This window comes from Akkermansia muciniphila (genome assembly GCF_002884975.1).
Lineage (GTDB): Bacteria > Verrucomicrobiota > Verrucomicrobiia > Verrucomicrobiales > Akkermansiaceae > Akkermansia > Akkermansia muciniphila_C.
Map to the genome: position 1 here is coordinate 571,135 of NZ_PJKB01000002.1, position 112,972 is coordinate 684,106.

At 58.6% G+C, this 112,972-nt stretch carries 103 protein-coding genes and 1 tRNA gene (2 of these 104 running past the window's edge); 59 read left to right on the plus strand and 45 right to left on the minus strand.

The genetic code is table 11. The features are described from left to right. From CXU21_RS08495 to CXU21_RS12395, 3 genes are all read right to left on the minus strand, one after another. Positions 1–619, minus strand: the beginning of a protein-coding gene (locus tag CXU21_RS08495; RefSeq protein ID WP_102725732.1) for a DEAD/DEAH box helicase. The gene continues 2,069 nt to the left of window position 1, outside the view; 619 of the gene's 2,688 nt are visible here — the first part of the coding sequence; the start codon lies at positions 617–619; its stop codon lies beyond the left edge, outside the window. A gap of 78 nt (positions 620–697) precedes the next feature. Continuing rightward, complete coding sequence (locus CXU21_RS08500) at positions 698–2,155, minus strand: bifunctional metallophosphatase/5'-nucleotidase (protein WP_102714961.1); 1,458 nt, start codon at positions 2,153–2,155, stop codon at positions 698–700. Positions 2,156–2,194: 39 nt separating this feature from the next. Then, positions 2,195–2,545 carry a septal ring lytic transglycosylase RlpA family protein gene (locus CXU21_RS12395; protein WP_180972738.1) on the minus strand — a complete coding sequence of 117 codons (351 nt, stop codon included), beginning with the start codon at positions 2,543–2,545 and terminating at the stop codon, positions 2,195–2,197. A gap of 303 nt (positions 2,546–2,848) precedes the next feature. Here CXU21_RS12395 and CXU21_RS08510 point away from each other — a divergent pair, with 303 nt between their 5' ends. The 16 genes from CXU21_RS08510 (at position 2,849) to CXU21_RS08585 (ending at position 20,710) form a co-directional block, all read left to right on the plus strand. After that, positions 2,849–3,721, plus strand: a complete 873-nt coding sequence (locus tag CXU21_RS08510; RefSeq protein ID WP_180972739.1) for an NAD(+)/NADH kinase — start codon at positions 2,849–2,851, stop codon at positions 3,719–3,721. Positions 3,722–3,948: 227 nt separating this feature from the next. After that, entirely contained in the window at positions 3,949–4,176 is a 228-nt protein-coding gene (gene rplX, locus CXU21_RS08515; protein ID WP_022396872.1) for a 50S ribosomal protein L24, read from the plus strand. A 65-nt stretch (positions 4,177–4,241) separates the two neighbouring features. Then, on the plus strand, positions 4,242–4,823 hold the full coding sequence (gene rplE, locus CXU21_RS08520) for a 50S ribosomal protein L5 (RefSeq protein ID WP_102714965.1): 582 nt from the start codon (positions 4,242–4,244) through the stop codon (positions 4,821–4,823). Positions 4,824–4,835: 12 nt separating this feature from the next. Further along, on the plus strand, positions 4,836–5,237 hold the full coding sequence (gene rpsH / locus CXU21_RS08525) for a 30S ribosomal protein S8 (RefSeq protein ID WP_102714967.1): 402 nt from the start codon (positions 4,836–4,838) through the stop codon (positions 5,235–5,237). A gap of 21 nt (positions 5,238–5,258) precedes the next feature. After that, positions 5,259–5,798 (plus strand): 50S ribosomal protein L6, encoded by a 540-nt coding sequence (gene rplF, locus CXU21_RS08530; protein WP_102714969.1) that lies wholly within the window; start codon positions 5,259–5,261, stop codon positions 5,796–5,798. A 35-nt stretch (positions 5,799–5,833) separates the two neighbouring features. Next, positions 5,834–6,196 (plus strand): 50S ribosomal protein L18, encoded by a 363-nt coding sequence (gene rplR / locus CXU21_RS08535; RefSeq protein ID WP_102714971.1) that lies wholly within the window; start codon positions 5,834–5,836, stop codon positions 6,194–6,196. Between the two features lie 17 nt (positions 6,197–6,213). Continuing rightward, on the plus strand, positions 6,214–6,885 hold the full coding sequence (gene rpsE, locus CXU21_RS08540; RefSeq protein ID WP_102725734.1) for a 30S ribosomal protein S5: 672 nt from the start codon (positions 6,214–6,216) through the stop codon (positions 6,883–6,885). A gap of 61 nt (positions 6,886–6,946) precedes the next feature. Then, entirely contained in the window at positions 6,947–7,405 is a 459-nt protein-coding gene (rplO, locus tag CXU21_RS08545; protein ID WP_102714975.1) for a 50S ribosomal protein L15, read from the plus strand. 162 nt (positions 7,406–7,567) lie between these two features. After that, the gene (gene secY / locus CXU21_RS08550) at positions 7,568–9,046 is read left to right on the plus strand and encodes a preprotein translocase subunit SecY (RefSeq protein ID WP_251841450.1); all 1,479 of its coding nucleotides are present in this window, start codon (positions 7,568–7,570) and stop codon (positions 9,044–9,046) included. A gap of 33 nt (positions 9,047–9,079) precedes the next feature. Then, positions 9,080–9,730 (plus strand): adenylate kinase family protein, encoded by a 651-nt coding sequence (locus tag CXU21_RS08555; RefSeq protein ID WP_102714979.1) that lies wholly within the window; start codon positions 9,080–9,082, stop codon positions 9,728–9,730. A gap of 13 nt (positions 9,731–9,743) precedes the next feature. Then, a complete protein-coding gene (gene map / locus CXU21_RS08560; protein WP_102714981.1) occupies positions 9,744–10,541 on the plus strand; it encodes a type I methionyl aminopeptidase in 798 nt (265 codons plus the stop codon). Positions 10,542–10,564: 23 nt separating this feature from the next. Continuing rightward, positions 10,565–11,635, plus strand: a complete 1,071-nt coding sequence (locus tag CXU21_RS08565; protein WP_102725735.1) for an acyltransferase family protein — start codon at positions 10,565–10,567, stop codon at positions 11,633–11,635. Between the two features lie 159 nt (positions 11,636–11,794). Continuing rightward, the gene (locus CXU21_RS08570) at positions 11,795–13,357 is read left to right on the plus strand and encodes an HD domain-containing protein (RefSeq protein WP_180972740.1); all 1,563 of its coding nucleotides are present in this window, start codon (positions 11,795–11,797) and stop codon (positions 13,355–13,357) included. Between the two features lie 34 nt (positions 13,358–13,391). Further along, on the plus strand, positions 13,392–15,479 hold the full coding sequence (ppk1, locus tag CXU21_RS08575) for a polyphosphate kinase 1 (protein ID WP_102725737.1): 2,088 nt from the start codon (positions 13,392–13,394) through the stop codon (positions 15,477–15,479). A gap of 87 nt (positions 15,480–15,566) precedes the next feature. Beyond that, positions 15,567–16,862 carry a hypothetical protein gene (locus CXU21_RS08580; protein ID WP_102725738.1) on the plus strand — a complete coding sequence of 432 codons (1,296 nt, stop codon included), beginning with the start codon at positions 15,567–15,569 and terminating at the stop codon, positions 16,860–16,862. A 164-nt stretch (positions 16,863–17,026) separates the two neighbouring features. Beyond that, a complete protein-coding gene (locus CXU21_RS08585) occupies positions 17,027–20,710 on the plus strand; it encodes a VIT domain-containing protein (protein ID WP_102725739.1) in 3,684 nt (1,227 codons plus the stop codon). Between the two features lie 237 nt (positions 20,711–20,947). On the opposite strand, the gene CXU21_RS08595 is transcribed toward CXU21_RS08585, so the two are convergent. From CXU21_RS08595 to CXU21_RS08605, 3 genes are all read right to left on the minus strand, one after another. Further along, positions 20,948–21,922 carry a glycosyltransferase family 2 protein gene (locus CXU21_RS08595; RefSeq protein WP_102725741.1) on the minus strand — a complete coding sequence of 325 codons (975 nt, stop codon included), beginning with the start codon at positions 21,920–21,922 and terminating at the stop codon, positions 20,948–20,950. A gap of 261 nt (positions 21,923–22,183) precedes the next feature. Further along, positions 22,184–23,242: a glycosyltransferase family 2 protein gene (locus tag CXU21_RS08600; RefSeq protein WP_102725742.1), complete on the minus strand. Its 1,059-nt coding sequence runs from the start codon at positions 23,240–23,242 to the stop codon at positions 22,184–22,186. Between the two features lie 3 nt (positions 23,243–23,245). Further along, the gene (locus CXU21_RS08605; RefSeq protein ID WP_102725743.1) at positions 23,246–24,442 is read right to left on the minus strand and encodes a hypothetical protein; all 1,197 of its coding nucleotides are present in this window, start codon (positions 24,440–24,442) and stop codon (positions 23,246–23,248) included. Between the two features lie 427 nt (positions 24,443–24,869). On the opposite strand from CXU21_RS08605, the gene CXU21_RS08610 reads away from it, so the two are divergent. Then, complete coding sequence (locus tag CXU21_RS08610) at positions 24,870–25,946, plus strand: glycosyltransferase (RefSeq protein ID WP_180972741.1); 1,077 nt, start codon at positions 24,870–24,872, stop codon at positions 25,944–25,946. A 177-nt stretch (positions 25,947–26,123) separates the two neighbouring features. Here CXU21_RS08610 and CXU21_RS08615 read toward each other — a convergent pair whose 3' ends face one another. The 7 genes from CXU21_RS08615 to CXU21_RS08645 all read right to left on the minus strand — a co-directional run bounded on the left by CXU21_RS08615 (position 26,124) and on the right by CXU21_RS08645 (position 32,931). Next, a complete protein-coding gene (locus tag CXU21_RS08615) occupies positions 26,124–26,687 on the minus strand; it encodes a DJ-1 family glyoxalase III (RefSeq protein ID WP_180972742.1) in 564 nt (187 codons plus the stop codon). A gap of 62 nt (positions 26,688–26,749) precedes the next feature. Continuing rightward, positions 26,750–27,790, minus strand: coding sequence for a biotin/lipoyl-containing protein (locus CXU21_RS08620; RefSeq protein WP_180972743.1), 1,041 nt, complete (start codon positions 27,788–27,790; stop codon positions 26,750–26,752). An 85-nt stretch (positions 27,791–27,875) separates the two neighbouring features. After that, positions 27,876–29,024 carry an N-acetylglucosamine-6-phosphate deacetylase gene (nagA, locus tag CXU21_RS08625; RefSeq protein WP_102715002.1) on the minus strand — a complete coding sequence of 383 codons (1,149 nt, stop codon included), beginning with the start codon at positions 29,022–29,024 and terminating at the stop codon, positions 27,876–27,878. 64 nt (positions 29,025–29,088) lie between these two features. Next, positions 29,089–29,391: a hypothetical protein gene (locus tag CXU21_RS08630; protein ID WP_146016764.1), complete on the minus strand. Its 303-nt coding sequence runs from the start codon at positions 29,389–29,391 to the stop codon at positions 29,089–29,091. Then, positions 29,361–29,954: a peptidylprolyl isomerase gene (locus CXU21_RS08635; protein WP_180972489.1), complete on the minus strand. Its 594-nt coding sequence runs from the start codon at positions 29,952–29,954 to the stop codon at positions 29,361–29,363. Before CXU21_RS08635 ends, CXU21_RS08630 begins: the two co-directional genes overlap by 31 nt. A 156-nt stretch (positions 29,955–30,110) precedes the next feature. Continuing rightward, entirely contained in the window at positions 30,111–31,454 is a 1,344-nt protein-coding gene (locus tag CXU21_RS08640) for an MFS transporter (protein WP_102725747.1), read from the minus strand. Between the two features lie 4 nt (positions 31,455–31,458). After that, entirely contained in the window at positions 31,459–32,931 is a 1,473-nt protein-coding gene (locus CXU21_RS08645) for a carbon starvation CstA family protein (RefSeq protein WP_102725748.1), read from the minus strand. Positions 32,932–33,260: 329 nt separating this feature from the next. Here CXU21_RS08645 and CXU21_RS08650 point away from each other — a divergent pair, with 329 nt between their 5' ends. Then, positions 33,261–34,022, plus strand: coding sequence for a PEP-CTERM sorting domain-containing protein (locus CXU21_RS08650; RefSeq protein WP_102725749.1), 762 nt, complete (start codon positions 33,261–33,263; stop codon positions 34,020–34,022). 221 nt (positions 34,023–34,243) lie between these two features. On the opposite strand, the gene CXU21_RS12400 is transcribed toward CXU21_RS08650, so the two are convergent. After that, positions 34,244–34,519 carry a hypothetical protein gene (locus tag CXU21_RS12400; protein ID WP_102725750.1) on the minus strand — a complete coding sequence of 92 codons (276 nt, stop codon included), beginning with the start codon at positions 34,517–34,519 and terminating at the stop codon, positions 34,244–34,246. Between the two features lie 148 nt (positions 34,520–34,667). Here CXU21_RS12400 and CXU21_RS12405 point away from each other — a divergent pair, with 148 nt between their 5' ends. Further along, positions 34,668–35,069: a PEP-CTERM sorting domain-containing protein gene (locus CXU21_RS12405; protein ID WP_102715014.1), complete on the plus strand. Its 402-nt coding sequence runs from the start codon at positions 34,668–34,670 to the stop codon at positions 35,067–35,069. 171 nt (positions 35,070–35,240) lie between these two features. Further along, positions 35,241–39,485 carry a sulfatase-like hydrolase/transferase gene (locus tag CXU21_RS08665; protein ID WP_102725751.1) on the plus strand — a complete coding sequence of 1,415 codons (4,245 nt, stop codon included), beginning with the start codon at positions 35,241–35,243 and terminating at the stop codon, positions 39,483–39,485. 289 nt (positions 39,486–39,774) lie between these two features. On the opposite strand, the gene rbfA is transcribed toward CXU21_RS08665, so the two are convergent. The 3 genes from rbfA to nusA all read right to left on the minus strand — a co-directional run bounded on the left by rbfA (position 39,775) and on the right by nusA (position 43,692). Continuing rightward, entirely contained in the window at positions 39,775–40,152 is a 378-nt protein-coding gene (gene rbfA / locus CXU21_RS12410; protein WP_180972490.1) for a 30S ribosome-binding factor RbfA, read from the minus strand. Between the two features lie 145 nt (positions 40,153–40,297). Continuing rightward, complete coding sequence (gene infB, locus CXU21_RS08675; RefSeq protein WP_102715020.1) at positions 40,298–42,355, minus strand: translation initiation factor IF-2; 2,058 nt, start codon at positions 42,353–42,355, stop codon at positions 40,298–40,300. A gap of 41 nt (positions 42,356–42,396) precedes the next feature. Continuing rightward, complete coding sequence (gene nusA, locus CXU21_RS08680) at positions 42,397–43,692, minus strand: transcription termination factor NusA (RefSeq protein ID WP_102715022.1); 1,296 nt, start codon at positions 43,690–43,692, stop codon at positions 42,397–42,399. Positions 43,693–43,946: 254 nt separating this feature from the next. Here nusA and CXU21_RS08685 point away from each other — a divergent pair, with 254 nt between their 5' ends. Together CXU21_RS08685 and CXU21_RS08690 are read left to right on the plus strand one after the other, a co-directional pair. Beyond that, positions 43,947–44,708, plus strand: a complete 762-nt coding sequence (locus tag CXU21_RS08685; RefSeq protein WP_102715024.1) for an exodeoxyribonuclease III — start codon at positions 43,947–43,949, stop codon at positions 44,706–44,708. A gap of 37 nt (positions 44,709–44,745) precedes the next feature. Beyond that, positions 44,746–45,366, plus strand: coding sequence for a non-canonical purine NTP pyrophosphatase (locus CXU21_RS08690; RefSeq protein ID WP_102715026.1), 621 nt, complete (start codon positions 44,746–44,748; stop codon positions 45,364–45,366). 58 nt (positions 45,367–45,424) lie between these two features. Here CXU21_RS08690 and CXU21_RS08695 read toward each other — a convergent pair whose 3' ends face one another. The 3 genes from CXU21_RS08695 to CXU21_RS08705 form a co-directional block, all read right to left on the minus strand. Continuing rightward, positions 45,425–46,552, minus strand: a complete 1,128-nt coding sequence (locus tag CXU21_RS08695; RefSeq protein WP_102725753.1) for a hypothetical protein — start codon at positions 46,550–46,552, stop codon at positions 45,425–45,427. A 12-nt stretch (positions 46,553–46,564) separates the two neighbouring features. Next, positions 46,565–47,407, minus strand: a complete 843-nt coding sequence (locus CXU21_RS08700; protein ID WP_102725754.1) for a DUF2167 domain-containing protein — start codon at positions 47,405–47,407, stop codon at positions 46,565–46,567. A gap of 83 nt (positions 47,408–47,490) precedes the next feature. Next, positions 47,491–48,066: a tRNA (mnm(5)s(2)U34)-methyltransferase gene (locus CXU21_RS08705; protein ID WP_102725755.1), complete on the minus strand. Its 576-nt coding sequence runs from the start codon at positions 48,064–48,066 to the stop codon at positions 47,491–47,493. 163 nt (positions 48,067–48,229) lie between these two features. Here CXU21_RS08705 and CXU21_RS08710 point away from each other — a divergent pair, with 163 nt between their 5' ends. From CXU21_RS08710 to CXU21_RS08720, 3 genes are all read left to right on the plus strand, one after another. After that, positions 48,230–49,144 (plus strand): DUF362 domain-containing protein, encoded by a 915-nt coding sequence (locus CXU21_RS08710; protein WP_102715982.1) that lies wholly within the window; start codon positions 48,230–48,232, stop codon positions 49,142–49,144. A gap of 71 nt (positions 49,145–49,215) precedes the next feature. Then, positions 49,216–50,973 carry a 4Fe-4S dicluster domain-containing protein gene (locus CXU21_RS08715; protein WP_102725756.1) on the plus strand — a complete coding sequence of 586 codons (1,758 nt, stop codon included), beginning with the start codon at positions 49,216–49,218 and terminating at the stop codon, positions 50,971–50,973. Between the two features lie 200 nt (positions 50,974–51,173). After that, positions 51,174–51,422, plus strand: a complete 249-nt coding sequence (locus CXU21_RS08720) for a hypothetical protein (protein ID WP_102725757.1) — start codon at positions 51,174–51,176, stop codon at positions 51,420–51,422. 15 nt (positions 51,423–51,437) lie between these two features. Here the strand turns inward: CXU21_RS08720 and CXU21_RS08725 are convergent, their stop codons facing one another. Together CXU21_RS08725 and CXU21_RS08730 are read right to left on the minus strand one after the other, a co-directional pair. After that, on the minus strand, positions 51,438–51,890 hold the full coding sequence (locus CXU21_RS08725; RefSeq protein WP_180972744.1) for a GNAT family N-acetyltransferase: 453 nt from the start codon (positions 51,888–51,890) through the stop codon (positions 51,438–51,440). Between the two features lie 53 nt (positions 51,891–51,943). Further along, positions 51,944–53,605: a hypothetical protein gene (locus CXU21_RS08730; RefSeq protein WP_102725759.1), complete on the minus strand. Its 1,662-nt coding sequence runs from the start codon at positions 53,603–53,605 to the stop codon at positions 51,944–51,946. Between the two features lie 132 nt (positions 53,606–53,737). On the opposite strand from CXU21_RS08730, the gene CXU21_RS08735 reads away from it, so the two are divergent. The 4 genes from CXU21_RS08735 (at position 53,738) to CXU21_RS08750 (ending at position 58,779) form a co-directional block, all read left to right on the plus strand. Continuing rightward, positions 53,738–55,561, plus strand: a complete 1,824-nt coding sequence (locus CXU21_RS08735; RefSeq protein WP_102725760.1) for an ATP-binding cassette domain-containing protein — start codon at positions 53,738–53,740, stop codon at positions 55,559–55,561. A gap of 53 nt (positions 55,562–55,614) precedes the next feature. After that, positions 55,615–56,046 (plus strand): hypothetical protein, encoded by a 432-nt coding sequence (locus CXU21_RS08740; protein WP_146016768.1) that lies wholly within the window; start codon positions 55,615–55,617, stop codon positions 56,044–56,046. Positions 56,047–56,063: 17 nt separating this feature from the next. Beyond that, positions 56,064–57,959, plus strand: coding sequence for a hypothetical protein (locus CXU21_RS08745; protein WP_102715047.1), 1,896 nt, complete (start codon positions 56,064–56,066; stop codon positions 57,957–57,959). An 85-nt stretch (positions 57,960–58,044) separates the two neighbouring features. Continuing rightward, positions 58,045–58,779, plus strand: coding sequence for a L,D-transpeptidase family protein (locus tag CXU21_RS08750; RefSeq protein WP_180972745.1), 735 nt, complete (start codon positions 58,045–58,047; stop codon positions 58,777–58,779). Positions 58,780–58,992: 213 nt separating this feature from the next. On the opposite strand, the gene CXU21_RS08755 is transcribed toward CXU21_RS08750, so the two are convergent. After that, entirely contained in the window at positions 58,993–59,655 is a 663-nt protein-coding gene (locus tag CXU21_RS08755) for a hypothetical protein (RefSeq protein WP_102725762.1), read from the minus strand. A 400-nt stretch (positions 59,656–60,055) separates the two neighbouring features. Here CXU21_RS08755 and CXU21_RS08760 point away from each other — a divergent pair, with 400 nt between their 5' ends. The 4 genes from CXU21_RS08760 to CXU21_RS08775 all read left to right on the plus strand — a co-directional run bounded on the left by CXU21_RS08760 (position 60,056) and on the right by CXU21_RS08775 (position 66,301). Further along, positions 60,056–61,432, plus strand: coding sequence for a sugar transferase (locus tag CXU21_RS08760; protein ID WP_102725763.1), 1,377 nt, complete (start codon positions 60,056–60,058; stop codon positions 61,430–61,432). A gap of 218 nt (positions 61,433–61,650) precedes the next feature. After that, complete coding sequence (gene galK / locus CXU21_RS08765) at positions 61,651–62,829, plus strand: galactokinase (protein WP_102715055.1); 1,179 nt, start codon at positions 61,651–61,653, stop codon at positions 62,827–62,829. 12 nt (positions 62,830–62,841) lie between these two features. Further along, on the plus strand, positions 62,842–65,133 hold the full coding sequence (locus tag CXU21_RS08770) for a sodium:solute symporter family transporter (RefSeq protein WP_257997380.1): 2,292 nt from the start codon (positions 62,842–62,844) through the stop codon (positions 65,131–65,133). Positions 65,134–65,614: 481 nt separating this feature from the next. Next, complete coding sequence (locus CXU21_RS08775; RefSeq protein WP_180972492.1) at positions 65,615–66,301, plus strand: PEP-CTERM sorting domain-containing protein; 687 nt, start codon at positions 65,615–65,617, stop codon at positions 66,299–66,301. A 62-nt stretch (positions 66,302–66,363) separates the two neighbouring features. Here the strand turns inward: CXU21_RS08775 and CXU21_RS08780 are convergent, their stop codons facing one another. Both CXU21_RS08780 and fmt read right to left on the minus strand, forming a co-directional pair. Continuing rightward, on the minus strand, positions 66,364–68,352 hold the full coding sequence (locus CXU21_RS08780) for an ATP-dependent helicase (protein WP_257997381.1): 1,989 nt from the start codon (positions 68,350–68,352) through the stop codon (positions 66,364–66,366). Positions 68,353–68,370: 18 nt separating this feature from the next. Then, the gene (gene fmt, locus CXU21_RS08785; RefSeq protein ID WP_102725767.1) at positions 68,371–69,315 is read right to left on the minus strand and encodes a methionyl-tRNA formyltransferase; all 945 of its coding nucleotides are present in this window, start codon (positions 69,313–69,315) and stop codon (positions 68,371–68,373) included. 200 nt (positions 69,316–69,515) lie between these two features. Here fmt and CXU21_RS08790 point away from each other — a divergent pair, with 200 nt between their 5' ends. From CXU21_RS08790 to dtd, 6 genes are all read left to right on the plus strand, one after another. Continuing rightward, on the plus strand, positions 69,516–70,643 hold the full coding sequence (locus CXU21_RS08790) for an MGDG synthase family glycosyltransferase (RefSeq protein ID WP_180972746.1): 1,128 nt from the start codon (positions 69,516–69,518) through the stop codon (positions 70,641–70,643). A gap of 5 nt (positions 70,644–70,648) precedes the next feature. Beyond that, on the plus strand, positions 70,649–71,377 hold the full coding sequence (locus CXU21_RS08795; RefSeq protein ID WP_102715067.1) for a type III pantothenate kinase: 729 nt from the start codon (positions 70,649–70,651) through the stop codon (positions 71,375–71,377). 133 nt (positions 71,378–71,510) lie between these two features. Next, a complete protein-coding gene (locus CXU21_RS08800) occupies positions 71,511–71,753 on the plus strand; it encodes an acyl carrier protein (protein ID WP_012420022.1) in 243 nt (80 codons plus the stop codon). A gap of 94 nt (positions 71,754–71,847) precedes the next feature. Then, positions 71,848–72,390, plus strand: coding sequence for a hypothetical protein (locus tag CXU21_RS08805; protein ID WP_257996583.1), 543 nt, complete (start codon positions 71,848–71,850; stop codon positions 72,388–72,390). Continuing rightward, positions 72,362–73,123: a LysM peptidoglycan-binding domain-containing protein gene (locus CXU21_RS08815; protein WP_180972747.1), complete on the plus strand. Its 762-nt coding sequence runs from the start codon at positions 72,362–72,364 to the stop codon at positions 73,121–73,123. Before CXU21_RS08805 ends, CXU21_RS08815 begins: the two co-directional genes overlap by 29 nt. Further along, positions 73,120–73,572 (plus strand): D-aminoacyl-tRNA deacylase, encoded by a 453-nt coding sequence (gene dtd, locus CXU21_RS08820; protein ID WP_102715075.1) that lies wholly within the window; start codon positions 73,120–73,122, stop codon positions 73,570–73,572. Before CXU21_RS08815 ends, dtd begins: the two co-directional genes overlap by 4 nt. Positions 73,573–74,164: 592 nt before the next feature. Here the strand turns inward: dtd and CXU21_RS08830 are convergent. From CXU21_RS08830 to CXU21_RS08840, 3 genes are read right to left on the minus strand one after another with little or no spacing between them, the layout of a single operon-like run. Further along, a complete protein-coding gene (locus CXU21_RS08830; protein ID WP_102715077.1) occupies positions 74,165–74,932 on the minus strand; it encodes a succinate dehydrogenase/fumarate reductase iron-sulfur subunit in 768 nt (255 codons plus the stop codon). A gap of 40 nt (positions 74,933–74,972) precedes the next feature. After that, complete coding sequence (locus CXU21_RS08835; RefSeq protein ID WP_102725771.1) at positions 74,973–76,931, minus strand: fumarate reductase/succinate dehydrogenase flavoprotein subunit; 1,959 nt, start codon at positions 76,929–76,931, stop codon at positions 74,973–74,975. Positions 76,932–76,952: 21 nt separating this feature from the next. After that, complete coding sequence (locus tag CXU21_RS08840) at positions 76,953–77,654, minus strand: succinate dehydrogenase cytochrome b subunit (RefSeq protein WP_102715081.1); 702 nt, start codon at positions 77,652–77,654, stop codon at positions 76,953–76,955. A 200-nt stretch (positions 77,655–77,854) separates the two neighbouring features. On the opposite strand from CXU21_RS08840, the gene CXU21_RS12415 reads away from it, so the two are divergent. Beyond that, positions 77,855–78,127 carry a hypothetical protein gene (locus CXU21_RS12415; RefSeq protein WP_180972748.1) on the plus strand — a complete coding sequence of 91 codons (273 nt, stop codon included), beginning with the start codon at positions 77,855–77,857 and terminating at the stop codon, positions 78,125–78,127. Positions 78,128–78,159: 32 nt separating this feature from the next. Beyond that, a complete protein-coding gene (locus CXU21_RS08845; RefSeq protein ID WP_257997382.1) occupies positions 78,160–78,945 on the plus strand; it encodes a TatD family hydrolase in 786 nt (261 codons plus the stop codon). Between the two features lie 32 nt (positions 78,946–78,977). On the opposite strand, the gene CXU21_RS12420 is transcribed toward CXU21_RS08845, so the two are convergent. Both CXU21_RS12420 and CXU21_RS08855 read right to left on the minus strand, forming a co-directional pair. After that, positions 78,978–79,211 carry a DUF1232 domain-containing protein gene (locus tag CXU21_RS12420; RefSeq protein ID WP_180972498.1) on the minus strand — a complete coding sequence of 78 codons (234 nt, stop codon included), beginning with the start codon at positions 79,209–79,211 and terminating at the stop codon, positions 78,978–78,980. 395 nt (positions 79,212–79,606) lie between these two features. Then, entirely contained in the window at positions 79,607–80,320 is a 714-nt protein-coding gene (locus CXU21_RS08855; protein WP_146017032.1) for a PEP-CTERM sorting domain-containing protein, read from the minus strand. Between the two features lie 299 nt (positions 80,321–80,619). On the opposite strand from CXU21_RS08855, the gene CXU21_RS08860 reads away from it, so the two are divergent. After that, on the plus strand, positions 80,620–81,366 hold the full coding sequence (locus CXU21_RS08860) for a PEP-CTERM sorting domain-containing protein (RefSeq protein ID WP_146017033.1): 747 nt from the start codon (positions 80,620–80,622) through the stop codon (positions 81,364–81,366). Positions 81,367–81,505: 139 nt separating this feature from the next. Here CXU21_RS08860 and CXU21_RS08865 read toward each other — a convergent pair whose 3' ends face one another. The 5 genes from CXU21_RS08865 to CXU21_RS08885 form a co-directional block, all read right to left on the minus strand. Further along, positions 81,506–82,162, minus strand: coding sequence for a GNAT family N-acetyltransferase (locus tag CXU21_RS08865; protein WP_102715089.1), 657 nt, complete (start codon positions 82,160–82,162; stop codon positions 81,506–81,508). A gap of 13 nt (positions 82,163–82,175) precedes the next feature. Continuing rightward, positions 82,176–83,378 (minus strand): formylglycine-generating enzyme family protein, encoded by a 1,203-nt coding sequence (locus tag CXU21_RS08870; protein WP_102725775.1) that lies wholly within the window; start codon positions 83,376–83,378, stop codon positions 82,176–82,178. Positions 83,379–83,401: 23 nt separating this feature from the next. Then, complete coding sequence (gene fabG / locus CXU21_RS08875; protein ID WP_102725776.1) at positions 83,402–84,148, minus strand: 3-oxoacyl-[acyl-carrier-protein] reductase; 747 nt, start codon at positions 84,146–84,148, stop codon at positions 83,402–83,404. 105 nt (positions 84,149–84,253) lie between these two features. Beyond that, a complete protein-coding gene (locus CXU21_RS08880) occupies positions 84,254–84,811 on the minus strand; it encodes a hypothetical protein (protein ID WP_102725777.1) in 558 nt (185 codons plus the stop codon). Between the two features lie 67 nt (positions 84,812–84,878). Then, positions 84,879–86,489 carry an ABC-F family ATP-binding cassette domain-containing protein gene (locus CXU21_RS08885; RefSeq protein ID WP_102715986.1) on the minus strand — a complete coding sequence of 537 codons (1,611 nt, stop codon included), beginning with the start codon at positions 86,487–86,489 and terminating at the stop codon, positions 84,879–84,881. Between the two features lie 122 nt (positions 86,490–86,611). Between CXU21_RS08885 and CXU21_RS08890 the strand changes: the two genes are divergently transcribed. Then, positions 86,612–87,361, plus strand: a complete 750-nt coding sequence (locus CXU21_RS08890; RefSeq protein ID WP_180972749.1) for a hypothetical protein — start codon at positions 86,612–86,614, stop codon at positions 87,359–87,361. Between the two features lie 209 nt (positions 87,362–87,570). Here the strand turns inward: CXU21_RS08890 and CXU21_RS12590 are convergent, their stop codons facing one another. Next, positions 87,571–87,699 carry a hypothetical protein gene (locus CXU21_RS12590; protein ID WP_257996584.1) on the minus strand — a complete coding sequence of 43 codons (129 nt, stop codon included), beginning with the start codon at positions 87,697–87,699 and terminating at the stop codon, positions 87,571–87,573. A gap of 213 nt (positions 87,700–87,912) precedes the next feature. After that, on the minus strand, positions 87,913–88,506 hold the full coding sequence (hpf, locus tag CXU21_RS08895; protein WP_102715099.1) for a ribosome hibernation-promoting factor, HPF/YfiA family: 594 nt from the start codon (positions 88,504–88,506) through the stop codon (positions 87,913–87,915). A 351-nt stretch (positions 88,507–88,857) separates the two neighbouring features. Here hpf and CXU21_RS08900 point away from each other — a divergent pair. The 16 genes from CXU21_RS08900 (at position 88,858) to CXU21_RS08970 (ending at position 106,732) form a co-directional block, all read left to right on the plus strand. After that, a tRNA-Met gene (locus CXU21_RS08900) sits at positions 88,858–88,934 on the plus strand. A gap of 302 nt (positions 88,935–89,236) precedes the next feature. After that, positions 89,237–93,172: a TIM-barrel domain-containing protein gene (locus CXU21_RS08905; protein WP_102725779.1), complete on the plus strand. Its 3,936-nt coding sequence runs from the start codon at positions 89,237–89,239 to the stop codon at positions 93,170–93,172. Positions 93,173–93,404: 232 nt separating this feature from the next. Then, positions 93,405–94,715, plus strand: coding sequence for a 4Fe-4S binding protein (locus CXU21_RS08910; protein WP_102725780.1), 1,311 nt, complete (start codon positions 93,405–93,407; stop codon positions 94,713–94,715). 17 nt (positions 94,716–94,732) lie between these two features. After that, the gene (locus tag CXU21_RS08915; RefSeq protein ID WP_102725781.1) at positions 94,733–96,181 is read left to right on the plus strand and encodes a hypothetical protein; all 1,449 of its coding nucleotides are present in this window, start codon (positions 94,733–94,735) and stop codon (positions 96,179–96,181) included. 119 nt (positions 96,182–96,300) lie between these two features. Beyond that, complete coding sequence (locus CXU21_RS08920) at positions 96,301–97,569, plus strand: hypothetical protein (protein WP_102725782.1); 1,269 nt, start codon at positions 96,301–96,303, stop codon at positions 97,567–97,569. Between the two features lie 142 nt (positions 97,570–97,711). Beyond that, the gene (gene phnX, locus CXU21_RS08925; protein WP_102725916.1) at positions 97,712–98,503 is read left to right on the plus strand and encodes a phosphonoacetaldehyde hydrolase; all 792 of its coding nucleotides are present in this window, start codon (positions 97,712–97,714) and stop codon (positions 98,501–98,503) included. Positions 98,504–98,524: 21 nt separating this feature from the next. Then, positions 98,525–99,616, plus strand: a complete 1,092-nt coding sequence (gene phnW / locus CXU21_RS08930; protein ID WP_102725783.1) for a 2-aminoethylphosphonate--pyruvate transaminase — start codon at positions 98,525–98,527, stop codon at positions 99,614–99,616. 54 nt (positions 99,617–99,670) lie between these two features. Further along, positions 99,671–100,423, plus strand: coding sequence for an ABC transporter ATP-binding protein (locus tag CXU21_RS08935; RefSeq protein ID WP_102715112.1), 753 nt, complete (start codon positions 99,671–99,673; stop codon positions 100,421–100,423). Further along, positions 100,416–102,041, plus strand: coding sequence for an ABC transporter permease subunit (locus tag CXU21_RS12500; RefSeq protein WP_219723170.1), 1,626 nt, complete (start codon positions 100,416–100,418; stop codon positions 102,039–102,041). Before CXU21_RS08935 ends, CXU21_RS12500 begins: the two co-directional genes overlap by 8 nt. A 9-nt stretch (positions 102,042–102,050) precedes the next feature. Next, positions 102,051–103,022 carry an ABC transporter substrate-binding protein gene (locus CXU21_RS12505; RefSeq protein WP_219723171.1) on the plus strand — a complete coding sequence of 324 codons (972 nt, stop codon included), beginning with the start codon at positions 102,051–102,053 and terminating at the stop codon, positions 103,020–103,022. A gap of 183 nt (positions 103,023–103,205) precedes the next feature. Then, complete coding sequence (locus tag CXU21_RS08945; protein WP_102715114.1) at positions 103,206–103,691, plus strand: LytR/AlgR family response regulator transcription factor; 486 nt, start codon at positions 103,206–103,208, stop codon at positions 103,689–103,691. Between the two features lie 147 nt (positions 103,692–103,838). Continuing rightward, the gene (locus CXU21_RS08950) at positions 103,839–104,690 is read left to right on the plus strand and encodes a DUF2589 domain-containing protein (RefSeq protein WP_102725784.1); all 852 of its coding nucleotides are present in this window, start codon (positions 103,839–103,841) and stop codon (positions 104,688–104,690) included. 35 nt (positions 104,691–104,725) lie between these two features. Next, on the plus strand, positions 104,726–105,532 hold the full coding sequence (locus CXU21_RS08955) for a hypothetical protein (protein WP_102725785.1): 807 nt from the start codon (positions 104,726–104,728) through the stop codon (positions 105,530–105,532). 10 nt (positions 105,533–105,542) lie between these two features. Then, positions 105,543–106,133 carry a DUF2589 domain-containing protein gene (locus CXU21_RS08960; protein WP_102725786.1) on the plus strand — a complete coding sequence of 197 codons (591 nt, stop codon included), beginning with the start codon at positions 105,543–105,545 and terminating at the stop codon, positions 106,131–106,133. Between the two features lie 18 nt (positions 106,134–106,151). Continuing rightward, positions 106,152–106,382 carry a hypothetical protein gene (locus tag CXU21_RS08965; RefSeq protein ID WP_102725787.1) on the plus strand — a complete coding sequence of 77 codons (231 nt, stop codon included), beginning with the start codon at positions 106,152–106,154 and terminating at the stop codon, positions 106,380–106,382. Beyond that, positions 106,379–106,732, plus strand: a complete 354-nt coding sequence (locus tag CXU21_RS08970; RefSeq protein WP_146017035.1) for a hypothetical protein — start codon at positions 106,379–106,381, stop codon at positions 106,730–106,732. The genes CXU21_RS08965 and CXU21_RS08970 overlap by 4 nt, the downstream gene beginning before the upstream one ends. 36 nt (positions 106,733–106,768) lie before the next feature. Here CXU21_RS08970 and CXU21_RS08975 read toward each other — a convergent pair whose 3' ends face one another. From CXU21_RS08975 to CXU21_RS09010, 8 genes are all read right to left on the minus strand, one after another. Further along, positions 106,769–107,089, minus strand: a complete 321-nt coding sequence (locus CXU21_RS08975; protein ID WP_102721160.1) for a DUF3820 family protein — start codon at positions 107,087–107,089, stop codon at positions 106,769–106,771. Next, positions 107,086–107,790, minus strand: coding sequence for an alpha/beta fold hydrolase (locus CXU21_RS08980; protein ID WP_102725789.1), 705 nt, complete (start codon positions 107,788–107,790; stop codon positions 107,086–107,088). Before CXU21_RS08980 ends, CXU21_RS08975 begins: the two co-directional genes overlap by 4 nt. A 15-nt stretch (positions 107,791–107,805) precedes the next feature. After that, a complete protein-coding gene (locus CXU21_RS08985; protein ID WP_102725790.1) occupies positions 107,806–108,411 on the minus strand; it encodes a MarC family protein in 606 nt (201 codons plus the stop codon). 224 nt (positions 108,412–108,635) lie between these two features. Beyond that, a complete protein-coding gene (locus tag CXU21_RS08990; protein WP_102725791.1) occupies positions 108,636–109,196 on the minus strand; it encodes a hypothetical protein in 561 nt (186 codons plus the stop codon). After that, positions 109,196–110,836: a hypothetical protein gene (locus tag CXU21_RS08995; protein WP_102725792.1), complete on the minus strand. Its 1,641-nt coding sequence runs from the start codon at positions 110,834–110,836 to the stop codon at positions 109,196–109,198. The genes CXU21_RS08990 and CXU21_RS08995 overlap by 1 nt, the downstream gene beginning before the upstream one ends. 322 nt (positions 110,837–111,158) lie before the next feature. Beyond that, positions 111,159–111,566 (minus strand): hypothetical protein, encoded by a 408-nt coding sequence (locus tag CXU21_RS09000; protein ID WP_102715136.1) that lies wholly within the window; start codon positions 111,564–111,566, stop codon positions 111,159–111,161. A gap of 67 nt (positions 111,567–111,633) precedes the next feature. Beyond that, the gene (locus CXU21_RS09005; RefSeq protein WP_102725793.1) at positions 111,634–112,599 is read right to left on the minus strand and encodes a GDSL-type esterase/lipase family protein; all 966 of its coding nucleotides are present in this window, start codon (positions 112,597–112,599) and stop codon (positions 111,634–111,636) included. Continuing rightward, positions 112,596–112,972 carry the end of a hypothetical protein gene (locus CXU21_RS09010; RefSeq protein WP_102725794.1) on the minus strand. 682 nt of this gene lie beyond the right edge of the window, so only the last 377 of its 1,059 coding nucleotides appear in the window; its start codon lies beyond the right edge, outside the window; its stop codon occupies positions 112,596–112,598. The genes CXU21_RS09005 and CXU21_RS09010 overlap by 4 nt, the downstream gene beginning before the upstream one ends.

A 112,972-nucleotide genomic window follows, 5' to 3' on the forward strand; every position in this document is an offset into this window, starting at 1 on the left:
CATGAAGTTTCAGGGCGGTGGAGAGGGGAAGATGGCGTGCCTGGTTGTCCGCCGCGCTCTGATGCGCGAAGGTAGCCATGAAGGCAAAGGGGCGGGAGCCCGTGGCGTCATCCCGGTTTTCCGCCAGGTGGAAGAATACCTTGCCGATCTGGTTCCAGGGGGCGCCCAGACCGTTCAGCCAGGCGGCGGGCGTGATGCCGCGGACCGTGATTTCCCTGTTCACCAGCCGCCGGAAGTCCTCAAGCCAGCCTGCGATGACGCCGGGAGTCACGTATTCCGCACCCGGTACGGGAGGGAATTGCTCCGCCAGGGCTGCTCTTTCTGCCGGGGTGCCCAGCAGGTGGTCCAGAACGGTAGCCGCCTCATCCGGTCTTTCCGCGGTGGCATGCGCCATGCGGGTGAGCGCCTGGCGCGCCAGATTCTTGATGAAAAAAGCAGCCGGATCCGGCGCGGTTTCCCAGTTGGACACGGCCAGGGCGTACAGCCCGTTTCCTGTTCCTTCTTCAAACAGGCGGTCGAAGGGGGGGATATCCGTCACAAGAGCCCCGGAGGGAAGAATGCGGAATCCGCTGAAGTTCCGCTCCTCTTCCGGCGCTGCGTGATGGGGGTCCGGCTGCATGGCTGGCGGGAGTGTAGCATGCCCGCGCAGCTTGTTCAATCCATCCTGCCGCACGGGGGCATGCAGTGCCCGTGCCCGTTACAGGGCGAACGTGTTTGTCTTGATGATGGGGAGTTTGGGCGGCGGCGGGTTGAAAAGCTCCTTGATCTGTTTCAGGTAGGTAATCAGGGCATCGCGGACCTTGATGCCGGTCGGTTTGCCATTTCCCCTCTGGGGGAACTTGAAGTTGTTGCACAGGTAGTCCCCCATCGCCACGGTATAGACCACGTTGTTTTTCAGGGTGCTGCTGATGCTTGGCGTAACGCCGTCCATGATCTGGTAGGAAAAACCGGAGCAGTAAATTTCCAGAATGCCGCCCTCATCCTCTGACGGAGACATGAATTTGGTCAGGATCAGCTGTTCAATGTCCGCCTTGCTCATGGAGCAGGTGACGATCTTTTCCCGGAAGGGCTCCATTTCATAAATATCCTTGATCGTAATGGGGCCCTTGCAGAGATGGCTCTTGGCCCGTACGCCGCCGCGGTTGTAAATAGCGATGTCGGAATTGGAGGCCTGCTGGATGGCCTTGCAGAAAATGGTGCCTATGGTGACGTGCGTAAGGTCTTCCCCGGCTACGCCTACCTGCTCCTTGAAGAGCGGGTTTCCGGTGAACTGCTGCACAAGTTTTTCCACTTCCGGGTCGTTGGGTATCTTTTCGTCCAGGCCGACAGCCTTCGTTGATTTGGAGAGGATGGAGACCGGTTTTTCCGTGGAAAAGGTAATTTCCGTAACGCCTGCATGGCTCAGCCTGTGGCCCGTGTGGCTGAGCAGGGTTCCGCTCCTAAGCTGGCCGTTGGGAAGCATGACATGGGTATGGCCACCCAGAATGACGTCGATATTCGGGGAATACTTCATCATTTTCATGTCGTGTTCATAACCAAGGTGGCTCAGGATGACATTGATGGTGTTATGGTGCAGGCGGAACCTGTCCATGATGCCCTTGTAGTCATCTTCATCCGGCAGTTTCCATGAAATGCCTCCCATTCTCCGGACGTCCGTGGTCTGCAAGTCCGCCAGTCCAATGAACCCTACGGAAATGGGAGTGCCCTTGAGAGGTATGCTGGCATAGGGTAAAAAACAATTGGTCAGCGTGGGGGAGGGATTAACGTTGGTAATGACGAACTTGGTGTGCGGCATTCCCTTGATGTGGTCGCGGAGGGCCTCCTGCCCGTAATCCAGGTCATGGTTCCCGACGGTTGCCAGATCAAATCCCAGCTTGTTCATCAGGATGGTGAGGGGTTCGCCGCGTTTTTCCCATTCGTCCACGTAGGGGTTGCCCATGAAATAGTCCCCTGAATCAACCAGGAGGACGTGCGGGTATTTGGCGCGGTATTGTTTTACCAGCGTGGCCAGTTTGGGGAATTTGTCCAGATTGCCGTGAATATCGCTGGTGGAAATAATGATCAGCGTTTTATTGGGGTCCGACTTAAGCTTCTGGGCCAGGGAAAACGGGCACAGGCAGGCCAGACCGGCAAGGATGATGCGTGGCGGAATCATGGACGGAAAAGTAGAGCTGCGGAAAGGATGAGAGGGAGATTAGCGGGCGAAAACCTCATAAGGCCCGTCGCCCACGGAAATGACTTCCAGACGGACCTTGGATACGCCGCGGCTGCGCAGGCCGATGTGGCTTGCGGCGGCCGCGGTGAGGTCAATCAGGCGGTTGCTGTGAAAAGGCCCTCGGTTGTTGATGCGGACGATGGCGGATTTGCCGGTTGCCAGGCAGGTGACTTTCACCTTGCACGGCATCGGCAGGGTGGTGTGGGCCGCTGTCATGGAGCTCTGGGGATTAATGTACTCTCCGGATGAAGTCTTCATGCTGCGGCCTTTCCCTCCGTACCATGAGGCATAGCCGGTTTCACTGTATTTCAGGGCATCAGCTACGCTCATGGGTGTATATCTTTTCCCCCGCACCCGGTAGGGAGCATTTTTTACATGCGCCTCTGCCGCTTGTACGGACGGGGCCGTTTTCCGTGCGCACTTCTCCGTGGTGGAGCAGGCCGGCATCAGAAAAAGCAGCAGGACGGGGATGGACCAATTCACGCTTTTTATCTTTAACACATGTTTATAATCTTGTATAACAAAAAAGAAACAGGAATTGAAATTTAAGGGGTAGGGAGGGTAGAAAGGAATCTTTCGCCCGCTGAGGTTTACCAGTTGAGCGGTGTGGAAAAATGCAGTATGCTTGCCCGCATGAATCCTTCCAAGGTAATTGGCCTGGTCGCGCTGGCGGAGAAACCGGGGCTGGCGGAAGCGCTGCGCATCATGCGCCGTGAGCTTGCCCGCCACGGACTGGGCTCCTGCGTCATTGAAACGCCTGATGCCCTGGAACAATGCATCACCCGGTGCAGTCTGCTGGTGACTTTCGGGGGGGACGGCACCATGCTTACCGTCTCTACCCTGGCGGCCATGCACCATGTGCCCCTGGCGGGGGTGAACCTGGGGCGCCTGGGATTCATGACCACCTGTTCCGTGCAGGAGCTGCCTCTGCTGGCGTATGCGCTCCAGGAGGGGGCCTACCTGACGGATGACCGCTCCATGCTGGAGGTGGTCAAGATGGGGGTGGACGGCTCTCCGGGCCCTCTCCGCAAGCTGGCGCTGAATGAAGTTTCCCTCATCCGCGCCCAGTCCGGCAAGATGGTGGACCTGGATGCGGAGATAGACGGGGAACTGCTGAACCGCTACCATGCGGACGGCGTTCTGGTCTCCACTCCCACCGGTTCCACGGCGTATTCCCTTTCCGCGGGGGGCCCCCTGGTATGGCCCATGTCCCGGGTGGTGTGCGTTACTCCCATCTGTCCGCACAGCCTGACCAACCGCTCCGTGGTGCTTCCGGATACCATGACCATCCGCCTGCGTCCCCGTGAGCGCCGCGGACGCTTTGACTCCATGGTTTATTCCCTGGACGGCCGTTCCGCCTATCCCATTGAAGTGGGGGAAAGCCTCCTGATCCGGAAAGCTCCGGAAACCCTCTCCCTGGTTCATCTCCGGAAGCAGAACTTCGGCGCCCTCCTGAGGGCCAAGCTGCGCTGGCAGGGAGCGGAGATTCCCACGGATGATGAGTAAAACGTTACGGGGGCCCGGAAACGGGAGTCCGGCGGCCTGTTCCCGTAGCGGCGGCTTGCGGGCCGGAGCGCACCTCCATTGGTCGTTCCTCATTGGCGGAGGGGCGGTAAAACGATTTTTTTAGGATGCGGGCTTGACGAAAAGGCCCATCCTATAATACTCTTCCTGCCCTACCACCAAGGGGGTGGTAGATCTTAATCGCATAAACGCGTAAGAAATAGTCATATATGAAGACCCACGTGAAAAAAGGTGATGAAGTAGAAATCATCGCCGGACGTAACCACAAGGGCAAGCGCGGCACCGTTCTCGCCGTAAATGCTTCCAAAGGTACTGTCATCGTAGAAGGCGTCCGCACCCTGAAAAAGGCTGTGCGCCCGACCGAACAGAACCCGGAAGGCGGCATTCAGGAGATTAACGGCCCGATTCACATCTCCAACGTGAAAAAAGTAGGCTAGGCCTCCGGCCTGACCCTGCGCTTAAGCCATACCAATCATTAATAAAGAGCTGACCCGCTAAAACAATGAGTACACCAACACTGCAAACATACTACCGTGAAAAGGTCGTTCCCGGCCTTCAAGCGAAGCATGCATACAAGAACGTGCATCAGATTCCCCGCCTGGAGAAGATTGTTGTCACCTCCTGCATGGGCAAGCACCCGGACCGCAAACAGGCCGTGGAAGATGCCGTTAACGAAATTGCCAAAATCACCGGACAGAAGCCGTCCACTACCTTTGCCCGCAAGAGCGTGGCTAACTTCAAGGTGCGTGAAGGCGAACCTCTGGGAGCCCGCGTAACGCTGCGCGGCACCCGCATGTGGGAATTCCTGGACCGCTTCATCAACGTTACGGCTCCGAACATCCGCGACTTCCGCGGCCTTCCCTACAAGTCCTTTGACGGCAACGGGAACTATGCTATCGGTATCTCTGACCAGTCCATCTTCCCCGAAATCGAACTTGACCAGATCAAGCGTCAGATCGGCTTCGACATCATTTTCGTGACCACCGCTCCTACGGACGATGAAGGCCGCGACCTGCTCCGCGCCCTGGGCGTTCCCATGCGCGAACCGAAGAAGGCCGAAGAAACTCAACCCGCTAACGCCTAACTATTTCTTACCATGGCCGTATTAAGTGACCCCATTTCTGACTTCCTCACCCGCCTGAAAAACGCCAGCCTGGCCGGCAACGAGGAATTTACCGCTCCCTGCTCCAACATCAAGGTGGAAATCGCCCGGATTCTGCAGGAAGAAGGCTACATCTGGAACTATGAAGTGACCGGTGAAGGCACCAAGAAGCAAATCAAGGTGAAGACCAAGTTTACCTCCCAGGGCAAGCCGGTCGTTACCGAAGTGAAGCGCAGCTCCAAGCCGGGCCGCCGTCAGTACGTTTCTTCCGAGGACATTCCCCGCGTTCTCAGTGGGCTTGGCATTGCCATCGTCTCCACCTCCCGTGGTGTGATGACTGGTGCGCAGGCGCGCAAGCAGAGCATCGGTGGCGAACTTCTCGCCCTTGTCTGGTAACCATTAACATTTCCTAAACATATGTCCCGAGTTGGTAAAAAATCCATCACATTGCCGGACAAGGTAACGGTAAAGGTTAACGGCTCTTCCGTTCAGGTGGAAGGCCCCAAAGGCAAGCTTTCCTGGACTCTCCCGGAAGGCATCACCGCCACCGTTGAAGGCAATCAGCTGTCTGTTGACCGCGCTGGCGAAAGCCGCCAGCTTCGCGCCCTGCACGGCACGAACCGTTCCCTGTTGAACAACATGGTCATCGGCGTTTCCGAAGGCTTCGTCAAGAACCTTGAAATCATTGGCGTCGGTTTCCGCGCCGCTGTAAAAGGCAACATCCTGGACCTGAACCTGGGCAAGTCCCATCCGATCAACCAGGTGATTCCCGAAGGCCTCAAGGTGACCGTGACGGAAAACACGAAAGTGACGGTTGAAGGCGTTGACAAGCAGGTCGTAGGCCAGTTTGCCGCTGAAGTCCGCGCGTACTATCCCCCGGAACCCTACAAGGGCAAGGGCGTGCGCTTTGCCGGTGAAGTTATCCGCCGCAAGGAAGGCAAGAGCGTCGGTAAGTAATTCAGGTAATAACTATTACAACATATTTATACACGATGAGTACTATCAATCGCAAAGCCACCCGCGCCAAGGTTCGCCGCCGCATCCGCAGAAAGCTCTCCGGAACGGCTGCCCGTCCCCGCCTGGCTGTCTATTTCTCCAACCGTCACGTCTATGCCCAGATCATCGACGACACGGTGGGCAAGACCATCTGCTCCGCTTCCACGGCCGATGCCTCCATCGCCGATCCTTCCAAGCTTGCCAACTGCGCTACCGCCACCAAGGTGGGTAACCTGATTGGTGAACGTGCGAAGGCCGCCAACGTCACTGAAGTCGTCTTCGACCGCGGTGGTTTCAAGTTCTGCGGCAAGGTAAAGGCCCTGGCCGATGCCGCCCGTGAAACTGGTTTGAAATTCTAATTGAAAGATTCCCTTAAATGAATAACGAAACGGAAAACACTGCTCCTGCTACGGAAGCCGCCGCTCCCGCCCAAGCGCAGCAACCCGCACCGGGCGGCCGCGACTTCCGCGGACCCCGCGGACCCCGCCGTGACGGCCAGAATGGCCGCGGACCCCGTGGTCCCCGCCGTGACGGCCGCCGTGGCCCCCAGGCTGAAGCTCCCGTGGAAGAAGGCCCCCAGCTGGCTGAAAAGGTTGTGTTCATCAACCGTTGCGCCAAGGTCGTCAAAGGCGGCCGCCGCTTCTCCTTCTCCGCCCTCGTCGTGAGCGGCGACATGGAAGGCCGCGTAGGCTTCGGCTTCGGCAAGGCCAATGAAGTGGCAGACGCCATCCGCAAGGCTACGGAATCCGCCAAGCGCCAGCTTCGCCCGGTTTCCATCGCCAACGGCACGATTCCGCATGAAGTCTACTCCGAATTCGGTGGTGGCAAGGTTCTTCTGAAGCCTGCCTCCCCCGGTACCGGCCTCATTGCCGGCAACACCATCCGTGCCGTGCTGGAAGCAGCCGGCGTGCGTGACATCGTTGCCAAATCCCTCGGTTCCTCCAACCATGCCAACGTGGTGAAGGCTACCCTGCAGGCGCTCGCTTCCCTGCGTACGAGCGACCAGGTTCTTGCCGACCGCGGCAAGAAGAAGGAAAAGGCCATCTAATCTGAAAGGAGGCGGCTGCCCGGTGCCGCCGCCTCCACGAAATCCAACCATTGTAAATAACATGTTACAGCTTCATACGATTAAGCCCAATCCCGGAGCCAAGCACCGCAAGAAGCGCCTCGGCAACGGGGAAAGCTCCGGTCTCGGCAAGACCTGCGGCAAAGGCAACAAGGGCCAGAAAGCCCGTTCCGGCGGCACCATCCGTCCGGGGTTTGAAGGCGGCCAGATGCCCCTTCACCGCCGTCTGCCCAAGAAGGGGTTCAACAACACCCGCTTCCAGGACAAAATCCTCATCGTCAACCTCTCCCAGCTCGAACGCGTGTTTGAAGCCGGCGCTACGGTTGATGAAAACACCCTGCGTGCAGCCAAGCTTGTTCAAGGTCCCTGTGACGCCGTGAAACTTCTCGGCAACGGCACCCTGACCAAGAGCCTGAACGTAGTCGTGGACTTCGTGAGCGCCAGCGCCCGCGAAAAGGTGACCCAGGCCGGTGGCACCGTCACCGTGCTCAGCGAAGCCTAATCACATTTGGCGAACCGGGTCATGCAGCTTGACCCGGTTCGCATCATTGTGTTTACTGTTGCGGTTCCCATGGATGCCCCGGGTACAAGCCGCCGACAGGCAAGCCAAGCTGCGCGCCAACTTTTATAATACAGGACTATGATATCCGCATTTGCAAACTCCATGAAAGTACCGGAGCTCAGGCACCGGATTTTGTTCACACTGGCGATGATCGTCGTCGTCCGCCTGGGGGTACAGATCCCCCTGCCGGGCATTGACGTCATGGAGCTGCAGAAAGTGATTGAAGCCTCCGCGAACGCCAGCGGTCCCGGAGCGGGCCTGGCTACCGTGCTCACCATCTTTTCCGGCGGCGGTCTCCAGCAGTGCGGCATCTTTGCCTTGGGCATCATGCCCTACATCTCCGCTTCCATCATGACCCAGCTCCTTTCCGCAGTGGTCCCGCAGTGGGCCAAGATGGTGCGGGAGGAAGGCGGCCGCCAGAAGATGACCAAATGGACGCGCGCCATTGCCATCGTCATCGCCATCGTGCAGGGCTGGTTCCTGGTCGGCACGCTGGAACATCCGGACCGTCTGAAAGCCGTGGGCCTCAACATACCTCCGGACTGCCAGCTTGTCATTGATCCCGGCATGCAGTTTGCCCTGATGACGGTGCTCATCATGGTGGCGGGCACCATGTTCCTGATGTGGATCGGTGACCAGATTACGGAGCGCGGCGTCGGCAACGGCGTGTCCCTCATCATTTCCGTCAACATTATCCACGCCCTTCCGGGTGCGGTGACCCTGGCCTGGAAAACGCTGGTATACAAGGACGGCGCAGTCGTTCCCATGGGCGCCATGCTGCTTGTGGCCCTGATCGCCTTCCTGATTATCGTGGTGGCGCTCGTCGTCACGGTGACGCAGGCCCAGCGGCGCATACCCGTGCAGTACGCCAAACGGGTCATGGGCAACAAAATGTTCAATGGAGCTACGCAATACCTGCCGCTCAAGCTTAACTACTCCGGCGTGATGCCCGTCATTTTCGCCACGGCTATCCTCTCCCTGCCGCAGGTGCTCTTCTCCCAGATCGCCCACTATAACACCACGCTGCAATGGATCGCCACCAAGATGAATGACTGGATGAACCCCGCTTCCTCCGGCTACTACATCATCTCCGGCCTCATGATCTTCTTCTTCTCCTACTTCTGGGTGGCTACCATGTTCCAGCCCTCCCAGATCGCTGAAGACCTGAAGCGCAACGGCGGCTACATTCCCGGCATCCGCCCCGGCCCCCCCACCGCCCTGTTCCTGGACCAGACCATGCAGAGGCTGACCTTTGCCGGTTCCGCGTTCCTGACCCTCATTTACTTCCTGCCCTCCCTGCTGAACATCGGCGGCAGCATCCCCTACCTGGTTACCCAGTTCTTCGGGGGCACCAGCCTTCTGATCCTGGTCGGCGTGCTGCTTGACATGATGCGCCAGGTGGAGACCACTCTTCTCTCCCGCAACTACGACGGCTTCCTGAAGAAAGGCAAGCTTAAGGGCAAATACAGCCACATCCAGGGCACCGGCGCCGCCGCAGGCAGCCGCACGGTCACCGTCATGTGGATCGTCATCGCCCTGCTTGTGCTGGCCGGAGCCATCGCCTACAACGCCATGCAGTAAGGAACTCCATCCCCTTCTTCTGAAAGTAAAGACATGAAGGAACTCAAGCATTTCATTCTGGTTGGGCCTCCCGCATCCGGCAAAGGAACCCAGGGCCGGTTTCTGGCTGATACTTTCAACCTGAACTCCCTGAGCACCGGTTCCCTGCTGCGGCGGGAAGTGGAATCCTGCACGGAGCTGGGCCGGAAGGCCCTGGGCTATATGGACAAGGCCATGCTGGTTCCGGACGAAATCGTCAATGACATGGTGCGCGGCTGGCTCTCGGAAATGGACAATGACGCGTGGCTGCTGGACGGTTATCCCCGGACGGTGGCTCAGGCGGAAGCCCTGGATCACTTTCTGACCCAGCGTGGAACATCCGTGGACGTAGTCGTCTGGATGGACGTATCCAAGGAACTTATTGAAGAACGCATCATGCACCGCCGGGAATGCTCCACATGCGGCTATGTGGTGCAGACGTCGGAAGAAGAATGCTCCAAATGCGGTGGTAAAATGGTCTCCCGCAAGGATGATAACCTGGAAGCCTTCGCGCGCCGCTGGAAAGACTTTGAAGCCATGACGCTGCCCGTAGCCAGGTACTACGAAGCCCGCGGCCTGGTGGTTAAAATGACCGTGACCGAGGAACGGGAACCGGCGGAGGTTTCCCGGGAACTGGCCCGCAAGCTGGAAGAATACCGGCAATAGAAAAAAGAATCCCATGGCTGAACGAATCCACATCAAGTCTCCCGGTGAAGTTGCCAAGATGCAGAAGGCCGGAGCTGTAACGGCGGAAATCTTGATGGAGATCGGAGCCGAGGTCCAGGCGGGCCGCACCACGCGTGAAATAGACGACATAGCGCGTGAAATTTTCAAAAAGCACAAGGTTGGCAACTCCTTTTACCAGTATCGCGGGTTTCCCGGCCAACTCTGCATTTCCATCAATGAGGAAGTAGTGCACGGTAGCGGCGGTCCGCGCCGCATCCAGAACGGGGACATTGTCAGCCTGGACGTGGGCGCCATTGTGGACGGCTGGCATGGGGACAACGCCATGACCGTTCCGGTTGGCATGGTGGACCCGGAAAAGCTGCGGCTGCTGGCTGTAACGGAGGAATCCCTGTTCCGCGCCATTGAACTGGTGAGGCCCGGGGCCTTGCTGGCGGACGTCTGCGCGGCCGTGGAAGGTTTTGTGCGCCCCCGCGGGTATACCGTGGTCAGGGACTTTGTAGGGCACGGCATAGGCCGCCATCTGCATGAAGAACCCCAAATCCCCAACTACCGTCCGCATTACAAGCTTCCCCGCCTGAAAAAGGGCATGGCGCTGGCTATTGAACCCATGGTGAATGCCGGAAGGCCGTCTGTTAAAATCCTGGATGACGGCTGGACGGTCATCACGGCGGACGGCAAGCCTTCCGCCCACTTTGAGCACACGGTCATCGTAACGGACGGGGAACCGTTGATTACGACGGCGCGTCCGCGCATCGCTCTGCCGGAACAGCTCGGAATTGCTCCTTTATAACCACCTCCACCCCCCCCAAGGGAATGACGCCGCCGGACGCCCATGTTCCCGATCCCGTGATCCTGGAGAAAACGGCCACCCGCCGGATGGTCTGGGTGGATGTAGCCCGGGTGATCGCGTGCATTCTGATCATCGCCAATCACATGGCTTTCTATTCGGCGGAGCTGTACCGGTGGATATGGGCGGAATTCCTGGCTGCGCGCACCCCCTTCTTCCTGCTGGCGGCGGGTTACTTTGTAGGGAGGGGCGCATTCGGGCCACTGGACGGCAGCCTCTTTCTGTGGAAGCGCAGCTGGTTTCTATTCCGTCCGTATCTGGTATGGGGCCTGGCGGCGGCCGTCCTGATCGGCTGGTCCCCCCTGCATGAATATTACGCGTCCTACCAGCCCATGTATGCCTGGCTGAAGGGAGAGCCGGGCAGCGGCTTCTGGCCCGCTCTGGCGGCGTTCGGCCGCGCCCTGGGCATTGCCGGGCATCCGGTGGACGCACCCATGTGGTTCCTGCGGGACATCATCATTTATACCGCTGTGGCGCCCCTCCTGCACCGGCTGGGGAACTACCTGCTCTGGGTGGGCATCATCATGCTGTCCCTGAACTACTTTGCTCTGGATCTGGCGGACCATGACTACCCCATCGCCAACAGCCTGGGCTTTTTCCTGCTGGGGATGTACATCTCCCGTTACTCCCTCCCGTTCCTGACGGAATCCGTGCGCCGGTACGCGGTGCCGTTCCTGCTCGCCACGCTTGCGCTCACCTGGTGGCTGGTGGGTCACCGGGAGCAGCATAACTCCATGCTCATTGCGCTGGGGATGCTGGGGCTGATGTCCCTGGCCATCCTGTTCACGGAATGGTTTCCGCGGGCGGCCAAATGGGTGGCGGGACTGGCCCCGGCATGCTTCTTCATCTTCGGCACGCACTACATCGTCATCATCCTGCTGCGTGAAAGCGGGTGGATTACGTGGAGGGGGGAGGCCTGGGACGTCCTGTGGCTCTGCCTGGTGCCTGTCATCTTTGCCCTGCTGGCGGGGCTCTTTTTCTGCATGAAAAGGTTTGCCCCGCGCCTGGTCCCCCTGCTGGGAGCTTACGGAAAATAGCCGCTCTGCAAGGCCGTTCCGCCGGACCGGAAAAGGAGCCGCGCTTATCTCTTGCCGTCAAAAGGCAAATTCCTTATTCTGCCCCTTGCTGGAATGGGCGGGGATGGCGTTTTTGTCACGCTCCCGTTCTTGCCCCACGGCTGGGAAACAACACATGGTATGGCGATGATTCAAGGCGAACAGGCTCAGGATTCGGAATTAACAACGCAGGCGGTGATCTACCTGGGGCCGAGCTCCATGAGCCTGCTGGTGGCTGAGGTGGTTCAGGACAGGATCCGCATGCTGGACTTCCTCCAGCAGCCCGTGCCCATGGCGCGGGACATCTTCCGTTTTCACCGCATCTCCCGGCACACCATGGACCGCTGCGTGCAGATCATCGGGGACTATCTGGAAATCCTCAAGGAATACGGAACCGGCAGCAAGCTCTCCGTCCGCCTCATGATCTCCAACATCATTTCAGAGGCGGACAATGTGGACGTCTTCGTCAACCGCATGCACGTGGCCCACGGCCTGCGCGGGCGCCGCATTGACGACGGCAAGATGACGCGCCTCATTTACGTGAAAGTGCAGGAGACGCTGGCGCAGTACCCCGGCTTCAACAAGAAAAAAGTGCTTGTGGTCCACACGGGGCCGGGCAATACCCGCGTGCTCCTGTTCCAGAAAGGGCGCATTGTGCGCTATTCCTGCTACCGGCTGGGGACGCACCGCACGGGTGAAGCCGTGGGGGAAATTGAATATGGGGATGATGTGACGGAACTCTCCCTGCTGCGGGAGCACATGCGCGGGCAGGTGGACCAGATCTGCCTGGATTACGGCGGCGTCAAGGGCCTGGCGGGCCTGATCGTCATCGGCCAGGAAATGCAGCAGCTGCGCGATCGCCTGGACCCTACGCCGGAAGGCAAGGTGGCGTGTTCCGCCCTGGTGGCGGAAGCGGAAAGGATGTCCCGCACCACCCTGGAGCAGCGCATGAATGTTTACGGGGCGGACTTTGCCGGGGTGGATTCCCTGCTCCCCGCCGTGCTGATGACGGAAATGATCGCCCGCAGCCTGCACCTGAATGACGTGATCATTCCAGGGAGCGGCTATGACGAGGAATTCTCAAGCAGCCTGATCCAGGCGGAGCAGCACCCGGGAGACCTGGAGGCGGAAGTGCTCCACTTTGCCGGCATTTTGGCGGACAGGTACAAGGCGGACAAGGGCCACCGCGAACATGTGGCTCTCCTGTGCATGGAAATGTTTGACCAGCTCCAGGACCTGCACCGCCTTTCCGAACATGACCGGCTGCTGCTGGAGGTGGCCTCCATCCTGCATGAGGTGGGGTCTTTCATCAGCCAGCAGGACCACCAGCTCCATTCCCAGTACATCATCCTGAACAGTGAAATCTTCGGCCTTTCCCGGGACGACGTGGAAACCATCGCCCTGCTGGCCCGCTACCACCGCCATGAGGTCCCTGCCAATTCCGATCCCATGTACGGGGAGCTGGAGCTGACGGACCGCATGCGCGTGGCCAAGATGGCCTCCATTCTGCGCGTGGCGGACGCCCTGGAACGCGGCCATGCCCAGCGCGTGAACGGCGTCAGGGCGCATATCCGCGGACGGACGCTGGAGCTGGAGCTCCAGGGCGTGCGGGAAACCGCCGTGGAAGACCTGGCCCTGAGGCTGAAGGGTGACCTCTTTGCGGACATCTTCGGTTATGACGTCGTGCTGGTGCCCCAGCGGTAGCTGATTCAACAAACTCCCATCTCTTATTTTCTCCATGTCGAACGAATATATCAACAGAGAGCTCTCCTGGCTGGAATTCAACCAGCGCGTGCTGGACCAGGCCGTGAGGACGGACCTTCCCCTGCTGGAACGCCTGAAGTTCCTGGCTATTACCGCTTCCAACCTGGACGAGTTTTTCATGGTGCGCGTGGGAGGCCTGCAAATGCTCCGGCATTCCGGTTCCCGCGTGAAGGATATCTCCGGGCTGACCCCCACCCGCCAGCTGAAGGACATCCGCACCCGCGTGGGCCGCATGATTGAGGACCAGTACCGCCTGTTTCATGAGGAAATCCTGCCGTGGATGGAAATTAACGGAATCAATCCCCTGGCCCTGGAAGACCTCAGCACGTCCCAGAAGCTGACGCTGGAGCAATACTTCAACAACCAGATATCCCCCCTGCTGACGCCGCTGGACATGGATGCGCCGGAAGCTCCCGCGCTCCCGTCCCTCAAGCTGCTCATGGGCGTGGAACTGCGGGACAATGAAACCGGGGAGGTCCGCGCCAGCGTGGTGGCCCTGCCGGACGGCCTGCCGCGGCGCGTGCCCGTTCCCTCCGCGGAAACGGAACGCTACGTGATGCTCGAAGACTTAGTCAGGGAATGCATCGGCACCGTTTTTCCCGGCGAAACCGTTCTCTCCGCGGCGGTATTCCGCGTCACGCGCAATGGGGACATTGCCGTGCAGGAGGAGGACGCCCTGGACCTGGCGGATGAAATGGAGGAAGTGCTGGTGGCCCGCAAATTCTCCGAATGCGTGAGGCTTGAAATCGAATCCTCCGCTCCCGCCCCCCTGCATGACAGGATCATGCAGATCGTGGGCGCGGGGAAGGAGGAAACGTATGACCTCAAGGGCCCCCTGATGCTTTCCGATTTCATGGAAATGGCCTTTGCCCCCGGCAATGACCAATTGAAAGTGGAGCAATGGTCCCCGCAGCCGTCACCTTCCGTGGACCCTGCCGTCAGCATCTTTGAAAACATCGCCAACGGGGACATCCTGCTCAACCATCCCTATGAAAGCTTTGAGCCCGTCCTGCGCCTGGTGGAGGAAGCCGCGGAAGACCCGGATGTGATAGCCATCAAGCAGGTGCTGTACCGCACCGCCAAAAATTCCCGCATCGTGGCCGCCTTGAAAAAGGCGGCGGAAAGCGGCAAGCAGGTGACGGCGCTGGTGGAGCTGAAAGCCCGGTTTGACGAAGCCCGCAACCTGGAAAAGGCGGAGGAACTCCAGCGTTCCGGCGTGCAGGTGGTCTACGGCGTCAAGGGGCTTAAAACCCATGCCAAGATATGCCTGGTGGTGCGCCGGGAACAGGGCATGCTGCGGCGTTACTGCCACTTCGGCACGGGGAATTACAATGAAACCACCGCCAAGATTTACACGGATATTTCCTACCTTACCTGCGACGACCAGCTGGGGGCGGACGCCTCCCAGTTCTTCAACTCCGTGACGGGGCGCACCAAGCTCATGCGTTTCCGCAAGCTGTACCCCTCCCCGGTGCTGATGAAGGCGCGCCTCATTGAACTCATTGAAGGTGAAGCGGAGCGCGCGCGGCAGGGGGAACCCGCCCGCATTTCCGCCAAGATGAACAGCCTTCAGGATGTGGAAATCATTGACGCCCTGTACAGGGCCGCGGACGCCGGGGTAGACATTGAACTGAACGTGCGCGGCATTTGCTGCCTGAAAACGGGCCCCCGGCCCAACGGCAAGGTGATCCGCGTGGTCAGCATTGTGGACCGCTATCTGGAACATGCCCGCATCTTCTTCTTCCATCACGGCGGCAACCACCAGCTCTTCATTGCCAGCGCGGACTGGATGACCCGCAATCTGGACAAGAGGGTGGAGCTCATGGTTCCCGTCACCAACGGAAAGCTGGCGCGTCGCCTCAAATCCGTCCTGGACGCCTGTTTCAAGGACAACGTGCAGGCGTGCAATATTTTGCCGGACGGCACTTCCGAGCACATCGTGCGCAAAAAGGGCCAGAAAGCGTTCCGCCTCCAGCAGTACCTGACCAAGGAGGCGCGCCGCCTGGCCAAGGATAAGGAACGGGAGCGCCAGCAGATGCTGGAACCCCACACGCCGCACTAACCCGGTCAGGAGCATTGGGCCGCGTGTGCGGCATCCTCCGGCATACCTTCAACACGTACCGGTCCGGAACGTGTCTTTTCATGAGACATGTTTGCCCGCGTATGCTGTTTTTTCCTGATCGCGCTGGCTGGGTGGCACGGCTCTGCATGGGCGGAAGGTTCGGCATGGCAGGCATCCGGGCCTGCTGGCCCCGGAGCCTCCGTAAGGGCTCCTTCCCATCCGGCGGCGGACGGCCTGTACTCCCGCCTGAAGAAGATGCCCTATCTCTATGATAACAAGGAGGCGGAATTCCTGAACCAGTTCAAGCTGCTGCTGACGGGGCAGTACCAGGGGGCGCAGGTCTCCCCTTCCGGAGCCAACCGGTTCCGCAAGGGCTCGCATGGCAGGGAAAACGAATGGCGGAGGCTCCAGATAGGGTTTGAAGCCGTTTTCTTCAAAAACCGCCTGACGCTGCACAGTTTGACCAACATGGGGGAACTGGACGGCATGTACAAGGTGGAGGATGGCCGCTGGAGAAGGACGAAGACGGACTGGAGCATCTTTGAACTCTACCTGAAATACAAGGTCAATCCCTCCTTCTTTGCGCGCGTTGGGAAAATCACCTCCAAGATGACTGCGGAATTCCGGGAGACGGCCAGTGAACTCAAGACCCTGGAACGGTCCGACCTGGTCAACCAGCTCGGGACTATTTCCAGTTGGGGCGTTGTGCTGGAAAACCCGCGGCAGGACGTGCCCGTGGGGTGGGAGGCTTCCGTCTTCCTGAACGACACCAGCGACAGCCTGGCGCATGAAATCAGGTTTAATACGGCGGACAGTGCCTTTGCCAAGGCCTCCGTCCATCTGGACGCCCGCGGCTTTCTGCCGGGGGAGAAAAGCCGCGTGTGGCTGACATATGCCCACAACTTTACCCATTACGCGGGGCGCTCCTTGCCGGAGGATTCCTACTACTCCGGGCTTGGCGCCCGGGATGTAGCGGCGGTGGACTGGGTCATGTCCCGGGGGAAGTTTTCCATGGTGACGGAACTCATGTCCGGCTTCCGCGTGGTGGGAACCCCTCTGGGTGAGAATGTTTACGGCCTGGCGGTATTGCCTTCCTACAGGTTTTCCCCGCATCTGGAAGGCGTGTTCCGCTACCAGCTCTCCCATGGGCGGGACGCCGTGAAAATGTACGCCCGCTATGTTCCCGCGGTGACCACCTATCCCAAATGGGTCAGTACGATGAACTCTTTTTACTTCGGCCTGAATTATTACTTTTTCCCGGAAGACCCGGACATGCTGAAATTGATGGCGGGAGGCGAATACACGACGACCGGCGGCGCGCCGGAAGGCGCCAGGTGCTTCAGCGGTTGGACCTGGTTTGCCGCCATCAGGTTCCATTTCTGAACAGGGAAGAGTGGGCGCTTTTAATTACGGAGCGGCAACACCCTGGTAATGACCATACGGGAGCCGTTTATAACAAATAGTTTGCCACGGCCTTTCTCTTATGCTAGGAAGAAAGGGATTGGAAAAACCTGCTTTTTCCTTTCCCCTCCCAACCCCACCCCCCTATGATGAAACTACTGTGTTCCTTCTGCCTGTGCATTCTTGCCTGCTGCGTTTCCGCGGCTCAAACGGTTTCCATGCGTTCTACCGTTCTTCCCCCACCCTTCATGAAAGTGGAGTGCCGCCAGGGGGAGCGGCCCGTCTCCATTTCACGGGCGGAAATCAAATCCCGCGTGATGGATTTTCTGGCGGAAACGGAAGTGACGCTGGTTTTCCATAATCCCAACACCCGCGTCATGGAGGGGGAATTGACGTGCCCTCTTCCCTCCGGAGCCACCGTGCAGGGTTATGCGCTGGACATCAACGGCCGCATGGTGGACGGCGTGCCGGTACCCAGGCAGAAGGCGCGCGTGGCGTTTGAAGAGGAAGTGCGCAAACAGGTTGATCCCGGACTGGTGGAATGGTCCGGCGGCAACATGTTCAGGACGCGTGTGTATCCCATCCCTGCGGGAGGCACGCGCACCGTGCGGCTGCGTTATTCCACGGTTCTTCCCGTGGATGCCGCAGGCGTCCCCTCTCTCCAGCTTCCGATGAATTTCAAGGAAAAGCTGGACTCCCTCAAACTCAGGGTGGAGGTGTTCAGCGGCCGGAAGCCCGTCGTAGTCTCCTCCCCGCTGGACAACGTGGAATTCAAGGACTGGCACAGCGCTTTTCTGGCTGAAAAGGAGTGGAACGGCCTGTCCCTGACGGAAGACCTGTTCATCTCCCTGCCGCGTGCGCAGGGAAAAGAGGCCGTAGAAGCGAGGGTCTTCACGGAATCTTTTGACGGCAGGGATTATGCAGCCGTGATTATTCCCAGGCTTATACAGGCGGACAGGAAGAACGCCGTGGAAGCCGCGCCCGTGATAGAGCTGGTTTGGGACGCTTCCGGTTCCATGAAAGGGGCGGATGTCGGAAAATTCCTGGATTTTCTAAAACGCTACCTTGCTTGCGGCAGAATCCCGGGGCAGCAAATCCACATCAACCTGACTGTCTTCCGGGACCGGATCATGCCTTCAAAAACGTTTGCGGTTACTCCGGATAACATGGACGAGCTGGCCCGCGAACTGCTGGCTCTGGACTATGACGGGGCCACGTGTGACTGGAGCTCTGTCCTGGAAAGGCTGGCCGCCCGTTCCCGTGCGTGGGACTGCCTGGTTGTCAGCGATGGTTTTGTCAATTTCAGCCCTGTACCGGAAAAGCAGGCGCCCAACTCCGCTAAAACCTTTGCCCTGATGGTGACTCCGCGCAAGGATGCGAATACGTTCGCGCGGATAGGCATTCCCGTGATTGACCTGACCAGCCAAACGGCGGAGCAGGCGATGGAGCGCGTCACCAGGGGGGAAACTGCCATCCGGTACGCTGACGGGGGAAACATGCCCTGGGGAGCGTTTATAAAGTATGAAGCCCCAGGAATGCCGTCGGATTCCATTCTTCTGCTGGCGGAACTGGAACCGGGTTCCTACCGCGGAACGGTGGAGATGGTCGGAGTGGAAATTCCTGTGGAGGTGGAGGCCTCCGGGGCGGCGGCGGGAACGTTGCTGAAAACCCTGTATGCCCAGGCGCGGCTTCGGGAGCTTCTCTGCCGGGCTCCTTCTGCCGTGAGGGATGAAGCTGTCGGGAAACTGGGGATGGAATACGGAATCGTGACGCCCGGTACCTCCCTGCTGGTGCTGGACTCCCTGGACCAATACCTGAAATACGGCGTGCGCCCTCCTGCTTCCGCTCCTGAACTGCGCGTGGAATATGACCGGAGGATGCTGAAACGCGAACGGAGGGAGGACATGGCTGAAGAGACCGCAAGATTAAACCGCCTGAAGGCCTGCCTTGCTTCCTGGAAAGAAATGCAGAAATGGTACGAAAAGGAATTTTTCAATCCGGAAGAGATGGAAAGCGTCCTGAAAGATGACCGGTTGAAGCAGGCCTTGATTCATACGTGCCGGGGCAATGACCGGGAGGCGCTGGATATTTACCGGAAGGTGTTGAAAGAAGAGGGAAATAACAGGACGGCCTTGAAGGGCGTAGCGGCCATGGAAAAGCGCCTCAGGGAAAGAGAAGCGAAAGATAAAAAAGCAGCTGAGGAAAAAGCTGCCCGCGCCAAGGAGCTGGCTGAGGCAAGGGCGAACTTGAACAGGGAATTGGATAGGGAACCAGCGGATATAGCGGAAAACCTCCGCGTGGCATACGGTTTTTATGATCTTGGGGATTATGATAAAGCCATTCTTCTCTTCAACAAGATCCTCCGGAAAGATCCTTATCATGTCGCGGCACGCAGAGGGCTGGAAACGGTTAACCGCAGGAAAAACTCCTATATTAATGCCGCTTATGACGAGTCCAGGAGCTCCATGTTGGCGGAAGTTGATTCTCTTTGGGAGCGCCCGGTTCATTCTTCTTCAGAAAACGTCCCCCAGGAAGAGTCCGCCGTTGGTTCCGCTCCAGTACCCCTTGCAGGGCATGGGAACATAGGGGCGGCAAGCTCCGTAAGTTCTTTCTCCTCTGCTTCTCCGGATCTGGTGGGGAATGCAAATCCGGCCCCAACTAGCCGGGGAATAGATGGGTCCCTGTTTTTGGGAGGGGGAGAAACGTTAAATGGATTAAAGGCGCGGGAACGGGATTCCGGTTCCTCTCCCGTGATGAACGTGAAGGCGTGGGATTCCAAGGCTCCGTATCTGGCTGCTCTGGATGCGGCTGACCGACCTTTTGCGGTTTACATGAAACTTAAGGAGGAGTACGGGGAAAGCCCCGGATTTTACATGGACTGCGCGGATTGGTTTGCCGGGAAAGGGGACAAGGCGCTGGCTGTCCAGATTCTGTCCAACCTGGCGGAGCTGGAACTGGAAAACCGTTCCCTGCTGCGGATGCTGGGCTACAAGCTGCGTTACATGGGAGAACTCCGGCAGGCCAGGTTCATTTTTGAAACCGTAAAAACGCTGTTTCCGGAAGAACCCCAGTCTTACCGGGATCTGGCGCTGGTGCTGGATGAACTGGGAGAAGCCCAGAAGGCGTTCGGCATGTACCGGGAGGTGCTGGAACGCCGGATGTCCAGCCGCTTCACCGGAGTGGATCAAATTGCGCTGGTGGAACTGAACCGGCTCGTTTCCCGGAGCAGGGCGGCAGGAGTGAAGCTTGATACCGGGGGGCTGGACCCGGCCTTTCTCCAGCCTGTGGAGGCTGATCTGCGCGTGGTCATCAACTGGGACACGGACGCGTCAGACATGGACCTTTGGGTGACGGACATCACCGGAGAAAAATGCTATTACGGGCATCGGCTGACCACTCATGGCGGTCATTTGTCCCGTGACGTGACGCAGGGCTACGGTCCGGAAGAATACCTGGTGCGCAGGGCCCTTCCCGGCTCCTATCTGGTCCAGACGCATTATTTCGGAACCCGGTCCCAGAAAATGCTGGCCCCCGTGACTCTTTACGCGGAAATATACACGGACTATGCCCGTCCGCAGGAAAAGCGGAAAACGCTAGTGTTCCGCCTGAATGACAGGAAGCAGGTTGTGGATGTGGGGAACGTGGAGTACGGACAGGCCCTGCCGCGCAATAGCGTGCGGGATTACCAGGTGAAAGCCGGGGAAACCCGGGAATCCATTGCCGGGAGCCAATTGAAGGACGGGAAGCGTGCAGGCGAGATCATCCGCCTGAATCCGGCCCTGAAGGACCGGGAGCCGAAAACGGGGGAGATCATTAAACTGCCGGAGTGAGGGAATAAATTATTCATAGTGAGCTTCAATAACCGGCAAAAACCGATCTTCCATTTTTTCTGCACGGATCAATTCCAAGTCCGGAACCAGAACCCCGGAGTTGAAATAATAACGGGGATTGTGCAGTCCCAAAAGCTGAAAGCTATTCTATTTGGAGGGAGGGATGCTACGCGGGCGGGCTTCCCTTCCTCCCTGTGCCTGGCATTCCGGTAATGTCGGGAATGGTTTGCCTGCCGTTTATTTACCGGCAAGATGGCGGAGGGCTGCATGACGCACCCATGAAGGAAGGATTTTCCATAGCTTGAGACAGGCCCGTTTTTTGGAGGAAAGTATGCCCGTTGCAAACGAAGCGGGAAGGAGGGAAAAGCAATGGGCCATAACGATGTTTTTTGCAATTCCCTTGAAATTCAAGGAAATATGTCCCCTCAGTTCTTGGGCGCGTGCGAATGCCCACGAATTCATGGTCTCTCTTTCTCCGTTTTCATCCAGAATTTCCACCAGTTTCTGAATCATTTGGGCTATTTTAAAGCACTTGTTCAAATCCTTGCCGTCCGTGATGGAGCCGGGCCTGCAGACGTAATAGTAGCAGATATGGGTACTGCAGATGATTTTGTCTGCACGCAGAGCCAATCTCAGGCACCAGGGCCAGTCTTCGTGAAGGTACCCTTCATCAAAAAGAATATTGTTCTCCAGCAGCCAGTCGCGGCGTACCAGCTTGTTCCATCCCGAGATATAGATGTCCAGTATTTGCAGGGCGTGCAGAATTTCCTCTTTACCTTTTAAAACCGTATCTTTGATATGGCATATTTGATGATCAAGGGGGGTATCTTCCTGATCTACTTGGAGAACTCCGCCTATGGTGACGGGAGAATCTTCCGCTTGGGCAAGCCTCAGCAGAGTTTCCAGGGCGTTCGGGGCAATATAATCATCACTATCCAGAAAATAAATGAATTCCCCCTGGGCGGAAGCAAGTCCCGTATTTCTGGCAGCGGATAAGCCCCGGTTCTGTTCATGGGAAATAATGCGTATGGTTTTATCTCCCGACCAGGTTGAAGCTATTTGCTCCATCATGGAAAGGGTGTTGTCCGGTGAGGAATCGTTGACCAGGATGATTTCAATATCGCCCAGCGTCTGTCCCAGGACGGAATAAATACAGCGTTCAATGTATTGCTGTGTTTTATAAGCGGGGATAATAACGGAAATCTGCGGCATGGTGGAGTTCCTTTTCCCATCAAAACTGTTTCTGTGTCAAGAAAGATTATTTTAATGTCCTAGCAAGAAAAATTGTTAAGGCAATCCTGCCTTTGATCCGTGGAAGGGATATCCGGTCATGAAGTTCTGCGTCCTCTCCGGCTGCCGGGGGCGGTTCCTTTGCCTGCGAATGTTTCCATCTGCATATCCTCTCCCGGAGGATTCATGCAGTTACAGGGTCCGGATCTCCGGATTCCGGTTGATAAAAGTAGAGAAGCGATTTTAGAATGAAATATTCCGGCGAATATGTCCAAGCGTCTCCAATATTTCCTTCGCCTGTATCCTCGCTTTGCGCCTCCATGAAGGAACGGGGCAAAGGAGAGAAATTTTCCGGATGAATTCGGCGCGCTGTTCAGCGTACCGCAGCCTTTTTTTGAAATCGGAGAAGCCGGAGGATTTCAGAAAAAGGCGGAACGGGAAATGCAGCCCGGAGGCCAGGCATTCTTCAAGGGAGAAATGGGAGCTGAGAAAACAGCGGATAATTGTATCCAGGCGCGCTCCTTCTTCGGGAGAAAAAGGCATGCCAAGCAACCTGAATTCAAAAGGTTCATGTTCAATGAAACGGATCAGGTGCCCGGATTTCCCTTCCAGGAGATTTTTCCTGCCGCCGTAGAATTTTTCAAGCAGGGAGAGCCACCGGGGAACCATGTCCAGGATTTTGGCCGTTTGACGCCTTATTTGGTGGTGGTTGCCTTGCTGGTGCTGGCGGTAATGATAGACGGCCTCCGGGCAGAAGGCGATTTTGTCCGTCAGGGCTAGCACAAAGTGTGAAAAGAGGCCGTCTTCGCAAGGCTGGATTCCTTCCGGGAATTCAAGCCTGTGCTCCTCCACGACCTCCCGGCGCAGGAACATGCCCCAGGTGGGCAGTGCGGGTATTTTGTCTGGCGGAAACTGGTGGCAGCACCAGCTCCCGACGACTGTCAGGCTACTCTGATTTTCACAGGAGGCGGCAACGAGGCATTCGAGAAAATCCGGAGCAATGGAGTCGTCCGCGTCAATAAAACACAAATACTCTCCGGTGGCCTGCCGCATGCCTGCGTTGCGGGCGGAAGAAACGCCTCCGTTCTCCTGTTCCAAGTATTTGATTCTTGGGTCAATATCCGTAAAACGGCCGACTATTTCTCCAGATGAGTCGGAAGAGCCGTCGTTCACAAGAATCAGCTCCCAGTCCGTGAAGGTTTGCCTGCATATGCTCCGGACGCATTCTTCAAGGTAGCGTTCCTGGTTGTAAACGGGAACGATGATGGAAACCCGGGGATGTGTCTGCCGGAGAGGGGCCATGGATCAGCTTTTGGAAGTTGGGCCATGGCTGGTGAGGCAGCCGTCAAGGGCGCGTTTCAGATTGGCCCGGGATTGTTCGTCCATTTGCCTGCCCAGGTTCAGGAGATTCTGCTGCATCGCGGCGTATTCCGCGCTCGTCTGCTTGATGGCGCGGCACATGGCGTTGCTGAGTCCCTCCTTGTCGTAGAGAAGGGCGTTTTGGGCATCGAATCTGTAGAAAGAGGCGAATTTTTCATGGATGAGCGGAATTTTCGCGAATCCATAAATGAGCTGGGCTGATCCTGTAACACCCGTGGAAATGTAGCGTTCGTGTGCCGGATTGGCGGGGTCAAGCAGGGGGAGGAAATAATCCGCCCTTTCCATGGCTGCGAACATGGAGGGGAAGTCAAGTTTTCCGGTGATGTTCAGGAAGGGACGTAAATGTTCCGGTATTTCTCCCGTTTCTCCTTCACCCACGATAGTGACGGAAAAGTCCTTGAAGCCTGCATTGTAAAGATCTGTAAGGGCTTCAAGCAGCAGACTGTGGTTTTTCCTTTCCGCAGAAAGTGCGCCTACGGTAATAAATTCGGGTTTCGGGTTACGGATGGTGATGGAAATTTGCCCGAACGAGTGGGGATTGACCATGATGCCCTTGTGGAAGGTGCCCAGTGTCAGCAGCCTGCCTTCCTGTTCAAACATTTCTTCCTTCAATCGTTCAATGTCGTTCAATTCGTGTTCCACGATCAGAAGGTTGCGGCGGTTCCTCAAGCCTGTTACATCAAGGGCGGAAGGCATCCCCGGCTTTGTATAAAAGAGGGAGGATGTAAAAATAATGGCTTCATAGCGGTTCAGGACCTCTTCCCTGTAAAGGCGTGGCCATAAGGTCTTCATGATGGTAAAGGCGCGTATTCCTTCATTCTCGGTGCGGCACAGGGGGAATTGGCTGCCCAGGGAATGGTGCATGAGCACATCCACACGGTACCCCATGGAGAGTAAAAGGGCACAAAAACCGGAAATAACTTCTCCATGGCAGTCGTTGGGTTCAAAAACGAGCACGGTACGTTCCGCTACCTCGTGTCTGCGCCATGCCTTTTCACTTCGGCGTGCCTCCTTGTCATAGTCGGACACATAATCCATTAGAAAAGTGCGCAGCTTTTTCCGGGGAGAGCGGAAGGGAATCCACATGGTCAGAAAACGGATCAGAGATATTAGGATGTGCATGGCTAATTTTATTTCAACATCTGGAAGAGGTCACGGGCATCCGGCTTTCCGGATAAGTTTTTCCTGATGATGGGAAAGGCGGGGGGCTGCAGAGTCCGTCCCGGATACTTGATGAATTTCCTGTAGAACACAATATCAAAAATTTTAGGGGCCTCCCGTTTTTGAGACATCTACTTAAGTGCAGGGTTGATTCCGGGGATATGGCGGGGATAAGCTGATGCTTTTTTGTTTCCGCTCACGGGTTGCTTTTTCCCATGCAGGGGGCAAGGAGGTTCCTGTATGCTTCTTATGAGCATGGTGCCGTCTGCTAGTGCCTGTGACGGGGATTTGCCATTGCGGTCATGCCGATTTTCATTAGAATGCGGAGAAGGAACGGCGCCGGATGTTCCGGTTCTTCCGGCGAACATCTGAAAAAACTGGTTTCTCTATGAATGATACTGTTTCCATTATTGTTCCCTGTTATAACGTGGCTCCATATGTGGATGCCTGCATGAACAGCCTGGTGAACCAGACGCTAAGGGATATTGAAATTATTTGCGTTAATGACGGTTCTACGGATGGCACGTTGGCTATGCTGAGCGAGTGGGCTGAAAAGGATGCCCGTATCCGGGTGATCGACCAGGGAAACGGGGGGGTCTCTTCCGCCCGTAATGCAGGGCTGGCCGTAGCGGGCGGGGAATATATCGGCTTTGTGGATCCGGATGATTATGTGGATGCCTCCATGTATGCCCGGCTGGTGGAAACCGCGCGGCAGCATGATGCGGAGGTCGTGGCCTGTGGCTACGTTTTCTTTTCCGGGGAAGGCGGATCAGTGACGGAGGAAGGCAGATACGTTCCGGAAGAAGGTTTTGAACCGGATTCCGGAAATGCCCGTTTTAACGGGAATCCCGTCTGGCGCCGGATGAGGGCTGAATTATGTAACAAGGTGTATCGACGAGAGGTCCTCCAACATCACGGGTTGCGCGTGAGATTGGAGTTCCCCGCGGGAGAGGATTACGTTTTCTGGATGGAGTTTCTTCCAAAGGCCTCCCGTCTGGCTGTTATTTCCGACCAGCTGTATTTTTACCGCAGGAAAAGATCTGGATCTCTCACTGATATATGGGATGGAGATGGCGCCTTGCGCATGGAAAGGCTGGAATATATAACGGCCCGCTGGAAGGAAACCGGATGCTGGGAGGCCTCCGTCAGAAAGGGTTGGTTGGCGTATGCGATGAAGGACGGATTCCTGGCTTATGTCTGCTCCCCCAGGGAAGAGTTCTTTCAGTTGGATGCAGAGAAGAGAGACGAATTGAGCAACCGTTACAGGAAGTGGCTGCAGGAGGCGGATATTTCTTTGGACAAGTGCGGCTTGGATCGGTGGGACTGTGCCTTTTGCCATCTTCTGGGAGAAGATTTGATCAAGGATGGTCCCTTCACTCGCCTTTACCACGCTCTGATGTCACGGTGCCGCGGAAGGAGAGGGCGTTATTACAGGCTCAGGGCGTTATTGTCCCGCTCTTCATGAGGCTGTATTCATCATTCTTCCATATTATAAAAGCAGAATCCCATATGGAGGTCCGTACGGAGAATTTGCCTGTCTGGATTTTACAGAAGGATAGGGAAGATTATCTGTACGGATGACAGCTCTACGGGTGGCGCTCCGGACGGCCTGTCCAGGATGGCGGAACATTTTTTGCGGAACCTATACTCCCATGTAGCACATCTGCTCCTTGAGCTGGGCTACCTGGAGGTCTTCTCCCAGGTATTCCCCGATGGAGTAACCGAAGAGCATGGCGGCTCCGGGGCCATTGGCGGTGAGCATGTTGCTGTCCAGAACCACGTTTTCATCCTTGACGATGTGGGCTCCGGCTTCGTTGAGTTCCCGGTAGACGTCCTGGGTCGGGTAGGCCGTGACGTTCCTGTCCTTGACCAGTCCGGCTTTCGCCAGGACGATGGGGGCGGCGCAGATGGCGGCCACCAGCTTGCCAGCGGCATGCATCTTCTTGACCAGATGGATGACTTCCGGCGTGTCACGAAGCACCCAGGCGCCTGCGCCGCCGGGCAGGATTAGGGCGTCCAGCTTGTCGGCATGGAGCTTGTCCAGCATGGTGTCCGTGGTGACGGTCACGTCATGGGTGCTGACTACCTTGTCAGACTGCACGCCGGCCAGCTGCACGTCAAAGTTCAGGCGGCGCAGGATGTCCAGCGGAGCCATGAGCTCGATTTCTTCAAATCCGGGGGCGGCAAGAATGGCAACTTTTTTCATGGTTAATGAGACAAGGGGAGAGAATGGAACGTTCAAGGAAAAGGGCTCAGCATGCCGGCAGCCTACAGGAGAAGCAGGACCGGATTTTCCAGCAGGGTCTTGAATTCTGCGGCGATTTTGGACGCCTTGCATTCCGGCAGGATGTTGGCGTTCACGTACAGGGTGACAGGCAGGATGAGCTTGGAAACGGGGCGGCCCGCTTCTATGCCCGTCTTGGGCGTGGTGCCGCCGATGCTGATGATGCTGTGGGGCATTTCCGGGAGCACGGTGCGCTGGGCTTCCACGTTCACGCCGCTGTCGCAGAGCAGGATGTTGGGCGTGATGCTGCCTGCGGGGGGCGGTCCTGCGGCAGGGGCGGCCAGCCGTTCCATGGCGATGTTGTAAATCGTCTTGCCGGAGGCGTTTTCAATGAAGACGTATTTTTCCCCCTTGTCCAGCACCATGAGCAGTTCCGCGGCGGCGTCTCCCGCCAGCCATTCCGGCTCGCTGATGCACGCTTTCACCGCGGCGCGCACCACGTAGTCAAAGAGGCTGTAGCGGCCGCCGATGAGTTTTTCACACTGGACGGCGATGGGCGTGCTGATGGCGGCCAGATAGGCCATATTGGCCTCCAGGGAATACAGGTAAAAGTTATCCACGCGTGTGGCGTGGCGTGTGTCCCGGGGAGCCAGCGGGATATGCACCCGGCGGGCCGGGCCTTCCGCGGGGCGTATGGCGGCGCGTACGTCCGCGGCCATGATTTTGCCGTGCGGGCCGGTGCCTTTCAGGGTCCCGGGATTCAGTCCGGCTTCCGAGGCCAGCCTGGCGGCCAGCGGACTGCATTTGACAGGGGGGCACGGCGGGCAGTCACAAGTGGATGCGCCGAATTCCGACTGAAGCAGCGCAATGGGCGCGCCCACGGCGGCGGAACCGCCTTCCGGCACCAGGATTTCCGTCAGGGTTCCGTCCTCGCATGCCTGGAGTTCCACGTGGGCCTTGTCCGTCTCAATGTCGGCCAGGTGGTCGCCGACTTCTACGAAGTCTCCTATCTTTTTGACCCATCTCAGGACGATGCCTTCATGCATGGAGTCGGACAGGCGGGGCATTTCAATGGTAATAGCCATGGAGGTGAATGTTGAACGTTGGAATACGGTAAGAGGGGATGGCGCGCCGGAGGGGTTCCGCCCCGTCCGGCGCGCGGGTGCGCGGTTACGCGCTGTATTTTTCCACGCCGTCGATGAACACCCTGGAGGTGTTGAAGTCATCGTCCAGCAGAACCATGTCGGCGGTAAAGCCGGGGGCGATCTTGCCCAGGCCTTCCAGGCCCAGGGACTGCGCCTGGTTCCAGGAGGTGGCCTTCACCAGCTCGCTCAGGGGCTTGCCGGTCAGGCGGTGCACGTTTTTCAGGCCGTGGGCGTATTTAAGGGTGCTGCCGGCCAGGGCGCCGGATTCCTGAAGGCGCGCCACGCCGTCCTTTACGATGATAGGCAGGCCGCCCAGGTCCCCGGGGCCGTCCGGCATCCAGGAGCAGGCCAGGGAGTCCGTAATCATCATCATCTGGTCCGTTTCCTTGTTCTTGAACACGGTCTTGAGCATGTCCGCGCAGAGGTGGATGGTGTCACAGATGATTTCAATCTTGATTTCCCTGTCCAGCAGGCCGGAGCCCACCAGGCCGATTTCACGGTGGTGCAGGGGGGACATCTGGTTGCAGTAGTGGGTCAGGTGCACGAGGCCCGCGGATTTCGCCTTGTTGAAGTCCGCATGGGTGGCGGCGCTGTGGCCCGCGGAGCAGCGGATGCCGTTGGCGGTGGCCTTTTCAATGAATTCCACGGCTCCGGGCATTTCCGGCGCCAGGGAGACCAGGAGAACCCTGGCAATGGAGTTCAGGTTGGCTACTTCATCATAGTCCGGCTGGCGCACAAAGGCGGGGTTCTGGGCGCCGCAGCACTTGGGATTGATGAACGGCCCTTCCAGATGGATGCCGGGCGTCTTGGCGAATTCCTGGTTCTTCATGTATTCCGCCACGGAGGCGCATACGTCTTCCAGCACCTTGGGGGACAGCGTGAGCGTGGTGGGCAGCCAGGAGGTGACGCCTTCCTTCATCTTGCATTCCGCAACGGTGCGGAGGCTTTCCAGCTTGGCGTCACAGGTGTCGCACCCGCCGGCGCCATGGCTGTGGATGTCGATGAAGCCGGGAAGGAGCATCTTTCCTTCCGCGTCCACCACCTTGTCCGCGGCGGGGAGTTCGCTCCCGGCGGGATAGACGGCGGTGATGGTCTTGCCTTCGATTTCCACGGCAGCCCCGGGCAGGTCAATGCCGGGGGAGATGATGCGTGCGTTTTTAATGAGTGTTTTCATAAAATGGATGAATGGTTGATTGATGGAGTCCCTATGGGGATTTGATATGAATGCGGAATTATTTTTAAGCCTGTTTTTTGAAGATGACAAACCATGACCACTTATGGCAATGCGGACAACGCCCGAAGTTCCTTTTCCGCCCCGCCGATTTGCGGAGAATGCCGTATTTGCCAAAGGGTTCTTCCATGTTGCAGTGATTGCAGCGGATGATCCAGCCGGGCGCTCTCTGTTCCCATTTTTGCAGGTTCTCCGGCGTCGCTTCCACTTCTTGCGGAGTGAAAACCTGCTCAAGGAACCGTTTGAGAATATTCATGCGGAGTGCCGGTATTGCCAGGTTTATTTGGCGGCGTCCAGCGTCTTGTTCCACTGGGCCACGCGGGCGGCTTCCGCCTTCAGCACGGCGGCCGCGGCGTTTTTGTCCAGAATACGGATGTCCTTGATCTTGTCTCCACGGACGATGGAATTGACGATATTCTGGCCTTTCAGCACCTTGCCGAAGATTGTGTGGCGTCCATCCAGGTGGGGAGTGGCGACGTGGGTGATAAAGAATTGGGAGCCGTTGGTGCCGGGGCCGGCATTTGCCATGGAAAGCACGCCGGGGCCGTCATGCTTGAGGGCCGGGGAAAACTCGTCTTCAAAGCTGTAGCCGGGACCGCCCATGCCCGTGCCGGTGGGGTCGCCGCCCTGGATCATGAAGTCCGGAATCACGCGGTGGAATGTGATTCCCTTGTAGTAGCCCCTGTTAATGAGGTTCAGGAAGTTGGCTACGGTGACGGGCGCCTTGGAAGGGTAAAGGGCCAGTTCAATGTCTCCCTTGGTGGTGGAGATGACGATATTGACGTCCTTGAGGCCGGCAGTGGAGTCCGCAGCCGCGGAGAAGCCTGCCAGAGCGCACAGGGAACACAACAGAAGGGTAAGGTACTTTTTCATGGCTTCTTGTTTCCCCCCTATGTTGCCTGAAGAAAAGCGGGTTTGCAAGTAAATCGCGCGCCCTGACGGGAGAATGGCGCGGAGCGCCGGCATCCGGGGAAGAATTTTTCCTGAAGGAAGCCTGCTTAAATACTACTCCCTGATAATCAGCAGATTTTACCTTGATCTATGAATGACGCGGGAAAAGCGGAAGATCAGCCATGCCATACCCAGGCTCAGGATTCCCATAACAACGAATTGCCAGGAGGGGGGGATTACCAGCATCATGGCGTATTGGAACCCGACGGCCATCAGTCCCAGCACGCAGTCCACCAGGTTGCCCGCGGCAATCATGTCCCCCCGCTTGTCGTTGTCCGCCCGGTCCTGGAAGAAGGCGTTCAATGGCACCAGGAACAGGGCGGCGGAAATGCCCGCCGCCATGAGCAGGGCGTAAAAGGCGTGGGAAGTCATGGAGACCGTGGACAGGGCCACGCAGCTAGCCGCCATCAGCGCGCCCCCGGTCACGGAGACGTTCATCCGGATATGGCGGCGGCAGATCACGGAGGCAATGATGCCGCCCAGCACCGTTCCCCCGCTCATCCAGGCCATCAGCATGGCGCCCACGGAGCTGAAGTCGTCACTGCCTCCGGAAATTTCCTTGGCCATCTGGATGGTCATGAGCATGACCGTGCCGCCAAAGAACCAGAAGTAGCCGATACCCATCTCGCTGACGCGCAGGTTCCGGTTTTTCCACAGCTTGCCCAGCTGGTGGAAGTGCTCGTAAAACAGGGACCAGGAGAAGGGCCGGAATCCCTCCGGAGCGTACCGGGGCAGGGTGAAGCTGGAGATGGCCACCGGAATGGCCAGGAGCAGGAACACCAGGCACGGGAAGGAGGCGGCATACCAGCCGTCATTAAGGCCGGAGGGTTTCAGCCATGCGTCAAACCACTGGAAGAAATCCGTTCCCAGCCAGTGGTGCCAGACGGTGTCCGTGGAAGGCTCCAGCAGGTAGCGGAACCAGACGAATACGCCGATCTGGCCGATGAGCAGGCTGAGGATGGAGGCCATTTCCACAATGCCGCTGGCGAACCCCATGCGGGAGGTGCCCACAATGTCCTTGACGATGCCTTTCTTGGACGGGCTGAAGATGGTGGCCTGTACCGCAAAGACGCAGAACCACAGGATGGCTCCGTGCAGGTTGTGGGTGCGCAGGCTCCAGTACATGCCCGCCAGCACGCATATCTGGAGCAACGCCATGGATTGGATGATGCGCGCCTTGCAGAAGCGGTCCGAGAGCCAGCCGACGAAGGGTGAGAACAGGATGAAGGGCAGCACAATAATGGCCCCCAGCGGGTATTCCAGGTCTCCCTGGGTGCCGTACAGCCACACGCCCAGCGGAATCAGCAGGAATTGCGCCCCTTTTTCATTAAAGGAGTTTTGCGCCTGGATCAGCACGAGCCGCCAGAAGGCTCCCCATGGAACTTTTTTGGCGTGTCCGGTCGTATGGGGGCTATGGTTCATGAAATCACAGGTTGGGTTCTTCCGCTTTCTCCAGTCCGGAGCCGCGGAACAGGCAGAGCACGCCCAGGACGGCCACCAGTAGCACGCTGGTGACCAGGGAGGCCTCATAGCTGAACCCGCACATTTCCGGGCTGGAAAACAGGTATTGGAGCACTACCAGGCTCAGGAAGGCGGCGGGAACGGCTGCAGTCCAGTAACAGCGGTTCCTGCTGCGCAGGTAAATGGAGACGGCCCAGAGCGTGGCGGCGGCCAGGAGCTGGTTGGCCCAGCCGAAGTACTGCCAGATGATGGCGTAGTCCATGCTGCTCACGGCGATGGCTGCCGCAAAGAGGGGGATGGCGATCATCAGGCGGCGCCCCAGTTGCTCCTGGCTCATCTTGAAGCAGTCCGCGATCATCAGGCGCGTGACCCGCAGGGCGCCGTCCCCCGTGCTGATGGGGAGAATCACTACGCCGATCATCACCAGGATGGACCCGGCGTGCCCCATCCAGGACTCGGAAATCATCTGAATGGCCAGCGCCGGGGCCTTTCCGTTGGCCGTAGCCATTCCCAGGGCTTCCGGAGAGCCGTAGAAGGTCAGCGCGGCGGCGGCCCAGATAAAGGCGATGATTCCTTCCGTAATCATGGCGCCTCCGAAGACGGGCAGCCCTTCCCGCTCCGTCTTCAGGCACCGCGCCATCAGCGGGGACTGCGTGGCATGGAAGCCGCTCACCGCTCCGCAGGCGATGGTGATGAACATCACGGGAAACAGCGGGAAATCCGCCGGGTGGCGGTTATGGAAAAAGTCCAGGTCCGGAAGAACTTCCATACGGGGAAGGTGCATCCAGTACGGCATGAAATCCGCAAAGGGCGCCAGGAGCATTACGCCCAGAATCCCCACGACCATGATGATGAGGGCTACGGAGAAAAGGGGGTATACCTTTCCCATGATGGCCTGGATGGGAAGAATGGTAGCCAGAAAATAGTAGCCGAAGATGATCCACACCCATGCTGAAACGCTCCAGCCCGTCATGGGGGCCAGGATGGCGGCGGGCCCCACGGCGAAGACCACGCCCACCAGCACGCTGAACACGATGCAGACGGCGCGGCTGATCCACTGGGCCTGGCTGCCCAGATAGCGGCCCAGGATTTCCGGCAGGTTCTCCCCCTTGTGGCGCAGGGAGATCATGCCTGAAAAATAATCATGAACCATGCCGCCGAAGATGCAGCCGATGACAATCCACAGGAGTGCGGCCGGGCCGTACAGCACACCCATGACGGCGCCGAAAATAGGGCCCAGCCCCGCAATGTTCAGCAGCTGAATCAGGAACACGCGCCAGCGCGGCATTACCACGTAATCCACGCCGTCCGTGCAGGCCACGGCGGGAGTCTGCCGGGTGGAGTCCGGCCGGAAAATCTTTTCCAGCACTCGTCCGTAGGTGAAATAACCGGCCGCCAGGATCAATATCCCCAGGATGAAATAGCAGTAACCGTTCATGTTGGAAAAAGGTCCAGCCCTCTCATGGACAGGCTGTCCGTTCGGGGAACTTAACTGTTCTCCCCTATTCTGGCAAGCCGTTAGTGAAAAAGAAAAAAATACGGAACGGATTGCCAATCCGAAAAAGAAATCAAGTGTGGTTTTTTATGCATAGGGATATGGCATTATGAATTTTATGATGATTTAAAATTCCCAAAAAAGGAACTCCCCTCCGGAGACGGACCGGGGCGTTGATTTTTCTAAACATCTTGTTTTTATCATTTATTGTTGACTTCGGATTGGCAATCCGCTAGAGGATAAAGGTTACTTTCATCCAACCTCTCCTAGTTATGAAGAAAACATTGATATTCATTGCTTCCCTGGCTTTTGGAACAGCGATTTCCCAGGCTGCCGTGCTGTGCTCCACTACTTTTAACCGGACCGGCACTTCCCTGGATACCGTCACGGTGAACACGGTGTCGGATGTGGGTCTTACGTCTTCCACCTCGATCAGTTCCGGAGACTTCAGCAAGAGTTCTTCGGGCAATGACCTTCTGGCCTCGGGGTCCATTCCGTCCTCCGTGTTTTCTCCCAATGCCAATGTGGGGGGTACGGGAAACAATACGTGGAGCGTTTCCTTCACGTTCACCAATACCGGTTCCCAGGATATGATGATTTCTTCCATTGACCTGTCCATGATCGGGTTCACAGGTGCGGGCGCTGCCCAGAATGGCGGCAACGGCGTGGCCAATAATGATTATGTGGGCGGATACGAAGGGAATTTCAACAAGCCTGTCGATATGACTCTTTCCATTGACGGGCAGACGGACCAGACCCTGACCTATAACGGCTCTACGGCTGCCAGCGGCACCACTGGCGCATGGACCGGCATTCATACGGGAAGCTTCAATTATAACGACTTTCTGCTGAAAGCCGGGGAATCCCTGACCATTACCATTACTGCTTCCAATAACAGCGCCTATAACAAGGGTTGCTTTGCCGGACTCACCGGAATCCAGATTAATGGTGAATTGCTGGTTCCTGAACCCGCCACGGCTTCCCTGGGTCTTCTTGGACTGGCTGTTCTGATGATGCGGCGGCGCAGAGCCTGAAGACTTATTGACGGGAAACGGTTGCGGAGAAATACTGCAACCGTTTGGTTTTTAAATCAAGCAAGAGAAGCCGGAGAGAAGAGGCGAATTAGAAATCCGGAGTCAATGAAAAAAGTTGAAGATCAGGAATTTTGGAAGCATGCGCCAGTGTCCGGAAGAGAGGGCAGCCAAGTTCGCAGATTCTGTTGAGAATTGCATAATTTGCTGATTATAAACATAATTTATTGATTATAACTCAAAGAAAGGCTTCCCCGGATTTCTAATTCGTTACCCATAAACGGATGTCTCCCAATGTGGATTTGACACTTTTTATTAAAGAATAAACCAATACTTGCTTTGAAGATGAAAACGGCCTTTTGTATTTTTGCGTCGCTGGCGGTAGGAACTTTTTCCGCACAGGCAGCTACCTTGTGGACAACCACCTTCGGGAATGCAGCCCAGTCAGATCCCTCCAGGGTAACTCTTACCAACTCCGGAGGGGAAATGAGCGGTATCACGGGGAGCGTTTATTCACTGCAAAAGACGACCTACAGCAACGGACAGACGGAGGATCTGACGCTGATGACAAGCGGCGGAGTGTGTTCAGATGCTTCTTTGTTTACTCCCGGCGTCAATGTGCAATCAAGCGGATCATGGACGGCAGGAATGACTTTTACCAATGGCAGTGACCAGGGCTGCACCATCAGCGCCGTTAAGATGACGGTAGTTTCCTTCAATTCCGCAGGGGCTGCACAGACTAACGAGAGGACGTTTTCACTGACGGTAACCATCGGGGGCCAGGAAGTGACGGCAACCGTTACCCTTGCAGCCGATAGCGGGAAGAACGGCACGGCGGCTACGCTGACTTTTGACACCCCGGTTGAACTGAAGGCCGGACAATCCTTGGATTTTTCCGTTCTTGCCAGTAAGACGAATCAGACGGACGGTTCTTTCTTCGGCATAAAATCCATGGAATTCCAGGGAGAATTGCTGGTGCCCGAACCTGCCACTGCTTCCCTGGGCCTTCTGGGGCTGGCCGCCTTGATGATGTACCGCCGCAGAGCCTGATTCCCCATGCTTCCTCTGTTGTCCAATACCAAGCCGCCCCGTGTAATTAGCACCAAGGGCGGTTTTTTTCATCCCAAAATATCCTTGTTTCCCCTTATAAACGGAAATATCCCGGGCCTGGATTTTTAACCGGATAATTCTTGAACCAACCCATTTTCAACTATCATTATTATGTCGCTGCCACGCCTGCTCTCTATTCTGGTTCCGTCCCTGATGTTTTTATCTCCGGCACAGGCCGCAGATGCGGACTATGTCTGGAAAGGTTCCGTGTCTCCATGGTCAAACGTATCCAACTGGAGCCTGAACGGGGGTGCGCCGCCGGCGGCTCCCGGACCGTCTTCCTCCGCCTATACGCATTGGATGGTCACGAACGGGACCGATTCGGCAGGGATGACCAATATAGGCGGCTTGGGAGCCGGAGGACGGTACTTGAAAGGCATCCGGGTGGCCGGGATTAACAACCAGCCCGGAGGAAAGGTTCAGCTTTTCGTGTTGAATTCCTCTTCCGGCGTGTATTTGCGCGTGGAGGCGGGCGGCATCACCGTGGAAAATACGAGCACGGGCGGGTACAATGCAGATTTCGGGATTGCGCAATTGCGCATAGCCGCTGATCAGGAGTGGAACGTGGCGGAAGGCCGCTGTTTTTATGTGGGGCTGGATGAGGCCGCCCCCTCCGGCGGATTGTATTCCCTGAGCTCGGAGAATGATGCTCCCCGGCGTGTAACGCTGACGGGTTCCGGAGCGGTCCGCATGGGGGAAGGGTTGTTGCTGAACAATATTTCCGGCCTCATCGGCTTTGTGATGAATGCCGGGAAGGGAACGCCCACGCTGGATCTGGCGGACCGGGGCATGAGCAATACGGTTACGGTGGAGGACGCCGCGCGGCTGGAAGGCATGTCCCTGTACCAGGGGGCCCTGGTGACGCGGGAAAAGGCCGCCGTGACTTTTTCCAGCACCACGGCCAAGGCTTCCGCCCAATGGAACATTGGTGCGGATACGGCGTTTGCCCTGGAAGACTCCACGCTGGACCTGACGGAAGCGGGAGTGGACGGGAACGTGACGCTTTCCGGAACCTCCGGCATTGCCGGTGAAAACGGAGCGTTGAAACAGACGATTCTGGACGACGCCCAGGTGACCTATACGGACAGGCATGTCAGGGCAGGAGAAATCCAGAGTGTAGGCAGCAATGTAACGATCACGCTGAATAACTCCTCCCTCCACTTTGACGGGGAAATTCCGGCGGTGAACCTGATGGTGCAGGGCAACTGCACCCTGGGCGGCAGCGGCGCTTTCTCTGGAACCATCACCTATGCGCCGGGAGGTTCCCTGGCTGTGGACGGGGATATATTGCTCCCCAGTTCCTCCCTGACGCTGGGACGGCTTCATGTATCCCTGCTGGACGGCGTGCCGCAGAGCACGGCCGTACAGCCGGAAAATCCTTCCCGGCAGGCGCAGGAATACGTTGTTTTATTTGATTCCTCCTTTGAAGACCTGATTGCCGCATGGCCGGGCAGGCACACGCTGGGCGTGCAGTTCAAGCCGGAGATGACCGCTGCCGTCACCGTAAAGGAACTGCCGAAGGGGGCGGTCTCCTGGAATTATGACGCCGCCGCCAAACTGCTGACCCTTGAAACGGACGTGGCGGTGAAGCCGGACATGCCGGCGCATGTTTCCGGCTCCAGGCCCAACATTATCTTTGTCCTGGTGGATGACATGGGCTGGGGAGACCTGAGCGTCAACTGGACGCAGCAGGATAAAAACGGGCGCCAGGTGACGCGCAGGAATGAATTCAAGACTCCGACTCTGGACACGATGGCTGCGGAAGGCATGCAGCTCCGTCGCCATTACAGCGCCGCTCCGGTGTGCGCTCCGGCACGCGCCTCACTGCTTCTCGGGGTGCACCAGGGCCACTCCCGTGTGGTGCGCAACAACACATTCGACTATCCCATTGAGAACTCCCACACCCTGGGAACGCTGCTGAAGGGCGCCGGGTACCACACGGCGGCCATCGGAAAATGGGGCGTGGGAGGCGGAGGGCAAAGCGGCAAGGCGCTGACCGGGGCGCCCCATATGCGCGGGTTTGACTACTTTTACGGAATTATCAAGCATTTGGCGGGCCATTTCCACTATTTGACGCAGGGTTCCCAGGACATTTACGAATATGATGACCGGGCCGCGGCTCCGGCGTGGACGAGCGTCAGTTCCAGGGTGCCCGCCACCGCTTATGATACTGACCTCTTCGGCGCCCGGGCCAAGCAGTGGATTATGGAGCATCATGAAAAAGCTCCTTCGCAGCCTTTCTTCCTGTACCTGGCTTTCCCGGCTCCCCACGGCTGCCTGTCTGCTCCTGCCTGTGCCTATCCGGAAGGACTGGGAAAAACCGGCGGCCTGCAATGGGAGAAGAAGGACGGCTATGAAGCCTGCAATACCGCCGCGGACGGCTGGACTGGCGTGCAGGGGGATTTTGGCCCGGATACGTACATTTATCCGGAACACGCGGTTTTCGGCAAGACGGAATCCCGCCACGCTACGATGATCCGCCGCGTGGACGATGTTCTGAAGGATATGATCCAGTTGCTCAAGGAGCTGAATCTTGACGACAATACGATGATCGTGTTCACCTCTGACAACGGCCCTCACAATGAAGGAGGTTCAGGCAATTACGGCAACGGAGCGCAGGATCCACAGTATTTCATGAGTTATGGAATGATGGACGGCATCAAGCGGGACTGCTGGGAGGGCGGCATGCGCGTGCCTGCGGTGGTGCGCTGGCCCGGAGTGGTTTCCCGAGGAATCAGCCTGGGCGCCAGCCAGTTTCATGACTGGATGGCCACCTTTGCGGATGTGGCGGGTGTACCCGTCCCGTCCCGCTGTGACGGCGTTTCCCTGCTGCCTACGCTGGTAGGCGTGCCGGAACGCCAGAGAACCGGCGTTATTTACACGGAATATGCCTACGGCGGAAGTACTCCGGGTTACGGTGACTTCCTCCAGGCCCACAGGAACCGCGGCAGGCAGCAGCAGCAGATTGTGTTTGCGGACGGCTTCAAGGGCGTGCGGATGGGCAACGCAGCTCCCGCCACGGACTTTGAGATTTATGATACGGAAAAGGATCCTCAGGAGGCCAGCAACCTGGCTTCCTCCCGTCCGGACCTTCAGGAGAAAATGAAGGCGCAGGCGTTGCGCATGCGCCGTTCCTCCCCCGTCACCGCCACGAACTTTGACGCCGGTTATATTGCTCCCGTCACCGCGCCCGCCGGTCTGCGGCAGGGCAGGCTGCACTGGCGCGCATGGAACCGCGCCTTTGACTGGGTGCCGGATTTCCGGCAACTGGAGGAGGCCCCCTCCGCCACAGGCGCGACGGATGCCCTTGACGTGCTCAATGTCAAGGCGGGTTCTTCCGGCCAGAAGGGCGTGGAACTTGCGGGCTACCTCACGGTGCCTGCCACCGGGGAATATAAATTCTACCTCCGGACGGACTCCAATGAGGGGAGCAAGGCCTTTGTGCACCTGCACGATATGCAGCTCATTGATGCGGACTATGCCTATACGCCCGGAACGGAGGCCTCCTCCAATGCACGGGAAGGCGTTTCCAGCGATGTGCAGCCCAACGCCGTCCAGACGGTGAAGCTTACGGCGGGGGTGCACCCCATCCGGATCGGCTACGTGGGGAACGGGGCGGCTCCGTCTCTCTCCCTGCAATGGGAAGGGCCGGAAACCAGCGGCAGGGAAGCCATCCCCGCCAGTGCGTTCTCCTATGAGTACGTGAATCCCTTCAATCTGGACAAGACGGAAGAGGCTGTGGGCGCCGCTGCCGTTCATACGGCGCTGACCGTGCAGACGCAAATGCCCTGGACGGCCTCCTGTGACCAGCCCTGGGTCTCAGTCAATCCTTCTTCCGGTTCCGGAACTGCTGTACTGGATATTGCGGTGGAGGCAAACGGAAAGCAAACGGAACGGACGGCTGTCGTCACCGTTGTATGTGACGGGGAACAGAGGACGTTTACGCTGAACCAGTCAGGGAAACCGGCCCCCACGGGCTATGATAAATGGAAGCAGGACAACTTCCCGGATGGAACGCCGGACGGCCAGATGACCCCGGATGCGTGCCCCGCCGGAGACGGCATTACAAACCTGATGAAGTACGCGACTGGGCTGGACCCCAACAAACCGTGCGGGAGCGTGACGGAGCTGACCATCCGGGAAGATGCCGGTAAAAAATACCTCGTGCTTTCCTGGCCGGTGAATACGGAAGCGACGGATGTGACTTTCAGTGTGGAAAGCTCTGCCGATCTGAAGGCATGGGCTGAGGAAGGAACGGTTGTTCCGACCGGCGCGCGCAGTGAATTCAGGGATACGGTGGCGGTGGAGGAAAGCGCCCCGGTCCGTCGGTTCCTGAGGCTGAAAGTGGTGAGGTAAGGGAATCACTGCCATGTTCCGTTCATACCGTGGAAGTATGGTCCTTCCACGGTATTCTCTGATGGCCGCGGCGCCTGGAGCAGAGATGTGAGCCGTTTTCAAGCTTCATTCCGTCCAACTGCAAGGCTGTTTTGTAGCCTTGTAAGGCTCTTCCCATGTTTTCAGCGGGTGTCCGGAATGAAGGCCAAAAGGGTTCTTCCGGCTGTCAGGCTGCAAATAAGCTTTCAGGAGAGAAATCTCTCTGTCCGCCGTTCTTCCTTAACCATAAGGAACTCCCCGCGGGAAATCCTTATTCCTCTTCCTCTCCGGGTTCAGCCGCCGGAGCCTTGGGAAGGTTTTTGTCAATGTCTTCCAGGAGATTGACCAGATCCACGCCGCGCTGGGCGGAGTTGTCCAGCCTGAAAGTCAGGCGGGGCGTGTTGCGCAGCACCACGCGCTTGGCTACGGCGGACTGGATGAGCCCATGGCGGGAGTTCAGTTTTTCCAGCACTTGCGCGGGGGTCATTTTTCCTACCACGCCCACCCATACTTTCCCTTCCTTCAGATCATCCGTCACTTCCACTTCAATGACGGTGACAATTGTGCCGGGGAATTCAAAGTCCCGCTGGATGGTGGTGCCTATTTCCCTGCGGAGGAGTTCATTTACCTTGTCAGTGCGTCTGCTCATATGAAGAGATAGAGTGATGGATGGACCGATTGGTTCAATCGGAGAGAGAAGAATGAAGGAGAAAGGACAGGGATGGAGCTTCTTTGAACGCCCGGAGGGGCGTGCAAGGGGCGTCCATCCCTGTTGATTTTGTTCCGGTTTAAGGTTACAGCGTCTGCTGGATTTTTTCCAGCGTGTAGCATTCGATGATGTCGCCTGCCTCGTATTCGTTAAAGTCGCCCAGGCGGATACCGCATTCCAGGCCGGCCTTGACTTCATCCACTTCATCCTGGAAGCGGCGGAGGGTGGACATCTTGCCGTCAAAGACGGGGGTCTTGTCACGGATGACGCGCGCTTCACAGCTGCGGAGGATTTTTCCGTCCTCCACCATGCAGCCTGCTGCGCGGCCCTTGTTGAGCTTGAAGACCTGGAGCACTTTGGCGTGGCCGATGATGGTTTCACGCGTTTCCGGTTCCAGCAGGCCCAGCATGGCGTCCCTCACCTGGTCGATGAGTTCATAGACAATGGAGTACAGCTTCACCTGCACGCCTTCCCTCTTGAGCAGTTTCACGGCGTTGGCTTCCACCTTGACGTTGAAGCCCAGGATGACGGCGTCCGAGGAGGAGGCCAGAAGCACGTCCGATTCCGAGATGGGACCGGCGGAGGAGCTCAGGAAGATGCATTCCACCTTGTCGGACTGGATGTCCAGAATGGCTTTCTTGATGGCTTCCACGGAGCCCTGCACGTCCCCCTTCAGGAGGATCTTGAGCTGGGCTTTCTGGGTGCCGTCTCCCATCATGGCGAGCAATTCTTCCATACGGGCCTTGCGGGGCTGGGCCAGGCGCTGCTTGCGCAGTTCCTCCTGGCGTTCTTCACCCAGTTTTTTGGCGGCGCGTTCGTTTTCCATTTCCACGAGCTCGTCGCCCACATTCGGGGTTTCGGAAAAGCCGGTGATTTCCACGGGCATGCCGGGGCCCACCTTTTTGACGCGTTCGCCGTGGTCGTTGACCAGGGCGCGCACCTTGCCGGCGTACGGGCCGCAGATGAAGGGCATGCCTACGCGGATGGTGCCGCTTTCCACGATGGCCGTGGCGGAGCTGCCCGTGCCGGGTTCCACGCGGGCCTCAATGATGGAGGCGCGGCAGTTGGCCTTGGGGTTTGCCTGGAGTTCAAGCACTTCAGACTGAAGGACAAGCAGGCCGAGAAGGTCGTCAATGCCGTCGCCGGTCAGGGCGGAGACTTCCACGCATTCCACGTTGCCGCCGAAGTCCGTGGGGACCAGGCCTTCTTCCATCAGGCCGGTCTTGGTCTTGACGGGGTCTGCGGCCGGGAGGTCGCATTTGTTGATGGCTACGATGATGGTCTTGCCGGCCGCCTTGGAGTGGGCGATGGCTTCCCGCGTCTGGGGCATGATGCCGTCATTGGCGGCCACCACCAGCACCACGATGTCCGTTACGTCCGCGCCGCGGGCGCGCATTTCCGTGAAGATGGCGTGGCCCGGAGTATCCAGGAAGGTGAGGGTGCTGCCGTTGTAGTCAACCGTGTACGCGCCGATGTGCTGGGTGATGCCGCCGGCTTCCCCCTTGGCTACGCGCGCCTTGCGGATGTAGTCCAGCAGGGAGGTTTTTCCGTGGTCCACGTGGCCCATGACGGTGACGATGGGCGTGCGCAGGATGAGGGTGGCCTTGGGCTCTTCCACCACCGGCACGGGTTCCGGTTCCTTGACCGGTTCCTGCTGCGCCTTCACGCCGCCGCCCTTTTCCCGTTTTTCACGGGCGAAGGTGTAGCCGTGCAGGTCGCAGATGGCGCTGACGGCGTCTGCGTCCAGCGGCGTGTTCGGGTTGGCGAAGATGCCCATGCCCATCAGATCCTTGATGATCTGGAAGGGTTTGGCCTGGAGCATGCCCGCCAGCTCGGAGACGGAGACGGGCGGCTTGAGGTTGATGATTTTACCGTCCGCGGCTTCTTCTTCCCGGGATGCAGGCGCAGCAGGTTCTGCGGCGGAAGCGGCCTGGACAGGAGCGGGAGCCGGTTCGGAGGGAGCGGGCTTGGGCGCTTTTTTCTTGGGGCCGGAAAGCAAGTCGAGAGCTTCTTTCTTGACCGGGGCAGGGCGGGAGGGCGCCGGTGCGGGTTCCGGCTGGGGTGCGCGTTTCTTCTTGGGAGATCCGCCGATCAGATCCAACACTTCCTTTTTGGGTTCGTTCTCTTCTTGTTTATTAGGCATCTTGATTTAAGTTTGTTAGGTATTGAGCGCCGCGCTCAATGTTATTGGGAGATGAGGTCCCTGGCCTTGTCCAGAATCTGGGCGGCTTCCTCTGCGGGAATGCCCATGCTTTCCGCGATGTCGGAAGCTTCAAATCCGGTGAGGGCCGTCAGGTCCGTTCCGCCCATGGTTACCAGGCCCATGGCGGTTTCTTCCGGGATTTCCAGTTGTTCGCTGAGGGTCTTGGCGGCGGCCTGGCATTGGCGCATCACTTCCTCGGCGGCGGCCTGGTTCTGGCGTTTTTCCTCTTCCTGGACGTCAAAGACGCGCACCTGGACGTCCCAGTTCATCAGGCGGGAGGTGAGGCGGGCGTTCTGGCCCCTGCGGCCGATGGCCTTGGAGAGGTCCTTGTCGTCCTGGACGATGACGAAGATTTTCTTGGCTTCCTCATCCACGGTGATTTCCCGCGGCTCCACGGGGCTGAGGGCTTCCCGGACAAAGACGACGGGGTCTTCCGTCCATTCCAGGATGTCCACTTTTTCATTGTTGAGCTCCCGGACGATGTTCTTGACGCGGGCTCCGCGCATGCCTACGCATGCCCCTACCGGGTCCACCTTGTCGTCATGGCTGATGACGGCTACCTTGGTGCGGTAGCCGGCTTCACGGGCAATGCCGTGGATTTCCACGGTCTGGTCGCCTATTTCCACCACTTCGGATTCAAAGAGGCGGCGCACCAGGTTCGGATGGCTGCGGGAAAGGATGACTTCCGGGCCGCGGGCTTCCGTGCGCACTTCCACCACGTAGAAACGCATGCGGTCGCCGACGCTGTAGTCCTCGTTCGGGACGCGTTCGCGGGAGGTCATGACGCCTTCAAATTTGCCGAGGTCCACAAAGATGTCCCCCTTTTCAAAACGGCGGATGGTGCCCGTCACCAGATCCCCGGCGCGGTCCTTGAACTCGTCGTAAAGCATTTCCTTTTCCGCATCCAGCAGCTTCTGGAGCATGGTCTGGCGTGCGGTCTGCACGGCGATGCGGCCAAAGCCCTTGGGCGTGATGTTGGTGGGCAGCAGGTCGTGCAGCACGGCGTTCTGGTCCAGCTTGACGGCCAGGGAAAGGGGAATTTGGTTGAACTTGTCGGAATATTCTTCATCCGGCACCACTTCCAGATCGGCAAAGATGCGCACCTTTCCCTTGTCCACATTGATTTCAGCCCTCAGGTAGTTGATGCTGCCGGAGCCGGGAACCATTTTGCGGTAGGCGGAGAGAAAGGCGGATTCCAGAGCGAGAAGAATTTTTTCACGGGAGAGTCCTTTTTCCCTCTCGTAGTAGTCAATCAAAGCTTTAATATCGTTTGTCATGAGTGTGGAGGAGTGTGATGGATAGACAAAAAAGAGCGGGTCGACAGACCCACTCTCGAGTGTCTCTCGGGGTGTTTGCCTATCTAAGTAAGCATGGGGGGGCGGCCTTGGCAAGAAAAAACACGTGTTCTATGCGGCATGCAAAAGACTGGGGATGATTCCGGAAGAAGGATTTTCAGCAGGGTGCGGGGAGGGTGCTCCGCAGGGTGGTTTGAGGGCTTGACGGAACCGCCAAAAACGGGAAGTATGCATCCATGAAACTCGTCTCATGGAACGTGAACGGATTGCGGGCGATTCTCGGCAAGGGCATGGGGGAGGCCATGGACGCGCTGGGGCCGGACATCCTCTGCCTTCAGGAGATCAAGGCGCGTCCGGAGCAGGTGGATGACCTGTGGCTTTCCTCCTGGCCGTACCAGCTTTGGAATCCGGCGGAAAAACCCGGTTATTCCGGGGTGCTTACCTTGAGCCGGGTAAAACCCGTCTCCACGTCCACGGGCATGGGCTGGCCGGAGCATGACCGGGAGGGGCGCGTGTGCACGATGGAGTTTGAAGGATTTTACCTGGTCAATTGTTACACCCCCAATTCCCAGGGGGAGCTGGCGCGCCTCCCGTACCGGGAGCAGTGGGACGCAGCGTTCCGCAGGTACGTGGCGGGATTGGCGGAAACCAAGCCGGTCATTTTCTGCGGGGATTTGAATGTGGCCCATCAGGAGATAGACATAACGGAGCCGGAAAAAAACCGTTTTTGCGCCGGGTTCAGCGACCAGGAGCGCGCCGGGTTCACCATGCTGCTTGAGGCCGGGTTTACGGATACGTTCCGCGCGCTGCATCCGGGGGAGGAAAAGTGGTTCAGCTGGTGGCCGTACTGGGGAAAGGCCCGCGTCCGGAACGCCGGGTGGCGCATTGATTATTTCTGCGTTTCCAATTCCTTGGTTCCCAAGGTGGAAGACGCGGCCATCCATCCGGCCATGATGGGGTCGGACCACTGTCCCGTCAGTGTGGAGATCGACTGCTGAACGCCGTGTCTCCCGTTATTAACCATATGGAAAATTCATGATGATGGAACACGCATTGCCGCTGCTGGTGGTTGCTACGCGCAACGCCCACAAGACCGGGGAAATCCGCGCCATGCTGGCCGGAAGGTGGGAGGTGAGGGACCTTTCCGACTATCCCCAGGCCCCGCCCGTGGATGAAACGGGAGTCACGTTTACGGAAAACGCCACGCTGAAGGCGCTTTCCGCCTCCAGGTGCATTCCCGGCATTCTGCTGGCGGATGATTCCGGTCTGGAGGTGGATGTGCTGGACGGCCGTCCCGGCGTCTGGTCCTCCTCCTTTGGCGGGGAAGAGGGAAACCACGCGCGGAATAACCTCCGCATGATGGAGGAGCTCCGGCGCGCCGGAGTCAGGCCGGGGGACAAGCCGTCCGCCCGGTTCCGCTGTGTGATGGTGCTTGCGGGAAACGGCCGCGTGCTGGCGGAGTTTTCCGGCTCCGTGGAAGGCCATATGCTGACGGAACCCGCCGGGGAAGGGGGCTTCGGCTACGATCCGCTGTTTGTTCCGGAAGGCCATGACCGGAGTTTTGCGCAGCTTCCCATGGAGGTGAAGAACTCCATGTCCCACCGCTCCCGCGCCCTGGCGCAGGTGGTGGAGTGGATGAGGGCGCACCGGAACTGAACATTCCGCGCGGGTGCCCGGTCACGGGGAATTTTTCCTCCCTGCCGCCGCAATCAGCTTACTGCCTCCCCTGGCGGGCCGGGAGGGGCTGAAGGGAGATGCCGGGACAGGCGGGGCACGCCTCCGCTTCCGTCCGGTAAACACCCAGGCACCGGGGACAGTACCGCGTGCAGCCGTCGCTTTCCTCCCATTCCGGTTCTTCTTCCGGCGGAAGCAGCCCGTACCTGTCCAGATAGGAATGGAGGGCTTCGTATTCTTCCCGGCAGGCTTTCCGGAACCGCTCCGCTGCATCTGGTGAAAATGCACCTTTTGAAACGGGATGGCGCCCTTCCCGAAGAAGGCGGGCCAGGAAGGAACACCGGTCCCGTTCCGGGAGCAGGGCGCAGGCCCATGCCGCCGGATGGTAGCGGCTGCCCAGCGGGAGGGAAAGCGCGTGCGCCGCTCCAATGGTGCCGGGCGGATACAGCAGGAAGTGGAACAGTTTGCCCCACCGTTCTCCGCGGCGTTCCGGATACAGCTTCCGGTGAATGCGGAAGAATAATCCGGAGATGCACCATCCCGTCAGGAAAATCTGGGCGGCGGAGAGCAGGAAGGCCGCGCCCGGCGCCAGCAGGTGGAAAAGCACCGGAGGCATTGCAAACATGACCGGAAGCTGCACCGTTCCCAGTAGGCGGAGGGGAAGGGTGCGCCGTTTCATCCGTTGAACAGCTCTTTTCACGCTTCCGGGTTGCCCGCGGAAGGCAGGGAAGGCACGGATGGCGGCCGGCCGTGTTTCAGGCGTTGCACAGAGCAGGGCCTTCACCCGGTTCATGGCCTCCGCTGCCCCGTAATCATCATGGAACCGGACAAAGGGAGCGCCGTTGATATAAAGTTGCGCGTTTTCCGCAGAAAGGGAGCCTATCTCCTCCCACCGTATTTCCCGGCCCGTCTCACGGTGGATGATTCCGGAAGGATCGAAAAGCAGGGGAGCCGGAGAGCTGAGCACCACCGTGCGCCATGGCGTCAGGGGCGGCAGTACGGCCAGAACCCCGTGCCGGACGGCCAATCCTTTTCCAGCCGCCTGCACCTGCCAGAAACGCCCGAACGGCCGGGGAAGGAACAGAAAGGAATCCCTCCCGGCAATCAGGCAGCACTCCACCAGGTAAAGGACGGCCAGGAGGAGATAGGTGGTTTGTTCGTCACTCATCCGCGGCGGGCGTCAGGACTGCTTCTTCCTGAAGAATTTTTTAATGAAGGCTCCCGCCGCGGCCAGTCCGGCCACGATGAGCTTCCAGAATGACTTGAAGAAGCCGCCTTTGGCGAGCGCGGCCGCGCCGCCTCCCGCAACCAGGGCCATCAGGCCGTATTCCGCCACCTTGTCTCCGGAGCGGTACTCTCCGTACTTCTGCCCGGCCCGGAAGTCAAACCCCTTTAGCCATTCCCGGTAAACCGGCAGGTCCTGGGCAATTGTTTCCGGGGAGGTGACGAGGGTCACGGTCATGACTCCCCTGCGGCCCAGAATGCGGGTGTTGACGTTCAGGTTCTCCACGCCCTCACTCTCTCCGGTGATGATCCATTCCAGATTGTGAGTCGCTTCATCGTAATAGGGCTTCCTGTACCATCCCTTGATGTGCATGGGAGCGGCCCCCATCTTGGCGCGTTCCTTGTTGGCTTCTTTCGTGCCTTCCCTGATGCTGTCCAGCAATTCGTCCGGGTCCAGTTCATCCTTTTCATCGTCCTTCACATAGCCCACCTGGTCGAATTCAAAGATGGCAATGCAGGAATCACCCGCCACGCTGCCCAGCTCCCCTCCTTCCGACGGGTTGCCCAGCCGCTTCATCAATCTGGACGTGTCCGTACCGTTCAGGTAAATGCATTCCCCAGGAAGCTTCACTTCCGCGACGTTCCCCAGGCGTAATGTTCCGGGCCCCTGCCGGACGTTCAGTCCTTCAAACGGGTTCTGGTCTTCCTCCGGCTCCTGGGCGGAGGCGGAACACGCCGCCAGCACGGAGAGCATGCAGGCGGCCACGGCAAAGCTGCGGCGGATATGCTGGATAGTCATGCGGGTTACCCTACTCCGCCGTGATTTGAAATCAAGAGGATTGTGACGGAACCGGGAATTGTTCCGCGGTGCGGTGCGGAGGGTCAGTCCAGCCTGAAGGCGCAGACCTGGAAAGGCGCCGGGGAGCCGGTATTCAGCAGTTGGTATTTCCCGGTGCGCCAGGCATGGTGCGGCAGGCGGGAAAGGAAGGCTTCCACGGCTTCCGCCTCCGCGGCCCCCCCTTCATGGCCCGGATAGCACATGACGCTGAGAAGGCCGTTGGGGGCAATCAGGGCGGTGGCCTGTTCCAGGGCGGCCAGGGTGGAATCCGTCCGGGTGACCGTTTTTTTATCCCCGCCCGGCAGGTAGCCCAGGTTGAAGACAATAGCCTTCACGGGGCCGCTGACCAGTTCCGCCAGGCGGTCGTGGCTGGAGAGATGGAGATGGACGTTGGGCGTGAGGAGTCCGGCTTCCTCCATCCGCTCCCTGGTGGACCGGATGGCTTCCTCCTGCACGTCAAAGGCGTGCACGTGTCCGGCGGGACCGGCCAGGCGGGCCAGGAAAACCGTGTCGTGCCCATTGCCTGCCGTGGCGTCCACCACGGTATCCCCGGGCAGCACGGCGCTGCTGATCCAGCCGTGCGCGCAGGTCATGGGGCGGCTGAGCAGGGAACATTTCATGACCGCGTTGTATAGGAGCCGCAGCTGTATGACAATTAGTTTGTAAAATTCCCGTGCAGAAGGGATGACAGATTGTCTTTCCACAGGGCGTATGTTAGGAAAAGGCATAAAACCTTCCGCGTGCTTCCGCAGGCAGAGGCAAACCATTGACTTCGCAAAGAAAATGACTGACAGACGTACTTTTTTAAAGGGAACTGCCGCCGTAGGGGCGCTCGCAGCCATCTCGGACATGGATTCCCTGTTCGCCCAGGAGGCCGGAGCTCCGGCAGCTTCCGGCATTCCGGACCTGGTGGCCGTCCGCAACGGCACCCGTGCGGAAATGGTCAGGAAGGCCGTGGATACGCTGGGGGGCATGCAGTCCTTCGTCAAGCCGGGCCAGACCGTCGTGATCAAGCCGAACATCGGCTGGAACAAGGGGCCGGAATTCGGCTCCAACACCCATCCTGAAACCGTCGCCACGCTGGTGGAGCTGTGCAAGCAGGCGGGGGCGAAGGAAGTCAGGGTGTTTGACCACTGCTGCCACAACGGCGCCTATGAAGGCAGCGGCGTGAAGGAAGCCGTGGAAAAAGCCGGGGGCGTGATGGTGGACGGCGGCAACGAAGGGCAGTATGTGCAGACGGAAAACCCGAAGGCCAAAAAGTTTACCTCCGCCAAGGTGCACAAGGCCGTGCTGGAAGCGGATGTCTACATCACCTGCCCCCCGCTCAAGCACCACAGCGGTTCCGAGATGACCGCCTGCATGAAGAACGTGATGGGTACCGTCTGGGACCGTGGAGCCATGCATAAGAACGACCTGCACCAGTGCATCGCGGACGCCGTGTACTTCCGCAAGCCTGACCTGTGCGTGCTGGACGCCTACATGCCCATGGTGCGCAACGGCCCCGTGGGGAAGGACGCCAATGACCTGGTGGAGCGCAAAACCCTTCTGGCTTCCCGTGACATCGTGGCCATTGACGCCGCAGGCGCAGCCCTGCTGAACAAGGCCGGAAAAATCCGCCATGTGCAGTTGGGAGAGGAAATGGGGCTGGGCACCGCTGACCTATCCAAGCTCAACATCCGCCGCATCAGCATGGCCTGAGGCGGCGCCCTCCCGCCGCGGATGACGCGGAGCGGGACCAACTTTCCGCCTCCGGCGGTTTTATTACTGATATGTCAGTCATCAAAGCCTTTTTCGTCAGTCCGCTGAAGTGGCTCCGCGTGACGGTGGCCCTCATCTTCTTCATCGGGATTGCGTATGCCTTCCTGCACCATATCCCCGCGTGGAACGTTCCGAACATGACGGGAGGAGGGGAAGGCATGGAAAACTCCTTCTCGCTGGCGCAGTGGCAGTTCATCCCATCCGTGCTGGGGGCCCTGGACGGTGTTTCCGTTTCCATCGGGATTCTGGCGGTTCTGCTGCTGCTCACCCTGCTGTTCGGGCGCGTCTATTGCTCCTTCCTCTGTCCGCTGGGTATTCTCCAGGACATCGTTTTCAGAATCCGCCGCTGGATGGCTCCAAAGCGGTTCCTGAAATTTTCCACTCCCGTGCCATGGGTGCGGTATGTGGTGCTGGGGGGGCTGGCCGTCTGCTGCGTGACCGGGCTTGCCGGACTGTCCCTGAACTGGCTGGACCCGTACAGCATCTTCGGGCGCATCATGTATGTGCTGGCGTGGCCTGCCGCCATCTGGAGCAACAACCTGCTGGCGGGGGACAGCGCCTCCGCAGACCTGGTCCGCATGGACTATTTCTCCGTGGCTTTTCCGGCCCTGCTGGCTTCCGCGGGCATGCTTGGCCTGGTGGTGGTCATGAGCGCCTGGAAAGGGCGCCTGTACTGTAATACGGTGTGCCCCGTGGGTACGCTGCTGGGGCTGCTCTCCCGCGTCTCCCTCTTCCGGCTGGGCTTTGACCCCGGCTCCTGCAAGAAATGCGGCAAATGCATCAAATCCTGCAAGGCCCAGTGCCTGAACCTGAAGGAATACAGGATAGATACCTCCCGCTGCGTGGCGTGCTACGACTGCGTGCGTTCCTGCTCCGAGGGGGGGATACGCTACCGCTGGTTCACCAAAACCCGCAGCCTGATTCCCGCCAAAAAGAAAAAAGCCGCCCCGGCTCCCGCCCCCGCTTCTTCTGCTGCGGTTCCCGCCGTCGCCGGGAGTTCCCGCCGCCAGTTCCTGGGGGCCACCGCGGCCGGGCTGGCTACGGCGGCTCTTTCCGGCTGCCGGGGTGACGCCGCGCAGAGGCTGGACCCCACCCAGTGTGTCCTTCCTCCCGGCGCCGGGTCCCTGGAACGTTTTCTGGACAGGTGCACCGGCTGCCAGATGTGCATCGCCAACTGCCCCACCCATGTGCTCCAGCCGGCCTATTTGCAGCTGGGGCTGAAAGGGTTCATGAAGCCCCGGATGGATTTTTCCACCAAATACTGCCTCTATGACTGCCACCGCTGTGCGGAAGTCTGCCCCACGGGTGCCATCCGCAAGCTCCCCATTACGGCGGAGAGGGATACTGCGGGCGTGACGAAGGATACCACGCGCATTGCCGTGGCCCAGTTCTACGTCTGCCGCTGCCTGGTCGCCCGGGAGGACATGGACTGCGGCGCCTGTACGGAGCACTGCCCCACCAAGGCCCTTTATACGGTGCCCTACACGGGGCGTGACGGGCAGGAACACCGCCTGCCCAGGCTGGACCCCTCCCTGTGCATCGGCTGCGGCGCGTGCGAACACGCGTGCCCCGTCACCACGGAACGGCCGGAGGAACGCGCGCGCCTGAATACCTGCAACCTGTGCGAGGAAAAGTGCGAGTTCAAAAAGCGCCGGGAAATGCCTACCCGCGCCCTCATTGTCCGCGCCGTGAACCCCCAGCAGAAAGCCGTGAAGAAATTTGAGGAGAAGGCCGTGGACCCGGTGGGAGATGCGGACTTCCCGTTCTGATATGGTCCGTGAAGGCCGGGATACCTGTTTTATTCACGCCATGGGCGGATCCTTTCCCTGTGTTGCCTGATGGCCGTGCTGCCGGGAACAGGGCCACCCGGCCCTTGAAAAAACCTTTCCTCATGAAAAACTTCGACCGTTCTTTACTTGCATGTGCAGGTAACTCCTGTATGGTTAACTGACGGTAAAAAGTTAGGGCTATGTGGGAATGGATAAAAAGTGAAATTCTTGAATTCGTGATGGACAGGCTGGCGGATGCCTTCAGCCTATCGCCCCTTTATCCGGAGGAATGGAGCCTGATGCGGTTCATCAACGCTTTTCTACTGGCGTGCGCCGTGGCGTTCCTGCTGGCTGCGGGGGCGCTGGGATGGCCTCCTTTCCTGATTGCGGCGGCTCTTCTGCTGACAGGCGCCATCACCCGGCTGGCGGTGTGCAAGCTGATGAAATGAGGGCTTCCGGCGGACTCACGCCTTCTTTTCCAGAAATACCGTGGTCATCCCTCCGGCCTCCTTCCGGTACAGTTCCGCATAGCCCAGTTTGCGGTACAGATGCAGGGTTTCCGGAGTATCCGCCGAAGTGAATAGAAGGTAGGCGGCAACCTGTCCGCGGAAGTGTTCTTCCAGGGCCAGCATGAGCTTCCTCCCGAGTCCCCTGTTCCGGCAGGACGGGTCCACAATCAGCTTGCCCACATGGCAGGCGTTCCTGCCGTCCAGGCATCCCCTGACGGAGCCTACGATGCGGCCGTTTTCCGTATATTTGAGGAAGACGCTGTTCCGCGCTTCTTCCTGCAACTGCTCCAGGGTCTGTTCCAGAGGCGGAATAGTGCTGAGCCCCAGCCGCTCCGCCACTTCTCCGAAGGCGAGGAATTGAAGCTTCAGGATTGCCGGAAAATCTTCCCGGGACGCTTGCCGGATCATGGCTCCATCATGGTTCCGCAGAAGGGGGGGAATCCATGAAAAAAAGCGGAATGTCATTTTTCCGGAGGGGCCGGGACGATGCCGCCCAGCCCGATGCGCATGTTCAGGGGATGGCGGATAACGGTTGGGTTGACGATGTATTTTACACAGCAGCTTAAAGTACCGGGGGGCTGCGGAAAGGAATAGGTGATGAGATGTGCGGTTTCATCCTCCGGGTCTTTATTGGACATGACCTGCATGCCCCCTTCCACATGAAAGCCGCTGAAATGCGGTTTTCCGTGGTGCCCCTGCAGCTTGAAGGTAACCCGGGATTCCTTTGCTGACGGCGTAATGCTGAGAAGGGTGGCCTGAAGCCGGAAGGGCGGATAGCCTTCGGATGCTCCCGGAACGTCGAAGAGCCATTTTTTACCCGGTTCCGCCGGAATCGTCCGGGCCGGAGTTGTGTGAACCTCTCCGACCGGCACGCGGAGCTCCCCGGTCAGCAGCCATCCCTCGTTGCCGGGAGGCAGCGAACGGGGAAGAGGAAAAAAGAGCATGTTATAGGTGGAAGTACCCCATGTGGGGGGATGAACCCGGCAGCGGACGGCTGTTTTTCCGCCGGGGCTGGAAAGGTTGATATAGCTGGCGCCCTGCTGTTCCATATCATTCATCAGGGCGTGGTTTTTATCCGTATGAATGTGAATGCCGAGGAAGACGGGTTCCTGCGCGTCTCTATAGAAAAACCAATTGTACAATTTTACCTGAAGGGCTGCCGGCGGCTGTGCGGAAAGGCCGGATTCAGGGTTATTCACCGGTTTCCGGGGAGGGGAAGGCGGTGAAAGGGAGGGGTTTACAGTCAGGTCAATAGGAACGTCCAGTGAATGTTTGCGGGGAAGGTAAACGACGCCGATCTTCAATTCACGGGGAAGGGAGGGGGTGGGCTTTTCCGCTCCTTCCTCCATTTCGTACAGGCAGGAAATGCTGGTTTTGCCGTCTTTTGGTTCTTCGATTTCCGGCGTGTGGGCGCGCCGCAGGCCGGATATGGGGCGTCCGGTGGAATCCAGAATGGCAAAGCCTTGAATGGAAGCGGAAGAAGGGAATTCCGCCTCGCAGGAGAGGGTGGTTCGATCTTCGTTGGTTTTCAGTTGAATGGAAGCTGTGTTGCTGGCGGAGTCAGCCTGGACGATGTCACTGTCTTCCCGGACGTTTGGCTCCGGAAGGTCCAGATAGAATGTCTGGGGCTCTTCCGATGGTTTGACTGTTTGTTTCAGCATCAGCCGTTGCGGGTCCGGGCAAAACTGAACGGTCCAGGTTCCGCGGATACGCAGCCATTCCGATTGAGGAGCCGGAAGTTCCTTGAAACCGCAGGAAAAATGCAGGATCTTGTAAGGTGAGCCGGGAGAGGACGGGGATTTGGATCCAATGACATGGGAAGGATTGAGCTCGCCGGGCATTCCCCATGGCTGGTAGGGGTCGCAGGGCGTTTCTTTTCCGGTGGAATCCTGCATGACCAGGCGCGTGAGCTGCCCTTCCCCGGAAGAAGGAATGACAAAAGTTCCTTTCCCCTGGAGCGTGATGGAGATGCCGAGACCAACTTTCCCGGGGCCGTTCATATAGGAAATGCTCCAATCATCCAGAGCGACGGTAAAACGGGGCTGCTCCGCGGCCGGAGGCGGGGCGGCGGATGCCAGGGGAGCCAGAAGGGCGGCCAACGCGAGGGAGCGGGTAAAAATCATTTAATTTTAATTGGGGAAATGCGTTGCAGGGGAAGTTTTTGAATAACATATTCTTCGTTTACGGCAAGATAAAACCCTCATGCCCGATTTTCCTTGATGATGCAGGAATTGATACGTTAGGATAAAAGAACCATGTTGCAGGCGGACGGCATTACGTATGAAATAGAAACACCGGATGGTCCTTTGAAATTATTGGACAATGTCAGCTTTAATGTGCCCAGAGGGCATTTTATGGCTATTGTGGGACCTTCCGGTTGCGGAAAGACCACCTTGTTAAAGGCGATTGCGGGCATGATTGCGGAAACGGACGGCCGTTTTTTCTGGAACGGCCATGATCTGGCGGAGGAAGACTTTGAACCGTCGGAAATCGGGTTCGTTCCCCAGTTCAGCATTGCCTATGACCAGTTGAGCGTGGATGAGAATGTGGAGAGCGCCGCCAGGCTCCGTTGCCGGTTCGATTCCGTGGATGATTTGGACGACAGCATTGACAACGCGCTGGAGGTGACGGGGATGGAGGGAATTGCGGACCGCGATGTGAAGATTCTTTCCGGCGGCCAGAAGCGGCGCCTGGCGCTGGCCATGGAGCTGGTGTCCAATCCGCGCCTGCTGATTTGCGATGAGGTGACGTCCGGCCTGGACCCGAGGTCCGAGCACGATATCGTGGACCTCCTCCATGAAATCTCCCGTTCGGAAGGCCGCATCGTCATTTCCGTCACGCACAGCCTTTCCCACCTGGACATGTATGATTCCATCCTAGTCATGCACCAGGGCTGCGTGGCCTACCACGGTTCTCCTAAGACGATGCTGCATTACTTCGGCGTTTCCTCGCTGGAGGAGATTTATCCCAAGCTTCAGGACCGTGAAGGCCCCTCCTGGTGCCGGTCCTGGGGCAAGCACCGGGATTCCTATTATTCCCGCATGGAGAAGGAGAGGGAACAGAAGATACTTTCCGGGGAGCTTCCGGACCCGGATGCCGTACGCAGGGCTGTGAAGGCAGGTGAAGCGGAGGCGCCGGAAGCGGAGGAAGAAGGGGCAGAAGCCGTGCGGAGCGATTCCACGGAAGCTCCCGCCGCGGAAGGGCAGGGAGATGCTCCTGAGGATTCCATTCCGGAATTACCGGGCTTTTTTACACAGTTTTTCTGCCTGCTGGGGCGTCGCTGGCGCATCTTTTTCCGTGACCGCTCCCAATTGATTCTGCAATTGGTGATGATTCTGCTGTTTCCGGTTCTGGTAGCCATGTTCACGGACAAGGGAACCGGGCAGATCGTGGGGCTTTCCGCCACGCAGGACGTGCAGACCCTCCAGAAGGATATGGAGGCCCAGCAGTTGAATATGAAGACAGGTTCAGCCGTTTCCGGCATCATCATGTTTGAGGTGATTCTGCTGGGCCTGATGGGTTCCAATAACGCCGCCCGGGAGGTGGCCGGAGAACGGGCCATCATGGAGAAGGAGAAGTACGCGGGCATGAGGCCTTCCGCCTATCTGGGGAGCAAGCTGGCCTATCTGAGCGTTCTGGTGCTGGTGCAGTCCGTCTGGATGTTCGCCTTTGTGGATTTCTTCTGGGACCGGGGCGGCGGCCTGACGCACCTGCTGTTCCTGATTCTGGCGGACGCCGCCATGACCTTTGTGTGCCTGGGCATTTCCTCCCTGGCCCGGAGCGCGGACCAGGCCTCCCTGCTGAGCATTTACCTGGTGGGCTTCCAGCTTCCCCTTTCCGGAGCGGTGCTGGCTCTTCCGGAACAGGTGGAGGGTTTCATACGGCCTTTCATTTCCGCCTACTGGGCCTGGTCCGGCAGCATCTCCGCCCTGAAGTCCGACGTGTATAATGCCGTCAAGAATGTGCTGGATACGGACCTGACCCCGGCTCTGCTTTGCTACGTTGTCTTGGGCGTGCACGTGGCATGCGGCATTGCCGCCTCCTACGCGGGCATCCGCCGCTCGCGCTGGGAGCTGTAATTTAATGCGTGCACTTGCAGGGAGTTCGTTATATAATTTTTCCATCAAAAGTTATGGCGAGACGACGTGCAGCAAAAAAGAAGAGTTCCTCATCATCCACGCTGATGCTGATGGTCGGCGCGGTAGTGCTTGTGCTGGCCGTCATCGTGGGTTTTGCCGTGTTCCGCGCCAAGGAGAAGCCGCAGGCGGGTTCCGATATTCCCCTGGATATCCTGGCGGCGAACGCCTCCCAGCTTTCCAATAACAATTACGCGCTGGACGGAACGGTAATCGACCGTTTTCCGCGCGGCGAATCCGAGCTGATTTCCTTTTTGTACAAGGACGCTTCCGGGCGTGAGTACATTATTCCCATTTCTGTTTCCGCGGCGGCCAGGAATGGCCTGAACATCAACCGCGACCAGCAGTATAGAATAGAGTTCCGCGTGGAAGACATTACTCCGAAGGTGCGCGGCGTATGCGTAGCCACATCCATTCAGCCTAAATGAACAACCTTCCCCGACCCATGAAATGCTGCTTTTTCCTGACCCTGGCCTGCGCTATTCCCGCGCTGGGGCAGATGATGTATAATCCGCCCGCTTCCGGGGGGGGCTCCCCCGCCGCGCCTCCTGCCTCCCCGGCTGCGGCGCAGCCGAATGCCTACCAGCCTTCCCGGCAGGGGGATGCCAAATCCCTGTACGGCAATGAACTGCCTTTCCTGAATCCTCAGGACGGCACCGTGACCATCAACGGCTCTACGCTGAACATGGGCAGTTTCCGGGAGATTGAGGCGCGGTTCAACAAGTACCTGAGCCAGCCGGAGGAGAGTACGGAGGATGCCAAGGAGTACCAGAAGATTTTTCAAAAGCTTCATGAGACGCTTTCCATGCGCAAGGAGAAACTGATGGCGGATAATGTGGTGCGGCAGGTGGTGGACCTGCTGACCGCCGCTTCCAGCAATCCGCTGGACGGAGGCGTGTCCGATGCCCTCTGCCAGGCTATTTATACCGCGTGGCAGGCCAAGACCAACGGAAAGAACAAGGGGAAGATGCTTGAGGCGATGGAGAGGGAGATACGCAGCAATGCCCAGAAAATGAGCCTGATGGAGAGCGGCGTGACCACAAGTTCCGGCTCTCCCTCCAGCCAGAAGGGGGGCAAGAAAGGCACCTCTACCAATAATCCGGCCAAGAACAACCCCCGTTACAAGTACCTGGAAAAACGCATGGTGGAAATGGAGGCCCGCAAGCTGAAGCTGGAGAGCGAGCAGGTGCTGACGGTGACGGAAGCGAAGATCGTGTTCCAGTCCACGCTGGTGCAGTTGTTCGCCCAGCGGCGTTTTGACCATGTTTCCATAGGTTGCGGCATTTACAGCCGCCTGTTCAATGACGGAGACACCAAGTTGCGGCTGGACAAGAATTCGGACGCCGCCAAGATGTTCAGCGGCACGCTGGGGGCTCCTCCCACCGTAGCCATTCTGGACAACCTCTCCCGGGAGCTGGCGCGTGATTCGGACCGCCACATGAAGGCCGTGAACAACCTGGTGGATTCCAGCCATTACGTGGACGCGCTGGAACGGCTGAACGAGGCTCTCCTGATCGGGGAGTTCATGCCCGCCGTGAATACGTTCCCGTATGAGAAAAAGCAGAAGCTGTATGCCTTCAAGCGGGATGTGGAGAAGCTGTTTGAGCTGATGAACGGCAAGGATTACGAGGAAGCCCTTACTCTGGTGGAGGCCCTTAAGAAGACCTCGCGGGATTTCAGTACGGGCCGTGCCGAATCCGCCATCAGCGCCGCCGTGTTCGCCAGTGACGCCTATATCGCCCAGGGGCAGGAAGCCCTCGCCAGGGGGGACCGCCCCAAGCTGGAGGAATGCCTGAAGAGCGCCATTGAAATCTGGCCCAAGAATCCGCGTCTTCTTCCGCTGCGGAACGCCATGATGGCCGCCGGGCAGCAGTCCCACGCGCTGGAGGATTTCAAGCGCTTCCACAAGAATAAGAATTTCCGCCGCATTTTTGACAACCAGCATGAATTTGCCGTGCTGGTGAAGGATGATCCGGAGCTCCAGAAGCAGTTTGTAGAGGACCTGGGCAAGATGGCCGTCATTGAACGCGCCCTGGGCGCGGCGCGCCAGCGTGAGGCCATGCAGGACGTATACGGCGCCTGGGAGGAATTGCAGCAGTTGCGTTCCAGGGACCAGGAGCTGTTCATCAATGACCAGGAACTGAATGCCCAGTACCTGGACCTGACTACCAAGGCAAGCACCCTGGTGAACCTGCTGAATGATGCGGAAAAGTGCAGGAACGCGGGAGAAGTGGGTTCCGCCCTGGGCAAGTACATGGAGGCCAAGAAGCTGTATCTTTATTCCCGCTTTGCCAAGGAGGGGATTGAATCCCTGCTGAATGAGGTTCTTCCGTTGAACTAGGGAGGGGGTGCTTCCAGTCTGCGGCGTGCCTGCGGAGACGGAGTATTTGCTTTTCTTCCGGAGCGCCGCCGCTATGCTACCGCCCATGAAGGCAGTGTACCTGTGTTTGTGCATGCTGGCGGCGTTCTGTATTTCGGCCGCGGCGCTTCCCGCGGATTGCCGCCAGGTGATTGTGGGGTCCGCGGAGGGCTGGAACAGTTCCCATGTGCAGTTAAGCCTTTTGGAAAAGGGGCCGCGCGGCTGGGTGATGGTGAAAGGGCCTTTTCCGGCGCGTTTGGGAAAATCCGGCCTGGTCTGGGGCAGGGGCGTCAGCCTCCCGCCCTCCGGCGGTCCGGTGAAAAAGGAGGGGGACTTGCGTTCTCCCGCCGGAATTTTTGAACTGGGAGGGGCGTATGGCACGGTTCCCGTACCGCAGAAGAAGCGTTCCATGCCGTACCGCCGCATTACGCCGCGTGACATGTGGGTGGATGACCCCGCTTCCCCGCTGTACAACCAGCACTTCGTGCTGAAGCATGATCCTTCCACTCCGTGGGAGTTCAAGCAGCAGATGAAACTGAACGATTACGCCCACAGCCTGAAACTGTTCATCAGGCATAACGCCGCGGCCGGACGGGAGAAGCCCGTACCCGGCGGCGGTTCCTCCATCTTCTTCCATATCTGGCGCAGGGACGGAGGGGCTCCTACGGCCGGGTGCACCGCCATGAGCGAGGAGAACCTGAGGGCCATGATCGCCTGGCTGGACCCCTCCAAACACCCCCTCTACATCCTGCTGCCCGCCAGGGAATATCTGCGCCTGCGCGGAGCCTGGGGGCTGCCGTAATGGCCCGGCCTTTTCCATGCCCTCCCTGTTTCCGCATTTTTACGGAGGGGAGGAGGAATAGGGGGGTTCCATGCGCCCCGGCCTGCGCCGCACATGCGGGCGTTTCTGCTTCTGCGAATAAGGGGCGCGGAACGGAAACGGAGAAAGCTTTCTCCTCCCTTAAACGCAAGAAGCCGGCCTTTGGAAAAGGCCGGCTTCTGCATGATAAAACGGTTACTGTTCCTGAGTCTGGGAAACGGGAGCTTCCGGCTGAACCAGGGGAGTGGAGGTTTCCTTCACTTCTTCCATGGCAGCCTGTTCTTCCCGGGGGGCGCGGGCTTCCCGGGGCTGTTCCTGGCGTTCGTTGGCGCCGCTGACCAGCAGGTTACGTCCCATGAAGGGCTGGTTGTGGAGGATGTCCACGGAACGGACGGCATCTTCCATCTTCTTCATTTCCACGAACGCGTAGCCCTTGGACTTGTGGGTGCGGGGGTTGTAGATGATTTCCACGGAGCTGACTTCGCCGATGCCCTTGAATACGTCTTCAAGGTCGCTTTCCGTGGCTTCATAGGAAAGGTTGCCCACGTAAAGCCTGCGGTTGGAGACGGGCTGCTTGGGGGCGGAAACGCGTTCCTGCCTGTTGTTGCGGGCCACGCGGGTGTTGGTTTTGGCGGGAGCTGCCTTATCCCTGGGGGCAGGCTTGTTGTTTTTGGCCGGACGAATGCCGAAGAGTCCCAGGAAACGCTGCCACAGGGAGAGCTTGGCAGGTGCTTCTTTCTTGTACTTGGGACGGTAGCCGCTGGAATCCCGGCGGTCGTTGCCATAGGAGCGTCCGCTCTTGTTGTAGCGGCGGCGGGCTCCCTGGCCCTGCCTTCCCTGTGTGTTGTGTTGTGACATACTTATATTCTAAGTTGGTGATTATGTTGGTGTCATGCCGGAGTTGACGCTGTATGCAGTAGGTTCCGGCCGGAGCATCGCCGGGACGTTCCGCTACCATGAGAAAAGCCAGGAGTAAGGATGCCCCGTGCCCCGATCAACGGTCCATGCATGGTCTGATAGGGGGGCGATCCGGCTAGGTGCGGTACCAGTCCGGTCGATTGACGCGTATACCAATGCACAGGGAGCCGGTTTCTTGCAAGCCGGTTTCCCGTCATTTTGGGCTTTCCGGCCGTTCACAGGGCACAAGACCGTTAAATGCGGCGTTCCGGGAGCCACAGGCGGGGGAAGGTGAGCTAGCAACTTGACAAAAAGACTAAGGCGGGGCACTTTAACTTCAACTAATTTCCACACTCTCTCGATGCTTATTCAAAATGCAGACCGTACTACCTACGGGATTAATAAGATTGTTTTTTCCATTCTTGCATTCGTCATTTTCTTTATTGTCGGTTTTGTTTCATGGCAATGGATGGGAGTGTCTCCGGAGCCGTGGCGGCTGCGTGTGCTGGTGCTGACGCCGCTGACGATGTCCCTGCTGCTGTACGTCTGCTGTGACCAGCTCGGCGTTTACTACCGGTGCATGACGCTGGGGATGAGCATCCGGCGGTTTGTGGTGGCGTATGCCTGTTTTGTCGTGGTCAGCATGATCACCTGGAAATACCTTGTACCCTTTTTCGTGGACATTGCCGTCCAGACGCTGGCCTATGCGCTGACTTTCCTGTGCGGCCTGTGGCTGCGCGTCAACCGGTTCAGGGCGGAGAAGCGCCTGGTGGAGGAGGCTCCCACGCTCGTGGTGGGCGCTCCGGAGCAAGTGGAGGAATTCCGGAAACTGCTGGAAAGCGACCATGTGGATTTCAAGGATGAACTGATGGTGATGGCTCCTGGGGAAGTGGACCGTGTGAAGGTCAGGAGTTTGCTGGTACGCCGGTGCATCAGCAAGGTGGTGTTCCTCCCTGAGGAGGTGGATTCCTCCGTGGCAAGGTGCCTGGTGGAGCTGTGCGGAAAGATGGGGGTTGATTTTTATGCGAGCATGGTGGTGGACATGCCCGATGTGCACAAAACCTATTTCGGGGTGCTGGGAGGGGCCAGAATGCTGGTGTACAAGTCCACGCCCATTCCCTACACTACCTCCTGGCAGTTGAAAAAGATGCTGGACTGGGTGGGGGCTCTCCTTCTCCTGGTCTTCACGTCTCCGCTGTGGCTGCTGGCCGCCATAGGCATCAGGCTTTCCGACCGCGGGCCCGTCTTTTACCGCCAGAAGCGTTCCGGCCTGTATGGGAGGGAGTTCGGCATGTGGAAATTCCGCACCATGTACCGGGATGCGGACAAGAGGCTGGATGAAGTGAAAGCCAGGTACGGCAATGACATGAGCGGCCCCATCTTCAAGCTGGAGCATGACCCGCGCATTTTTGCCTTCGGGCGCTTCCTGAGGAAATTCAGCATTGACGAGCTTCCGCAGCTTATCAACGTGCTGAAAGGTGAAATGAGCCTGGTGGGCCCGCGCCCCCTGCCCGTGTATGAAACGGAGGCCTTTACCAGTGACGCGCACCGCCGCAGGCTGAGCGTGCTCCCCGGCGTTACGGGGTACTGGCAGATCGCAGGCCGCAGCAACATCCGTGAATTTGAAAGACTGGTGGAGCTGGACATGCATTACATTGACAACTGGTCCCTGTGGCTGGATGTCAAGCTGCTGTTGAAGACCGTCCCGGCGGTGTTGTTCGCGCGCGGCGCCAAGTGACGCTTCTCCTTCCTTTGCGTTCCTGGAACACAGGGTTGCGGCAGCGTTTCCGGGGCCCGTTCAGGCGTGTGGCCCGGCCGCCGGAAGGCCGTTTTTACAGGGAATGCGGGCGGTTGTCGGCGCCTGTTTGGATTATTGGCGGAAAATAAAGAAATTTGTAGCCGGGCGGAGACTTTAACCTTGAGGTGCGGAAATGGATAAGGCAAAATCTCCACACTATGGATTTAGTTCAGCGAGAAATCTCAAAAGAAACGGTGACTCCGTATTTCATCGAGTATTTCGGTCAGGCGCCAACTCATGTGGCAGCGGCACCGGGGCGTGTGAATCTCATTGGCGAACACACGGATTATAATAATGGTTTTGTAATGCCTATGGCCCTTGATAACCATTGCGTGGTGGCTGTGGCTCCCTCTCCTGTGGGCAAGCACCGCTTCTGCGGCTCCCTGGGCGACCAGATCCATGAAATTGCGGTAGAAGACGCCCTGGTTCCCGGCGATCCGTTCTGGTCCAACTACGTCCGCGGCGTCCTGGCCAACCTGCACAGGCGCGGCATAGAAATAGGCCCGGTGGACATGCTGATTGACAGCAATGTTCCGCGCGGCGGGGGCCTCTCCTCCAGCGCGGCCCTTGAAGTTTCCGTCTGCACGGCGCTTGCGGCCTTTGCCGGGGTGGAGATTGACCCCAAGGAGGTGGCCCTGATCGGTCAGGCCGTGGAGCATGAATTTGTAAACGTTCCCTGCGGCATCATGGACCAGTTCATTTCCGCCAACGGGAAAAAGGGCATGGCCCTCAAGCTGGACTGCGCCACCCTGGAATATGAACTGGTGCCGATGAATAATGAATCCGTCTCCGTGCTGGTGCTGGACAGCGCCGTGAAGCATTCCCTGGCGGACGGGGCCTACGGGCAGCGCCGCAAGCAGTGTGAGGAAGCCTCCGCCATCATGGGCGTGCCCTCCCTGCGTGAAGCCACGCTGGAACTGCTGGAATCCTTCAAGGAACAGCTTGGCGACGTGCGCTACCGCCGCGCCCGCCACGTCATTGGGGAAAATGCCCGCGTGCAGGCCTTTGCGAACGCGCTTGCCCGCGGTGACTGGGATGAAGCCGGCGTAGCCATGCGCGGCAGCCACGCCTCCCTGCGTGATGACTATGAAGTTTCCTGTGCGGAAGTGGACACCCTGGTGTCCCTCTGTGACCGTATCCCTTCCGCCTCCTCCATTTACGGCGCCCGCATGACGGGCGGCGGCTTCGGCGGCTGTATCGTCGCCCTGGTGAAGACGGAAGACGTGGACAAGGTGGCCCGCGAGCTTCTGGACGGCTACTGCCAGGAAACGGGGATTGAAACCACTTACCTCGTCACGCGCGCCGGGGAAGGCGCCCGTGTCCTCTACCAAGCTTAATCCATACTGATTATGAGAAAACTAGCAACCATATTCGGGGCTCTGGCCCTGATGACGTGGGGCGTTTCCGCCCAGGAGGGCTCCGCGCCCGCAACGGTGATTGATGCGCAGCCTGCCGCGGCTGCCCCGGCCATGGCTCCGGCTGCGGAAGCGCTGCCGGTCGCAGATCTTGAGCCGGCGGTTCCCGTCGCCGCCTCCCAGGAAGCCCCGGAAGCCTCCGCGGAACCTAAAACGGCTCCCCTTTCCGCGGTGGAAGTCGTCCTGTTCTGCGTGGTCGTGGTGGGCGTCATTGCCCTGGGCATCTGGAAGAGCCGTGATCCTGAAGAAACGGCGGAAGAAAAGAAGACCAAGGGCGCTTCAGACTACTTCCTGGCCGGGCGCGGCCTGACCTGGTGGCTGGTGGGTTTCTCCCTGATTGCCGCCAACATTTCCACGGAACAGTTTGTGGGACAGTCCGGCAAGGCGGCCAACTGGGTGGGCATGGCGATTGCCGGGTATGAATGGCTGGCCGCCATCACGCTGGTGGTTGTGGCCTTCTGCTTCCTTCCCAAGCTGCTGAAAGGCGGGGTGTACACCATTCCCGAATTCCTGGAATACCGCTATGATACCACGGCGCGCGCCCTGATGGCCATTGCTACCCTGCTGATTCTGGTGGGCGTGCCGACCGCAGGCGTTATTTACGCCGGAGCCAAGGTCATCTCCGTCTTCTTTGCGGGATACTCCGCCATGGGCATCGACTTCGGCAATATCACCGTAGGCTGTATCATCATCGCCTTCTGTTCCACCGTGTACGTGTTCGTGGGCGGTTTGAAGGCCTGCGCGTGGACGGACCTGTTCTGGGGCGCCGCATTGATTGTAGGCGGCGGCGTAGTAGCTTACTTTGCTCTGATGGCGCTGAGCGGCGCGGACCCGAACCATCTGATCCAGTCCGCTTCCGCCAATTCCGGCGCGACGGTTGCTTCCCTGGGGAACCCCTCGGACAGCCTGTGGCACGGGGTAACGCGCTTCTTTGAACTTAACTCCGGTGATGCGGCCAGCGGCGTGAACACCGTGGGCGGCAAGCTCCACATGATCCGCCCGGCGGACGACGCGGAAATCCCGTGGACGGCCCTCTGCCTGGGCCTGTGGATTCCCAACTTCTTCTACTGGGGCCTCAACCAGTACATCATGCAGCGCACGCTGGCCTCCAAGTCCCTGGCGGAAGGCCAGATGGGCATCGTGTTCGCCGCGTTCCTCAAGCTCCTTATCCCGTTCGTGGTGATCGTTCCCGGCATCCTGGCCTACAACCTGTACCGCAATGACCTGAAGCAGCAGGCGGAAGTGAAGTACGCGGCGGAAATCCGCAACGTGGAAGATCCCGCCAAGGTACAGGGCCGTCCCGTCATCTACAAGCTTACGGACAGCTTCCTGGTGGAAAACGTGGAAGAAGGCTGCGCCCACGCCCTGCATAATGCGGAGGTGATGAAGGTAGGCGGCGAGGTCATGGCTGATTTGAAACAGGCCTGCGCCGATCTGAAGGCGGATGCCGCCAATGAAGCGACCACCCTGGCGGAACGCGCTCCCTTCGTGGAAAAGATAGCCAAGCTTAATGACAAGATCATCAAGCCCGCCGTAAACAATTCGGATGGCTACTACCTGACGGATACGCTGGTGGGCTTTGACTATGACTCCGCCTTCGGCACGCTGATCAGGAAGCTCCTGCCCGGCACGGGGTGGACGTGGTTTGTGCTTGCCGCCCTCTTCGGCGCGGTGGTGTCTTCCCTGGCGTCCATGCTGAACTCCGCTTCCACCATCTTCACGATGGACATTTACAACAAGCTGCGCAGGAATGCGAAACCGCCGGAACTCGTGACCGTCGGCAAGATCGGCCTGCTGGTGTGCGCCGTGATCGCGCTGTGCATTGCTCCGTTCCTGGACAGCCCGGCCTTTGGCGGCATCTTCAACTTCATTCAGGAATTCCAGGGATTTCTCAGTCCCGGCGCCCTGTGCGTGTTCCTCTTCGGCTTCTTTGTGCCCAAGTGCCCGCGCTTCTTCGGCTGGCTTGGCATTGTCATCAATGCCATCCTTTATACGATCCTGAAGATATGGCAGCCGGAAATGGCCTTCCTGAACCGCATGGCTATCTGCTTCATCACCGTCATGGTCATCGGCCTTATCTTCACGCTGGTGAACGCCGCCCGCGGCGGGCAGTCCATCGTGCTCCCGGACCGGGGCGTGGTGGCCCTGCAATCCTCCTCCCGCGCCAAGATCTTCGGCTGGTTTGTGATTGCCGCTACGGTAGTCCTGTACATCATCTTCTGGTAATGCAGAGAGGGCTTTAAGCCTGTGTTTTTCATCCTCCCGGCTCCAGGGCCGGGAGGATTTTTTTGCGCCTGGGAGGAGGGTTGTTTTTTCATGGAACCGCTTGAAATGAAGAATGGATGTCAAAGCGAATGACACATTGCTTTCTGTTGTCCCTGAATGCATTGCGTGGAAAATTGGAAAAATGGGATTTTTTTTTCATCTGTTGCGTGAACCCGGAGGGTGCGTTCGAGTCAAATTACTTGTTGACGTCACTCAAATAAAAAACGCCGACAAGGAAATAAACAAAAGGAAAAACTCTATATCTGCTAATGATATGAAAATGCGTTTATGTGTAATGTCGCTCCTTGCTCTCCTGTGCTCCGCACCGGGATGGGGGAAGACAACAATGGTTTCGTTCGGTGAAAGTTCGAACACCTATTCCGCTCCGTGGAATTTGGCAAGCGGTACAATGACAAATGGCAACCGCACCACCGGCACTTCCATGAAAGCTACGGACGGTACGGCGTCCGCGATCCAGGTTACCTATAACATCTCCGGCGGTCTCCTCGGAGGAGTGCAGGCTACCAACAGCAACATGTACGGGACGCACACGATCGGAAGTGGCGGCCTGAACATGTGGAAACAGGCTTACGGCTATGATCTGGATGCCGCCAAGACCACCCGCGGATGGAATGAGACCCTCGTTCTTGGAGTGGGCGGCCTTGTCGCTCCCGGCGATGTTAGCGTTACCGGGTTCCAGGCCAACAGTGGCTATACGATGTCTTCTGTGTTCACCATAAGCGGCTTGGCCAATGTGGCCACGTGGGGGACAAACAGCCCCGTAACCCTCAATGGTACCGGCATCAACGTCAAGAATATCTACCTGGCCGGCTCCAACGGACAGGTAGTGGACCTGCTCCACATCAGCGGCGGGAGTTTGGCTACCCTGCTTTCCAGCGGTACGTTCATGTTGACTTGGCAGTTTGAAACCACTTCTTCTTTCAATCCCAATTCTTCGCTCACCATGGAATTTTCCGACAGCTTGCTTAGCGTGGCAGGCGAGTATGGAATGTCCGCCTTGGCGGTGAGGGACGGAATGCCCAACCTGACGGTGCCGGAACCGGCTACGGCTTCACTGAGCCTTCTTGGACTGGCTGCCCTGCTGATGCGCCGCCGCCGCACCCACTGAACCTGTTTCAGTAAACAATAACTCATGGTCTGAAGGCAGCCGGTGAAACACCCGGCTGCCTTTTAATCGTCCTCCAGAAGCATGCTGCGCAGGGAGTCGAAAAAGTTCCCGGATTCCTCCTCCGTGGCTTCCGCATTCATCAGGTCGTCCCACTTGGCATACTCCATCAGGTGGGGCGGAATCTCGCTCAGGAAGGAGGAGCGCTGGCAGGGCATGCGGTCCCCGTAGCGCAGGCGCGTGGAACAATAAGTCAGCATGAGTTTTTCCTGCGCGCGCGTGATGCCCACGTAAAGCAGGCGGCGTTCCTCGTCACAGTTGCCGTCTTCCAGGGAACGCTTGTGGGGCAGGATGCCTTCTTCCAGCCCTACGAGGTACACCACCGGGAATTCCAGCCCTTTGGCGGCGTGCATGGTGATCAGGCACACGCCGGGCTTGTTCTCCACGTCGTCATCATTATCCTCCTTGTCCAGGGTGACCTGGGCCAGGTAATCCCGGAGGGTTTTTCCGGGCTGCCAGAAGTTGCGGAGGGAGGCCTTCACGTCCCCGATGGAGACGAGGCGCTTCTGGATTTCAGCTTCCGTCTTGCACAGGCGCGTTACATAATCGCTGAACCCGGTTTCCTCAATGAGCTGCTCCATGGCGTCGCCGAAGTCCGTCTCCTTGTCCTGGAAAATGTCAATGTACCTGGCGATCAGCTCATTGAACTCCTGCACGCTGTTGCGGGCGCGGGTGGAAAGGGCCGCCAGGAATTCCTCGTCCTGCAGGGCGGCCCAGACGCTGTTGCCGTGTTCCCGGCTCCAGTCAATGGCCAGGTGGCTGGTCAGCTCGCTGATGCCGCGCGGGGGCGTATTCAGGATGCGCAGCAGGTATTCGTCCGCCTGCGGGTTTTCAATTGTCGCCAGGTAGGAAATGAGGTCCTTCACCTCCTTGCGGTCAAAGAAGCTCTGCGCGCCCACCATGCGGTAGGGAATCTTGTGCTCCCGGAGCGTCTGTTCAATGATGCGGCTCTGGGTGTTCGCCCGGAACAGGATGGCGAAGTCCTCCCAGGGGCGTTCCTCCTGCCTGCGGACGTTTTCAATGTCCGTGATGATGAACTCCGCCTCCTCCGCGTCTCCGGGCATGGAAATCAGGCGGACGGCTTCCCCGCCTCCCTTGTGGGCACGCAGCGTCTTGTCCCTGCGGCCCAGGTTGTGGCGGATCAGGGCATTGGCCGCGTCCAGGATGGGGGCGGTGCAGCGGTAATTCTCCTCCAGCTTGATGACGGTGGGATTCGGGAAAAAGCGTTCGAACTCCAGGATATTGCTGATCTGGGCGCCGCGCCAGCCGTAAATGGACTGGTCGTCGTCCCCCACCACGCAGACATTGTGCGCGGGACCTACCAGATGGCCCAGCAGGCTCATCTGGAGGCTGTTGGTATCCTGGAATTCATCCACCGTAATATAGCGGAAGCGCTGCTGCCAGGCTTCCCGCACGTCCGGATGCTCCTTCAGCAGCTTGTCCGCCAGGATCAGCAGGTCGTCAAAGTCCACGGAATTTTGCGCCTGGAGCTCCCGCTGGTAGGAGGCGGCAATGTTGGCCGTCAGGTTGTCTTCAATGGAGTCCAGGCCCAGGCCGCTGTTCTTCATCCGGCTCATGGCGGAAAGGACGTCCTTGGGACCGATTTTTTCCGTGATGCCTCCGTGGCGGACGATCAGGCGCCGGATCAGGCCGCTCTGCTCGGAACCGCTGTAAATGGTGAAATTGGTCTTGTACCCCAGGCGCCCGATGTCTTCCCGCAGGATGCGCACGCAGAGGGAATGGAAGGTGCTCACCATGATCTGGCGCGCCGCCTTCCGCTCCACCATCTGGCCCACGCGCTCCCGCATTTCCAGGGCGGCCTTGTTCGTGAACGTGACGGCCAGGATGCTCTTGGGGCTGATGCCGCGGTCCACCATGTGGGCGATGCGGCAGGTGACGGTGCGCGTCTTGCCCGTTCCGGCCCCGGCCAGAATCAGCACAGGCCCCTGAAGGGTCTGCACGGCCTTCCTCTGGGCCGTGTTCAGGCTGTCCATGGAAAAGGATTTTCCCATTTACACGTCGAAGTGGATGTCTTTCAAATTCGGGTGCCCGGCAATCAACTGGGAAATGCTCATGCGCGTGCTGCCTTCCAGCTGGACGTCCGTCACCAGCAGGCCGCCGCTTCCGCAGGCGATCAGCAGCCCCTGCTCCCCGGCAGAAAGCACCTGGCCCGGTTTCCCTTCCGCCTCCGGAACGATGGTGAAGCCGGGGAAAATTTTCATGTTGCGGATGCGGTTCTTGCGGTTCCAGTAATTGGTGAAGGTGCCGGGCCACGGGTCATACGCCCGGATCATGCGGCCTATTTCCTCCGCGGGGCGCGTCCAGTCAATCCTGCCGTCCGCTCGCAGGAGCTTGGGAGCGTACGTCGCCAGGAACTCCTGCTGGGGAACGCGGGTAGCGGTCCCTTTCTCAATGGAATGGATGGCCGGGAGCAGAACGTCCGGCGTCATCTGCGCCAGCTTGTCGTGCAGGATTCCTCCGGTTTCCGTTCCTTCCAGCGGGGTGCTGATCTGGGCGATGATGTCCCCCGCGTCCAGTTTTTTGACAATGTGCATGATCGTGATTCCCGTGTGGGAATCTCCGGACTTGATGGCGGACTGGATGCAGGCTGCCCCGCGGTGGCGCGGCAGCAGGGAGGCGTGCGCGTTAATGCAGCCCATGGGAGCCAGGTCAATTACTTCCTGGCTTAAAATCTGCCCGTATGCCATGACTGCGATCAGGTCCGGGTTCAATCTTCTGAGGTTGACCAGCGCGTCCGCCGTCCGCAGGGAATGTGGCTGGAGCACGGGGATGCCCGCTTCCCTGGCAAGGTTCTTGATGGCGGGAGCCGTAAGCACCTGGTGCCTGCCCACGGGGCGGTCAGGCTGCGTAACCAGGCCTACCAGGTCCGTGTTACGGATCAGGCTGCGGAAGGCGGGAATGGCAATGTCGCCTGTGCCCATGAAGACGATGCGCATGGCTGAAAGCTTGCCCTGACGGCCTGCGCAGGTCAATGTTAAATCCGGACCCGGAAGGGGAATATTGGCGCCGGAAGGCCGTTTTTACGGTTCCCTTCCGTCCTGCGGCGGCCGGGAAAAGGGCGTGCGAATGCCCCGCATGGCCGTTTCCCTGCAAGAAGTTCTTTCCGACCGGGCCGGATATGGTATATCCTTGCTCCATGGAGAAAGGAAGGCTGCCGCGCATTCTGATTCTGACTGCAGGGTACGGGGAAGGGCATCATTCCGCGGCCGGAGGCGTGCGGGATGCCCTGGCGGGGCGTGCGGAGGTCCGCGTGACGGACCTGTGCGCGGAGGCCATGCCCGGCATGTTCCGCGTGACCCGCGCCGCGTACCTTTGGATCATTTCCCGCACTCCGCGCCTCTGGAAACTGATGTATGAGGTGAGCGACAGGCGCAACCTGGCGGAAAAGCCCGTCAAGGGGCTGGGCCCGGTGGAACATCTGCTGGAACGCCTGCTGCGGGAGTGGAAGCCGGACGCCGTGGTCTCCACGTACATGGTGTACCCCTACATGCTGGATTCCCTGGCGGCCCGTACCGGAAAGACTGTGCCGTACCTGACCGTCGTGACGGACTCCTGCGTGATCAACAAGTCCTGGCTGTGTTCGGAATCCCCGCTGTGGGCCGTAACGGATCCCTGGACGCGGGAAATCATGATGGAAAAGGGCCTTCCTCCGGACAGGCTGCGCGTGACGGGTTTTCCCGTGAATCCCGGCCTGGGCGCGCTGGCGCGGGAGCATCCCGTTTCCTGGAGGGAGGGGGAACCGTTCCGCGTCCTTTACTTCGCCCAGCGTTCCGCGCGGCATGCCCGTGCGGAGCTGGAAGCCATGCTGGAGGCGGACCCCGCCATCAGCGTGACCTGTATCCTGGGGCGCCGGTTCAGGCGCATTTATCCCCATCTACGGGATTTGCGCGCCAGGTACGGGCGCAGGCTGAAAGTGCGCGGCTGGACGCGCCGCGTGCCCCACTATCTTTCAGCCAGCCATGTGGTGGTGGGGAAGGCCGGGGGGGCTACCGTGCATGAGGTGCTGGCGTCCGCGCGGCCCATGCTGGTCAACTTCCTTCTTCCGGGCCAGGAAGAGGGCAACGCGCACCTGCTGGAGAAGCTGGGCGGCGGCTGCCACGTTCCGGATGCCCGCGCCCTGGCCTCCGCGCTGGCGGGGATGATGGCGGACGGCGGCGCGCAGTGGCGGCGCATGCATGAAAATCTGCTGAAGGCGGATATGACCGGAGGAAGCGGACGGATAGCGGATTTGGTCTTGAAACTGGCGCAGGAACATACTAACTGATTCCCGTGACCTATCTGCTGATTGACAATTCCAACACGCGCACCAAGTTCGTGCTCTCCACGCCGGACGCCCTGCTGCCGGAACGGTACATGATCCCCACCCGGGAGGTGAGCGAGGAACGGCTGGATGAAGTGCTGTCCGGCGTCCGTTATGACGCCGCCGTGGTATGCTCCGTGGTGCCGCGCGTGGCGGAAGTGCTGAAAAACTGGATGGCCAGGCCGTGCCACTTCCTCTCCTGTGATTCCCGGCTGAACGTGGGCATTGACTATCCGCACCCGCGCCAGATAGGCGCCGACAGGCTGGCGAATGCCGTAGGCGCCGTGGCGTATTACGGATATCCGTGCGTCGTGGTGGACTTCGGCACCGCCGTGACCTTTGACGTGATCGGCCCTGAATGCACGTATAAGGGCGGCGTGATCGCTCCGGGGCTTGCCAGCATGGGGGATTACCTGGCGCGCAATACCGCTCTTCTTCCCGCCATTGACCCCCAGGAGCCCTCCCGCGTCATCGGCACCAGCACGGTGGAGGCCATGCAGTCCGGCGCCGTGTACGGCTACCGGGGGCTGGTGAAGGAAATCCTGGCCCGGCTGGAGGAGGAGCTGGGCGTCCGTCCCGCCGTGGTGGCTACGGGAGGGGATGCCGCGCTGATCGCCAGGGGCGTGGAGCGCATTGACCACGTGGACCCGGATATCACGCTGAACGGGTTGCGCATGGCGGCCCCCCTGAATCTTTGAAAAACGGGCAATGGACTGGGCAGGAATCCATTACTTCCGGAAAAACGGCCGGATGACACGTAAAAACTCACAAATAGGTGTTGCAAATTGCGTATACCCCATGTAGTATTCATGAACCTTAACAATAAATATCATGTCTGACAACAGCATCGAAGAAAAAGTAAGAAGTATCATCGTTGACCAACTTGGCGTTGAATCCGATAAAGTGACTGCTGATGCGAAATTCATCGAGGATCTCGGTGCTGATTCGCTGGATACCGTTGAACTCGTGATGGCTTTCGAAGAAAACTTTGACATTGAAGTGCCCGACGAAGAAGCTGAAAAGCTCCAGTCCGTTGCCGACGTGGTTGCCTACATCGAAAAGGTTCAGGGTTAAGTTGAACTGCTAAAATCCTTTATTACAGAAGCGGCTTCCCTGTCCAAGGCAAGGAAGCCGCTTTTTTATGGAAAGCCCCCAGCTTTCTTCTCTTATGAATGACCTGCCCGCCTTCTCCCGTGACGACATCCGCTATGCGGCGGAGATGACCCGGGTGATTTATGAACCGGACCGCCGTATTGACACCTTTGGGGATACCAGGTTCAATTTCCTTCTTATCAGCGAGCTGATGGATGAAGCGGGCGTGGTGCGCGTGCGCAGCGGCTGGGTGGAGGCGGAGAAGCCCAAAATCATCAAGCCTTCCATTTACAATGAAGTCAGTACGGAGGGTTTTTCCGGTGAAGCCAAACGCTTCTTTGACTGGCTTGCCAAAAATGGGCCGGGCTTCATGACGCTGCTGGAATATGGTTTCAGCTTCAAAAGGTCGGAGGTGAGGGAGGAAATTCTGCACGAACCCATTGAGTCCGTGCGCGGGCGCCTGCTGGACCAGGTGCGCAACGGGGAGGATACGTTCATGGCCCTCATTGAGGGGGTGGATGACGCATGGGAGGTCTCCCTCTTGAAATTCACCGTGGAAATGATACAAAAATCCCATGAGATCAATATCTTTGACTTCAAGCGCAAGGGTCTTCTTTAGCCTGCTGGCGGCGGCCTTCTGCGCCCAGGGAGTTTTGGCGGACGGAGAGAACTATTCCCTCTGGCCGCGCCGCCCGGAAGCCCTGGCCGAGGCGCGCCGCCTGATGGACCGCGGCACGCTGCCCCAGGCTCTGGAATTGCTCCAGCCCCTGGCGGAGCAGGGCGGCGTGGTAGGGCGCGAGGCAAAGGATCTCATCGGCAGCCTTCGCATCCGCCAGTTGCTGGACCCCAACGGTCCGGACGTGAAGAAATACACCGTCCGGAGGGGGGATTCCTGGATACGCATGGTCAGGAAGCTGGAATGTTCCCAGGCCATGCTGATGCATCTCAACGGCCTGATGGATATTCCCATCCTGCATGCGGGGGACGTGTTCAAGTACCGTCCCCTGAATTTCCATGTGGTAGTCAACGTGCCGGAAAAAGAGGTCTGCCTTTACGACGGTAAGAATTTTGTGAAAGGGTACCCCATTCTGGCCATGAGGGATGGCGGGAAAAAGAATGTGGAAACCGCCGTCAAGGAGGACCAGGCCTCCGTTTCCATTTACAGCAAGCAGTTTCCCTCCGCGGATAAGACGCTGCTGCTGGCGGCGGGCGGGTATGTCATTGACGCCTCCCGCGGCGCGCCCCGTTCACCGGGCTTTTATTTAAGCCGTCAGGACTGCAATGAACTGGCCATGCTGACCCGCGCTGGCACCAGGGTGACCATTCTCAGGGAGAAGGGAGCGGAGCAGTGAGACTGGTCATTCAGCGCGTTACGGAGGCTGCCGTGCACATCGGCGGCGTGTGTGCCGGAAGAACGGGGCCGGGCCTGCTGATCCTGGCGGGCATAGAAGAGGCGGATACGGAAGAGGACGTGTGCTGGCTTGCCAGGAAGGCGGCGGATATGCGCATTTTTTCCGATGCGGAGGGGAAGATGAACCTTTCTGCCAGGGAGATGGGGGGAAGCGCGCTGGTGGTGAGCCAGTTTACGCTGCACGCCTCCACCCGGAAGGGCAACAGGCCCTCCTTCATCCGCGCCGCAAGGCCTGAACAGGCCATCCCGCTGTATGAATTGTTCAAGGAAGAACTGGCGGACTTGCTGGAAGGCAGGGTGCAGAGCGGGGAGTTTGGCGCGGACATGCAGGTTTCCCTGGTCAACGACGGGCCGGTAACCATTTTCATGGACTCCCGCAGCAGGGAGTGACGGGAGGGGTGAGTGAGGAGAGTGGAGAGTGGAGAGTGGAGAGTGGAGAGTGGAGAGTGGAGAGTGGAGAGTGGAGAGTGGAGAGTGGAGAGTGGAGAGTGGAGCGGCCTTGCGGAATGGGGACTGCCTCCATCCGGAAGTGACAGGGCCAATAAAGGGAAGCCGTACCGTTTTTGCGTTCGGCACGTATAAGGCGCGCTGTGACCAGCCATAAATACTTGAAAAGGGTTGAAATTGGTTGAAGAAGCTTGAAAATACAGGCTTCCGCTCCGGAATGGAAGGGCCACGGGGCAGTTGAAGAAATAAATGCCTGAAAGGGTCCGTCTTGAATAATTGAAAGGGGCATTTGTCCCATTGGGGACACTTCACCCTTTTCTTTCCCCTTCCTGATCTTTTCAGCCATTTAAGGGCCTATTCTTCCGTCTATTTATGGTTGGTTGCAGCGCCGTCTTGCGGAAAGTGGGAATGCTTCACTTGCTCCGGTTTCTGTCTGTTGCGCAGGTTTGCGGCGTTTCCCGGAGCAATAAAAAACTCCCGGCGGGCACGAGCGCCGCCGGGAGTTCTGATTAACGTTTTGAAAAGGGGGCCCGCCTTAGTAGGCGAGGCCTTCCTTGGTGTTGGCCACGATGAAGTCGCGGTTGAGGCGGGCAATGTTGTCCACGCTCACGCCCTTCGGGCAGGCGGCTTCACATTCATACTGGTTCGTGCAGTTGCCGAAGCCTTCCGCTTCCATCTGCTTCATCATGGACAGGACGCGCTTGGTGCGTTCCGGCTGTCCCTGCGGCAGCAGATTGAGGTGGGCAATCTTGGCGGACGTGAACAGCATGGCGGAGGCGTTCTTGCAGGAGGCCACGCAGGCGCCGCAGCCGATGCAGGCGGCGGCGTCAAAGGCGGCTTCAGCCTTCACCTTTTCCACGGCGATGTTGTTGGCGTTCGGCGCGGAGCCGGTGCGCACGTCAATGTAGCCGCCGGCGGCGATGATGCGGTCCAAGGCGGAGCGGTCCACCATGAGGTCCCGCAGGATCGGGAAGGCCTTCGCGCGGAAGGGTTCGATCCAGACGGTATCGCCGTCCTTGAACTTGCGCATGTGGAGCTGGCAGGTGGTCACCTGGCGTTCCGGACCGTGGGGGATGCCGTTGATCGTCAGGGAGCACATGCCGCAGATGCCTTCCCGGCAGTCATGGTCAAAGTGGATAGGCTCCTTGCCATCCTTCACCAGGCCTTCGTTGACGATGTCCAGCATTTCCAGGAAGGAGGCGTCTTCCGGAATGTCCTTGGCGGCATAGGTCTCAATGCGGCCCTTGGCTTCCCGGTTTTCCTGGCGCCAGACCTTGAGAGTGAGATTGAGTGTTTTAGCCATGTTATAATCTTTCTTTTACGTGTTAATGTATTGGCTATCTTTACTTGTAGCTGCGGATGGCAAGGTGCACGTTGTCGAAGGTCAGCGGTTCCTTGTGAAGAATCGGCAGGCTGTCCACCCCGGTGTATTCCCAGGCGGCCACGTAGGCGTATTCTTCATCATTGCGCTTGGCTTCGCCGTCCGGCAGCTGGTATTCCACGCGGAAGTGGGCGCCGCAGGATTCCTCGCGGTTCAGGGCGTCATAGCAGAGCAGCTGGGCGAATTCCAGGAAGTCCGCCACGCGGCAGGCTTTTTCCAGTTCCGCATTGATGCCGTCCGCCGTGCCGGTTACGCGCACGTTTTCCCAGAATTCCTTGCGGAGCTTGGGGATGCGTTCAATGGCGTTCATCAGGCTTTCCCGCGTACGGGCCATGCCGCAGTCTTCCCACATGATGAGGCCCAGTTCCCGGTGGAAGGAATCCACGGTCTTGGTGCCTTTTACGTTCAGGAGCTTGTTGATGCGTTCCTTCACTTCGTCTTCCGCGGCCTTGAATTCCGGGGAGGCGGTGGTGACGGAGCCGGGCTTGATGGTCGTCAGGAAGGCCGGCAGGGTGGCCGGAATCACGAAGTAGCCGTCGGACAGGCCCTGCATCAGCGCGGAGGCGCCCAGGCGGTTGGCCCCGTGGTCGGAGAAGTTGGCTTCACCGAGGACGTGCAGGCCCTTCACGTTGGACATGAGGTTGTAGTCCACCCACAGGCCGCCCATTGTGTAGTGGGAGGCGGGATAGATCATCATGGGCGTTTCATGGGGATCATCGTCCGTGATTTCCTCGTACATGTCGAAGAGGTTGCCGTACTGGCCGTCAATCCATTCGCGGCCCATGCGCTTGATTTCATCCGCAAAGTCCAGGAAGACGCCCTTGCCGGTGATGGCTACGCCGCGGCCGTCGTCGCAGGCTTCCTTGGCGGCGCGGGAGGAGATGTCACGCGGAGCCAGGTTGCCGAAGGAGGGGTACTTGCGTTCCAGGTAATAGTCGCGTTCTTCTTCGGGAACGTCGGAAGGCTTGATTTCCTTCTTGCGGATTTTTTCCGCGGTTTCACGGGATTTGGGCACCCAGATGCGGCCGCTGTTGCGGAGGGATTCCGACATCAGCGTGAGCTTGGACTGGTAGTCCCCCTTCACCGGAATGCAGGTGGGGTGGATTTGCGTGAAGCAGGGGTTGGCAAAGAAGGCGCCGCGCTTGTAGGCCTTGTAGGCGGCGGTGACGTTGCAGCCCATCGCGTTGGTGGACAGGAAGAAGACGTTGCCGTAGCCACCCGTGCAGAGCAGGACGGTGTCCCCGGCGTAGGACTGGATTTCACCGGTGATCAGGTTGCGGGTGACGATGCCCCTGGCTTCGCCGTCCACCAGCACCACATCCATCATTTCATGGCGGGCGAACATTTCAATGTGCCCCTTGGCCACTTCCTTTTCCAGGGCCTGGTAGGCGCCCAGCAGGAGCTGCTGGCCCGTCTGTCCGCGTGCGTAGAAGGTGCGCTTGAGCTGGGCGCCGCCGAAGGAGCGGTTGTCCAGCAGGCCGCCGTATTCGCGGCCGAAGGGAACGCCCTGGGCCACGCACTGGTCAATGATGTTGGAGGAAACTTCAGCCAGGCGGTAGACGTTGGCTTCACGGGCGCGGAAGTCGCCGCCCTTCACGGTGTCATAGAACAGACGGTAGACGGAGTCGCCGTCATTCTGGTAGTTCTTGGCCGCGTTGATGCCGCCCTGGGCCGCAATGGAGTGGGCGCGGCGGGGGCTGTCCTGGTAGCAGAAGCACTTGACGTTGTAGCCAAGCTCGGCAAGCGTGGCGGCGGCGGAGGCGCCGGCCAGGCCGGAGCCTACCACGAGCACGGTGTACTTGCGCTTGTTGTTCGGGTTGATCAGTTTGGACTCAAGCTTGTACTTGGACCATTTGTCCTGAATCGGGCCGGAGGGAATCTTGGCATCCGGCATCCAGTCGCTTACGGGAAAATTAATCATGACTTTGAGAGGAGTTGATGGTTATTTGATGATACCCAGAAGAACCGAGACCGGCACGGAAATGAAGCCCAGGCAGATCACTGCGCCGTACGCGATGGCGAGAAAGTTATAGAAGGGCCGGATTTTGCGGGAATCAGCGCCCACCGTCTGGAAGATGGACTGCACGCCGTGGCGCAGGTGGCTGAACAGCATCAGGATGGCCAGGATGTAGAACGCGGAGCACCATACATTGGAGAATCCGGCCACGATCATCTTGTATACGTCAAAGGTTTCCACCTTGCCGTCGGAAATGAAGGCGGTGTACTGGGAGGGGTCATAGCCCACGCGCAGGGTGTACTGGTACAAGTGGTAGATCAGGAACACCAAGATAGTCAGGCCGGTGTAGATCATGTAGCGGGAGGAGAGCGTAGCCTTGATCGTGTTCTTGAACACGTAGGGTTCGCGGGCGGCGTGGTTTTCCAGCTTCAGCTGGATGGTCAGCCAGATATGGATGATGAAGATCACCGCAAGGCCCAGGCGGATGCCCCAGAGGGCGGCTTCCGGCATGGAATGCAGGCCGTGGGCGTAAGTGTTGATCCATTCAGGTCCCCCGAAAATGAGAAGGTTGCCTGCCAGGTGTCCCGCAAGGAACAAGACCAAACATAACCCCGTCAGCGCCACAATGATTTTGCGGCCGATGGAGGATGTCACGAATGTACATATGGTTTTTACTAGTGCATTCATAGGCGCTCTAATGAAATAAATGCGTCTCCACAGGATGCCCGGTTCAAAACCGGATGGCAAGCCTCTTCTTGAATTCCCGGCGCTTTTTGGATTTTTGAAAAGACGTGGAAAGGCGTTGCAGTTCACTAGTTTGGAATAGTTATAATTTTGTTACCTGTTCCGGCTTGACGCGCCTTTCCGCATGGGCGTATCGTCAGGGCATGAAAAGGAGCAAGAAAGAAGTGCTGGATGCGGATTTTGCGGCTGCGCGCGCCGGAGTGCTGGATGTGGCCGCGTTTCTGGACCGTGTGGACCGGGGGGAAGGAGATGCGGATTTCCGCTTCCGCGCCTTGATGGAGGTGCTCCCGCTCCTGGCCGCGCCCGGTTCCGGACGCGTGCGCGCCATTCTGGAAGCCCTTTCCTACACGGATGCCGCCGTGCCGGAAACCGCCGCCGCCAAGGCGGCCTGCGGGGCCCCGAACCTCAACAAATAAGAATCATGGCTTTCATTGAACCTCACATACACATGGTATGCCGCACCACGGACGAATACCGGGCCATGGCGCAGGCGGGCTGCCTGGCGGTAGGGGAACCGGCGTTCTGGGCCGGTTATGACCGTTCCTCCGCGGACGGTTTCCGGGATTACTTCGTGCAGCTTACGGAATGCGAACCTGCCAGGGCGGCCAAGTTCGGCCTGGACCATTACACTTGGCTGTGCATCAACCCCAAGGAGGCGCAGGACGTGGCCTTTGCCCGGGAGGTGATGCAGCTCATTCCGGAGTTTATTGACCGGCCCAATGTCCTGGGCATCGGGGAAATAGGGCTGAACCGGAACACCACCCATGAGATGACCATTTTTGAAGAGCATCTGGATCTGGCGATACGCCTGCACCAGCTTGTCCTGATTCACACTCCGCACCTGGAAGACAAGCTGAAGGGGACCAGGATGATTCTTTCCGCCCTGAAAAACCGTCCGGAGCTGGACCCCGGCCGCGTGCTGGTGGACCACTGTGAGGAACATACCTTCCCGCTGGTGAAGGAGGCCGGCTACTGGGCCGGACTGACCCTTTACCCCACCAGCAAGCTGAATCCCAAGCGGGCGGCGGATATTCTGGAAATATACGGGATGGACCGCGTCTGGGCCAATTCCGCCGCGGACTGGGGGGATTCCGACCCCCTGGCGCTGACGGCCCTGGCCTGTGAGCTGTACAAACGGGGATTTTCCCGGAGGGAGGCGGAAGACCTTCTTGTAGGCAATCCGGAAGCGTTCATGGGGCAGTCCCCGAAGTTCCGGAAAGTATCCTCCCGCTAGCGTCGTGCATGGCCGGGATGGCGCTGCGGCGCCTAGTCCCCGTCCGGAAGAAATACGGTGAAGATGGCTCCCAGGATGACGGCAGCGTCATCCAGCAGCCCCAGCTTGCCGATACCGTCAAGCAGGAATTCATCAGGAGTCAGGATGTAGACCGCCGCAATGGCGATCAGCCATATATTCCGCTTGTTGAAAAAATGCGGCTCTCCCTTTTTGCCTTTGAAGTACCGGAAAAGGCGCAGGAGCAGTTGCTGTTTCTGGAGGTTCATGATCGGGATATGGGGTATTGAGTTTAAAACGTTTCCCCCCTTCCAGGCGTAAGGGGCAACTTTAAATTGCGCAGGAGGGGGACTGCTGCAAGGATGGGATGCGCCGCCCGCGGAGGAAAGATGGTTTTTCCCGTTTCCGGTTCCGGCTGTTCCGGCGTGGGGGAAAAGGCTTTGTGCGGAAAGTGGGCGGTGCGGACGCCCCTCCATAAAACATTTCCGCCGGGGGAGGCCTGAACATCATTTTTACGGAGGAGAATTTCCCGCCTGTGCAGAGTTTTGCAGGGAAGGGAGAAGTATCCGCCCCGGTAACGTAAGCCGCGGCACGCAGATGCGAAAGGGCTGCCCCACGGAATCGTGAGGCAGCCCTGAAAGAAAAACGGAGGTCCGGTGTGGTTTTATGCCCTGCGGCGGCGCATCATCAGCGCAGCCAGGCCCAGCAGGCCCAGGGTAGCCGTTGCGGGTTCCGGCACGCTGGCGATTTCACTCATCAGCTGGCTGATCTGTTCCTGGGAAAGGGCGGAGTCATGGACATAAAGCTGTTCGATGGCATCGGCCAGTCCGGCGTTGATCAGAATCTGGGTGATGTCCACACTGCCGAATTTCAGGCCGGAGGCGGTATAGTACGCGTCACTGTTGCCCAGGTAAATGCGGGTGCCGAGTTCCCCGGTGACCACGGAAATGGTGAGTTTTCCTTCCGCCCCCAGGGGAGAAGAAGTAGGACCGCCGCTGTAGGCGCCGTTATTCCATAAGCCCTGGAGAGCGCCGGAGGTATTGATGCCCACGCCCCAGCTCGTGCTGCCGCCTTTGGCGTTGAACAGGGCCGTGAAAGCATCCGGGGTGGTGATCTTGGATAAATCCAGAACCATGGTCACAGTCATGTTGTTGCGTGTGCCGCCACCGGAAACGGGTTGGCTGAATGTCGTGCCGGACATCACCAGATTGCCTCCATCAGTGGTGATGGCAACGGAATCCTTCTGGGTGCCGAAATCCGCCAGGCGGGAGGCGAAGTCGGAATACCCTACAAGGGAACTGTCCAGAAGCGTGGTAGCCGCAGTAGCGCTCAGGCTCATGCCGACTGCAAGCATTAAGGTGGATAGTATTTTCTTCATGATCAATGTTCTGGGTAAACGGTGCGCGTGCTCATGCCTAAGGCAGGGCTTCTGCGTAAGTAGCTAAATAGCGGATTTGGAATCCGGATTTGGAATCCGGCAAGTATGAAAAAGAGGCCAAATCAATAGGGAGATCAATGAATAACAAAGACCATCCACTACGCTAATAAAAGAACCAGAGCCGTCAAAAAATCATTATTTCCAACGAATTATGAATGCAATATATTAACCTTTAATATTTTTAATTGTTCGCGGATTCCAAATCCGCTACAAAGCCTAAAAGGAAGAGGACAATAGACATGAAGAAAACACTAACAATTTTAACCGTGCTCGGGACCTTTGCCGTTTCCTCCGAAGCTGCGACTGTTTTTAATTACTACACTCCCGGAGCAGACAATTACAATAGCGCCATTCATGGGTTCTATCTGGGGCTGGATTCCTCCGCCCTGGCGCCCGTCTCCGGTTCCGGCTCTCCCGCCTCCCTGTCCGGAGATATCCGGCTGGACAGTTTTACCCTGCGCGGGCCCAGCGGCAATACGGGCATTAACGTCGCTTACGGTTTTCTGGTGCTGAACGCTTCCGACAATTCGGTCATCGGCCTGAGCACCAATATGGGAACCTCCGGCAACGGGGTTAATCTGACGTTCAATTTCTCAGCTGTGGACGGTTCTTCCCTGATTCTTGACGCCGGCACGACGTACCGCTACCTGACCGTGAGCCAGGCCGTGATGGACATGATCAACGGAGATACGTCAAAAACGTACTTGTATGCTGCGGGAGGGACAGGCGCCCCTACTTCTTCCACGGATGGAGATACGGTAACCATCAGCAACGGATTGACTGCTCCCGGCATTCGCGGTCATCATGACAGCGCGGGAGCGCCTGATGATTCCGTTGTTATTACGGGAGCCAATGGAACCAATACCTTCAGCCCATTATCCCCCATTTTTACGGAGATCCGCGGGGAAGTGGTTCCGGAACCCGCTACGGCCACGCTGGGCCTTCTGGGCCTGGCTGCCCTGATGATGCGCCGCCGCAGGGCCTGAGCCCGGATGGAAGGCATTTGACGGATAAGGGCTGTTCTCATGGAACAGCCCTTATTTTTTACCCCCGGAAAAAGGGCTGCGAATTTAACGTATCCGGATGCGGGATTCATGCCCTCCGGAGGGTACGGGATTCCCGGTTTCAGGTTCCCGCATCCGCTTTTCTCCGCATGGCGGCAATTTTCTCAAAGCGCTTTTGCGACGGAGTGCCGGAGACCATTTCCTTTACCGGGAAATGCCGGTCAAATTCAGCGGCGCACTTTTCATCAAGATCATACACGGCGGCTTCCACATAACGGCCCTTCATGCCTGACAGGGCACCTTCCTGCAATTCGCAGGCCTGGAGGGCCACCGCATACATATTATCCGCCGTTCTGATGCCCAGCGTTTCCGCGGGTACGAACCCGTGGCGTGAATAGTAGTCCGGGTCGCCGTAGAGCAGAATGGCGCGGAACCCCATTTCTCGCGCCCTTTCTTTGGTATGGCCGATCATCTGCCGTCCAATCCCCCGGCGCTGGTATTCCGGAAGAACGGAAATGGGCCCCATGCCCAGCACCTCGCATTCCTTCCCGTCATCTGTCCTGATGACGGATTTTACATAAACGATGTTCCCGACGATGCGGCCGCCGTGGACGGCTACCACATCCAGCTCCGGGATAAAGGAGGGGCTGCCGCGCATGATATGGAGCAGGTAATGTTCATTGCAGCCGGGGGAATAATGGTTCCAGAACGCTTCCCGCGTGGCATTTTCCGTTTCAGCATAGTCTGCGGGCTGCTCTGTTCTTAATTCAATAGCCATAAAAAGTTTTTCTTTACGGTTCCCCCTTGGAGAAGTTCCAGAGGCGGTGCATGGTAATGACGTCCGGAATGTTCAGGGGACGCACCACGCGGAAGCCGATCATGCCGCCGTCCGTCAGGTACCAGATGCTTTTGGGGTTCTGGGGGTCCTGCCGGTTCCAGGCCGGAGAGCTGGCGCGGCGCGCGGCGCTCCGCAGCCCTTCCGGGTCATCCTCCCAGGAGCCTCCGCGGACGATGTGGGGAGCCCTGGGCGTGATGACCAGGGGGTCTTTCACGGGTTGGCCGTCCCGCTTGGCGTAAGTATCCGGCGCGTAAGAATCCAGAACCCATTCCGCCACGTTTCCGTGCATGTCCCGGAGACCCCATTTATTCGGCTTTTTAGAGCCTGTTTTCTGGTAGCGGTCGTTGGAATTATCCCAGTACCAGGCGTACCGGTCCAGGGGCTCCTCCCCGTTTCCGTAGGAATAGGCGCCAGGGTTCCCGGCACGGCAGGCGTATTCCCATTCCGCTTCCGTAGGCAGGCGGTAGTAGTGCCCGGTCTGGGCGCTCAGCCATTCGCAGAATTTGCTGGCTGCATGGTGGGACATGGAGATGGCGGGCATGCCGTGTTCATAACCGTGGCCCATGCCCAGGTTCATGGCGGTGTACGGGGCCGTGGGCTGCGTGACGGAGTCCCACAGTTCATCATCCGGCTGTTCTTCCAGAAGCTGGCCGTCCCTGGCGCGGGGGCGCCCGTTTTCCATGAAGGCCGTATACAGCTCCCACGGAATTTCCATCTCAGAGATCCAGAAGGGGGAGACGGCCACCTCATGCCGGGGGCCTTCATCCGGCTTGCGGCCCGGTTCCTCCGCAGGGCTTCCCATCAGGAAGGTTCCCCCCGGAATGGCGATCATGCGCAGGGAGGCCCCCGCCGCAGGCACGGCTTCCGTATAGGATTCAAAGCGCGCCGGAGTTCCGGAAGCTTCAATGAGCTGGTGGATCTGGCGCGTAGTGCCCGCCAGTTCCTGGGAAGGGAGATCCTCGGGAATAGGGAGGGCGGGGCCTGCGGCGCGGTCCAGTTCTCGTTTTTGGAGGGCGGAGCGGGTTTCTCCCCACTGGCGCGCGCTGGTAATGCGCGCGGCATCCTCCGTGGCCGGCCGGGGGGAACTTTCGTCCCGGCACCCGGTCAGCAGGGCGCTTCCCCCCAGAAAGCAGGAAACAAGGAAAATGCCGCGCATGGGATGGTGGTTGGGCCGGAGCCTTACATCGTCATGCCCCCGTCACAGGCGATGACCTGTCCGGTGATGTAGCGGGCATCGTTAGAGGCAAGGAAGGCCGCCAGGGCGGCGATGTCTTCCACGGAGCCCTGTTCCTTCAGGGGAATTTTCTTGACGATTTCTTCCTTGAGGTTGTCCGGAATGGCGTTGGACATTTCCGTGGAAATGAAGCCGGGAGCGATGGCGTTGCACGTCACCCTGCGCGGCGCGAATTCCAGGGCCAGGGACTTGCTGAAGCCAATCAGCCCGGCCTTGGAGGCGGCGTAGTTGGCCTGCCCGATGTTGCCCACGAGGCCGATGACGGAACTCATGTTAATGATGCGTCCGGCAGGGGACTTCATCAGCACGCGCTGCAGGGCCTTCACCGTATTGAACGCGCTTTTCAGGTTGGTATCCATGACGGCGTCCCAGTCTTCCTCCTTCATGCGGAGCATGAGGGAATCACGGGTGATGCCGGCGTTGTTCACTAGAATGTCAATCTGCGGGAAATCCTTCAGGATGGCGGAGACGGTTTCCTGAACGGCGGCGTAGTCCGCCACGTCGCAGGGATAGGCCTTGCAGGAGTCCGGGAATTCCTTGTTAATCTCTTCTGCGGCTCCTCCGCAGCTTGACGGGCTGCGGCTGATCAGGATGACTTTGGCTCCTTCCGAAGCGAAGCGGCGGGCGATGGCATTGCCGATGCCGCGGCCTGCCCCGGTAACGATGGCTGTTTTACCTGCTAACTTTTGCATGTTACCCACAGTAAACCCGTTTTTCACGGTTCCGGCAAGCTTGAAATGGAAGCGGGAAAGGGCGGTTGTTCTCCACGGCTTTTCCTGTATGGGCGCCTTTTTTGGTCAATTCGGCGGGAGGAGGCCTTCAGGGTTGGGAGAAAGAACGTTTCCGGCTGGAGCTGGCGTATTGTCCTCCTCCGGTTCCGCCACATCTTCATCCGGTTCGACGAGTTCGCTGAATTCATCCGAGTTTTCCAAAATGTCCTTTAAGGCGGCGGAGCCGTAATAGCGGGCTTCCAGCAGCCGCTGGCCCTCCTTTTCACAGCGTTCGCTCAGCATGTCCATCCGTTCCTCCATTTTTTCTGACAGGGCGTCCATTTTTTCCTTTTCCGCCTCGGTCAATTTTTCCCGTAAGTCCCTGAGGCGCTGAATGTCCTTCTGGATGCCCTGCAGCTTCTTGACGGCCTTGTCCCCGCTTTCCTTGTCCTGTACTGCCGCCAGCGTCTGCTGGACGTCAATGGCTACGGAAAAGGCCTGGTTGAGGAGGGAATCCGCGGACGGAGTTTTTTCCGCCGGGGCTGCCGGCGCGGGGGAAGCCGCCGGGGCGGCCGTTTCACCAAAGGCGAGCGGAACTCCGGCCACCAGGGCGGAAGCCAGAACAGGGAGAAGGAAAGTCTTCATCCTGCCTTTTTAAGGCAGGATGAAACCCAGGGCAAGGAGAAAAGGGCGCCTGAAAAGGGGATGGCGTTTATTCCGCCGTGATGCCGCCCTTCTCGTCGTCCAGAATGCCTGACTTTTCCAGGTAATAATCGTAGCCTCCCGCGTAGGTGGTGATGGTTCCACGGTTCACGTGCAGGGTTTTCTCCGCCAGGGAGCGGATGAAGTGCACGTCGTGGGAGATGAAAACCAGGGTTCCTTCATAATGCTTCAGGGCCTGGACCAGGGCTTCCACGGACAGGAGGTCCAGGTGCGTGGTCGGTTCATCCATCAGCAGGAGATTGGGCGGGTCCACCAGGAACTTGACCAGGCTGAGGCGTGATTTTTCACCGCCGGAGAGCACGCTGACGCGCTTTTCCACATCCAGCCTCCGGAACAGGAAGGAGCCCAGGATGGAGCGGGCCTCCTCCTCGCGGATTTCAGCGTTGCACTTCATGATCTCCTCCAGCACGGTGTTTTCCGGATTCAGGTTTTCCGTACGGGCCTGGGAGAAGTAACCGATGCGCGTGGTGGTGCCGGGAGTGCGTTTGCCGGAGTCAATGGGGATGATGCCCGCCAGGATTTTCAGCAGGGTGGATTTGCCCGCGCCGTTGGGGCCTACCAGCACGGTGCGTTCTCCGCGTTCCACCAGCAGGTCCAGGTTTTCATAAACCTTGTGGTCGCCGTAGGACTGGCTGATTTTTTCCAGCTCCATGACTTTCTGGGTGCTGCGCGGCGGCTGGGGAAAGTTGAATTTGAACACTTTCCTGCGCGCCACGGGTTTCTGGATGACCTTCATCTTTTCCAGCTGCTTGATGCGGCTCTGCACCTGGCCTGCCTTGGAGTTGATGGAGCGGAAACGGTCGATAAACTCCTGAATGTGCGCGATTTCCTTCTGCTGGTTGCGGTAGGCGGCCTGAAGCTGTTCAAAGCGCAGGTCACGCTGTTTCAGGAAGTCCGAGTAATTGCCGCGGTATTCCACCAGTTCCTCGTTGTCGATGTCGTACACGTTCTCCACCAGTTCATCCATGAAGTCCCGGTCGTGGGAAATCATCAGGATGGCGCCGGGGTAATTTTTCAGGTAGCGCTGGAACCACAGCAGGGAGAGGAGGTCCAGGTGGTTGGTCGGTTCGTCCAGCATCAGGAGGTCCGGTTCCAGGACGAGAAGCTTGGCCAGGTACGCGCGCATGATCCAGCCGCCGGACATTTCCCGCGCCGGGCGGTGGAAGTCGCTTTCGCGGAAGGCCAGCCCCTTGAGGATTTTCTTGGCCTTGGGCTCCAGTTGGTAGCCGTTGGCGGCATTAAAGGTGTCAATGGCTTCCGCATACTCCGGCGTGTCCGTTTTGTTGGCGTTTTCTGCCGTGCGGATGACGTGGATGGCCCGTTCCATTTCCGGCGTGATGCCCATGGCTATCTCCAGCACGGTTTCATCCTTCGGCTCGCTGGCTTCCTGCGGAAGATAGCCCACCATGGCGTATTCATCCATGTTGATGGAGCCTTCATCCGGCGTATCCTCTCCCAGAATCATGCGGAACAGGGTAGACTTGCCTGCGCCGTTGGGGCCTACCAGGGCAACACGTTCCCCCCAGTTAATGGTCATTTCCGTTTCCCTGAACAGGGTGCGTCCGGCGTGTGATTTCGTGAGCTTTTTGATCGTCAGCATGGTGAAGAAGGGCGGCATTCTACCGGGCCGGAAAGGGGAAGGCAAGAGCCGTCAGGGCGGCAGCGGGCATTTTTGAAAGCTTTACTGGATTTTTACACGCAATCTGCTAGCCTTGGCGCGCCATGCCGACCATGCAGACATTCAGGCTTTTACTTGCCGCCGCCCTTTTGTGCGGGTGGAGTTCCTGCTGTACTCCCCCGGATGAGGACTTTGTACAAAAACCTTACGTGCAGCGGCAGATGTCCGGCCTGGCGAATGACTTTCTGGCCCTGCTTCCGCCTGAGAAGGCCGCTCTTCCCGCCGCCCGGGAAGAGGCCAAATGGCTGGCTGACACGGCTGTGGTGCAGTCCGCCGCCATTGCCCGGGAGAACAGGATTGTGCTGTTCGGCTGGCTGAACAACATCCTGGTTAACTCCAACATGCGGGACCGCGGCCTCTGCTGGCAGGTCCAGCAGGATTTGTACCGCGACATGCGCCGCCGCCCCGTGAAGTTTTTCCGGGTAGGCCTGACCATCCGCGACCGTGGAACGGGCAGGGAGCACAGTTGCGTGTACGTGAACGCCGCTGGCGGGGGATTGCAGGATTCCATCGTCCTGGACGCCTGGAAAAACTGCGGGCACCTGGTGGTGCTGAAGCAGAAGGACCGGGAAGGCAGGAAATGGGAGGAGGACTGGCGGGAACCTTTCGTATCCAAGGCATTTCCGGAAGGGCATTCCTACGGAATGGACCATCACCTGGTCTGGCCCGGCTGGGCTAAAAAACGCCCGATGCTGATACAAAGGATGTTCCAGTCCAGCCAGCAGGAAGAGGCCAAGTCCTCAAGCCCCGCGGCTGACGGCGGTAAACAGGCCGTTGAAAAGGGCCGGAGCTGATGATTGCAGCCGCCCATGGCGGCTGGGACGGCGTGCCCGGTTATTGCCCCGGGGAACGCTGTGCCCGTTTTTTACGTGAAATACGGGTGAACCGGGGAATGACGGCTGAAACCCGGATTCAGGGCAAATAAAAACGCACTCAGTGCGTACACCGAGTGCGGATTAATTGGATGATTTGCTAATGTTGCAGGGCAAGCCCTGCTGCAAACTTACTTGCCCTTGGCCTGCACAACCGGAGCGGGAGCAGGAGTGGTGGTTTGCTGCTGCTGCTGCTGCTGGGAGCAAGAAGCAACCAGGCAAGCGGCGCCGGCGATGGCGAGGATAGCGATGTTCTTCATAATTCGAATTAAATACAGTGTTTGTTAACTACTGGAACCTCCGCATCCACGGAGGTTTGCTGGGACCAATGTAAATGGTGGCAAGTAGAAATCAAGAGATTTTCTTGTTCCATGTCACGGCATTACAGAAAAGAGCAGGGCCCCCGGTTTCAGGAGCCCTGCTCTTTTTGATCCATTATGGAAAACGGCCAGTTTTAAAACCGTTTTTTACGGTTATAATGTGGTGCCGAGTTCAATAATGGAGTAGTCACCGTCCGGGCGGCGGTACACGATCTGGAGCACGTCGCGGCGCGCATTCCTATAGAGCACGAAGGGCTTGTCGGAAAGTTCCAGTTCCATGATGGCTTCCTCCTTGTAAAGCTTTTTGAGATTGTAGCTTTCCCTGTGAATGAGCAGGGGTTCCGGGTCTTCCTTGGACTCTCCGGGGTAATCCAGTACGGAATCGTCATACACCGTTTCATCCAGCTTGCGGATGGTTTCCTGGTGATGGGGACGGTAATTTTTCATCAGGCGCGTCTTGTGCTTGCGCATGCGGCGCATGATTTTAGTGATCGTTTCATCAATGCAGGCGTACATGTCCGTCCCTTCCGTGGAAGCGTCAATGGTGATGTGGTCGGAGCAGAACAGGATCACCTGGGAAATCTTGCGGTCGCGTTGCACATCAAGCAATACTTTAACCTCCATAATGCGCGGGAAGTCCAGCCGGATCCCCTCAATCTTTTTCGTCACGAATTCCCGGATCGCGTCTGTGACTTCCACGTGACGGCCCGTGATCGTAATGGGTGTGTTTACGTTTACCTTTTGCATTGTCGTACCTCTTTCTAGTTGATGTTAATGCGCGGAACCCAGTCCGCACCTTTCAAGATATACTGATTTGACAATGTTTGTCGAGGAATCCTTTCTTTTTTTCCGTGTGCGCGGCAGGGGTCTTCTTTATGCCACTCCGCGTTTGCGGAAGAGTGGCGCGCGTCCTACCTGTTGTGATCCAAGCCGCCGCAGGGGAAGTGCGTTTTGATGCGGTCCTGCGCCGCCCCCGGAAAGCGTTTCCGGGCTTCTGTCATACGGGTGGAACCGTAAAAATTTTTATATGAAAATACTTGACACGCGGCTGGAATAGGTTAAAACAATCCCGCACTCCTCTACGGATGCTCTCTAAATCGCGGGATGGAGCAGCCAGGTAGCTCGTCAGGCTCATAACCTGAAGGTCACAGGTTCAAATCCTGTTCCCGTAACCATTTGAAAGCCCTGCAAGTCAAAAGCTTGCAGGGCTTTTTCGTGTCCGCGTGCCGTACACGCTGTAGAAATCCCTTAAAAGGGTCATCCTTGAAAGGGAACCCGGAGTGGGCGGGTATTTCTGGGACTGATGGAATGCCGGCGCGCCGTTACTTGCTTTCTTTGGCCTTGTGGCGATTACAGACAAAGAGTATGGTGCCGCAAGATAAACTGCGCCGTGGACGGCATGATGAATGAAAACGATCATTTGCCTTCCTCCGCTCCGCCGTTCCGGCTGAATCATATTACATAAAATACTACAATAATGGGAAACTCAATTGACCATGGCATGTTCCGGAAGTCCGTTCTGCTGGCTTGCGGATTGTCCTTTTCCTTTTCCGGGCTGGCCCTTGCCGCATCAGGCGCCCAGGCGCCGGAGCAACAGGTCCAGGCTGTTGAAGGCGCCAGGAAAATCAACCCTGCCGCCGTGGAAGTGCTGCTTGGAAAAAATCAGCGGATGACGTTTGATTTTTACGGAGACAATGTCTTCCGTATTTTCCGGGACGACAAGGGCGGCATCATCCGGGACCCCAAGGCGGAACCGGAGGCTAAAATCCTGGTGGACAATCCCCGGAAGCCGGTTTCCAAACTGGACGTGGACCAGAAGGACGGCGTGGTTACCATTACCACCGGCAAGATCAGGATTGAAATAGACAAGAAAACCTCCCTGCTCAAAATCATTAACCTCAAGGATAATTCCGTGGTGGTGGAGCAGGCGTCCCCCGTTCTTTTTGAGAAGGGTAAAACCAGCTTTTCCCTGAAGGCGAATCCGGATGAGTATTTCTACGGCGGCGGCGTGCAGAACGGCCGCTTTTCCCACAAGGGGAAGGTGATTTCCATTGAGAACCAGAACAGCTGGACGGACGGCGGCGTGGCCTCCCCCACTCCCTTCTACTGGTCCACCAACGGTTACGGCGTCATGTGGCACACCTTCAAGAAGGGCCAGTATGATTTCGGTTCCAAGGAGAAGAACCTGGTCAACCTCCAGCATGATGAAGATTATCTGGACGTCTTTTTCATGGTTAATGACGGAGCCGTCAGCCTGCTGGGGGATTTTTACCAGCTTACCGGAGCGCCCGTGCTGCTGCCCAAGTTCGCCTTTTACCAGGGCCACCTGAACGCCTACAACCGTGACTACTGGAAGGAAGACGAGAAGGGCATCCTGTTTGAGGACGGCAAGCGGTACAAGGAAAGCCAGAAGGACAACGGCGGGATCAAGGAATCCCTGAACGGGGAAAAGGACAACTACCAGTTCTCCGGCCGGGCCGTGGTGGACCGCTACAAGGCGCATGACATGCCCCTGGGCTGGCTTCTGCCAAACGACGGCTACGGAGCCGGGTACGGGCAGACGGATACGCTGGACGGCAATATTGCGAATTTGAAGAGCCTGGCGGACTACGCCAGAAAGAACGGCGTGGAGATCGGCCTGTGGACGCAGTCCGACCTGCATCCCAAGCCGGAAATCAGCGCCCTGCTCCAGCGTGACATCGTGAAGGAAGTCCGGGACGCCGGAGTGCGCGTGCTGAAGACGGACGTCGCCTGGGTGGGCGCGGGCTATTCCTTCGGCCTGAACGGCATTACGGACGTGGCCCAGATCATGACCTATTACGGGAATGACAGCCGTCCGTTCATCATCTCCTTGGACGGCTGGGCCGGGACCCAGCGTTATGCCGGCATCTGGTCCGGCGACCAGACGGGCGGCGTCTGGGAATACATCCGTTTCCACATTCCCACTTACATCGGGTCCGGGCTTTCCGGCCAGCCAAATATCGGTTCCGACATGGACGGCATTTTCGGCGGCAAGAACGCCCTGGTGAATGTCCGCGATTTCCAGTGGAAGACCTTCACCCCCATGGAACTGAACATGGACGGCTGGGGCGCCAATGAAAAGTATCCCCATGTCTTCGGCGAGCCCTACGCCTCCATCAACCGGTGGTATTTGAAGCTCAAGTCGGAACTGCTGCCGTACGCGTACAGCATCGCGGAGGAGGCCGTTTCCGGAAAGCCCATGGTCCGGGCCATGTTCCTGGAATACCCCAACCCCTACACCCTGGGTAAGGCCACCCAGTACCAGTTTATGTACGGCCCCTATTTCCTGGTGGCTCCCGTCTACCAGGAAACGCGGGCGGACAAGGAAGGGAATGACGTGCGCCACGGCATTTACCTGCCGGAAGGCCAGTGGATCGACTACTTTACCGGGGACCTGTACGAGGGCGGCAAGATTTACAATGATTTTAACGCCCCCTTGTGGAAACTGCCCGTGTTCGTGAAAAACGGCGCGATCATCCCCATGGCGAATCCGAACAACAACGTTGCGGAAATCAACCCGGACCTGCGCATTTACGAGCTTTATCCGCACGGCAATACCTCCTTCTCCACGTATGACGACGACGGCGTGACGGAGGAATACCGGGCCGGCAAGGGCGTGCGCACCCTGGTGGAATCCAGGGTGGACGACAAGAACAACGCGACCGTCACCGTTCATCCGGCAGCAGGGGATTTCACGGGCTTCCAGAAGAAGAAGGCCACGGAGTTCCGCGTGAACGTGACGCAGAAGCCGTCCAAGGTTTCCGCCAGGGTGGGGGAAAATGAAGTCAGTCTGGCGGAAGCGAATTCCAGGGATGATTTCAATTCCCGCGAAAACGTGTATTTCTATGACCAGGCTCCCAACCTGAACAGGTTTGCGACCAAGGGAAGCGATTTTGGGAAGAAGGTGATTGCCAAAAACCCGCAGCTGCTGGTGAAGCTGGCCCCGGCGGATATTACGGCTGCCCCCACCGTGCTTTCCGTGGAAGGCTTCCGCTTTGAACCCGCTGAAAAATACCGTGTCTCTTCCGGCGCCCTGACCGCTCCCGCTAATGCTAGGGTGACGGAGGAAAACACGGCCGCATATACCTTGACTCCTTCATGGGATGCTGTTCCGAACGCGGATTTCTATGAAATCGAGTTCGGCGGGATGCTGTACACCACAATCAAGGGCACGGAATTCCTGTTTGAGGATTTGGAGGCGGAAACGCCCTATTCCTTCAACGTGCGCGCCGTCAACAAGGACGGCCATTCCGCCTGGACGGCCATCAGCGCGAAGACCAAGGCCAACCCGCTTGAGTTCGCCATTCCGGGGATCGAAGGCGAAACGAGCGTGGAAAACCAGGGCAATTCCCTGACGAAGCTCTTTGACTTCAAGGAAAAGGACGCGTGGCACACGAAGTACAACGAGAAGGCCGTGCCGTTTGACCTGGTTCTGGACCTGAAGACCATCAACAAGCTTGAGAAATTCCATTACGTTCCCCGTGAGGACGGCGGCAACGGAACGCTCCTGAAGGGCTCCGTTTCCTACAGCATGGACCGGGAAAACTGGACGAAGGCCGGAACGTTCCAGTGGGACAAGAATGGAGAAGTGAAGATCTTCAACTTCAAGGACGCCCCCACGGCGCGCTACATCAAGCTGAATGTCACGGAAGGCGTGGGCGACTACGGTTCCGGACGGGAAATCTACGTCTTCAAGGTTCCGGGCACGGAAAGCTACCTGCCGGGCGACATCAACAACGACGGCAAGATTGACCGGAACGACCTGACTTCCTACACCAACTACACGGGCCTGAGGAAGGGCGATTCCGACTTTGAAGGCTATATCAGCAACGGGGACATCAACAAGAATGGCCTCATTGACGCCTATGACATTTCCGTGGTAGCCACCCAGCTGGAAGACGAAGCCGACCATCCCCAGGAGGAAGCCGCGGCGAAGGACGAGGAAGCCGAAAAGAAAGACGGCGATGAAGACAAGGAAAAGGCCGCCGCGAAGAAACAGAAGAAGGAACACGTGGATGGGAAGCTGGTGCTCAGTACTGATAAGAAGAAGTACGCCAAGGGAGACACCGTCAAGGTGACCGTGAAGGGCAGGAACCTACGCCTGGTGAATGCGCTGAGCTTCGCCCTTCCCTATAATCCGCAGGATCTGGAATTCGTGGGCGTGGAGGTCAAGGGCATGAAGAAGATGGAGAACCTGACGAACGACAGGCTCCATACGAACGGGACCAAGGCCCTGTATCCCACCTTCGTCAACATCGGAGACAAGGAGCCCGTTGAAGGTTCCTCCGAGCTCTTTGTGCTGAAATTCAAGGCCCGCCGCGACGTGAAATTCCAACCGAAGCTTACGGACGGCATGGTAGTGGATAAAAAGCTGAACACCAAGAAACTGTAACATGCTTCACTGATGCGGTCCGTGTCCCGGTAGAAAAGAGCCGGGACACGGGAGCCGCCATTTCCGGCGGGGCGCCCCGCGGCTTTCACCGCCGCGCGGGCGCCCTTCCGCGTATTCCGGAAACAGGGGGTGACGCAATGAGGCGCCTTCCGCAGGCGGATGGCCCGTTTTTTGCTGGCGGGCCGGGCCTTTTCACGTATGTTGGGGGCGCCAGGCAGGCGCCCATGATGTCATGATTGGCCCCGGACTCATCTCCTCCTTCTGTTTTCTGATGACGGCCGCCCATTTTTTACGCGGCGGCGTAAATGCGGGGGTTATTTTGTGCCTGGCGCTGGCGGCCCTGTCTTTTTCCGGGTGCGGCTGGCTCCGCAGGAGCGTCACGTTCCTGCTGCTGGCCTCACTGGTTTTTTGGGGAGTGGAATCGGTCCATCTGGCCGGGATGCGGATCGTGGAGGGGCTGCCGTTTGTGCGCCTGGCCGCCATTCTCATGGGCGTCCTGCTGCTCCATGCCGGGGCCATTCTGTGGCGCAGCCGCGGGGAGAAGGGCTTGTCCGCGCCGGAGCTGGCGCGCAGCCGCGTGTTTTCCGCTTCCGTGGTGCTTCTGTTCGCGCTGGATGCACTGGCTCCTTTCCCCCTTCTGCTGGGAGAGCGCGTATTCCCATGGCAGGGCTTCAACGGACTGGCTATTCTGCTGCTGGCCTGGTGGGGCGGCTATTGCGCGGCGGGCCTGCTGAATCCGCAGGCGTCCCCCCGCAGGCGGCGTGTGATGTGGACCGTGTTCGCCTCCGTCTTTTTCCTGCAATTCCTGCTGGGCGTCACGGTAGCCTCCTCCCTGCTGATGACGGGCAGGCTCCACCTCCCCGTGCCGTTCATGATGCTTTCCGGCCCGGTGTACCGCGGAGAGGGGATGTTCATGCTGGCGCTGTTCAGCGTGTCCGTGCTTCTGGCGGGGAGCGCCTGGTGCAGCCATCTGTGCTACTTCGGGGTGTGGGACTGTCTGTCCGCCTCCTTCTCCCGCAGGAAGGGGCATCCCGTGAAGGGGGGAAAGGATTCCCGTGACTGGAGATGGGTTTTTCTTGCCGCGGCGGCGGGGCTTCCGCTCCTGCTGGCCATCCTGGGCGTGCCGCTGGGATACGCCCTGGCGGCCGCGCTTGCCGCGGCGCTGGCGGCTCCGTTTGCCTGGAAGAGAAGCTCCGCAAGCGGCGTGCGGGAATATTGCAGCAGGTTCTGCCCCATGGGCCTGGCGGCCAGCCTGCTGGGCAGGCTTTCCTCCTGGCGAATGCGCGTGGGGGAGGCATGCACCGGCTGCATGAAGTGCGCCTCCGCCTGCCGTGACCTGGCCATCTCCCGTGAGGGAGGGGTTTGCCATATTTCCCGCCGCTGCACCCTGTGCCGGGACTGCATTTCCCGGTGTTCCCGCGGCGCGCTTGGCTTCGGCATGGCCGGGCCCTTTTCCTCCGTGCCGTCCGCTCGGGCGGACCTGTACTTTGTAACGCTGATTTCCGTCATGCACGTGGTGTTTCTGGCGACGGCGAGAGTCTGACATTATTCAATCCGATCATGAGAGATACGTATACCCTGGAATACCCTTTTTGCGGAGGCTGGATGGAGCCCGCCCAGTGGCAGGCCATTCTGGAGGCCGTGGACGGCGGATGCCGCCTTGTTTCCTTCTCCACCCTGTCCATGCCCCTGGACGGGGCGGATGAGCAGGAATGCGTGCGGAAGGGCATGGCCCTGGCGGAGAAGCTTTCCCGCCTGGTTCCGTATACGGAACAGGCCGTGGATGTGGGGTCTTCCCTTTGCTGGGGGGAAAACCGGGACGCCTGGCTTCACTTTGCCGGAAAGCTGAATCGGTTTTCCTCCCCCGTTTCCTTCCCGGCATATGAAATACGCAGGAACCGCGAATGCCTCTTCTCCTCTGATCCCAGGCCGGAAGAACGTTTCTCCGCCCTGCACAAGCGCGTCAGGATTTGCCTGGAAGAAGCCCCGCACCATGAATTCGGCCTGTTTTCCTGTGACCTCGGTTTTGCGGTGCCCAAGGGCGGCCATCCGGAAGGCGGCGTGCATTTGTTTGCCGGAGGCGGGGGCGGCATCCCCGCCGGCAGCCCGGCCCTGGCTCCGCGTGCCGCGTCATGGCTGGGGCGGTATTCCCTGCCGGAAGCCCTGAAGGCGGCGGCAGTGCTGACGGCCTTGAATGAACGGTTCGGGGAAACGGAGAATCCGCGCAAAAGGCGGCTGAAGTCATTGTTCGCCACCCGCGGCCTGGACTGGGTGCGGAACGAGTTGAAAAACGCCGGGTTGTATCCGGGAGAAGGGGAGGAACCGGAGTTTTCCTCTTCCGGGGAATGGAGCCGCAATGACTTTTACAACGGGTTGCTGGTGGCGCTCCCCTCCGGCTGCCTGGAGGATACGCCGGAATATGCGGTGGCTGCGGCGTTCCGGCGCGTGGCTCCCTTCCTGACGGCTCCGGTGCGCATCACGCCGCGCGGCAATCTCCGTCTTCATCCGGCGGACAGATGCGTGGCGGAGCGCATCAAGATGCTGCTGCGCGGTTCCAGGCGTTTTTCTCCGCTCTCCATAGAGTCCTGCTCCTGCCGCGGCCTGCCCGCCTGCCGCCGCGCCCGTGCCGCTTCCTCCCTGATTCATCAGGAGCTCAACGGCTGGCTGGAGGAAATCCTGCATGAATTCGGGCTGGATGACGAGCCCGTGGTGTTCCGGATTTCCGGCTGTCCCAACGGCTGCTCCCGTCCCCTGTTTGCGGAGCTGGCCCTGGTGGGACGGAGCGAAGGCGTTTACGACGTATTTGCCGGAGGCCGCCCCCAGGGTGACAGGACGGCGTTCCTGCTGCGCCGGGCCCTTCCCATCGGGAAGGTGCGGGAGCTGTTCCGGGAGACCTTCCGCCAGTTTGCCCTTGCCAAAGGGGAGAATGAGGCGTGGACGTTCGGGGAATGGGCCTTTGACCGCTTGCAGGCGGGGGAAGTGGGGCCGTGCTGCGCCCACCGTCCGTGAATTCCTCCCCCGGAGTGGGGAATCAGTACGGTATTGCGCCTCTCCGCGGAGCGGTATGTGGCGATTTTTTGACCTGAAAATGGTTCAGGCGGTTTCCGGAACGGCTATGGTGGGGAATCATGTCCCTGTCCTCTTTTTTCTATGCCGCCTGTCTTGGCTGTGCCGTAGGTTCCGCGTATGGCGCGGAAGGCTTTTCCTCCTGGAACGGAACGGAAAGCGGGGCGGCGTCCCTCTCCGCCCTATGGGCGCAGAGCTATGGAGGGCATCCCGGCAACGTGCATTTATACAGAAATGCCGGGAATCCGTGGATTCAGGAATTCAACGTGTCCCTGAGGGCGCAGTACCAGGCGGCGGCCGTAGCCCCCAACGGTTCTGAGACGTACCCCGGCTCCCACGGGCGCACGGAGGAATGGCGGCGGCTGAGGCTGGGCTGGAACGCCAGGGTGCTCCGGGACCTGAAGGTGACGAATATCTGGAACATGGGCGGCGTGGACAGTCTGGGCTATTACAAGGGCGGACGCTGGAACGACCACAAGATGACCCGCGGCAACCTTTACGAGGCCAATCTGGAATATTCCCTGCCGGGCGCTGTTGTGGGCGCGGGGAAGGTGCTTCCCGTCATTCTGGCGGAGAACCGCATTTCCAGTTCCAAGTACAAGCTGCCGGAGATTTCCGCCGTGGAAAACATGCTGGTGAGCGACAGTTCCTTCGGCGTCTGGAGCTATAATGATGAAAAGAAGGAGCCGCTGGGGTATTACGCGGGCCTGTGGTCCAATACGGACGAGAGAAGCCGTGGAACCTGGGGCACGTGGGAGTCCGTGAACATGAGCCTGGGCCTGTCCGCGCGCGCGGATGGCATGCTGCTGAAGGAAGGGCGGCTTTACTGCGACTGGATTTACAACTGGGGGGACATGAAGGACCGCCCCTATGACGGCAATTACACGGGGACCGGGGCGCGTAATGTACTGGCCGTGTATTATTACGGAAAACAGGGGGCGTTTGAGCTGATGGCGCAGGCGGTCTGGGCCTCCCGCCTGAAGGAGTATTCCTCCGGAGGAACCACGGTAGCCCCGTCCGACCTGGCGGGGCTGACCGTCATGCCGTCCTTCAACCTGACGGGGCGCGTGCAGGCGGTGGCGCGGTACCAGCTCGGGTTCGGTCCGGACGCCGTAAAGCTGAACAAGCGCTATGCCTCCATGGCGGAAAGGGGAGGGAACCGCGTGGATTGCTACCAGGCTGTGGCTGCGGGGCTGAATTTCTTTGTGTACAAGGATGATCCGGCCCGGCTGAAGATCATGACGATGGCGGAGTACGGACATTCCAGCGGCGGCCGTTCCCCGGGCCTGACGGGGTGGACGTTCATCTGCGGCGCGTACACGAATTTCTGACCGTGTCCAGCGCCGTTTATGTGACAACATTGCAACCAAGCAGCCCTTGTCCGGCGGCGGGGAAGGTTTTAGGTTGGCCCCGTTCCCGAAGGAAGGCCGCCATGGCGCGCAGGCCACCTTCAACGACCAGACAATACAGATTATGAATAAAGTCAGTTGCATCATCATGGATTGGGCCGGCACGGCCGTGGACTTCGGCTGTTTCGCTCCCCTGAACGTTTTTTTGAGCGTGTTCAGGGAAAAGGGCCTGGATATCACCTACAGGCAGGCGCGGGAACCCATGGGGTTGCTGAAAGTGGACCACATCCGCGCCATTCTGGAAATGGAGCCGGTGCGCGAACAGTTTGAACGGAAGTACGGCCGTTCCTGGAATGAATCCGACGTGCGGGAGCTTTACGCCGGTTTTGAAACGCACCTGTTCGCCTCCCTGAAGGATTTCACCACACCCATTCCCGGCGTGGTGGAAACGCTGGAGGGCCTGAAGGCCCAGGGCATCAAAGTCGGGTCCACCACGGGCTACACGGCGGAGATGATGGACATCGTGCGCCCCGGAGCCGCCGCCCGGGGTTACGTGGTGGACAACCTGGTGACGCCGGATGAAGTTCCCGCGGGGCGTCCCGCGCCGTACATGGTTTACCGGAACATGATTGACCTGGAAGTTCCTTCCGTGAAGCAGGTGGTGAAGGTGGGTGATACGATGGCGGATATCCGGGAAGGGCTGAACGCGGGGGTGCACACCGTAGGCATCATTACGGGTAGCAATGAACTGGGCCTGGGCGAGGAGGATTATGAAGCCACGCCCGCAGAAGAATTGAACAGGATGAAGGAGGAAGTGCGCCGCCGCATGCTGGATGCAGGCGCCCATTACGTGCTGGATTCCATCCGTGAGCTTCCCGCCTGCATTGAAGAGATCAACGCCTCCATGAACCGCTAGCCTTTCAACCATCCATTAACCATGAGAAATTACCTTCTTCTTACCCCCGGCCCGCTGAGCACTTCCGAATCCGTCCGCCAGGCCATGCTTCAGGACTGGTGCACCTGGGACAAGGATTACAACGAGGGCGTGGTCACCGTCATCCGGGAACAGCTTTTGAAGCTGGCCGGGCTGGACGGCGAATACACCACCGTTCTTTTACAGGGCAGCGGCACCTATGCCGTGGAAGCCACGCTGAGCTGCGCCGTCAGGCCGCAGGACAAGCTGCTGATCGTCGCCAACGGGGCGTACGGCAAGCGCATGGGGGACATCGCCCGCCGCCATGGCCTGAATCACGTCCTCGTTTCCCTGAAGGAGACGGCGCCCGTGACGCCGGAGGCCGTGCGGCGCGCGCTGGAGGAGCACCCGGACATCACCCACCTGGCCATGGTGCACTGTGAGACCACCACCGGCATCCTGAATCCCGTGGAGGCCGTCGCCAGGGCGATCCGCGGCCGCGGCCTGACGTTCATCGTAGACGCCATGAGCAGCTTCGGCGGCATTCCCATTGACATCCGCAAGCTGGGAATCGACTTCCTGGTCAGCAGCGCGAACAAGTGCATCCAGGGCGTTCCGGGCTTTGGCTTCGTCATTGCCAGGCGCTCCTCCCTGGCCCGGTGCGAGGGGGCGTCCCGCTCCCTGTCCCTGGATCTGTATGACCAGTGGGCGGAGATGGAGAAGGGCCATGGCAAGTGGCGCTTTACCTCCCCCACGCATGTGGTGCGCGCCTTCTTCCAGGCCATGAAGGAGCTGGAAGAGGAGGGCGGCGTAGAAGCCCGCCATGACCGGTACCGGGAAAACCACGCGGAGCTGGTGGAGGGGATGCGCCGGAGCGGGTTCCGGACCCTGCTGCCGGACGAGCTCCAGTCCCCCATCATCACGTCCTTCCTGTACCCGGAGGAGGATTTTGATTTCCAGAAGTTTTACGAGGCCTTGAAGGAACGGGGCTTTGTCATTTACCCCGGCAAGATTTCGGAAGCCCCTACCTTCCGCATCGGCAATATCGGGGACGTGTTCCCGGACGATTTCCGCCGCCTGGCGGAGGCCGTGGCGGATATCCGCCGGAACAAGTAATTCCCTTTCCATCCATCAATCCCAGCGGGCCGCTGCGGCGGCCAGGAGTTTACCATGCTACAATTGAAAAATATCAAGAAAGTCTATAACGGAGTTCCCATTCTGAACGGCATCAGCCTGGACATCGGGAAAGGGGAGATCGTCTCCATCCTGGGGCCGTCCGGCAGCGGAAAGACCACGCTGCTGAACGTCATCCTGGGGCTGGCGGAGCTGGACGGCGGCCAGATCCTCTTTGACGGGGAGGACGTGAGCGGCACGCCCATGCAGCGGCGCGGCTTCAACATCGTGTTCCAGGATTACGCCCTGTTCCCCAACCTGAACGCCTACCGGAACATCACGTACGGCCTGAAGAACAAGCCGGGAGCCAGCTCCGCCCGGGAGGTGCGGGAGCTGGTGGAGCTGCTGGGCCTGAGCGAACATCTGGACAAGCGCATTGACCAGCTTTCCGGCGGCCAGAAGCAGCGCGTGGCCCTGGCCCGCACGCTGGTGATGAAGCCCCGCATCCTGCTGCTGGACGAACCCCTGAGCGCCCTGGACGGCGTCATCAAGGAGTCCATCAAGTCCCGCATCAAGACGATTGCCCGGGAGTACAACCTGACCACGATCATCGTGACTCATGATCCGGAGGAGGCCCTCACCCTGTCCGACCGGGTGCTGATCCTGAACGAGGGGGGCATTTCCCAGTATTCCACACCGCGGGAAATCATTTCCAGCCCCAGCAACAGCTTTGTGAAGCAGTTCATTCTGAACCAGCTGGAGATCAAGAGGAATAACATTCTTTCCCTCTTTGAGGGTTCCTATGCATAAAACCCAGATAGAAATCCGGGGCGTGTTCTGGGCGGTTGCCCTGGTGTTCTCCGTCTTCCTGGTCCTGCCCATGGCGCTGCTGCTGGGCAAGTCCTTCCTGGTAGGCGGGGAATCCGGCCTGGGGAATTATACGGCCATGCTGGCCAGCCCGGCATTCCTGGAATCCTTCGGGAACAGTTTTTTGATTTCCGGGGTTTCCGCGGCGCTGACCACCGCGCTGGCCTTTTTCCTGGCGTATGCCGTGAACAATACGGGGCTGCCGCCCTTGTTCCGCAAGTTCATTGCGGGAATGACGGTGGCGCCCATGTTCCTGCCCACCATCACGTACGGCTTCGTCATCATCTACTCCTTCGGCAGGGAAGGGCTGCTGACGCGGCTGCTGGGGTTCCAGGTGCTGGACATTTACGGCTTCCAGGGGATGCTGCTGGGTTACACCATTTACACGCTGCCGATCGCCTTCCTGCTGATCAACAATACCTTCAAGTATGTAGACAAGAACTTTACCATCGTTTCCAAGGTGATGGGGGACGGCCCCGTGCGCACCTTCCTGGGAACGGCCGTGAGGCCGCTGGTGGGTACGCTGGGGGCGGCGCTGATCCAGTCGTTCACGCTGAGTTTTACGGACTTCGGCATTCCTGCCTCCATCGGGGGCAGTTTTGACGTGGTGGCCATCCATTTGTACAATGAAATGCTGGGGGCCATACCGAACTTCGGCGGCGGCGCGGCGGTAGCCGTTTCCATGCTGCTGCCGTCCATCATCAGCATCCTGCTGATCAATTACCTGGAACGGTACAATTTCCGGTACAACAAGGTTTCACGCCAGGACATCGTTAAAAGCCCGCTGAGGGACGCCGTGTGCGGCGCCGGGTCCCTGGCCGTCATCGGAACCATCGCGGCGGTTTTCGCGGTCATGTTCGTGGTGCCTTTTGTCAGGAACTGGCCTTATGAAGTGGAATTTTCCATGGACCGTTTCATGCGCATCCTGTCTTCCCGCGGCCTGCTCTCCATTTACGGCAATTCCCTGTGGGTGGCCCTGCTGACCGCTCTACTGGGCACCCTGCTTTCCTACGGCGCCGCGCTGGCCTCTGCGCGCTCCGGCCTGGGGAGGGTGGCCCGCGGCGCGATTGATGGAATCGCCGTGGTGACCAACACCATTCCGGGCATAGTGCTCGGCCTGGCGTTCCTGTTCGCCTTCACGGGAACCAGCCTGCAAAACACCTTCCTGATTCTGGTGCTCTGCAACGTGGTCCATTTCTTTACCACGCCCTACCTGATGGGCAAGAGCTCCCTGGAGAAAATGAACAAGGGCTGGGAGGCTACGGCTTCCCTGATGGGTGATTCCTGGCTGAAAACCCTGTGCCGGGTTGTGGTGCCCAATTCACTGGGAACCGTGCTGGAAATGTTCAGCTATTATTTCATCAACAGCATGATCACGATCAGCGCCGTCATCTTCCTGGTGGGCGCCAGAACGGCCGTGCTGACCACCAAGATCAAGGAATTGCAGCATTACGCGCAGTTTGACTCCATCTTTGTGATGTCCCTCCTGATTCTGGCCACGAATATTCTGGCCAGGGTCATTCTGGGCGGCATTGCCGCCAGATGCACTAAAAAACAATAAGATACCATCATGAAAAGACAATCCACCATGGTTGCCTGCGCGCTTGCCGCCGTTTCCGGAGTCCTTCTGTGCCTGGGCGGCTGCAACCAGAGCCCGGAGGTAGTGATTTATTCCAACGCGGATGAAGAATCCCGGCTCGCCATGCAGGACGCCCTGGATAGGGCCGGATTTTCCGGACAGTACATTTTTTCCTCCTTCAGCACCTCCGAGCTGGGCGGAAAGATCATGGCGGAGGGCAGCAACATTGAGGCGGACGTGATTACCGCCTCCACCTACTACCTGGAAAGCGCGCAGCAGGGCCACCGGATGTTCGCCCCCCTCTCCTTCACGTTTCATGCCCTGGAAAAGACGCCCGGTTTCTGCGCGCCCCTCACGGCGCAGGAAGGGGCCATTTTCATCAATACGAGGGCGCTTCAGGAGAACGGCCTTCCGCGGCCCGCAGCCCTGAAAGACCTGGCCAGCCCGGTGTACAGGGGCTTCATCTCCATTCCCAACATCCGCAGTTCCTCCACGGCATGGCTGATGGTCCAGGCCCTGGTCAGCGCGTACGGGGAGCAGGAGGCGGGGCGCCTGCTGCACGGCATGATGGAGAACGCGGGGCCTCATCTGGAAAATTCCGGTTCCGGACCGCTGAAGAAGGTGCGCGCCGGGGAGGTGGCGATTGCCTTCGGCCTGCGCCACCAGGCCGTGGCGGACAGGAAGGCCGGCCTGCCCATTGATTACGTGGACCCGGCGGAAGGCAATTTCATGCTGACGGAGTCCGTCTGCGTGACGGACAAGGGAGCCGGAACCAACCCGCTGGCGATGAAAATGGCGGAGGTGCTGGTTCATGGCGCGCGCCCCGGCATCCTCAAGGTTTATCCCGTGCCGCTGTATGAGGGGGAAGCCTCCGGAGAGGAGGCCAGATCATCCAACGTGAAGGCCTTTCCCGAACCGCTGACGGTGGACTTGCTGAAAAGGCACCAGGCGTTGATGAATTAGGTTTTCTCCCGGCAGATACGGGAGGATTTCAGGCCGCGGAACAACGTTTCCGCGGCCTGAATGCGTTGGTAAGGCACGGTTTCCAATGGCCGTTCGGAAAAGAGAAATTTGGTTTCAGAAGGTCATTTTTGCTGTTCATTGATGAATTTATTGAGTATTTAAAGTTTTTAGTATGATTTTTGAATGACCGTTAAATTTATTAAAGTCACTAAAAAAGACAGGGTCTGCTACGCTCCGGTGCCGGAGCCGGTGGAACAGGGGGACAAGCTGGAAATCATGGAAATGAAGGAGGGCTCCTTTTCTCCGCCGGCGGGGAAAGTCCCTGCGGTTTCCCTGTCCAGGAACCCCATGGTGTTCGTCAAAATGAACGACGGCTTCCAGCGCATCCTGATGAAGCACATCCTGTACGTGGAGGCCGCAGGGAGTTACTGTACGCTGCATGTGCACGGCATGTCGTCCATTCTGGTCTCCGCCCCGCTGGCGCGGGTGGCCGAACACCTGGACGGGGAATATTTCATCCGCGTGCATCGTTCCTATCTGGTTAATAAATTGCACATAGAGTCCATTGCGGGTAATTTCCTTCAGGTGGGGAATGTCTCCATCCCCGTCAGCAAGTTCATGAAAAAGAAAGTGCTGGGGAGCCTGAACATGCTGTCGTTTTCCAAATAGCTGCCGGCCATGCCCTGCCGGCGGTCCGGGAAGGCGGAACAGGCCTTCCGGACAGGCGGGATGGAAAAGGCTCCGGAATGCTCCCATGATCACAACGTCGCCGGAAGGCGGCACATCATACTAACCTCAACCAGAAAATAAAATAATATGGCAATTGATAAATCAGCAGCAGACGTGGCGACCGCCTCCCTGCAGTCGCTGCCTTTCGGCAGCATCATCGGCGGCCCCCTGGTGGCCTGTGTGGAAGCCCAGGCCCAGGCGGCCCGGACCTCCTGGGAGTTCATCCAGAATGTGGGACTGTACACGGAGGGAGAAGAGAAGAAGACGGTGAACGTCTCCTTCCAGTTCCTCAAGGACGGCCACATGGCCCAGATCACGGTTCCCCTTCTGACCATCGTCCCCATCCCCTACATCGCCATCAACTCCATTGACATTAACTTCAAGGCGAGCATCAGCGCTTCCGCCGCCAGCACGGAAACGGAGAATTCCTCCAGCGCCGCCGACGTCAAGACGTCCGCCTCCGGAGGATGTGCCTGGGCGCGCGCCAAGATGAACGCCAGCTATTCCAGCAAGAAGGACTCCTCCGCTACGAAGGATTCCAAGTACAGCGTGGAATACACGATGGACGTGGCCGTTCATGCCGGACAGGACAGCATGCCCGCCGGGATGGCCAAGGTGCTGGAAATGCTGAACAACAGCATTTCCGTGGTATCTCCCACCGGTTCCCTGGAGGTGCAGCATGCCATTCAGGACGATGGAAGCGTGAAACTGATGACCTCCTACAAGAACAAGGAAGGCCTGTTTGAGCCGGACGCCATCACCCTGCGGATAGGGGATGCCACGGACGCGTTTGATAACGGTGCGGGGAATGAAGCCAAGATTGTGAAAACGGATTCCGGCAAGGAATACACGATTTCCAAGGAAGACGCCAAGAACTGCACGGTGAGCGCCGGAGAGCTCAAGAGGAAGGTGGCCGTGGCCGCCACGCCTGCACAATAACCGGAGCATAACGATTTCTCTTCCATCCCAGAGCCATGTCTCGTCTGAATCTGATCGTCGAATCCCTGCTGAGGGACATTATTGAAGCGCAGCACGCGGCGAACTGCCATGCGGCGGGGCTGGCGCGCCAGTACGGGAAGCACGGCGGTGTGCGTGGCTTCCAGCTTCCCAGCGCCCAGATAGGGTCCCTGGAATTCGATTTGAAGTATGCGGTGACGGGAACCTCCGGGGTGGAGGAGAGGCAGGTGCTGGATGCGGAGCAGTGCAGCCTGTTCCAGCAGGAACTGGCGGAGCGCGTGCCTGCGTATGCCATCCGTTCCATTGTGATGGCCGTGGTGCACTCCAATCTCCCGGCGGATGAGGCAAGAAGTGATTTTTCCACCCTGCTTGCCAGGGAGGAACAGTGGAAAAGGAATTTCTGCCTCTACCTGGGAAAGAAGATGACTGCGGCTGTTTCCAGCCATGAGGGGGCCCTCCTGCGGGCGGACTCCGGACTGGACAAGGGATTGCTGGCGGAGCTTCTGGCGGATGTGGCGGAGAAGGAATTCATGGACAATCCCGATCTGGCCGACCTGTTCCAGGGTGCACAGGGGGATGTCCTCAGGCAGGAGTGCCGCGCGAACCTCCGGGAAGGCCTCTCTTCCTTTATTGACGTGCTTGCGGAAAAATATGCGTTCACCCGGCAGGTAAGCAATGTGGTGGTGGACGTGGAGGTGGAGACGGAAAAGCTGAAAAAGATGCCGGAGAACTCCATCCAGACGCTTCACCTCAACATCGCGCCCGCAGCCGTTCCCGCCGTCCTGGCGGAGCAGAATGACGTTTCCGGACTGGCCGCGCAATAGTGATATTATTATGAGTGATTCTACAAACAACAAGGTGAACGGGCACATCATGAGCCTGCAGCAGTTGATCTCGGCCCCGCTGGTCGCGACGATTGATGCGGACGCGATGTCCACGGAACGCTACATGAAGCATTTCATGTCCCTGGCTTTTGAGTCCTACAATCCTGCGGACGGTTCCACGGGCGCGTTAAGGCTCATCAGCTTTAATTTTACGGACAGCGACGCTTCCGGCGGCGCGGAGAAAAAAGTCAGCGTGCCGCTCATCAGCCTGGTGACGCTGCCTCTGCTGCAAATCAAGCAGGCGGACTTTGACTTTGACATCAACATCATTGACGCAGTCGCCTCCGCTCCGGATGAACGCTTTTCCCTGAACAAGGGTGAGGTGGATTCCTCCGCCGGGAAGGGGCAGGACGACGGGCTGAACTTCCGCGCTTCCCTGGCGCCCCAGTCCGGGAGGGGCTCCTCCTCTTCCTCCCTGCAGGCGAATATGAAAATCCATGTCACCATGCAGCAGGCGGACATGCCTTCCGGCTTGTCCCAATTCCTCCAGCTGACCTCCAGGCCGCATTATGAAGATTCTCCCTCCCAGGAGAAAAAATAACTAATTGAAAGAAAAAACATGGACCAGAAAACCACTTATTCCTACCAGCGCACTCCGGGGCTTGACTGCCCCAAATGCGGAGTGTATTTCCCCACAACCATTCCGGACCTGTTGTCCGGCGGCATTGAATGCCCCCACTGCGGGCTGAAGCTTTCCATTGACCGGAAAACTTCCGGCCACGCCATGCAGGCCCTGGAAAAGTTCCAGGCCACCATTAACAAGCAACTCCCTGCCGCCTCCCTGTCATGAAGAGACTATTGATCATGCTGTCCGCCGTGCTTTGCATGGCTCTGCCCCCTCTTTCCCTGGCGGAGATGCAGCAGCGGGAACCGGGCCAGCTGGCCGCCGCGTGGCAGGACGTGAAGAAGCAAATTTCAGGCGACGGCCAGACCATCCGTGTGAGGGACGGCGCCAGGGCGCTTGAACTGCTGGGAGAGCTGGGCGTTTTCTCCGTTCCGGAGAATGGCGTGAAGCTGTCCCGCGGCAGCCTGACTATTACCGTCACGCGCGGGAAGAAGGAGGACCGGGTGTTTTATGTGCTGGCCGTCACGGAAGAGGACGGGACAAGGCGGGAAGTGAAGCTCATTCCCCCCCCCTGATGACGCGGGAAGAATGCGTTCCTTCCGGAGGGAAGGTTATTCGCTCTCAAAATCCCACACGCGGCGGCGGGCGTTTTTCTTCGTCCGTCCGCCGTTGGCTTTGCGGAAGGGGTCAAAAAGCGGGTCCAGCCCGTTACCCTTCAGCAGCAGGCACTGTTCCATCAGGCGGCCAAGTTTTCCCTTGGGAAAACCCTTGGCCTGGAACCATGCCAGGTATTCCTGGGGCACGTCCATCAGCGGGCACCCCTTGGGCGGGTACTTGGCCGGACCGTACATGCCGAAGGGGACGTGGGTCTGGGCGATTTCCTCCACCAGTTTTCTCAAATCTTCCGCGTCCGGTATTTTGGGATCGTTCATGGGTTTTGCAGGATGAATTGTTGAAGGCTTTCCGCCAGCCGCGCCGGAGCTTCCAGGGGAAGGCGGTGGCCGGCGTGGGGAATGATGACGGCTTGTTCCCCCGCCGCCCGGCGGGCCAGGGCAGTGAATTTGGGATCACGCTCCCCGGCTATCCATAACTGGGGAACAGGGGACTGCTTCAGGAGCGGGGCCAGGTTTTTCTGGGCGCCCACGGACCAGTCAATAAACGCGCGGGAGACGGACTTGCGCCACGGTTTCAGGGAGGAGCGGCCAGGGTTTCCCGCTTCCCCGCCAAACACGGCCTGCGCGTCCCATTCCTTTAAAAAATCCTCCCACGGAGCGGAGAGGCATTTGACGGCCCATTCCGCATCCTTTGCGCGGCGCGCGGCTTTTTCCTCTTCATCTTCCAGCCCGGGATTGGCGCTGACGAATACGGCGCCTTTCCAGAGGGGGGGATGGGCCAGAACGGCCTGCATGGCCAGCCTGCCTCCCAGGGAATAACCGCAGAGCCAGGGATGCTTGTCCTGGGCGGCTATTTCAGAGCACAGCACGCGCCCCATGTCCTCCAGGCTCTTGGGGCAGCATTCCAGATACTTCCACAGGTTCAGGGCGCGGACCTCGATTCCTGCGGCGCGCAGGGCTTCCATGGCGGGCTTCCAGTCCGCCGGAGATCCCAGGTTGCCGTGCAGGAGCCAAAGCATGGTGAAAGCCCTTTCCTATTTCACGCCGTATCCGGCGAGGCCGTTCATAAACATCTGGACGGAAATCATGATAAGCACCATGCCCATCATCCGCTCCAGGGCGATTGTTCCTTTTTCCCCCAGCAGGCGCAGGAACTTCTGCGCAATGAAGAGCACCACTCCGGAAAGGAGCCATGCCGTCACGATGGCCCCGGCATAAGTCATCTGGGAAATGCTGTCCGGGCTCTGGGAAGCATGCAGCATGATGATGGCCAGGGAGGAAGGCCCGGCCATCAGGGGCATGGCGATGGGAACGATGAAAGGCTCGTCCTGGCCCGCCGTTCGTCCGGCGGAGGCGAGCATGTCCTTGGCCGGGAATACCATGCCCAGCGCCACGAGGAACAGCAGAATGCCTCCGGAAATGTTCAGGGTGGCCGGTTCCAGCCCCAGCAGGTTCAGCAGGAATTTGCCGGAAAAGAAAAACAGCAGCAGCAGGCTCAGCGCGAACACAAGTTCACGCATCAGAATGGCCCTTTGCCGGGCCGGAGAATACTTTTTCAGCATGCCCTGAACCATCGGAGCCAGTCCCACGGGATCAATGACGATGAACAGGAGAATAACGGTGGAAAGGAAATCCTGCATGGAATACGCCCGTTGTAAACGATACGGGCGGGCGCGTCAAAGGGAACCCGTCGGCAGCGGAAATTTTCCCCGCTTGGACGGCTGTTTTTCCCCAGCGCCGGAGCGGGGTCTTTATATCCGGAAAGCGGTTTGAGGGACTTTGGGCGGCTTTGCATATGAGACCATATCTTTTTAATATGGTAGGAAGGTTATTAAGGCAAGCATCCTTTGGGAGACGGGAAAAGCTATTGAGGAAAAACTCCTTTAGGAGATCGGCTTACTGGTTCAAAATCTTTCCTGCCTACATACTTTCTCCAGATCCCCGGCTCTCCATATCCATCCCGGAAGCTTACTTCCAACTCGTACTTCTTTCCGTTGAAAAGACGTGGAAAAGGGCCAAGATAGACCAACAATGAATACGCATCCTTGATGAGCACTTCATGTTTTTCTCCCGGTTGTAACGTAATGAAGTGTATGGAGTTCGCTCTCCGTTCAATTTGATACCCGGCTCCATACCAAGCTGTGGGCTTGTCCATCTTCTTCCCGTTTCCCGTTTTTAAAAAAATCTTTATGGAAATATTCGGGCCATAATCCTTGAGTGGATAGAAGTCATCAAAAAGGCGAACGGTTTTTTCGCCTTTGTTTGTGAACACCAGCTTGAAGTCCGGGAAAGTCTCTCTTGCGTCAAACTCGGTCTTTTCCATCACCACGGAACATTCGATCCCGTTGTCGGCCATGTCCCCCCATGCCGCAGCATGGAAGGACAGGCTTGCCAGAAGTGCTAAATACCGGAAGATTTTTTTCATCACAGCACGAGTTTAGCCGTCGCCCGGAGACCCCCCAGGAAACAATCCTTACCCTGCTGATTATAGTAGCGCGTTTCGAGTTCACAAGAACATTGTTTCCAGTCTTCTAGATTGACTTCATCCAGGCACACCGGAATTGTCACACTGTATTCCTGGCCCGGGGAAAGCTCCCGGTAGTTCAAGGGCCGCTGGAAGGTGATATTCCCCATTTTAGCGTTCAGGATGCGAGCATCCCCCTGTTCTGTCCTCAATACCGTTACAAAGAAGTAATCGGATGTTTCGTCATTGATTTCGTCCGGAATTCGGATAGGTTCGTTTTCTTCGTTGCGGAAGCAGGCAGTGATCCTGCCTTCCGTAAACCGGGAGGTATCCGCAATAGAGAGGATCAAGGGTGCCGATTGATCAGCAACGGCCATGCTCCGGGATTTCTCCTTGTTGACTGGAGGCAGAAAACAGGAAGGCTCAATGGTTCCCGGTTCCGTGACTACTCTGGGTACATTTTTCCAATCCATAGCATCCGCTAAGAGGATAACCTTGCGGGTTGCCTCATTCAAAACTTTCTGACCGGCACAGTAGGGCCTATCATTGGCTCTGTCCGGCAACTGTATGACATATTCGGCGGTCGCAATAGTGAGATTTGTACTGGCCAAATCGGCGTATCCACTCATTAAGGTTATAACTTTATCCATATCCTTATAGGTGTCACAAGAAAAAGTTCGTTCTTCGAGTTTTTCCTGTATTTTCATCTCCTTCCAGTAGTAATTAAAAGCGTCTTCCCATTGTCTACGATGGTGTTCCTCGTGGGCGACAGAAGCTTCTGGCGTGTGCCAAGTCCCAACTCTTCCGCGAGCTTGGTAGCCGTTCATTTCATTGACCGCTTCAATAGCTTCTTCTTCAGAAAGAGGAGGAGTAATGAGAGGATTCATAAAATTATCATTGAAAATCGTAATTTTTGCTCCAGCAGAAGCGGAAACAACACGACACTTCCATACATTTTCATCCTTATCCTGACAGACTGTTACACAAATTTTGGGAGGAATTGGGTTCGTCTTACAAGAATCAATTTCTGGGGAATAGATAATTTCCGGACTTTCAAATTCCAGTTTTACTTCCTTTGATTCTTCACATTTGATGTCGGATTCTTTCTCAATCGTCCACAGCTTGATTTTGGGAGACGGCGAGAATTCGCGCTTCATCGTCGAGTTGCCTTCGTACTTCCCTGCCTGGATAGGTTCCTTGTCCATCGTGACGTTGAACGCAACTGCGTTGTTGCTAGTGGGGTCGTAAGCATTGTTAGTACACGACAAAGCCACCTTGTAATAACCGGCTTTCAAATATCTGGAGGCCGTTTCAATATTCAGTTTACCGTTGGGTTGTGTTCCATCCTTCTTACAGAGTTCTTCGCCAGCAATGGTAAGGCTTCCGGTGTCGTCGGCTTCTATGCCGAAATAATACAGGCCGTTTTCTTCGACCTTGATGAATATTTCCGGAGCACCGGGACAAGTGGCGTGTTCGCACTCCGAACCGTCAAAGGTGAACGTCATCGCATCGACTCCGAGCTTTTGGGGGATGAGAGCCTGGTACCCGTCGCAGATGACTTTCGGGCCAATAGCCTTGTTTAGAGGAATATAGTTATTCATTTTCCTGATAGTTTTTTGTTTGCGAACTAAACATTTAGTTCTTCAATGAACGTGAAGAAATCATGGAACAGTAACAACACGCCTCAGACGTGATGAAGAAGAAATCTCCGGTTATCTCCAATAAAAATGGCGGGTGCCGTTCAGCACCCGCCAAGGTAGGTTACAGTAGTTGGAATGTGTTCAGGCTGTTTCTGCGCCCGTGTGCTCCGGGTTACGGAAAAAGGGGCCGGAATATGGATTCAAGGCGGGGAGGAAGAAATCCGGTCTGTCCGGCGGGGAGTTTCCGCCCTGGCCGGCATGCAGAATGCTTCCGTTTCCGGAGTTACAGAAGGAGGTCCTGGATGTTGTCCGAGGAGATGACGCCCGTTTCCGTGGAGGACAGCACGCAGAGGGCGTCCACCAGGTTTTCCTGGCCCAGGGCCAGCCCGGCTTCCTCCACCAGCACATCGTCAATGTTCAGGGTTGCGAAGGACATGGGGGCTGTTTCCGGAGCAGAGGGTTCCATCAGGGCGGCAATGCCGATGACGGCAGCCACCAGGGCCGCCGCTGCGGCGCCCCAGATGCGGAAGGAGTTCCGCTTGAAGTGACGGATGGATTCCACCGGAACGGCAGGAGCGTGTTCTTCCCCGGCAATACGCATCATGACCTTGCGGGCAAAATCATCCCCCGGCGCAGGCTGGGAGGCATGGCCCAGAATCTGCCAGAGTTTTGTATCGTCCTGTTTGTTCATTGTGGTATTTCTGCTGAGGTTTCTATGAGGAAAAACCCCGGAAAGCGCGTCCGGTTTCTTGATGGCGTCATTTTTTCCGTTCCGCCGCCCGTCTGATGACGGGGGCCAGTACGGCGGCGATGCGTTCATAACCGGCCGCGGAGGGGTGGAGGCCGTCATTGGAAAGTTCTTCCGGAACGCGTCCGGAGGCATCCGCCATGACGCGGCCCGGTTCCGTGTAAATAAAGCCTTGTTCCGCGGCCAGGCGGTCCAGGAGAAGATTGATGGAGGCAATGCGTTCCGCCGTGCCTTCACGCGTGCTGTTGCGTGGGTAGAATCCCTGGAGGATGACGGTGGCCTTTTCCAGTCTTCCGGTTATTTCCCGGCAAACGGCGCGGATGCCCTCCAGGATTTCCGCGTCCGTGTTTTCCGTGAGGTTGTTCGTGCCCAGGAGGATCACGCATACGGCATTGTCCGCCGCGCCGTCCAGCTCGCCGTGGCGGAGCCGCCACAGGGCGTTTTCTACCCGGTCATAGCCGAAGCCCAGATTGGCCGCCGTCATTCCCTCCGTGCACATGCTCCATGTTTCCGGGGATTTCTGGAGGATGTCCCGGTGCGGTTCATCCACGGGCGGCCCTCCCCAGAAGTGGGTGATGGAGTCACCAATGAAGAGGAGGTCCGGATGCGTTTCCCGCACCAGGCGGCACGCGGCTTCATGGCGCGCGGCCCAGTCATAAATCATGAAATCCCGGTTCTGGGTGCAGGGAATCAGCGTGGAAGGAACGGGCAGGGCGGGAGGAATGCCCGGCATGATGAAGGTTTCCGGTTCCGTAAGCCCGCGCTTCCCCTGGAACAGGCGGTAACGGATGCGCGTGCCGGGCGGGGCCTGCACCGGAGCCAGGTAACGGCCCTGCGTGCAGAGCATGCGGGGGGAGTCCGCATTTACGTCCATGCGGATGACCGCGCCCGGAGGGGCGTTTACCGTGGAGAGTTCCAGTTCTCCGGCGCTGTTCAGGACGGCGCGGATTCCGGGGGGTGGAGAAGGCTTTGTCATGAGACGTCGCGCATGTGCTGGCGCATCTGCCTGCGGCCGATGGAGTCCGGTCCGCGGCCGTCCTGCATGCAGTAGTTCACGGGGCGGCTCTGGGAGGCGCCGTGCGGAGCGCCCAGGCGCTTGTCCGGTTCCGACGGCAGCAGATGCACCACTCTCTTATTTTTCCAGACCAGCCACAGCACCACCACGGCCGCCAGCGCGGAGACGTGCAGGATAATTCCGGCCACATTGGCCAGGGCGAAGGACATCCAGGCCTTCATCATGGCATGGAGGTGGGATTCACGCGCTTCCTCCGGCTCCTGGATGGTGATGTTGGCCTCCGGGATGCTGGCGGGGTTGTCCGGGTCCAGAGCAGGCAGCGTGGGCCTGGGGG

Excerpts from the sequence above, each read along its gene's own strand:
- CXU21_RS08500 (WP_102714961.1), bottom strand. The coding sequence starts at position 2,155 with ATGATTCCGCCACGCATCATCCTTGCCGGTCTGGCCTGCCTGTGCCCG.
- CXU21_RS12395 (WP_180972738.1), bottom strand. The coding sequence starts at position 2,545 with ATGAGCGTAGCTGATGCCCTGAAATACAGTGAAACCGGCTATGCCTCA.
- CXU21_RS08510 (WP_180972739.1), top strand. The coding sequence starts at position 2,849 with ATGAATCCTTCCAAGGTAATTGGCCTGGTCGCGCTGGCGGAGAAACCG.
- rplX (WP_022396872.1), top strand. The coding sequence starts at position 3,949 with ATGAAGACCCACGTGAAAAAAGGTGATGAAGTAGAAATCATCGCCGGA.
- rplE (WP_102714965.1), top strand. The coding sequence starts at position 4,242 with ATGAGTACACCAACACTGCAAACATACTACCGTGAAAAGGTCGTTCCC.
- rpsH (WP_102714967.1), top strand. The coding sequence starts at position 4,836 with ATGGCCGTATTAAGTGACCCCATTTCTGACTTCCTCACCCGCCTGAAA.
- rplF (WP_102714969.1), top strand. The coding sequence starts at position 5,259 with ATGTCCCGAGTTGGTAAAAAATCCATCACATTGCCGGACAAGGTAACG.
- rplR (WP_102714971.1), top strand. The coding sequence starts at position 5,834 with ATGAGTACTATCAATCGCAAAGCCACCCGCGCCAAGGTTCGCCGCCGC.
- rpsE (WP_102725734.1), top strand. The coding sequence starts at position 6,214 with ATGAATAACGAAACGGAAAACACTGCTCCTGCTACGGAAGCCGCCGCT.
- rplO (WP_102714975.1), top strand. The coding sequence starts at position 6,947 with ATGTTACAGCTTCATACGATTAAGCCCAATCCCGGAGCCAAGCACCGC.
- secY (WP_251841450.1), top strand. The coding sequence starts at position 7,568 with ATGAAAGTACCGGAGCTCAGGCACCGGATTTTGTTCACACTGGCGATG.
- CXU21_RS08555 (WP_102714979.1), top strand. The coding sequence starts at position 9,080 with ATGAAGGAACTCAAGCATTTCATTCTGGTTGGGCCTCCCGCATCCGGC.
- map (WP_102714981.1), top strand. The coding sequence starts at position 9,744 with ATGGCTGAACGAATCCACATCAAGTCTCCCGGTGAAGTTGCCAAGATG.
- CXU21_RS08565 (WP_102725735.1), top strand. The coding sequence starts at position 10,565 with ATGACGCCGCCGGACGCCCATGTTCCCGATCCCGTGATCCTGGAGAAA.
- CXU21_RS08570 (WP_180972740.1), top strand. The coding sequence starts at position 11,795 with ATGGCGATGATTCAAGGCGAACAGGCTCAGGATTCGGAATTAACAACG.
- ppk1 (WP_102725737.1), top strand. The coding sequence starts at position 13,392 with ATGTCGAACGAATATATCAACAGAGAGCTCTCCTGGCTGGAATTCAAC.
- CXU21_RS08580 (WP_102725738.1), top strand. The coding sequence starts at position 15,567 with ATGTTTGCCCGCGTATGCTGTTTTTTCCTGATCGCGCTGGCTGGGTGG.
- CXU21_RS08585 (WP_102725739.1), top strand. The coding sequence starts at position 17,027 with ATGATGAAACTACTGTGTTCCTTCTGCCTGTGCATTCTTGCCTGCTGC.
- CXU21_RS08595 (WP_102725741.1), bottom strand. The coding sequence starts at position 21,922 with ATGCCGCAGATTTCCGTTATTATCCCCGCTTATAAAACACAGCAATAC.
- CXU21_RS08600 (WP_102725742.1), bottom strand. The coding sequence starts at position 23,242 with ATGGCCCCTCTCCGGCAGACACATCCCCGGGTTTCCATCATCGTTCCC.
- CXU21_RS08605 (WP_102725743.1), bottom strand. The coding sequence starts at position 24,442 with ATGCACATCCTAATATCTCTGATCCGTTTTCTGACCATGTGGATTCCC.
- CXU21_RS08610 (WP_180972741.1), top strand. The coding sequence starts at position 24,870 with ATGAATGATACTGTTTCCATTATTGTTCCCTGTTATAACGTGGCTCCA.
- CXU21_RS08615 (WP_180972742.1), bottom strand. The coding sequence starts at position 26,687 with ATGAAAAAAGTTGCCATTCTTGCCGCCCCCGGATTTGAAGAAATCGAG.
- CXU21_RS08620 (WP_180972743.1), bottom strand. The coding sequence starts at position 27,790 with ATGGCTATTACCATTGAAATGCCCCGCCTGTCCGACTCCATGCATGAA.
- nagA (WP_102715002.1), bottom strand. The coding sequence starts at position 29,024 with ATGAAAACACTCATTAAAAACGCACGCATCATCTCCCCCGGCATTGAC.
- CXU21_RS08635 (WP_180972489.1), bottom strand. The coding sequence starts at position 29,954 with ATGAAAAAGTACCTTACCCTTCTGTTGTGTTCCCTGTGCGCTCTGGCA.
- CXU21_RS08640 (WP_102725747.1), bottom strand. The coding sequence starts at position 31,454 with ATGAACCATAGCCCCCATACGACCGGACACGCCAAAAAAGTTCCATGG.
- CXU21_RS08645 (WP_102725748.1), bottom strand. The coding sequence starts at position 32,931 with ATGAACGGTTACTGCTATTTCATCCTGGGGATATTGATCCTGGCGGCC.
- CXU21_RS08650 (WP_102725749.1), top strand. The coding sequence starts at position 33,261 with ATGAAGAAAACATTGATATTCATTGCTTCCCTGGCTTTTGGAACAGCG.
- CXU21_RS12405 (WP_102715014.1), top strand. The coding sequence starts at position 34,668 with ATGACTTTTACCAATGGCAGTGACCAGGGCTGCACCATCAGCGCCGTT.
- CXU21_RS08665 (WP_102725751.1), top strand. The coding sequence starts at position 35,241 with ATGTCGCTGCCACGCCTGCTCTCTATTCTGGTTCCGTCCCTGATGTTT.
- rbfA (WP_180972490.1), bottom strand. The coding sequence starts at position 40,152 with ATGAGCAGACGCACTGACAAGGTAAATGAACTCCTCCGCAGGGAAATA.
- infB (WP_102715020.1), bottom strand. The coding sequence starts at position 42,355 with ATGCCTAATAAACAAGAAGAGAACGAACCCAAAAAGGAAGTGTTGGAT.
- nusA (WP_102715022.1), bottom strand. The coding sequence starts at position 43,692 with ATGACAAACGATATTAAAGCTTTGATTGACTACTACGAGAGGGAAAAA.
- CXU21_RS08685 (WP_102715024.1), top strand. The coding sequence starts at position 43,947 with ATGAAACTCGTCTCATGGAACGTGAACGGATTGCGGGCGATTCTCGGC.
- CXU21_RS08690 (WP_102715026.1), top strand. The coding sequence starts at position 44,746 with ATGATGATGGAACACGCATTGCCGCTGCTGGTGGTTGCTACGCGCAAC.
- CXU21_RS08695 (WP_102725753.1), bottom strand. The coding sequence starts at position 46,552 with ATGAGTGACGAACAAACCACCTATCTCCTCCTGGCCGTCCTTTACCTG.
- CXU21_RS08700 (WP_102725754.1), bottom strand. The coding sequence starts at position 47,407 with ATGACTATCCAGCATATCCGCCGCAGCTTTGCCGTGGCCGCCTGCATG.
- CXU21_RS08705 (WP_102725755.1), bottom strand. The coding sequence starts at position 48,066 with ATGAAATGTTCCCTGCTCAGCCGCCCCATGACCTGCGCGCACGGCTGG.
- CXU21_RS08710 (WP_102715982.1), top strand. The coding sequence starts at position 48,230 with ATGACTGACAGACGTACTTTTTTAAAGGGAACTGCCGCCGTAGGGGCG.
- CXU21_RS08715 (WP_102725756.1), top strand. The coding sequence starts at position 49,216 with ATGTCAGTCATCAAAGCCTTTTTCGTCAGTCCGCTGAAGTGGCTCCGC.
- CXU21_RS08720 (WP_102725757.1), top strand. The coding sequence starts at position 51,174 with ATGTGGGAATGGATAAAAAGTGAAATTCTTGAATTCGTGATGGACAGG.
- CXU21_RS08725 (WP_180972744.1), bottom strand. The coding sequence starts at position 51,890 with ATGATCCGGCAAGCGTCCCGGGAAGATTTTCCGGCAATCCTGAAGCTT.
- CXU21_RS08730 (WP_102725759.1), bottom strand. The coding sequence starts at position 53,605 with ATGATTTTTACCCGCTCCCTCGCGTTGGCCGCCCTTCTGGCTCCCCTG.
- CXU21_RS08735 (WP_102725760.1), top strand. The coding sequence starts at position 53,738 with ATGTTGCAGGCGGACGGCATTACGTATGAAATAGAAACACCGGATGGT.
- CXU21_RS08740 (WP_146016768.1), top strand. The coding sequence starts at position 55,615 with ATGGCGAGACGACGTGCAGCAAAAAAGAAGAGTTCCTCATCATCCACG.
- CXU21_RS08745 (WP_102715047.1), top strand. The coding sequence starts at position 56,064 with ATGAAATGCTGCTTTTTCCTGACCCTGGCCTGCGCTATTCCCGCGCTG.
- CXU21_RS08750 (WP_180972745.1), top strand. The coding sequence starts at position 58,045 with ATGAAGGCAGTGTACCTGTGTTTGTGCATGCTGGCGGCGTTCTGTATT.
- CXU21_RS08755 (WP_102725762.1), bottom strand. The coding sequence starts at position 59,655 with ATGTCACAACACAACACACAGGGAAGGCAGGGCCAGGGAGCCCGCCGC.
- CXU21_RS08760 (WP_102725763.1), top strand. The coding sequence starts at position 60,056 with ATGCTTATTCAAAATGCAGACCGTACTACCTACGGGATTAATAAGATT.
- galK (WP_102715055.1), top strand. The coding sequence starts at position 61,651 with ATGGATTTAGTTCAGCGAGAAATCTCAAAAGAAACGGTGACTCCGTAT.
- CXU21_RS08770 (WP_257997380.1), top strand. The coding sequence starts at position 62,842 with ATGAGAAAACTAGCAACCATATTCGGGGCTCTGGCCCTGATGACGTGG.
- CXU21_RS08775 (WP_180972492.1), top strand. The coding sequence starts at position 65,615 with ATGAAAGCTACGGACGGTACGGCGTCCGCGATCCAGGTTACCTATAAC.
- CXU21_RS08780 (WP_257997381.1), bottom strand. The coding sequence starts at position 68,352 with ATGGACAGCCTGAACACGGCCCAGAGGAAGGCCGTGCAGACCCTTCAG.
- fmt (WP_102725767.1), bottom strand. The coding sequence starts at position 69,315 with ATGCGCATCGTCTTCATGGGCACAGGCGACATTGCCATTCCCGCCTTC.
- CXU21_RS08790 (WP_180972746.1), top strand. The coding sequence starts at position 69,516 with ATGGAGAAAGGAAGGCTGCCGCGCATTCTGATTCTGACTGCAGGGTAC.
- CXU21_RS08800 (WP_012420022.1), top strand. The coding sequence starts at position 71,511 with ATGTCTGACAACAGCATCGAAGAAAAAGTAAGAAGTATCATCGTTGAC.
- CXU21_RS08805 (WP_257996583.1), top strand. The coding sequence starts at position 71,848 with ATGAATGACCTGCCCGCCTTCTCCCGTGACGACATCCGCTATGCGGCG.
- CXU21_RS08830 (WP_102715077.1), bottom strand. The coding sequence starts at position 74,932 with ATGGCTAAAACACTCAATCTCACTCTCAAGGTCTGGCGCCAGGAAAAC.
- CXU21_RS08835 (WP_102725771.1), bottom strand. The coding sequence starts at position 76,931 with ATGATTAATTTTCCCGTAAGCGACTGGATGCCGGATGCCAAGATTCCC.
- CXU21_RS08840 (WP_102715081.1), bottom strand. The coding sequence starts at position 77,654 with ATGAATGCACTAGTAAAAACCATATGTACATTCGTGACATCCTCCATC.
- CXU21_RS12415 (WP_180972748.1), top strand. The coding sequence starts at position 77,855 with ATGAAAAGGAGCAAGAAAGAAGTGCTGGATGCGGATTTTGCGGCTGCG.
- CXU21_RS08845 (WP_257997382.1), top strand. The coding sequence starts at position 78,160 with ATGGTATGCCGCACCACGGACGAATACCGGGCCATGGCGCAGGCGGGC.
- CXU21_RS12420 (WP_180972498.1), bottom strand. The coding sequence starts at position 79,211 with ATGAACCTCCAGAAACAGCAACTGCTCCTGCGCCTTTTCCGGTACTTC.
- CXU21_RS08855 (WP_146017032.1), bottom strand. The coding sequence starts at position 80,320 with ATGAAGAAAATACTATCCACCTTAATGCTTGCAGTCGGCATGAGCCTG.
- CXU21_RS08860 (WP_146017033.1), top strand. The coding sequence starts at position 80,620 with ATGAAGAAAACACTAACAATTTTAACCGTGCTCGGGACCTTTGCCGTT.
- CXU21_RS08865 (WP_102715089.1), bottom strand. The coding sequence starts at position 82,162 with ATGGCTATTGAATTAAGAACAGAGCAGCCCGCAGACTATGCTGAAACG.
- CXU21_RS08870 (WP_102725775.1), bottom strand. The coding sequence starts at position 83,378 with ATGCGCGGCATTTTCCTTGTTTCCTGCTTTCTGGGGGGAAGCGCCCTG.
- fabG (WP_102725776.1), bottom strand. The coding sequence starts at position 84,148 with ATGCAAAAGTTAGCAGGTAAAACAGCCATCGTTACCGGGGCAGGCCGC.
- CXU21_RS08880 (WP_102725777.1), bottom strand. The coding sequence starts at position 84,811 with ATGAAGACTTTCCTTCTCCCTGTTCTGGCTTCCGCCCTGGTGGCCGGA.
- CXU21_RS08885 (WP_102715986.1), bottom strand. The coding sequence starts at position 86,489 with ATGCTGACGATCAAAAAGCTCACGAAATCACACGCCGGACGCACCCTG.
- CXU21_RS08890 (WP_180972749.1), top strand. The coding sequence starts at position 86,612 with ATGCCGACCATGCAGACATTCAGGCTTTTACTTGCCGCCGCCCTTTTG.
- CXU21_RS12590 (WP_257996584.1), bottom strand. The coding sequence starts at position 87,699 with ATGAAGAACATCGCTATCCTCGCCATCGCCGGCGCCGCTTGCCTGGTT.
- hpf (WP_102715099.1), bottom strand. The coding sequence starts at position 88,506 with ATGCAAAAGGTAAACGTAAACACACCCATTACGATCACGGGCCGTCAC.
- CXU21_RS08905 (WP_102725779.1), top strand. The coding sequence starts at position 89,237 with ATGGGAAACTCAATTGACCATGGCATGTTCCGGAAGTCCGTTCTGCTG.
- CXU21_RS08910 (WP_102725780.1), top strand. The coding sequence starts at position 93,405 with ATGATTGGCCCCGGACTCATCTCCTCCTTCTGTTTTCTGATGACGGCC.
- CXU21_RS08915 (WP_102725781.1), top strand. The coding sequence starts at position 94,733 with ATGAGAGATACGTATACCCTGGAATACCCTTTTTGCGGAGGCTGGATG.
- CXU21_RS08920 (WP_102725782.1), top strand. The coding sequence starts at position 96,301 with ATGTCCCTGTCCTCTTTTTTCTATGCCGCCTGTCTTGGCTGTGCCGTA.
- phnX (WP_102725916.1), top strand. The coding sequence starts at position 97,712 with ATGAATAAAGTCAGTTGCATCATCATGGATTGGGCCGGCACGGCCGTG.
- phnW (WP_102725783.1), top strand. The coding sequence starts at position 98,525 with ATGAGAAATTACCTTCTTCTTACCCCCGGCCCGCTGAGCACTTCCGAA.
- CXU21_RS08935 (WP_102715112.1), top strand. The coding sequence starts at position 99,671 with ATGCTACAATTGAAAAATATCAAGAAAGTCTATAACGGAGTTCCCATT.
- CXU21_RS12500 (WP_219723170.1), top strand. The coding sequence starts at position 100,416 with ATGCATAAAACCCAGATAGAAATCCGGGGCGTGTTCTGGGCGGTTGCC.
- CXU21_RS12505 (WP_219723171.1), top strand. The coding sequence starts at position 102,051 with ATGAAAAGACAATCCACCATGGTTGCCTGCGCGCTTGCCGCCGTTTCC.
- CXU21_RS08945 (WP_102715114.1), top strand. The coding sequence starts at position 103,206 with ATGACCGTTAAATTTATTAAAGTCACTAAAAAAGACAGGGTCTGCTAC.
- CXU21_RS08950 (WP_102725784.1), top strand. The coding sequence starts at position 103,839 with ATGGCAATTGATAAATCAGCAGCAGACGTGGCGACCGCCTCCCTGCAG.
- CXU21_RS08955 (WP_102725785.1), top strand. The coding sequence starts at position 104,726 with ATGTCTCGTCTGAATCTGATCGTCGAATCCCTGCTGAGGGACATTATT.
- CXU21_RS08960 (WP_102725786.1), top strand. The coding sequence starts at position 105,543 with ATGAGTGATTCTACAAACAACAAGGTGAACGGGCACATCATGAGCCTG.
- CXU21_RS08965 (WP_102725787.1), top strand. The coding sequence starts at position 106,152 with ATGGACCAGAAAACCACTTATTCCTACCAGCGCACTCCGGGGCTTGAC.
- CXU21_RS08970 (WP_146017035.1), top strand. The coding sequence starts at position 106,379 with ATGAAGAGACTATTGATCATGCTGTCCGCCGTGCTTTGCATGGCTCTG.
- CXU21_RS08975 (WP_102721160.1), bottom strand. The coding sequence starts at position 107,089 with ATGAACGATCCCAAAATACCGGACGCGGAAGATTTGAGAAAACTGGTG.
- CXU21_RS08980 (WP_102725789.1), bottom strand. The coding sequence starts at position 107,790 with ATGCTTTGGCTCCTGCACGGCAACCTGGGATCTCCGGCGGACTGGAAG.
- CXU21_RS08985 (WP_102725790.1), bottom strand. The coding sequence starts at position 108,411 with ATGCAGGATTTCCTTTCCACCGTTATTCTCCTGTTCATCGTCATTGAT.
- CXU21_RS08990 (WP_102725791.1), bottom strand. The coding sequence starts at position 109,196 with ATGAAAAAAATCTTCCGGTATTTAGCACTTCTGGCAAGCCTGTCCTTC.
- CXU21_RS08995 (WP_102725792.1), bottom strand. The coding sequence starts at position 110,836 with ATGAATAACTATATTCCTCTAAACAAGGCTATTGGCCCGAAAGTCATC.
- CXU21_RS09000 (WP_102715136.1), bottom strand. The coding sequence starts at position 111,566 with ATGAACAAACAGGACGATACAAAACTCTGGCAGATTCTGGGCCATGCC.
- CXU21_RS09005 (WP_102725793.1), bottom strand. The coding sequence starts at position 112,599 with ATGACAAAGCCTTCTCCACCCCCCGGAATCCGCGCCGTCCTGAACAGC.